The sequence below is a fragment of the Paenibacillus sp. sgz302164 genome (assembly GCF_056120505.1).
Genome location: NZ_JBVYOL010000011.1, coordinates 185,794 through 282,996 on the forward strand (window position 1 = coordinate 185,794; position 97,203 = coordinate 282,996).

At 47.2% G+C, this 97,203-nt stretch carries 78 protein-coding genes and 1 pseudogene (1 of these 79 only partly in view); 52 read left to right on the forward strand and 27 right to left on the reverse strand.

Features of this window, described 5'->3' with window-relative positions; all coding sequences use genetic code 11:
- Together AC0LWT_RS19655 and AC0LWT_RS19660 are read left to right on the forward strand one after the other, a co-directional pair.
- On the forward strand, nucleotides 1-624 hold the 3' portion of the coding sequence (locus AC0LWT_RS19655) for a helix-turn-helix domain-containing protein (protein ID WP_474683034.1). The gene continues 309 nt to the left of window position 1, outside the view; 624 of the gene's 933 nt are visible here — the last part of the coding sequence; its start codon lies off the left edge, out of view; it ends in the stop codon at nucleotides 622-624.
- Nucleotides 621-1,706, forward strand: a complete 1,086-nt coding sequence (locus AC0LWT_RS19660) for a Gfo/Idh/MocA family protein (protein WP_474682953.1) — start codon at nucleotides 621-623, stop codon at nucleotides 1,704-1,706. Before AC0LWT_RS19655 ends, AC0LWT_RS19660 begins: the two co-directional genes overlap by 4 nt.
- A 127-nt stretch (nucleotides 1,707-1,833) precedes the next feature.
- On the opposite strand, the gene AC0LWT_RS19665 is transcribed toward AC0LWT_RS19660, so the two are convergent.
- The 4 genes from AC0LWT_RS19665 to AC0LWT_RS19680 all read right to left on the reverse strand — a co-directional run bounded on the left by AC0LWT_RS19665 (nucleotide 1,834) and on the right by AC0LWT_RS19680 (nucleotide 9,351).
- Entirely contained in the window at nucleotides 1,834-2,805 is a 972-nt protein-coding gene (locus tag AC0LWT_RS19665; protein WP_474682954.1) for an HD-GYP domain-containing protein, read from the reverse strand.
- Entirely contained in the window at nucleotides 2,793-4,643 is a 1,851-nt protein-coding gene (locus AC0LWT_RS19670; RefSeq protein WP_474682955.1) for a putative bifunctional diguanylate cyclase/phosphodiesterase, read from the reverse strand. The genes AC0LWT_RS19665 and AC0LWT_RS19670 overlap by 13 nt, the downstream gene beginning before the upstream one ends.
- Nucleotides 4,644-4,777: 134 nt before the next feature.
- Nucleotides 4,778-5,467, reverse strand: a complete 690-nt coding sequence (locus AC0LWT_RS19675) for a response regulator transcription factor (protein ID WP_474682956.1) — start codon at nucleotides 5,465-5,467, stop codon at nucleotides 4,778-4,780.
- Nucleotides 5,468-5,580: 113 nt separating this feature from the next.
- The gene (locus tag AC0LWT_RS19680) at nucleotides 5,581-9,351 is read right to left on the reverse strand and encodes a response regulator (protein ID WP_474682957.1); all 3,771 of its coding nucleotides are present in this window, start codon (nucleotides 9,349-9,351) and stop codon (nucleotides 5,581-5,583) included.
- Between the two features lie 385 nt (nucleotides 9,352-9,736).
- On the opposite strand from AC0LWT_RS19680, the gene AC0LWT_RS19685 reads away from it, so the two are divergent.
- The 4 genes from AC0LWT_RS19685 (at nucleotide 9,737) to AC0LWT_RS19700 (ending at nucleotide 14,242) form a co-directional block, all read left to right on the forward strand.
- Nucleotides 9,737-11,329, forward strand: a complete 1,593-nt coding sequence (locus tag AC0LWT_RS19685) for an extracellular solute-binding protein (protein ID WP_474682958.1) — start codon at nucleotides 9,737-9,739, stop codon at nucleotides 11,327-11,329.
- Between the two features lie 157 nt (nucleotides 11,330-11,486).
- On the forward strand, nucleotides 11,487-12,389 hold the full coding sequence (locus AC0LWT_RS19690) for an ABC transporter permease (protein WP_474682959.1): 903 nt from the start codon (nucleotides 11,487-11,489) through the stop codon (nucleotides 12,387-12,389).
- A 28-nt stretch (nucleotides 12,390-12,417) separates the two neighbouring features.
- Nucleotides 12,418-13,290, forward strand: coding sequence for a carbohydrate ABC transporter permease (locus AC0LWT_RS19695; protein ID WP_474682960.1), 873 nt, complete (start codon nucleotides 12,418-12,420; stop codon nucleotides 13,288-13,290).
- A 283-nt stretch (nucleotides 13,291-13,573) separates the two neighbouring features.
- Nucleotides 13,574-14,242, forward strand: coding sequence for a hypothetical protein (locus AC0LWT_RS19700; RefSeq protein ID WP_474682961.1), 669 nt, complete (start codon nucleotides 13,574-13,576; stop codon nucleotides 14,240-14,242).
- 670 nt (nucleotides 14,243-14,912) lie between these two features.
- On the opposite strand, the gene AC0LWT_RS19705 is transcribed toward AC0LWT_RS19700, so the two are convergent.
- Entirely contained in the window at nucleotides 14,913-17,156 is a 2,244-nt protein-coding gene (locus AC0LWT_RS19705) for a helix-turn-helix domain-containing protein (protein WP_474682962.1), read from the reverse strand.
- Between the two features lie 394 nt (nucleotides 17,157-17,550).
- Here AC0LWT_RS19705 and AC0LWT_RS19710 point away from each other — a divergent pair, with 394 nt between their 5' ends.
- The 8 genes and pseudogenes from AC0LWT_RS19710 to AC0LWT_RS19745 all read left to right on the forward strand — a co-directional run bounded on the left by AC0LWT_RS19710 (nucleotide 17,551) and on the right by AC0LWT_RS19745 (nucleotide 23,221).
- The gene (locus AC0LWT_RS19710; RefSeq protein WP_474682963.1) at nucleotides 17,551-17,973 is read left to right on the forward strand and encodes a hypothetical protein; all 423 of its coding nucleotides are present in this window, start codon (nucleotides 17,551-17,553) and stop codon (nucleotides 17,971-17,973) included.
- A gap of 101 nt (nucleotides 17,974-18,074) precedes the next feature.
- On the forward strand, nucleotides 18,075-19,808 hold the full coding sequence (locus AC0LWT_RS19715; RefSeq protein WP_474682964.1) for a S8 family peptidase: 1,734 nt from the start codon (nucleotides 18,075-18,077) through the stop codon (nucleotides 19,806-19,808).
- Between the two features lie 139 nt (nucleotides 19,809-19,947).
- Nucleotides 19,948-20,946: a hypothetical protein gene (locus AC0LWT_RS19720; protein WP_474682965.1), complete on the forward strand. Its 999-nt coding sequence runs from the start codon at nucleotides 19,948-19,950 to the stop codon at nucleotides 20,944-20,946.
- Nucleotides 20,947-20,958: 12 nt separating this feature from the next.
- Nucleotides 20,959-21,279, forward strand: a pseudogene (locus tag AC0LWT_RS19725) (RNase A-like domain-containing protein); the annotation flags it as partial.
- Nucleotides 21,280-21,366: 87 nt separating this feature from the next.
- A complete protein-coding gene (locus AC0LWT_RS19730) occupies nucleotides 21,367-21,882 on the forward strand; it encodes a hypothetical protein (protein ID WP_474682966.1) in 516 nt (171 codons plus the stop codon).
- 319 nt (nucleotides 21,883-22,201) lie between these two features.
- Complete coding sequence (locus AC0LWT_RS19735; RefSeq protein WP_474682967.1) at nucleotides 22,202-22,567, forward strand: hypothetical protein; 366 nt, start codon at nucleotides 22,202-22,204, stop codon at nucleotides 22,565-22,567.
- Between the two features lie 43 nt (nucleotides 22,568-22,610).
- Nucleotides 22,611-22,820 carry an Imm70 family immunity protein gene (locus AC0LWT_RS19740; RefSeq protein ID WP_474682968.1) on the forward strand — a complete coding sequence of 70 codons (210 nt, stop codon included), beginning with the start codon at nucleotides 22,611-22,613 and terminating at the stop codon, nucleotides 22,818-22,820.
- Between the two features lie 152 nt (nucleotides 22,821-22,972).
- Entirely contained in the window at nucleotides 22,973-23,221 is a 249-nt protein-coding gene (locus AC0LWT_RS19745) for a hypothetical protein (RefSeq protein WP_474682969.1), read from the forward strand.
- An 862-nt stretch (nucleotides 23,222-24,083) separates the two neighbouring features.
- Here the strand turns inward: AC0LWT_RS19745 and AC0LWT_RS19750 are convergent.
- From AC0LWT_RS19750 to AC0LWT_RS19775, 6 genes are all read right to left on the reverse strand, one after another.
- Complete coding sequence (locus AC0LWT_RS19750; protein WP_474682970.1) at nucleotides 24,084-24,380, reverse strand: DUF6509 family protein; 297 nt, start codon at nucleotides 24,378-24,380, stop codon at nucleotides 24,084-24,086.
- 21 nt (nucleotides 24,381-24,401) lie between these two features.
- Nucleotides 24,402-26,354: an ATP-dependent DNA helicase gene (locus tag AC0LWT_RS19755; protein ID WP_474682971.1), complete on the reverse strand. Its 1,953-nt coding sequence runs from the start codon at nucleotides 26,352-26,354 to the stop codon at nucleotides 24,402-24,404.
- Between the two features lie 124 nt (nucleotides 26,355-26,478).
- Complete coding sequence (gene rpiA / locus AC0LWT_RS19760) at nucleotides 26,479-27,162, reverse strand: ribose-5-phosphate isomerase RpiA (protein WP_474682972.1); 684 nt, start codon at nucleotides 27,160-27,162, stop codon at nucleotides 26,479-26,481.
- Between the two features lie 389 nt (nucleotides 27,163-27,551).
- Nucleotides 27,552-28,679 (reverse strand): heme oxygenase, encoded by a 1,128-nt coding sequence (gene isdG, locus AC0LWT_RS19765; protein WP_474682973.1) that lies wholly within the window; start codon nucleotides 28,677-28,679, stop codon nucleotides 27,552-27,554.
- Nucleotides 28,676-29,674, reverse strand: coding sequence for a FecCD family ABC transporter permease (locus AC0LWT_RS19770; RefSeq protein WP_474682974.1), 999 nt, complete (start codon nucleotides 29,672-29,674; stop codon nucleotides 28,676-28,678). Before AC0LWT_RS19770 ends, isdG begins: the two co-directional genes overlap by 4 nt.
- A gap of 4 nt (nucleotides 29,675-29,678) precedes the next feature.
- Nucleotides 29,679-30,629 (reverse strand): ABC transporter substrate-binding protein, encoded by a 951-nt coding sequence (locus AC0LWT_RS19775; protein ID WP_474682975.1) that lies wholly within the window; start codon nucleotides 30,627-30,629, stop codon nucleotides 29,679-29,681.
- Between the two features lie 1,048 nt (nucleotides 30,630-31,677).
- Between AC0LWT_RS19775 and isdC the strand changes: the two genes are divergently transcribed.
- From isdC to AC0LWT_RS19820, 9 genes are all read left to right on the forward strand, one after another.
- The gene (gene isdC / locus AC0LWT_RS19780) at nucleotides 31,678-32,382 is read left to right on the forward strand and encodes a heme uptake protein IsdC (protein WP_474682976.1); all 705 of its coding nucleotides are present in this window, start codon (nucleotides 31,678-31,680) and stop codon (nucleotides 32,380-32,382) included.
- Nucleotides 32,379-33,494 carry an S-layer homology domain-containing protein gene (locus tag AC0LWT_RS19785; RefSeq protein WP_474682977.1) on the forward strand — a complete coding sequence of 372 codons (1,116 nt, stop codon included), beginning with the start codon at nucleotides 32,379-32,381 and terminating at the stop codon, nucleotides 33,492-33,494. The genes isdC and AC0LWT_RS19785 overlap by 4 nt, the downstream gene beginning before the upstream one ends.
- A gap of 29 nt (nucleotides 33,495-33,523) precedes the next feature.
- Nucleotides 33,524-34,444 (forward strand): heme ABC transporter substrate-binding protein IsdE, encoded by a 921-nt coding sequence (gene isdE, locus AC0LWT_RS19790; protein WP_474683035.1) that lies wholly within the window; start codon nucleotides 33,524-33,526, stop codon nucleotides 34,442-34,444.
- 45 nt (nucleotides 34,445-34,489) lie between these two features.
- Nucleotides 34,490-35,473, forward strand: a complete 984-nt coding sequence (locus tag AC0LWT_RS19795) for a FecCD family ABC transporter permease (RefSeq protein WP_474682978.1) — start codon at nucleotides 34,490-34,492, stop codon at nucleotides 35,471-35,473.
- Nucleotides 35,463-36,239, forward strand: coding sequence for an ABC transporter ATP-binding protein (locus AC0LWT_RS19800; RefSeq protein ID WP_474682979.1), 777 nt, complete (start codon nucleotides 35,463-35,465; stop codon nucleotides 36,237-36,239). The genes AC0LWT_RS19795 and AC0LWT_RS19800 overlap by 11 nt, the downstream gene beginning before the upstream one ends.
- Nucleotides 36,240-36,598: 359 nt before the next feature.
- Entirely contained in the window at nucleotides 36,599-37,000 is a 402-nt protein-coding gene (locus AC0LWT_RS19805) for a hypothetical protein (RefSeq protein ID WP_474682980.1), read from the forward strand.
- Nucleotides 37,001-37,122: 122 nt separating this feature from the next.
- Nucleotides 37,123-41,658, forward strand: coding sequence for an NEAT domain-containing protein (locus AC0LWT_RS19810; protein ID WP_474682981.1), 4,536 nt, complete (start codon nucleotides 37,123-37,125; stop codon nucleotides 41,656-41,658).
- A 95-nt stretch (nucleotides 41,659-41,753) separates the two neighbouring features.
- The gene (srtB, locus tag AC0LWT_RS19815; protein WP_474682982.1) at nucleotides 41,754-42,545 is read left to right on the forward strand and encodes a class B sortase; all 792 of its coding nucleotides are present in this window, start codon (nucleotides 41,754-41,756) and stop codon (nucleotides 42,543-42,545) included.
- Between the two features lie 97 nt (nucleotides 42,546-42,642).
- Nucleotides 42,643-43,095: a cupin domain-containing protein gene (locus AC0LWT_RS19820; RefSeq protein ID WP_474683036.1), complete on the forward strand. Its 453-nt coding sequence runs from the start codon at nucleotides 42,643-42,645 to the stop codon at nucleotides 43,093-43,095.
- Between the two features lie 46 nt (nucleotides 43,096-43,141).
- Here AC0LWT_RS19820 and AC0LWT_RS19825 read toward each other — a convergent pair whose 3' ends face one another.
- From AC0LWT_RS19825 to AC0LWT_RS19880, 12 genes are all read right to left on the reverse strand, one after another.
- Entirely contained in the window at nucleotides 43,142-44,251 is a 1,110-nt protein-coding gene (locus tag AC0LWT_RS19825; protein WP_474682983.1) for an AbrB family transcriptional regulator, read from the reverse strand.
- Between the two features lie 187 nt (nucleotides 44,252-44,438).
- Entirely contained in the window at nucleotides 44,439-45,698 is a 1,260-nt protein-coding gene (locus AC0LWT_RS19830; protein WP_474682984.1) for an ATP-binding protein, read from the reverse strand.
- Between the two features lie 34 nt (nucleotides 45,699-45,732).
- The gene (locus AC0LWT_RS19835) at nucleotides 45,733-45,912 is read right to left on the reverse strand and encodes a hypothetical protein (RefSeq protein ID WP_474682985.1); all 180 of its coding nucleotides are present in this window, start codon (nucleotides 45,910-45,912) and stop codon (nucleotides 45,733-45,735) included.
- Between the two features lie 369 nt (nucleotides 45,913-46,281).
- The gene (locus tag AC0LWT_RS19840; protein WP_474682986.1) at nucleotides 46,282-47,439 is read right to left on the reverse strand and encodes an ABC transporter ATP-binding protein; all 1,158 of its coding nucleotides are present in this window, start codon (nucleotides 47,437-47,439) and stop codon (nucleotides 46,282-46,284) included.
- 27 nt (nucleotides 47,440-47,466) lie between these two features.
- Nucleotides 47,467-48,285, reverse strand: coding sequence for a carbohydrate ABC transporter permease (locus AC0LWT_RS19845; RefSeq protein ID WP_474682987.1), 819 nt, complete (start codon nucleotides 48,283-48,285; stop codon nucleotides 47,467-47,469).
- On the reverse strand, nucleotides 48,275-49,162 hold the full coding sequence (locus AC0LWT_RS19850; protein WP_474682988.1) for a carbohydrate ABC transporter permease: 888 nt from the start codon (nucleotides 49,160-49,162) through the stop codon (nucleotides 48,275-48,277). The genes AC0LWT_RS19845 and AC0LWT_RS19850 overlap by 11 nt, the downstream gene beginning before the upstream one ends.
- Entirely contained in the window at nucleotides 49,159-49,953 is a 795-nt protein-coding gene (locus AC0LWT_RS19855) for a sugar phosphate isomerase/epimerase family protein (RefSeq protein WP_474682989.1), read from the reverse strand. The genes AC0LWT_RS19850 and AC0LWT_RS19855 overlap by 4 nt, the downstream gene beginning before the upstream one ends.
- Nucleotides 49,954-49,977: 24 nt before the next feature.
- Nucleotides 49,978-51,312, reverse strand: a complete 1,335-nt coding sequence (locus AC0LWT_RS19860; RefSeq protein WP_474682990.1) for an ABC transporter substrate-binding protein — start codon at nucleotides 51,310-51,312, stop codon at nucleotides 49,978-49,980.
- Between the two features lie 53 nt (nucleotides 51,313-51,365).
- Nucleotides 51,366-51,950 (reverse strand): glycerol-3-phosphate responsive antiterminator, encoded by a 585-nt coding sequence (locus AC0LWT_RS19865; RefSeq protein ID WP_474682991.1) that lies wholly within the window; start codon nucleotides 51,948-51,950, stop codon nucleotides 51,366-51,368.
- A 1,606-nt stretch (nucleotides 51,951-53,556) separates the two neighbouring features.
- Nucleotides 53,557-54,267: an ABC transporter ATP-binding protein gene (locus AC0LWT_RS19870; RefSeq protein ID WP_474682992.1), complete on the reverse strand. Its 711-nt coding sequence runs from the start codon at nucleotides 54,265-54,267 to the stop codon at nucleotides 53,557-53,559.
- A gap of 2 nt (nucleotides 54,268-54,269) precedes the next feature.
- Nucleotides 54,270-55,496: an ABC transporter permease gene (locus tag AC0LWT_RS19875; protein WP_474682993.1), complete on the reverse strand. Its 1,227-nt coding sequence runs from the start codon at nucleotides 55,494-55,496 to the stop codon at nucleotides 54,270-54,272.
- A gap of 12 nt (nucleotides 55,497-55,508) precedes the next feature.
- The gene (locus tag AC0LWT_RS19880; RefSeq protein ID WP_474682994.1) at nucleotides 55,509-56,693 is read right to left on the reverse strand and encodes an ABC transporter permease; all 1,185 of its coding nucleotides are present in this window, start codon (nucleotides 56,691-56,693) and stop codon (nucleotides 55,509-55,511) included.
- Nucleotides 56,694-56,848: 155 nt separating this feature from the next.
- On the opposite strand from AC0LWT_RS19880, the gene AC0LWT_RS19885 reads away from it, so the two are divergent.
- The 10 genes from AC0LWT_RS19885 to AC0LWT_RS19930 all read left to right on the forward strand — a co-directional run bounded on the left by AC0LWT_RS19885 (nucleotide 56,849) and on the right by AC0LWT_RS19930 (nucleotide 66,923).
- Nucleotides 56,849-57,451, forward strand: a complete 603-nt coding sequence (locus tag AC0LWT_RS19885; RefSeq protein WP_474682995.1) for a TetR/AcrR family transcriptional regulator — start codon at nucleotides 56,849-56,851, stop codon at nucleotides 57,449-57,451.
- 101 nt (nucleotides 57,452-57,552) lie between these two features.
- Entirely contained in the window at nucleotides 57,553-58,356 is an 804-nt protein-coding gene (locus AC0LWT_RS19890) for a hypothetical protein (RefSeq protein ID WP_474682996.1), read from the forward strand.
- A 72-nt stretch (nucleotides 58,357-58,428) separates the two neighbouring features.
- Nucleotides 58,429-59,529: a YncE family protein gene (locus AC0LWT_RS19895; RefSeq protein WP_474682997.1), complete on the forward strand. Its 1,101-nt coding sequence runs from the start codon at nucleotides 58,429-58,431 to the stop codon at nucleotides 59,527-59,529.
- 123 nt (nucleotides 59,530-59,652) lie between these two features.
- Nucleotides 59,653-59,988, forward strand: coding sequence for a DUF3139 domain-containing protein (locus AC0LWT_RS19900; RefSeq protein WP_474682998.1), 336 nt, complete (start codon nucleotides 59,653-59,655; stop codon nucleotides 59,986-59,988).
- 291 nt (nucleotides 59,989-60,279) lie between these two features.
- A complete protein-coding gene (locus tag AC0LWT_RS19905) occupies nucleotides 60,280-60,993 on the forward strand; it encodes a geobacillin-26 family protein (protein WP_474682999.1) in 714 nt (237 codons plus the stop codon).
- Nucleotides 60,994-62,071: 1,078 nt separating this feature from the next.
- Nucleotides 62,072-64,396 carry a sensor histidine kinase gene (locus AC0LWT_RS19910; RefSeq protein ID WP_474683000.1) on the forward strand — a complete coding sequence of 775 codons (2,325 nt, stop codon included), beginning with the start codon at nucleotides 62,072-62,074 and terminating at the stop codon, nucleotides 64,394-64,396.
- A complete protein-coding gene (locus AC0LWT_RS19915; protein WP_474683001.1) occupies nucleotides 64,393-65,034 on the forward strand; it encodes a response regulator transcription factor in 642 nt (213 codons plus the stop codon). The genes AC0LWT_RS19910 and AC0LWT_RS19915 overlap by 4 nt, the downstream gene beginning before the upstream one ends.
- Nucleotides 65,035-65,055: 21 nt before the next feature.
- A complete protein-coding gene (locus AC0LWT_RS19920; protein ID WP_474683002.1) occupies nucleotides 65,056-65,988 on the forward strand; it encodes a polyprenyl synthetase family protein in 933 nt (310 codons plus the stop codon).
- 20 nt (nucleotides 65,989-66,008) lie between these two features.
- Nucleotides 66,009-66,482 (forward strand): RidA family protein, encoded by a 474-nt coding sequence (locus AC0LWT_RS19925; RefSeq protein ID WP_474683003.1) that lies wholly within the window; start codon nucleotides 66,009-66,011, stop codon nucleotides 66,480-66,482.
- Between the two features lie 66 nt (nucleotides 66,483-66,548).
- Complete coding sequence (locus tag AC0LWT_RS19930) at nucleotides 66,549-66,923, forward strand: histidine kinase (protein ID WP_474683004.1); 375 nt, start codon at nucleotides 66,549-66,551, stop codon at nucleotides 66,921-66,923.
- Nucleotides 66,924-67,480: 557 nt separating this feature from the next.
- Here AC0LWT_RS19930 and AC0LWT_RS19935 read toward each other — a convergent pair.
- A complete protein-coding gene (locus tag AC0LWT_RS19935) occupies nucleotides 67,481-67,603 on the reverse strand; it encodes a hypothetical protein (RefSeq protein ID WP_474683005.1) in 123 nt (40 codons plus the stop codon).
- 136 nt (nucleotides 67,604-67,739) lie between these two features.
- Here AC0LWT_RS19935 and AC0LWT_RS19940 point away from each other — a divergent pair, with 136 nt between their 5' ends.
- The 6 genes from AC0LWT_RS19940 to AC0LWT_RS19965 all read left to right on the forward strand — a co-directional run bounded on the left by AC0LWT_RS19940 (nucleotide 67,740) and on the right by AC0LWT_RS19965 (nucleotide 74,393).
- Nucleotides 67,740-68,171, forward strand: a complete 432-nt coding sequence (locus tag AC0LWT_RS19940) for an Rrf2 family transcriptional regulator (protein WP_474683006.1) — start codon at nucleotides 67,740-67,742, stop codon at nucleotides 68,169-68,171.
- Nucleotides 68,172-68,252: 81 nt separating this feature from the next.
- Nucleotides 68,253-68,909 carry a DsbA family oxidoreductase gene (locus tag AC0LWT_RS19945; RefSeq protein WP_474683007.1) on the forward strand — a complete coding sequence of 219 codons (657 nt, stop codon included), beginning with the start codon at nucleotides 68,253-68,255 and terminating at the stop codon, nucleotides 68,907-68,909.
- A gap of 106 nt (nucleotides 68,910-69,015) precedes the next feature.
- Entirely contained in the window at nucleotides 69,016-69,645 is a 630-nt protein-coding gene (locus AC0LWT_RS19950; RefSeq protein WP_474683008.1) for an NAD(P)-dependent oxidoreductase, read from the forward strand.
- Nucleotides 69,646-69,794: 149 nt separating this feature from the next.
- The gene (locus AC0LWT_RS19955; protein WP_474683009.1) at nucleotides 69,795-72,470 is read left to right on the forward strand and encodes a YhgE/Pip family protein; all 2,676 of its coding nucleotides are present in this window, start codon (nucleotides 69,795-69,797) and stop codon (nucleotides 72,468-72,470) included.
- A gap of 81 nt (nucleotides 72,471-72,551) precedes the next feature.
- Nucleotides 72,552-73,478: an ArsR/SmtB family transcription factor gene (locus tag AC0LWT_RS19960; protein WP_474683010.1), complete on the forward strand. Its 927-nt coding sequence runs from the start codon at nucleotides 72,552-72,554 to the stop codon at nucleotides 73,476-73,478.
- Nucleotides 73,479-73,583: 105 nt separating this feature from the next.
- Nucleotides 73,584-74,393 (forward strand): sporulation protein, encoded by an 810-nt coding sequence (locus AC0LWT_RS19965; RefSeq protein WP_474683011.1) that lies wholly within the window; start codon nucleotides 73,584-73,586, stop codon nucleotides 74,391-74,393.
- Between the two features lie 50 nt (nucleotides 74,394-74,443).
- Here the strand turns inward: AC0LWT_RS19965 and AC0LWT_RS19970 are convergent, their stop codons facing one another.
- Both AC0LWT_RS19970 and AC0LWT_RS19975 read right to left on the reverse strand, forming a co-directional pair.
- The gene (locus AC0LWT_RS19970) at nucleotides 74,444-74,926 is read right to left on the reverse strand and encodes an SRPBCC family protein (RefSeq protein WP_474683012.1); all 483 of its coding nucleotides are present in this window, start codon (nucleotides 74,924-74,926) and stop codon (nucleotides 74,444-74,446) included.
- Nucleotides 74,927-75,146: 220 nt separating this feature from the next.
- Nucleotides 75,147-75,560: a VOC family protein gene (locus tag AC0LWT_RS19975; protein ID WP_474683013.1), complete on the reverse strand. Its 414-nt coding sequence runs from the start codon at nucleotides 75,558-75,560 to the stop codon at nucleotides 75,147-75,149.
- Nucleotides 75,561-75,767: 207 nt separating this feature from the next.
- On the opposite strand from AC0LWT_RS19975, the gene AC0LWT_RS19980 reads away from it, so the two are divergent.
- From AC0LWT_RS19980 to AC0LWT_RS20030, 11 genes are all read left to right on the forward strand, one after another.
- Nucleotides 75,768-76,304, forward strand: a complete 537-nt coding sequence (locus AC0LWT_RS19980) for a hypothetical protein (RefSeq protein WP_474683014.1) — start codon at nucleotides 75,768-75,770, stop codon at nucleotides 76,302-76,304.
- Between the two features lie 761 nt (nucleotides 76,305-77,065).
- Nucleotides 77,066-77,989: a dihydrodipicolinate synthase family protein gene (locus tag AC0LWT_RS19985; RefSeq protein ID WP_474683015.1), complete on the forward strand. Its 924-nt coding sequence runs from the start codon at nucleotides 77,066-77,068 to the stop codon at nucleotides 77,987-77,989.
- A gap of 17 nt (nucleotides 77,990-78,006) precedes the next feature.
- Nucleotides 78,007-78,486 carry a NanQ anomerase/TabA/YiaL family protein gene (locus AC0LWT_RS19990; protein WP_474683016.1) on the forward strand — a complete coding sequence of 160 codons (480 nt, stop codon included), beginning with the start codon at nucleotides 78,007-78,009 and terminating at the stop codon, nucleotides 78,484-78,486.
- Between the two features lie 242 nt (nucleotides 78,487-78,728).
- Entirely contained in the window at nucleotides 78,729-80,513 is a 1,785-nt protein-coding gene (locus tag AC0LWT_RS19995; RefSeq protein WP_474683017.1) for a sensor histidine kinase, read from the forward strand.
- A 7-nt stretch (nucleotides 80,514-80,520) separates the two neighbouring features.
- Entirely contained in the window at nucleotides 80,521-82,248 is a 1,728-nt protein-coding gene (locus AC0LWT_RS20000; RefSeq protein ID WP_474683018.1) for a response regulator, read from the forward strand.
- A 294-nt stretch (nucleotides 82,249-82,542) separates the two neighbouring features.
- A complete protein-coding gene (locus AC0LWT_RS20005) occupies nucleotides 82,543-83,136 on the forward strand; it encodes a hypothetical protein (RefSeq protein ID WP_474683019.1) in 594 nt (197 codons plus the stop codon).
- A complete protein-coding gene (locus AC0LWT_RS20010) occupies nucleotides 83,133-86,279 on the forward strand; it encodes a non-contractile tail sheath protein (protein WP_474683020.1) in 3,147 nt (1,048 codons plus the stop codon). Before AC0LWT_RS20005 ends, AC0LWT_RS20010 begins: the two co-directional genes overlap by 4 nt.
- Before the next feature lie 60 nt (nucleotides 86,280-86,339).
- The gene (locus tag AC0LWT_RS20015) at nucleotides 86,340-92,504 is read left to right on the forward strand and encodes a S8 family serine peptidase (RefSeq protein ID WP_474683021.1); all 6,165 of its coding nucleotides are present in this window, start codon (nucleotides 86,340-86,342) and stop codon (nucleotides 92,502-92,504) included.
- Between the two features lie 12 nt (nucleotides 92,505-92,516).
- Nucleotides 92,517-92,891 (forward strand): hypothetical protein, encoded by a 375-nt coding sequence (locus tag AC0LWT_RS20020; protein ID WP_474683022.1) that lies wholly within the window; start codon nucleotides 92,517-92,519, stop codon nucleotides 92,889-92,891.
- 352 nt (nucleotides 92,892-93,243) lie between these two features.
- Nucleotides 93,244-94,224, forward strand: coding sequence for a phage lytic cycle repressor MrpR family protein (locus AC0LWT_RS20025; protein WP_474683023.1), 981 nt, complete (start codon nucleotides 93,244-93,246; stop codon nucleotides 94,222-94,224).
- A 318-nt stretch (nucleotides 94,225-94,542) separates the two neighbouring features.
- The gene (locus tag AC0LWT_RS20030; RefSeq protein ID WP_474683024.1) at nucleotides 94,543-95,457 is read left to right on the forward strand and encodes a phage/plasmid replication domain-containing protein; all 915 of its coding nucleotides are present in this window, start codon (nucleotides 94,543-94,545) and stop codon (nucleotides 95,455-95,457) included.
- 303 nt (nucleotides 95,458-95,760) lie between these two features.
- Here AC0LWT_RS20030 and AC0LWT_RS20035 read toward each other — a convergent pair whose 3' ends face one another.
- Nucleotides 95,761-95,979, reverse strand: coding sequence for a helix-turn-helix domain-containing protein (locus AC0LWT_RS20035; protein WP_474683025.1), 219 nt, complete (start codon nucleotides 95,977-95,979; stop codon nucleotides 95,761-95,763).
- Nucleotides 95,980-96,127: 148 nt separating this feature from the next.
- Here AC0LWT_RS20035 and AC0LWT_RS20040 point away from each other — a divergent pair, with 148 nt between their 5' ends.
- Together AC0LWT_RS20040 and AC0LWT_RS20045 are read left to right on the forward strand one after the other, a co-directional pair.
- Complete coding sequence (locus tag AC0LWT_RS20040; protein WP_474683026.1) at nucleotides 96,128-96,904, forward strand: recombinase family protein; 777 nt, start codon at nucleotides 96,128-96,130, stop codon at nucleotides 96,902-96,904.
- A gap of 14 nt (nucleotides 96,905-96,918) precedes the next feature.
- A complete protein-coding gene (locus tag AC0LWT_RS20045) occupies nucleotides 96,919-97,173 on the forward strand; it encodes a hypothetical protein (RefSeq protein ID WP_474683027.1) in 255 nt (84 codons plus the stop codon).
- The last annotated feature ends 30 nt before the right edge of the window (nucleotides 97,174-97,203 follow it).

Here is a 97,203-nt window from a genome sequence, read left to right on the forward strand (position 1 = left end):
AGCTCGGTGTATGCGAACGCGAGCGAATACGGGGCGGACCCCTGGGAGATTGCCGAAGCGAAAAACTGCGTGGACCAGCTGCAGCGCGCGCCGCTTCTCCCGGCCGAGGACATATACGAAGCGATGCCGTTCTTCCTGGAGGCGTACACCGCATGCTGCGAAAATGTTCTCGGCTCGTACACGACGATCAAGCAGTGCATCGTGCAAATTTTGCTCCGCGCGGCCCGCGCCTATGGAGCCGACCGCGCCCGGCCCGAGCTTCCTTCCCGCGATTTGAGCGTCAACCGCTACCGGTTTGCACTGCAATACATCCGCGCGAACTATGCGGGGACGTTGACTCTGGAGGATGTCGCCGAGAAGCTGAACATCAGCTCGCGTCAACTGCAGCGCATTCTCAAGGCGCACCACGGCGAGCGCACTTTTGTAGGCATCGTGGAAGATGTCAGGCTTGAAGCCGTATGCCGGAAGCTGGAGGAAAGCGAGCTGTCGATCGACAAAATCGCCATGCTCGAAGGTTTTGCAAACGCGAATTATTTGCACACGGTATTTCGCAAACGTTTCGGCATTACGCCCCAGGAATACCGTATGCGCAACGGGCATTTTAAAAGGAGGAGTCAACGATGACACGAGTGTATCGGATAGGCATTATCGGCTGCGGAGGTATCGCGAACGGCAAGCATTTGCCGAGCCTGAGCAAGCTGCAAAACGTCGTGATCGCGGCATTTTGCGATATTGTAAGGGAAAGGGCTGAGGAAGCGGCCAAAACGTACGGCCCGGAAGCCGCGAAGGTTTATACGGATTACGCGGAATTGCTGCAGGACGAAACTATCGATATCGTACATGTATGCACACCGAACGATTCCCATGCGGATATTACGATTGCGGCGCTGGAAGCGGGCAAGCACGTCATGTGCGAAAAGCCGATGGCCAAAACCGCCGCAGATGCGAAGCGGATGGCGGAAGCCGCCCGCCGTACCGGCAAAAAGCTGACGATCGGCTACAACAATCGTTTTCGCCCGGACAGCCAGCACCTGAAGGAGCTTTGCGCCGCCGGGGAGCTGGGCGATATTTATTACGCCAAAGCTCACGCGATCCGCAGACGTGCGGTGCCGACCTGGGGCGTTTTTCTGGATGAAGAGAAGCAGGGAGGGGGCCCGCTTATCGATATCGGCACACATGCGCTCGATCTGACATTGTGGATGATGGACAATTACAAGCCTCGGGTCGTGCTGGGCACCGCATACCACAAGTTATCGCAGCGCGAGAATGCAGCTAACGCCTGGGGGCCGTGGGACCCTGCCAAGTTCACGGTGGAAGATTCCGCATTTGGCATGGTCGTGATGGAGAACGGCGCGACCATCGTGATCGAATCGAGCTGGGCGCTGAACTCGCTTGAAGTCGACGAAGCCAAGTGCACGCTGTGCGGCACGGAAGGCGGCGCCGATATGAAGGGCGGCCTGCGCATCAACGGCGAAAAGAACAGCCGTTTGTTTACGACGGAGGTGGAGCTGAACGCCGGCGGCGTCGCGTTTTACGACGGGGCCAAGGATAGCGCGCCCGATCTGGAGATGAGGCTGTGGCTGGACGCGATCGACAACGACCGGGAACCGGTGGTCACCCCGGAGCAGGCATATGTCGTATCGCAAATTCTTGAAGCGCTGTACGAATCGTCCCGCACAGGGCAGGCGGTTTATTTCAACCAATAAGACCGGGGCCGTTCGGGCCCGAAGGCGAAGTTCGTTTGTGATCGACCGACCGCCGCCATGCAGCGCAGCACCGCACGCTGTGAGCTGCGCGAAGTCCGTCAAGCGGGCTGCGTTTTTGGGCTCTTTTTTACGATTTGACAAATTCGTAAACCAGGCTGTTGCTTAAGCTTGGCGTATAGTACCGCCCGGTATGGACGAAGCGCAGCAGAGGCTGATGCCTGTCCGACAACGACAGGACGATCGCCGGCTCGCTGTTGTGAATGCGGATCGTGCAGCCGGGCAAATACCGGGGAATCGTGCGGACAGCGGCGGCTACGACGGTGGCGTGATAGCAGGTGCTTTGAAAAGCCTGGACGATATCGAGTGCTTCCGCGTACATGGAGCGGCACGTCTCGGCAAACTTTTCAAACAGGTTCGCGATGCCGCATATTTGCGGCTGCTCCCCAAACGCTTCTCCGCGCAGCTCCTGCGGGTAACCGGTTCCATTCAAAGCCTCGTGATGCTGAAGCGCTATCATTGCCGACATTGCGCTTATTTCCGGGTGCCCCTGCAGCATCTCGTAACCCGCCTGCGGGTGCTCTCTGCGGCTCGCGGCCCGCTCTTTGCCGATGTCGTGCAGCAGCCCTCCGACGCCGAGCTCGAACAGTTGCCGGCTCGTATACGGAAACAGCAAGCCAATTTGCAGCGACCACAGCGCGACGTTGACCGCGTGGGCGTATAGCCGTAAGCGCTCCGGCACGGAACCGGAGGGCAGAGGGACGATCACTTTTTTTTCCGCGCACATGTTTAGCATGGCTGTCACGATTTCTTCGATCTTTTGCATGTCCAGCCGCCCGCCGGCGGCCGTCTTGTAAATGTCGCGCGTTTGACGAACCCAATCTATCCAGACGGGCGAAGCGATCAATTCGGGAAAACGTACTTCCCGGGTCATTTCATCCTCGACTACAATTTTTTCAATCCGCAGCTCGGTTAGTTGCCGCAAAAGGCAGCAGTCGAGCTGCTCGCCGGATGCGTACAGGCACGTTCCGTTTTCATCGAATACGGGACGCGCAAGCCGGCAGATGCCGGGGGCGATTTCGTTCAGGTTCACGATGTGCATGGGGCCGTCTCCTCGTTGTTATTTTGCAGCAGCTCGGCGATAAAGCCGGGCAGTTGATCTTCGGGCAGCGGACGGCTCAATAAATAGCCTTGAGCGATATCGCAGTTTAATTTTTTCAACTCCGACAGCTGTTCGTCCGTTTCTAGCCCTTCTGCGACGACCACATAATCCAGTTGTTTGGCGAGCTGGACGATGGACTGCATAATGATCGATTCGCGCGGATTTACAACGTCCTGGGTGAAGGAACGGTCGATTTTCAAGGTGTGGAGGGGCAGCCGTTTCAAATAATTGAGCGAGGAATAGCCTGTGCCGAAGTCGTCGAGCGCAAGCAGGACGCCGATCGTTTCCAACAGGCGGAGCTGCCGCTCGGCGAATTCGAACGAGGAAATCAGCATGCTTTCCGTAATTTCCAGCTCGATCGATTGCGGCTGAAGACCGGCGTTTTGAAGAATATGGTTCACTTCGCCGGGAAAAGAGCTATCGGACAGCTGCGCGGCGGAAATGTTGACCGACATCGTCGCGTCCGGGAACGAGCGGATAATTTGCAGATGGGCCGCGCACGCCTGTTCCAGCACCCATAAGCCGATCGGCTTGATGAGTCCCGTTTCTTCGGCAATGGGAATGAATTCGGCGGGCGGAATGAAGCCCATGACCGGATGCTTCCACCGGAGCAGTGCCTCAAAACCGCGCAGTTCGCCGGTAAGAAGATCGAACTGCGGCTGATAATGCAGAGAAAGCTGATCTTTGCGAAGCGCATGGTACAGCGCGTCTTGAAGCTTGTACCGCTGAAGCAAAGCCGCCTCGGAAGGGACCGCGGCCGGCATTCCGCCTTTTTGCCGAAAGGCTTGCAGCGCCGATTCGATAAACGTTTCGGCTTCCTCGCCCTGATGCTTGAAGGTCGCCGTGTCGACAAAAAGGCAAAGAGGCATATGGTTGATCTTGTACGGTCTGGTGATGACGAGCCTGAGCTTGTCGGCATAAGCATCGATTCCGCGCTTAAGCTCCTGTTCCGTGAGGCACAGGATGAATTCCTGCTCTCCGACGAACACCGGACGCTCGTCCTGAAGGCGAAAGCTCATCTCCTGCAAAATGCGCCTGCGGAAGCCATGGCCGTAAACGGCGCCGATGGCGGACAAATTGTCCAGGCGAAGCGCGATGAAAGAAAACGGGATGCGCTTTCGAATCAGCCGCCGAACCTTGAGCTTAAGCCACTGCTTGTTCGGAAGCCCGCTTTCCGGGTCGATCAGCCTGGCCGTTTTGCGCTGCGACTCGGCTTGAATGAAGTGCATAATGGAGCATGCCGCCAGGGGATTGAGCAGCAGAATAGGGACTAGGGCGTCCGAAATGAGCAGCTTCGCCGAAGGCGGCGGCAGCAGGAAGACCCATCCCACATTGGCGCCCAGGACCGAGAGCCCGAACAACGTTGGAAACGCAAATTTGCCGGACGCGCCGTATTTCATATGGATCGTGCGGTACATAAGCCCGATGGCCGCAGCCGTAGCCGCCATCATGACGCCCGAGAACGCTCCGGCCCCTCCGAGCCACAGGCGGAATCCTCCGGTCAGCACGAAGCCGATGGCGGCAGCAAGGGCTCCGCCGTAAAAGCTTCCGAGCGCGACAAGGATGCTGCGCATATCCAGCATAACGCCATCCGCGAGATGAATCGGCATATTCATCGACAGGAGAGCCGCGAAGCCGAAGATGCATCCGCAGACAGCGTGTTTGGCCCATTTTTTCCAATGGATGGCGAGGGGGAGCAGATGATTGACGAGAATGATGAATAAGGCGATATCGCCTAAATTTTTGAGCAGATTGAAGGCGATTTGTGAAGAGGACAATACGCGGACCTCCGATCGTTCGTTGGATGCTGTCCTCATTATGGAAAAAAAGTTTTTAGGAACTTGAGAGATGGATATTAGCAAAATATTAAATTATCCCGAAAAAAAGAGAAGTCCGCATTGGACTTCTCTTTTCATTGAATAAATTTGTAGCCGACTCCCCAGACCGTTTTAATATAACGGGGGGATTTGGGGTCTTCCTCGATTTTTTTTCGCAGATTAGTGACGTGGACGTCGATCGACCGGTCGTTAATGAACGAATCGATGCCGCGGATCGCGTTAATCAGCTCATCGCGGCTAAACACTTTTTCGGGCGATTTCACGAACAGCTTCATGATCTCGTATTCCGAATAAGTCGTTTCGATAGCCGTTCCGGCCATCATGATGACTCTGCGTTCCTCGTCCAAATAAATGGCGGCTTCCTTTTTCGCGGCGGGCTCGGCGGCAGGAGGATTGGGCATCATTTGCACTCTTCGCAGAACCGCTTGAATTCTCGCTTTCAGCTCCTGCATGCTGAAGGGCTTGCTGAGATAATCGTCCGCGCCGACTTGCAGAGCCTGAATGCGGGTATTGGTTTCATTTTTCATGGAAATAACGATGATCGGGGTTGCCGTTTGCGCCCGGATCGCTGAACAAAGATCGATGTCCTGGGCATCCGGCAAAATCAAATCCAGCAAAATGATATCCGGCGTATATGTTTTTAATGAAGAAAAGCCCGCTTGCGCCGTATCGGCACGCTCTACGAGGTATCCCTCTTCTTCCAAATAAAGCCGCAGCATCTCGCCAATGATATTGTCATCCTCAATGATAAGGACCTTAACCAATGTGATTCCCCCCGTTTCATAAGACAGGTACGTTAAAAAACTGTTAGTTTTGCTCATATTTTGCTAACAATTTGCCTAGTATTCATTATATATTGACGAAATTTGTAAGTCTATTATTGTTTATGTCGTTTCATCCATAAGTTCGCAGTTTCGATTAATAATTCAATTTGATTTTTCAATTCCTGCATAAAAGGCTCGATCCGCTCTTCCTCTAGAAAAGCCTGCTCCAGTTCGCTGGCCGCCTGAAATACGCCGTGAGCGGACAAAGTGGCCGCAGCGCCCCGCAGCCTGTGCGTGATCCGCCCCGCCGAATCGCGGTCCTGCTCTTCCAGGGCCTGTTCGATCTCGGCCGAAATTCCCGAGCACTCGGCAACAAGCGCTTCCAGCAGCGTAATAAACAGCTCTTTTTTGCCGTCCAGCCGCCGTAAAGCTTCGTCCGCGTCCAGAGGCAGCCTGCTGGCGGGCTCCTGCCGTTCTTCCCGGGCTGCTGCGGCGAGGGGACGAGCGGAGCGGTCCCACTGGCGGACCATCGAGATGAACTGCTCCGGATCGAGCGGCTTCATGATGATGCCGTTCATGCCCGCATCCAGGCAGGACTGATGCTGCTGCTTCGTCGTATCTGCCGTCAGCGCAAGAATCGGCAGGTCTTTGAACCTGGCGTCGGCGCGAATGCGCAGCGTCGTTTCGATGCCGTCCAGCTCCGGCATGTGCACATCCATCAATACAAGCTGGAAGGATGCTTCGTTCAAAGCCAGCAAAGCTTCATAACCGTTGTTGGCCGTAGTTACCGTGTAGCCCTGGCCGATCAGGATTTCGCGGCCGACGGTCTGGTTGATCAAGTGGTCTTCGACGAGCAGTATCGGCGTCCCACGGCCCGCTTCGGGAACTTTCGGGCCGAGCAGGGCCGCATAGTCCTCAACCGGCGCGGAGAGCAGATGCTGGATCGAGTCGCGCAGATCGATGAGGCTGATCGGCTTGATCAAAATTCGATCCGGCCTGAGCTCTTCAGGCAAAGCCTGGATGGCGTCCCGGCCGGCCAAAGAAGTGTAGACGAGCGTCCGCAGGTCTTTGCGGTCCGCTTCGCGCTTCATGCTTTGCCAAGTCTCTTCGCCGTGCATATCGCCGGCCTCCATATCGAGCATGAGCATATCCAGCGGCAGCTCATCCAGCAGCTGCATCGAGCGCTCCCACGAATCCGTTCCCGTCGAAGCGCATCCCAAAGTTTGCAGCAGCGCGATCAGATGCTCCCGCATTTGATCGTGGTCTTCGACAACGAGGACACGCTGCTGCAGGTGGACGGCCGGGTCTTTGGCCTCGTCTTTTTGCAATGGAAGCGTGAAGGTGAACAAGCTTCCTTGCCCTACTTCGCTTTCTACGTTCAGCGTGCCGTTCAGCCGCTCCAGGATGCTTTGGACAATGACGAGTCCGAGCCCGGTGCCGCTGTATTTCCGGCTTTTTGAGCCGTCAACCTGAACGAACGGCTGGAAGAGCTGGCGCAGCTGCTCCTGCGTCATGCCGACGCCGCTGTCCCGCACGGAGCCCTGCAGCCATACGGTGTCTCCGTCCTCCTCCAGCTTGCGGATGCGCAGCTCGATGAGGCCTTTTTCCGTAAATTTAACCGCATTGCTGGTCAGATTGAGCAAAATTTGATTCAGCCGGAACGGATCTCCGATATAGCGTTCGGACAGACAGCCATCGATATCGATAATCATATCGACCGGCTTATGCCCGAGCAGCACGCTCAATGTGCTGGACAGTTTTTGCACGGTTTCCCCGAGTGAGAACGGTACGGACTCCATGTTCATCTTGTTGGCTTCGATTTTGGAAAAATCCAAAATGTCGTTAATAATTTGCAGCAAGGATTGCGAAGAGGTGATGATTTTTTCCATGTAATCGATTTGAATTTCGGATAAGCTGGATTTTCGCATCAGGTGGGAAAGGCCGATAATGCCGTTTAGAGGCGTGCGGATTTCGTGGCTCATCCGGGCCAGAAACATGCTTTTGGCCTGATTGGCCAGTTCGGCCTCTTCTTTGGCCTGGAGCACCTCGATCTGCATCTTTTTTTGTCCGGTCACATCGCGAACGATCGTGGAGTAATAAAAATCTTCCCCGGCCGTCGGATGAGCGACGATCGTCTGGTGTGTCGTCAGACGTTTCCCGGTAGATGTGATCACTTCGATTTCGTGCTCCCAATAGCCTTCTTGCTGCGCTTTCAGCAAGCCTTCGGTGAACTGCGCCATTTGATATGCGCTCATGTAGCTGTTGATGTTGGTGTCGAGCGGCTCCCGCTCGTTGATTTCGAACAGACGGATGCCCGCCTGGTTGATGAAAAACATATGGCCTTTCATATCGAAAGAGGCGATGCAATCGTGCGCTGAAGCCAGAATGCTGAGCAGGCGGTTGCGGGTTTCTACGCTTTCCTTGTCAACGGTGATGTCTTTTGCAATAAATACGAAGCCTTTGGGTGAATTGTCCTTATCGGTCATGATGGTGACATTGGCATTGACGGGCAGGCGTTCGCCGCTTTGCTTGATCCAGGTCCATTCTGTATCCGTTTCCAGATTGCGCAGCGCTTTGATCACAAGCACCGAGCAGTCGGCGGCGACTTTTTCCTTCAATTCCTCCGAATAGGCGCGGGCGCGCCGCTCCAATTGCTTCCGGTCCAGCCAGAGCAGCGGCGTTTTCTTGAACAGCACTTTCGCGGAATCGTACCCGAGCATTTCTTCCGCGCGACGGTCAAAATAAGTAATGCGGAAATCAAGGTCCGTGACGATCATCGCATATTGATTTTGCCGGAAAAACGTTTCGAAAGGCTCAAACAAGTCCCGCAGCTTCTCCATCATTTCGTTGACGGATTCGGACAGCACGCCAAGCTCGTCATGCGACGGGGATTCCAGCGGTTCGATATAAAAGTTGCCGCCGGCTATTGCCTCGGTCGCGCTGACGATAGGCTTGACCCTCCGGGTCACAAGCGAATTGACCGCCAGGTATATGCCCGTGAGCAGAACCGCTTCGGTCACAAGCACGATAACGATGGTATTCCATAATACGCTTTTGACGGGAGCATCAAAGGTGGAAGTCGCGATGGAAAGCGCCAGATGCCAGCTTGTATTGGGGACGTTTGCATAAAAAACGAGACTTTTCCGGTCGTTGATGTCCACTTCGAAATGGCCCTTTTCATGCTTCAAGGCTTCTTGAATGTCGGCTGTGGCCTTGGGGAAATCCTGCAAATAGTTGGTATTCGGATTCGGGATACTGCTCGAAGATGAGTTGTACAGGCCGCGTCCTTCCCGGTTGACGAGAATAAAGCGGCGGTCCCCGGTCTGATTGTCGACCCGCAGCTGTTGGGCAAACACTTTTTGGGCGTCCAGGGCGACTCCGATTATGCACGTTACCCGGTCGAGATCGTCAAATACGGGAACCATGATCGTCACGATGTACTGGTGATTGATCAGCCCGATATAGGGATCGGAAACGGCGGATCTGCCCTGCAAAGCTTTTTGAAAAACCGGAAGACCGGAAATGTCGGCCGTCTTTCCGTCTGTTGCCGTCAACGTCCCGTTCGTGTCCACAATGCCGAAATTGGAAAAGTTTTTCAGCTTGCCCTGCTGCAATTCCCGGGACAAGTAATCGAGTCTTTGCTGCAACGAACCGATGCGCATCACAGTGGTACGGCTAATGATTTCAATTTCGTCGGTTCGGACGGAAAAATAGTTATCCAGGTTCTGGGAGGCGACCTCTACGGTGTTAAGGGTTTGCTCGACCAGTTGGTCGTTGATTTTGGCGGTCGACAGCCGATAGTTCGTAAAACCGACCAGGCAAAGGGAGAGCGTAGTTCCCGCCATCAGCATGATCATCATTTTGATATGCAGCGATAATTTCATGAAAAAAGCCTCCTCCAATTCCTCATACTTCATATATCGTCATCTGGCGCTCACAATTGAGAACAATATAAGCAAGCCGGGCCGGAGAAGTTCAGCGCTCAAATGAACAAGCAGATATAATGAGTATAAACGATTATTGCAGGGCCGGCGTCATTCCCGGCATTCCGGCGCCGGCTGCGGCATGCGGGTTTATCCGCTTTTTGCGCGTCAAGTTGGCCGTCTGACATTTGGTTTAGCACGCTAAGCGCGATTGAAATGCAGCCTGGTTTAACGTCTGAAAACATGTTCATTGCCCCGAAACCCCCGCTTCTAGTATAAAAAAGGAGGGGCTCGCGGAACGATATCACAGCAGCGCGCACCGCAAATTGGAGAGGAGCTGAACAAAGTGAGAAAGAAGGCAAGTCTGTTGTTGGCAGCGGCCGTCATGACGGCATCGATCACCGGTTGTGCGAAAGATACGCCATCTGAAGGCGCGAAGCAAGCAGCGGAAACTGCAGGGAAGAAAGAGCCGGTCACGTTGAAAGTGGAAGTGTTCGACCGGGGGAATTCGCCGACCGGGGTTACCGTAACGGACAATCCATGGACGAAATGGGTTCAGGACAAGTTCGGCAGCCCGAACAACATCAAGATGGAATACATTCCTGTGCCCCGCAGCCAAGAGGTGGACAAGCTGAACATCATGATGGCCAGCGGCGACGCGCCGGATATTGTGTTTACGTACGATATTAAAACCGTTCAAAAATATGCGGACCAAGGAGGTCTGGCGGAGCTGGACGACACGTTGAAGGAGCATGGCGCGAACTTGACCGGCTTCCTCGGCAAAGATACGCTCTCCTACGGTCTATACAAAAATAAACAATACGCCATTCCGGCGAAACGGGTGTTTCAAGGCCGTTATTCCTCGTTTATCCGCCAGGACTGGCTGGACAAGCTGGGACTCCCGGCACCGAAGACGACCGAGGAACTGTACACCACGCTCAAAGCGTTTAAGGAAAAAGATCCCGGCAATACCGGCGGCAAAACGATTCCGATGGGAATGGCGCTTTCAGCCGCTTCCTATGACCTGCTCGTATGGTCAGGCGTAAAAGGCGCGACCGAGGAAGAAAAGGCGACGCTCACCCAGCAATTGTCGGGGCGCGAGTTCCCGCTGCTGCTGCCGGGCCATAAGGATGCCGTCCGCTTTATGAACAAGCTCTATAATGAAGGCCTGGTCAGCCCGGATTTTGCGCTGGACAAGGATAAGAAGAAGCTGCAGCAGGACATTATGACCGGGAAGGTCGGCTTCTATACGGAGGATGTCGGAAGCAGCTTCGGCGATACGCCGGGCATCTATAAAACGCTGCAAAAAAATACGCCTGGCGCGAAGCTGCTGCCGATCGACACGATTTCCAACGCGGAAGGGAAATACGCCAAGGCGCTTTATCGCCCGGCGGGGATGTTCATCATGATTCCGAAGTCGAGCAAGCATCAGGCGGAGGCGATCAAATATTTGAATTGGATGTCCCAGAAGGACAACCTGTTTACGCTAATGAACGGGTTCGAAGGCAAGAATTACACGCTGGAAAACGGGCTGCCTGTCGGAGTCGATTCCGAGGAAACGAAAAATTTGATGTATAACTCGTCGGACATGGCGATTATCTCCAACGGCAGAGACTTCCAGAATGCGGACAAAAATATGGAAGCCATGGCGATTGCCACTCCCAAGGAGTACCGCAGCGATTATACGCAATCGCTCAAAATTTCCATGACCGACGGCTTTAATGAAATCCGCTTCCATACTCCGATCGATTCGGAAGCGAAATACGGCAAGACGCTTCAGGAGAAGTATGAGACGCTGCTCGTAAAATGTATGCTCGTCAAACCGGATGAGTTTGACAAAACGTATGACGCGATGCTGAAAGATTACATGAGCAGCGGCGGCCAGGAAATCGTCGACGAGCGCAAAGCGGCTTATGCGGCGGAGAAGAAAGGAAAGTAAATGAACGGACAACAGGCGGCGCGGACAAGCGGCAATGTGCTGCCGAGCGCGCTGCCCGCGTCCTGATTTGCGCATGCAGGGAGGATGCGAATGCATGGACTGCAGCTTCCCGCATGCTTTCTTTTTGCCGTGAAGTTCATCATCTGGGAGGACTTTTATGAAAGCCATCGCGTATGCTCGCCGCAATTGGCAGTGGTATTTGCTGCTGCTGCCGCCAATTCTTTATTTTACCGTGTTTAAATACGGGCCCATGTATGGCGTCATCATCGCCTTTAAGGATTACAACCTTTTCAGAGGCGTGTTCGACAGCCCGTGGATTGGGCTCAAGGCGTTCCGGGAAATATTTCGCATGCATGATTTTTATGTCGCGCTGCGCAACACCTTTTTGCTGAACGGGCTTGATTTGCTCGTTTCTTTCCCGGCCCCGATACTGCTGGCTCTGATGCTCAACGAGCTGCGTACGGGCTGGTTCAAAAAAAGCTCGCAATCCATATTGTATTTGCCGCATTTTATTTCCTGGGTCATCATCGGCGGCATGGTTTACCAATTATTTTCCACCCAATCCGGGTTGGTGAACGAAGCGTTAAGCTGGTTCGGGCTTGGCCCGTATCCGTTCTTATCGGACAAATATTATTGGCTGCTCACCTATTTGGGCACCGGCGTCTGGCATAGCGCAGGCTGGGGGACCATTATTTTTCTTGCGGCTATCGCCGGGATCAACAAGGATTTGTACGAAGCCGCCGAAGCGGACGGGGCGGGGCGGTTAGCCCGGATTTGGCATGTAACCCTGCCGGGGATTCGGTCGACGATTGTAGTGCTGCTCATATTGAAGCTGGGGGACATGGTTTCCATCGGATTCGAACGCCCCTATGTGATCGGGAACGTTACGGTAAAGGAATTTTCCGACGTGCTGAGCACGTTTGTTTATAGAGTCGGTCTGGAGACGGGACGCTACACCATTGCGACGGCGGTCGGGCTGTTCCAGTCGGTTGTCGGGCTTGTATTTATTTTGTCGGCCAATTACGCGGCGAAGAAACTGACGCACCAAAGTATTATTTAGTGAGAACAATCGGAGGGAAGGAATGTGCATGAGCCCCAAAACGGCGAACCGCGTCTTTGATCTCGTAAATACGGCGGTGATTGCGCTGCTGCTGCTGTTCAGCATGGCCCCGTTTTTGCATATCGCAGCGATTTCATTAAGCTCCAACGCCCCGATTTTGTCCGGCCAGGTGACGCTGTTCCCGGTTGAATGGAACCTGGAAGCGTATCGCCGGGTAGTAACCGATTCGCTCATGCTGCGATCGCTTGCGTTTACGGCGGCGCTGACGGTGCTGTATACGTGCATCAGCATGCTGATGACCATTTGCGCAGCCTATCCGCTGACCCGCACCGGGCTGTGGGGACGGCGTCCGCTGATGCTGTTTATCGTGTTCACGATGTTTTTCAGCGGCGGGCTTATACCGGAGTATTTGCTGGTGAAAGAGCTGCATTTGCTCGATTCGATGTGGTCGCTTATTTTGCCGCTGCTCGTCAGCCCGTTTTACTTAATTATTATGATTTCGTTCTTCCAGTCGATCCCCAAAGGCCTGGAGGAATCCGCACAAATAGACGGGGCCAGCCCCATCGTCATGCTGGTCCGAATCGTGCTTCCGCTGTCCGGTCCGGTGCTGGCTACGCTCGGCCTGTTTTATGCGGTCGGCCGTTGGAACGGATTCACGGATTCGCTGTTTTATATTACGAACCCCAAGCTGTACCCGCTGCAGCTCAAACTGTACCAAATGATCAAGAACAGCATGATAAACGATCAGCTGCAGATGGAGGGGCTGAACTTCGTGCAAGTTTTGCCGGACAGCCTGAAAGGCGCCAGCGTCATATTCGCCACAGTTCCGATCCTGATCGTGTACCCGTGGCTGCAGCGATATTTTATTTCCGGCACGATGCTCGGCGCCGTGAAGGAGTAGTGGAGGCCGGCAGCCGGGCCGGCTGGCGGGCTGCGCGAGCGCGGGGCGTCGGAGCGGGTCCGAGGCGAGGCGGCGGGCGCTGGAGCGGTGCCGGGGCGGTTCGGCCCGTCCTGTCACCGATTGGCACGACAACAAAACCGGATCAAAACCCGGACTGCTGCCTCCCCACTGCAAAAGGCGGTACGGCATCAAGACCCAGACTACCGAACCTGCTGCGAAAGACATTGCGCGGAGCTGTAGGACGATCATACAAACATCCATAGATGAACGAGGAGGAGCAGGCATGAACAATTTGTCATGGATCCGCAAGTACGAGCCGGCTATTTATTTCGACCGGAACGAGCCGTTCTTGCCGGTACGCGTCGGCGTTACTTTGTTGAAGCCGGGTGAGCGTTCCCCTTCCTTTAACCGGATGGTAGATACGTACGACCGGCGCGTCGAGACTATTATTGAATATGCGATTTATTGGGACTATGACATTCAGCATCTGTATGAGCTGGAGCATGTGTGGGTTTTCGTGGGCCAGGACGGAGAGGTGCTTGACTGCGAAGCCAGCTTTCACGGCAAATTTCTGCGGGGATTGCTGGCAGACCGCAGCAATGTTGAGGACGGTACGCATGTCCGGCTGTTCAGCCAGCCGGGGAAGCATGCGATGCTGCCCGATGCGGACTGGTTCCAGCTCGTCCCGAAGCTGTACCAATGCACATACGAAGAGGCCGGAAAAGACGGCTTGACTGTACCCGGCTTTTTAGCGGGCATTGTGCACACTGACGAGGGGATCAACCGGATGGTTGAAGCTTACTTGAAGACGCTGGCCTTCCGGCCGGCGATGACGTTTAAGCGCTGCGAATGGTCGGACGCGCACTATGTTTCGTGGCCCGAGCTGCTTGCGGAAATTCCGCAGCGCATACAGGAGCAGCTGAGTGAAATCCGCAGCCTGCATATTATGTGAAAACCGCCGCTCTGGCAGACAGAGCGGCGGTTTTTTTGGTGGGCTGTCGAAAACCCACCCGCTTGATCCGGTAGCCCAATGCTGACTGTTTTTACGCGAAGAAAGCCAGCGAAGGTTAGGTTGTCAAGAACCTCCCCACCCGCCAGATCCGATAGCACAATACTGAAACTGGTTTTTGCGCGAAGAAAGCCAGCAGAAGTCAGGTTGTCGAGCAACCCCACCCGCCAGAGCCAATAAGCACAAACTGACTGGCTTTGGGCGAAGAAAGCCTGCAAAAGTGCAGTTTTTTGCACGTAGATACGCAGGCCGCGTAAAATTCCTGCAATTGTGCAGGCTTTTCACTGACGCAGGGGCTCAAAACTCATTTTCGTCGAAAATTCCTGCACTTTCGCAGGCTTTTTGCTAAAATGGGCCTTTTCCGTGGAAAATTCCTGCACTTTTGCAGGTTTTCCCCTCGGCCTGGCCTGCCAACCCGCCTCACGCAACTCCGCTAAGCTGCGTTCTATCCCAACGCTGCGTCTCGCCCGGCGGTGGGTCAGACCCCGGCAATACCCGGGTGGCTCCTTCCGGCACACTCAACCGAGTGCCTGGACTTTCTCGAACGATCCGACCGCCGCTCTGGCACTCAGAGCGGTGTATAGGCCGCGCGGGGCGGGCCACTTGCGCGGCCTTACGGCTGCGCCTGTGTTTGCATGATACGGCGGTAATCGCCGGGAGTGATGCCGACCACTTTTTTGAAAGTGCGTCCGAAAGAAATGGCATGCGTGTAGCCTACCTGCAGGGCAATATTTTGCACCATATCATCGGTTTCGGTCAGCATCCGCTTGGCATGATCCATCCGCAGGCCGACTAAATAATCGACAAATTTGACGCCGAATTCATCCTTGAACCGCTGGCTGAAGTAGCGGCTGTTCACCGTGAACTTGTCGCTTAAATAATGAAGGGACAAATCCGGATTGCCGTAATGGGCTTCGATAAAAGCTTTCATCTCGTGCATGATGGCGGCATAACGGCCGGACTCCCGAATCAAGGCGTACTCCTGGTACCATTCGGTTAAAACAAGACGGAAGCCGCTGCGGAATTCATCGACGGTTTCCGCTTCTTCCAGGACGGTCAGCATCCGCGGGTAAAATTGCTCGCACCAAGCCTCTCTTCCCTCGCCCGAGAAATCCTCGAATTCCCGCTTGAACATATGCGTCAGGCGGCGCATGATGCCGATGATCTGATTATCCTGGTACGGATAGCGGGTCAGGTGGTCGAACAAACGGTCAAATTCCTGTTCCCACACCAGCGCGGTCAGCCTGAATTGCTGTACGATCTCTCGAATGATTTCGTAATAGCGGTAGCCCGCCTCATCATCCTGCTGAAGCAGCCGCCTATCGTAGGCGATAATCCGGTTCGTGCCGAACGACATTTTATATTGCAGCGCCAATTGCGCTTCGTCCCAAGTGCTGCGGATGTCCGGCAAATCCTTCACCTGACTGCCCAGCCCGATAGTAACCGTCAGCCCCGGCTGCTCTGAAGCCCAGGAACGGAAAGCTTCCAGCAGATGCGAAAAATGGCCCACTTCCCCGGAGGTCAAGTGCAGTACGGCCAAACGGCGGCCCGTTACCCACTCGGTCCAGACGTTCAACCCGTTTCGTTCGGCCTGCTCGCCAAGCACTTGGCTCAGCTCGAAGCGCACGAGCTTTCTTTCCCGGGAGTTGTACTGTTTTTGTACATCGGGATAGTGATCGATTTCGATAATAGCGGCCGCAAACCCCTCAAAATCCGGGTTCATCCCGTACCCCGTCAAGCTTTCCTGCCATTCCTGCGCGGCAATCGCCCGTTCGCCCGTAATCAGGTCCTGGAACAGCTGCTTTTTCCGAATGACCCTGTCTTCCAGATGGCGCTTCTCGTAGAGGTTGGTCTGGTCAATCAGCTTGTCGAGCGCTTTGCCGATAAAATCGAATTCATCCTGCTTGCCGCCGGAAGCCGCAGCCGGTGCATGTATCGTTTGCATGCGCTCTACGATTTGCTCCAGCGGCTTGTAGTTTCGTTTTGTAGCGATGACCAAAAGGATACCGCTGACGATAAACACGATGATCCCGGCGGCAATCCAGATGATCGATAAGTACGAAGGCCCGCCCAGCATCGGCCATGCTTTCAATCCGCTGACGAACCGCCAGCCGGTATAAGCGGAGAGGTAGTTCGTTACGATTTTGCCGCTGAGTTTTTGCTCTCCCGGCAGTCCGTTTGGCTGTGGTGCGTCAATACGCACTCCATCGCTCCAAATTTCCAAATGCGTAATGTCATGATTGATCATGCGCTGGGCCAGGCCGATGAGCGAATCCGCCCGCACATTGACGACGAACAACCCGTCATTCCCGAACGGGAGGAGGGCGTTTTTGTAAAGAGAAATGACCTGTTTCCCCGAATCCAGTTCGCTTTCCCTGTAAAGTCGGACAGGCGACCACTTGCGTTCATCAAGAGACGGCTTGGCAGCCGCTTCTTCAATAAAAGCGCGATCGGGAAAACTGGACAGCTTGTCCGTCAAGCCCGGTGTCAGCACGAGTCCGTCGGACGCACGGTACAAATAAACCGAATCAATAAAAGAATTTTTACGCAGCCACGATTTAAGCTCCATGGATGTATCGTAGAGCACAAACCCGGAGTTACCCGTTCGCGTACGCTCAAAAAAATGCTGAATCTGCTGGTTCGTGTTCACTTCTTCCGCAACGTTATATTCAATTTCTTTTAGCGTCGTCTGTATGGTATCCGTCACGACCTGCATGGAAATCCGGCTTGCTTTTTCGGCTTCCTGCTTGAACACTTCGCTGACGCAAATAACCGTGATCAGGATCATGACGGACAGGGCGATGAATAAAATGGGGGAGTACGAGAGCAGCAACTGTTTGTACCATGACTTATTCACACACGCGTCCTCCTTCGCTTAAAACCAAAACCTTCCTCCTTCATTATGAGCCGCTATGTTTTCCCTGTGTTTTCGGGATGTTAAGATTTTATTGTCATGAAACGAGTCGACGCGGGCGAAATAGTTTTGGGGAAAGCGGGAGGACAAGGCGGGACAAAGCAGGGTCGGGGAGAGCAGGGGAGGGCGGGGATCTTTCACAGATTGTACAAACAATTCAGTAATTTTCGACAAAATTCGCTAAATACAATAATATACAAAATAGGTATAATGATGAATGCTGAATTCTTTGCATAATTATATAAAAATGGGGTGTTTTTTATTAAAAAAGCCAAATGAAGATTTTTAATTTATGTACAATTTTTTAAAAATCATTGTAAATAAAAGGAGTGTAAAGATGCAATCCTATAAGAGACTAACTAGGCAATTATTCATGCTTTCATTAATCGTAATCTTCGTGTTTGTAAATTCCGGAATTGTAGCGGCGCAAAATAATAAGACATTACCAATTCCACTAAGTGAAGAGATTAAAAATTATCGCAAACAAAAGCCGACCGAACCTAATGTCAAAGAAGAAGCAAGTGCTGAAAAAATGGATTCCAAACAAATTAACAGTTTGGAAAGAAAAATTCCTGAACTAATAGTCAAGTTTAAAGATGAAACAAAAGCTGAATCCAGTAAAACAAAAGTGATGAAGAAGTTTCAATTAAATGCGCTGGATACAATAGATAAAAAGAAGGTGAAAGGAAAATCGAATAAATTCAATAAGAAGACTGAGTTACTTTCACTTGACGAACAAGAAGATATTAATAAGTTATAGAAGAATTTAAGAAAGATCCTAACGTAGAGTATGCACAAAAGAACTATAAACTGCAAACTACCGTCGCGACGTCTGATCCGTTATTTAGTAGTCAGTGGGCATTGTTAAATAGTGGACAAAATATATCAGGGCAGAGTGGCTATTCCGGTATTGACTTAGGAGCGACAAGTGCGTGGGATATCACCACTGGGGATTCTAATGTTGTAGTTGGTGTACTTGATAGTGGTATTGATATTACTCATACCGACTTAAAAGATAATATATACATAAATTCGAAAGAAATCCCTGGGAATGGCATTGACGATGATGGTAATGGTTATGTTGATGATATAAATGGCTATGATTTTGTAAATAAAGACAACACGGTTTTTGATGGTGATTCATCTGATATTCACGGCACACATATTGCTGGAATAATCGCAGCCGGAACAAATAATGAAGGAATTATAGGTATTGCACCTAACGTTAAGATTATGCCTCTTAAATTTATTAACGGCAATTCCGGTTATACTTCAGATGCAATAGAAGCAATCGAATACGCAAAAACAATGGGTGTAAAGATAATAAACGCTAGTTGGGGGGGATTCGAATACAACCAAGCATTGTTAGATGCTATGCAGAATTCGGGTATTCTTTTTGTCAGTGCTGCTGGTAACAATGGCCAAGACATATCAAATAGACCCTTTTACCCTGCAAGTTTTAATATTCCTAACAATATCTCAGTTGCAGCAATAAACAATAAAGGTTCATTGGCCCAATTTTCTAATTATGGAACGGGAGTGGATATTGCAGCTCCTGGTGTTAGTGTCATGAGTACATTACCTAATAATAAGTACGGCTTTTTAAGTGGTACATCAATGGCAGCTCCTTTTGTAGCTGGGACTGCAGCATTACTATATTCCAAGGAGCCAGAATTAAACTACCAAACTGTAAAAAATAGGATTATGACAAATGGTTTAAGGCTCTCAACGTTGGTTGGTAAAGTTAATAGCGAAACAATGATTCAGGTTAATAATAGTTTAACTAATTCAGGAAATCTGCCTTATACGTTCAGGGATGACGAATCAGCAGATAGAGATGATTTATCGCTAGAGCAGCAATTGGTAGAAAACGGAATTTTGAAGTTAAAAACCATACCTGCTATGCCCGACTCCATGTACCCACAGCCGATCTCAGTTACGGGAGCAACTTATGGCGTAACAGAAACAACTTATCAGAGAACTAGCGCTATTAGTTCTCAAGCAACACCATCATTAACTATCAGCAATTTGAATGCGACATCTATGACTGTAAATGCAACATTCCCAATATCCGGACAATACGGAAATGGTTTATTCTACTATGATTATAAAAGGGAAAAATGGTACGATATTTCCGGAACTTGGTCTACAGCAAGCGGTACATATAACGTAAAAGACTTAGATCCTGGATCGATATACCTAGTGCAGTTAGTATGGTACACGGATAGCACAAATTCTTGGAATAGGCATGAATTATACCAGCAACCCAAAACACCTTATGATGGCCCAGAAGTATTATATCGAAAAGACGGTAGTTATGTTTTTACAAATCTTGAATCTTATGATTTAAATGTCATTAATTCAAGTAATCTCACGAGATGGTTAAATCATTTGGATGCTGCATACCTATCGTACAAAGATTTAACGGGAACCCCCCCTTACACCGGTCAGAAGATAGAGATCCGATCAACACGTAATGATCTCGGTGGAGCATGGGCTTGGGCAGGTAACCCGATTTTATGGAGCCAACCTTGGATCAAAAATCAGCTTTTGATGCGAACTATTATGATGACTGGTCCTTCGGAATTCTTATAAAACGGATTCGCAATGGAGTTATGATAAGACCTTTGCAGTAGGTAAGTATCATAACGATGCGCTTACCTATTGTTTTATACGACTTAAGGAAACTATAGGGTGGCAACCATTTAAAGACACTTTTAGAAACCTAAGCAAGATGCCATCTAGTCAGCTTCCCGCATCAAATATCGGTAAGTTTAATCTTTTCATGAGTACTTTGAAGTATTACTCTAATTATGACGTTCTTTCAACATTTACTTCCTCAGAAAAACAGTTAATTGGTAATGCACTTGGCGGTGTTGTTGCTTATGATGGATCTAATAATATAGCTAAACCAGATTGGTATAAATTTACTTATAACGATCCATTTGGAGAAAGTGTGGATGTATATCTTTCTGACATTGGTGGAAGTGCCGGAGAAAGTACGAAGTCCATTAAAGCAATAGCAAAACGCAGTAGTGAAACACAGTGGAATGAATACTTATTAACTAGTGGAAGTTGGTATAGTACTGGAGCCGTCTACGCTGGTGCACCTGGGCAAGCTGGAGGTATATCGGTAGCATCGGTCGAAACAATGGCGCTACCCAGTATCAAAGATATTCAGCAAGCCATTGAAGACAAAAAGAACGAACTAATTACTATGTTTTATGATAAAGTCGGAATTGATCCGTCTGAATTAACGGACGAAGATAAAAGGATGCTTACTCTAGGTATTGCTTATGGAGTAGACGATAATGTCTATTTTGGAGCAGCCCAATGGATATCACGAAAAACTGCGCCAGAAGATAACTACTATTACATGCGAGCGAAGGCATTTACGGATACTGTTTTTACTGCGGCATATACAATGGCTGCGGCGGGAAGTGCCGCGGCAGCAGCTCAGGCTTTAATTAACTCTGGTACGATGGGAGCAATGGCATTAGCGGCTAGTCCAACGGGTGCTGGCGGTGCTGCCTTAGGAACAGCTGCTGTAGAGGAATTAGCAAGAGCAGCAGCCATGTCTGGAGTTTCATTCATATCGGGTAAGATGGCTGCTCGATCACAAGGGATAGTTAAAGCTAGCGTAGCTAAACTTAAGGAAACGCTCGGATATAAGATTCGAAATGTTGCTGATGACATTCTTGATCGGATGGAAGCAGCAGGAGGACATACTTAAAAAAAACATGTTTCTATGACAAATAATGAATTAATAAATAGAGCTGTTACAGAAGTAGAAAATGTAACTTCTTTTACTGATAAAAGTACTGCGATAAAGGCTGTCCAACAGAATCTTCGAAAAAATGCAGGAAAAATTGAAACTTATTTAAATGATTCCTCAAATCAAAGCTACCTTATAGTCAACTGTTCTCATAGTTACGAAATTGGATACGGTGCGCAAGCAGGTTCTCAGCATATTACTTACGGTTTAACACAGTCTAGAATGTTTATAGTAAAAGACTCAACAATGGAGTTGGGGTTTAAAATTATTACCAGTTATCCTGTTTTTTAATTTCTAATTTTAGTATTTTGTAAACACATAAAATATAGCAGGTAAGGTCTAATATGACTTTACCTGCTATATTAAGGGGAAATATATATGACGATAAGAATAGAATTTAATAATCTCTGGACATACGATACTTCAATGCCCTCAAAAGAAAGAAAAGGAAAAGGAGGAGAGTTACCAATTGAATTTTTAAATGACACTGTTATGACCCATGTTCATGGGGAATTAAGCATTAAAATATCAGGAAGAGTAGTCCCACATATGGGAGTAGCTTCAGCAGATGATGTATGCATCGGATATTGGATTGAAATGCTTACAAAGATGCTTAAGTCATTTAATATAGGACATAAGATTTTTATCATAGAAGGGGGAGAACAAGGAAAACCGGCATATAAATTTGAAAAGCAAGATGACAATATTTATCTTTCAATTATAGAATCTATACTCGGTGGTAAGGGTGACCCTAATTGGATTCATGTAGAGTTCAGCTACCCAGACTTTATAAACGCATTTAATGAATTCAAAGAGTCTTTTTTAAAAGAAATCATGAAAGAAGCACCAAATATTTTTTCTCACTGGCATGCTAAATTTTCTGAATTTTTATGAAGAGGTACTGATATCAACAAGAGTAATTTTCAAACGATAATATACTTTTTTAAAGAATATCTAGATGGAATTAACGGCGGTGGAACATTCTCAATTGAACAGCTAATAGAATTTTTCGAAGAATTGGAAAAAAATGGTATTAAAACAAACATAACTCAAGAATTAAAACTTGCAGAGCTAGAGATGAAGCTAAATGATTGGGAGGTTAATTCGGAAATTCAAGGTTTATATAAGAAATATGGAAAAAATAGGACAAAAAATATTATCGGGAAGTTATTAAATAAGTTTCCCTGATGATCCAATAAGAAGTATAAAAAAAATGCCTAGTATGGGCTATTTCGGACCAGATGATGTAGATATTTTTGATTGGACAGACATATTTAAAATGCTGTTGAAAGAATTGCAAGTTTCAAATTTCAGCTCTTTCAATTATCAAGTACCAGAACAAGGAGGTCCAGTATATCATTTTACTCGTCAAGGAAATATGATTTATAGTTCAATTTTGAAGTCCGATGTTACCGGCGCTAAATCAAATCCTTACTGGCAAAATATACACTGTTTTTATGATGATCTGGTAGAAGAAATTAATAATTTTTATAGGGGTCTTTACTCAGAACTGAAAAAACAAATACCAGGAGAAGTAGAGAAACTATGGGAGAAACGAGGACCTGATAGACTACAATGATACTTCTTCGAGAGTCCATGACGAATGAGATGAGATACGAATTTTGTTAAAGAACTACGGTCCTGATAAAGTAATTTGGGATATAGATGATTTATCAAAAAAGCCCCCTTGGGGCGATAAGATAAGTACTGATATCACAAATTTATCTGATTATTTCGTTACTAGCGAAGGGAAAAACTTGTTTGAAGTTATGGTTAAAGCCATAGAACAAGCCAATCAACGAAAGTGTAACTTAGAAATCGAAGGTCTATAGTTTGTAATTCGTGGGTGTTGGATATTAATAAACACCCTTTTCTTTTGACCTAATCCAATGCTTGATTTGCACGAGTTGAAAGGACATAAAAAGAGATCCGAATATTGATGTGGGTTTTTATATTTTAACTTCTTTTCCAATATTCTAGGAAAGTGGGATTAGCGTGGCAAAGTTACTTAATTCCGGGTGTAAATTTTGAAGAAACACTCGAGGTGGTGAATAACTATAAGAATACTGAAGATGAAGAACATATTAAAGGACTTTTAAGGGAAGTAGAGTTGTTGCTTGAAAAAGAGGAATGGGATTTTGTGAAGGAATTTGTCAAAACTCACGGTATGCGGGTTTTAAATGCTGATAAACCTAAATTATTGATTGAAGTTATTATACGGGGGTTATCATAAAAAATTTTGCGATTCTTTCTTTAGATTTGATTCTCCATGTTCGCAGATATGTGAGCATGGAGAGTTTTTTCTACATGGATGAGAAATGGTTAAACAATGCATTAATTTGAGACTGTCAAGAAAAAATGTAACCTTTGAAATGCGAATCTAGCAAACGATAGTGCCGCGGCTTGATCCGGAGCCTCTTTAAAACCAAATACTATAAATATGTCCTTGAGATTGAAGAATGTAAGCGTCAAACCAATCACACCTGTTCGTAAGCAGAGCAATCCCTCATAATGAATCCATCATGTCAATGCTAGAACGCAAAAGTCACTGGCCAAGCGCAGAAAACCTGCAAAAATACATCTTTTTGCTCATGGATGCGCCGGCTTCGAAATATTCCTGCAATTGTGCAGTTTTTTTTGCAAATAATTGAACCTGGGGCCCTCCTGATCGGAAATTCCTGCACAATTGCAGGCTTTTTCTCCAAATGGGCCATTTACATAGAAAAAACCTGCACAATTGCAGGTTTTTCCCAATGCGCGCCTCTCACGACGCGCGTTGCGGCGCTGCCCGGCGGGTGGGCGTGTCGCCCAGCCGGCCTCTTCACAAAGCCGCGGCTGCGTAAAAGTTGCCGCGCGCCGGTTTTGCCGCGCCGCGCAGCTCCCCGCGCGCGGTATTGCGCTGCATGCCGCCGGCCTTGCCCCGCCCGCAGCTCCCCGCGCGCGGCTTCGCATCGTCGCCGCCCCGCACGCGGCTTTCACTCCTCCGCTTCGGAGAAGTGTTCCTTGCAAAAAGCCGCTACGACGGCTTCCTCGTCGTTTTCNGCCCGCAGCTCCCCGCGCGCGGCTTCGCATCGTCGCCGCCCCGCACGCGGCTTTCACTCCTCCGCTTCGGAGAAGTGTTCCTTGCAAAAAGCCGCTACGACGGCTTCCTCGTCGTTTTCCAGCTCGAAATCAAGCAGCTGCTCCGTGCTTTTTTCAAAAATCTCGTGCTTCACGATGCCCTCCCGGCTTTCCTCCACGCTGTAAATGACCCGCACGTACAGGCCTTTGTCCGTATACAGCTCGTCGTCTTCCGGAACCTCGATATCGATCAGGAACTCGTACCGCTTTCCGTTCAAAATGCCGAATGGGTCTTTAATAAATTCGACCGTATATCCGGTAATGGTCAGCATAAATGTTCATCTCTCTTCTATTCAAAATGATTCCTGCAAAAGCACGCCTTCCGGCAGCAGCGCTTCAACGTGAGCGCGCAGCGCTGCCGATTCGTGCAGCTCCCCGCCTAGTATCGCGATAATCCCGCTATCCTCGCGGGTACGGATCAGGCGGCCGATGCCCTGCTTCAGGCGCAGCAGCATATAGGGCAGATCCACCTCTGCAAAAGGGTCCGCCGCCGCCTGGCGCTTCGCCATAAAGACCGGATCGTGCGGCGGAAAAGGCAGCGACCACACGATTACATTGGACAGCGACGGCCCGGGCACGTCCAGCCCTTCCCACAAGCTGACCGCGCACAGGATGCTGGGCTCGTCTTGCTGAAACGCCGCGATCAAATGGCTGATTTCGCCGTCTCCCTCGAACCGGAAGCGCATATCCGCACACTCCGGGAAGCAGGCGATTTCTTTTTTAAAACGCTGCAATTCCTCCTGTGTCCGGAACAGGATTAAAGCTCTGCCTTCCGTACGCGCCAGCAATTGTGCGGCGGCTTGCATTTTTTCCGCGAATGTCCCGGCGCCCGAAGGCCATTTGGGAGCGACGACGCTCATTCGCTGCCGGTAATCGTAAGGCGAATCGACGGTGAAGGACAGGTAGCGCTTGACGCCCAGGCTGTTCACGACAAAGTCAAAGGAGCCGTCGACAGACAACGTAGCCGAAGAAAATACGATCGGCATCCGGGAAGCGAAGACCCGTTCTTTCAGCACTTCCTTTACCGTTCTCGGCATGATGACGAGGGTGAGGCCGGTTATGCTTTTCGACGCCCAGCAGATCGGATTTTCCTTCTGCCGGAACAGCTGCAGCGCCTTCTGCATCATCTCCATATGCTCTTCGACGATGCGAAGCTGGTAGTCGTCGAGCGTGAAAAGCTCGCTCTCAAACACAAGCTCCTCCTCGATGGTCGCGAGCAAAGCGCAAAACAAATCGATCTCGCGCAGCAGCGAATCGCTGACCTCGATCTGCAGCAGATTCGAGCCGGCTATCGGCTTGCACTGGCGTTCCAGCAGAGCGAAAAGCGACTCGCTTTGCTCGATCGCCTCGTCGATCCGCATAGCCAATGATTCGCGGATCTCCCCTTTTAACAGGCGGGTGATCAGCTCTTCGAATGCGGCATGCTTGAGCTTGTACGTCAGCGCTTTTTGCGCGGCGGATTCCAGCAGGTGGCCTTCATCGAAGACGACGGCGCAGTGGTCCGGCAGCAGCGGCAATTGGCCTTCCCGGCGCCGGCCCTCATACGTCCACACATGCTCCATGTAAAAATCGTGCGAACAGACGATCAAGTCCGCAGCGCGCCTGTAATGGTCGCGCGACAACGTTTGCCCGCAGCGGTGCCGTTTGTCGCAGACGAAGCAATCCTGGAAGGAATCCCAGCCGATTCGGTTCCAAGCGGTATCGTCCATATGCGGATAGTCCTTCCGGTCGCCGTAGGCGTAGAACGACTGCAGAGCCTCATAAGAATGAACGAAATCCGGCAAACGGTCGTAAAGGTCTTTGTACAGCTCCACATCCTCGTACCCGAACCTTGCGCTGTCAAGCTTTTGCAGGCATACGTACTGATCGGGGGATTTGGCCAGCCGCGCATCAACCGTCAAATTCAGATGCTGCGCCAACTTGGCAAGATCGCCCTGCGGCTTGACCAACTGCTCGATCAGCGATTCGTCCGCACAGGCGATAACCGCCGGTTTTTTCATATAGCGCGCGTAGCAGATCGCATACAGCAAGTATACGAGCGTTTTTCCCGTCCCGACTCCCGCTTCTGCGAAAATCGTTTGCTTCTCGGCAAACGCCCGTTCCAGCTGGAACGCCATATAAATCTGCTCGTCGCGCACCTCAAAGCCGGATTCCGGCAATATATCGTAAAACACATCCGCAACCCATTCGCCCACCTGCTGAATGAAAGGCTTGGAATGCTCATAATTAAAAGGATACCGCTCCACTGTGGCCGTGCCTCCATGATCGTAGTAATGAACAGTATATTATCACATGCTGCTGCAATAAAAGCAAAGAAAATAATCAATCACCGTTCATACTCCTGCGAATGAAGGCGCCGAGCCTTCCCGCTTACAGCTTTCCGCCGCTTTGTTTGACCTGGGCCGTGCCGTCCGGATGGCCGGTAATGACCAAATCGGCCATTTGGACGAACAGACCGTTTTCAACGACTCCCGGGAGCATATTGAGCCGGCTGTTCAATTCGGAAGGGGAATGGATCGCCGAAAAACGGCAGTCCAAAATATAGTTTCCGTTATCTGTAACGAACGGAGCTTGATCCGACTTCCGCAATACAGGCGTGCAGCCCATATCGGCGATTCGCTTGGCGGTAAGCTCCCAGCCGAAGGGAACGACTTCAACCGGCAAAGGGAACGCCCCCAAAGCCTGGACCATTTTCGTCTCATCGACGACGACAATGAAGCGGGCGGAGTACGAGGCGATCATTTTTTCCCGCAGCAGCGCGCCGCCGCCGCCTTTGATCAGATCGAAACGAGGGTTCACCTCGTCCGCGCCATCGATCGTAATATCAAGCGGAGCGGTAATTTCGGAAAGCTCCAGCAGGGGAATTCCCCATTCGCGGGCCAGCCGCTCGGTTTGCTTCGAGGTCGGCGCAGCCTGGATGCGCAGCCCTTCTTTCACCCTTTCGCCGATTCGGCGAATAGTCCAATAAGCGGTTGAACCTGTACCGAGTCCGATCCGCATTCCGTCTTGCACGTATTCCGCGGCTTTCTCGCCTGCAGCTTGTTTCCCGTCCATAGTTTTGTCCTCTCCTTTGATGAATTCCTTCCTTAATTATTGTAGCCGTTCCGGAGAAAATATTTCACCCAGCGCGAAGGTGTCCCGTTTCGCTTTGGCATGCCGGATCAATTGAAATCATGTTCATGATTGTATTTTACCTCTTCGGCACAAGTTTTGCTCAATTATCTTAAAATTAAAATATTTAATATTGAGATAAATAGGCGCCGAGCAGACGGTGGAATTTGTTCCACCGAAGCGAAAAAGGCGAACTTGTTCAAAAGAGAAGGATGCAAAGCCACGGGGCAAATTTTTACGGGGTTGGTCAATTCTATGGCGGGTCCGAAGCGGGACAAAAGCGCGGAATGGCCGTGCAGCGTTCAGATCTGCACGGCCAAAGGATCGGTTGATTAGCTGGCGGATGAAGAAACATCGCCTGTTGTGATCGGGTTGCGGACGATTTTCACTTCATAAAATGTAATTTTGTTCGAAATGATGTATTCAGGTATGGTCCGATGGGAGTGGGATTCCCGGAAAGCATCGCTTTTCGTCCAGGCGTTAAAATCTTCCTTGGAGTTCCAGCGCGTCACGACGCTGACTTCATCGTATTCCTTCATGCTTTCCGTCAAATGCACTTCCAGGCCAAGAAAGCCTTCCATATATTCGACCTTGCCTACCTTGTCGAAGCGCTCGATCAGTTTGTGAGCCTCGCCTTTCCTGATTTGCGAAGTGTTGGTTACGATAATCATGGATAATTCCTCCTTGGGTTTGGGTTTCATTGGAATAATAACAGGGTAGTCGTCTTCGAACTTGACCCTGGCATCAATGTGATAGACTTCCTGCAAAAACCGGCTGGTCAACATTTCCTTCGGTTCACCCGTTTGAACGACCTTGCCGCGTTTCATGGCAATCATGTAATGGCAGTAAGCTGCCGCCTGCTGAAGATCGTGGAGCACCATTACAATGGTAAGCTTGTAGTCCCGGTTAACCGCCTGCAGCATCTCCATCACATCCAACTGATGGGCAATGTCCAGATAAGTCGTCGGTTCATCCAGCAGGAGAATATTTGTTTGTTGAGCCAAAGCCATGGCGATCCGTACTTTTTGCTGCTCACCTCCCGATAAAGTATGAAACATGCGGTTTTCATTTCTTGCGGTGCCGGTCGCTTGAAGCGCCCAGTCCACGATTTCATGATCGGCCCGGCTCATGCGGTCAAACAGCCGCTTGTAGGGCGAGCGTCCGTATGCAACCAGCTCCCTGACCGTTAGTTCGGGCAGCTGCTCTTTGGATTGGGTAAGCATGGCTACCGTTTGAGCGAACTGCAAGGAGCTGTAGGCTTTAATGGATCGGCCGTATACGTCGACATCTCCGCTGTCCGGCTGCTGCAGCCGGCTGATGATTTTGAGCAGTGTGGATTTTCCGGAACCGTTCGGGCCGACGATGGCCGTCATTTTTCCGACCGGGAACGACACAGACAGATCGTGCAGCTCAAAACCTCCGAGAGCTAATTCGATTTGCTTCGTTTCGACAGCGCTCATCCCGACATTCCCCGTTTCTTCAGCAAGTATAAAAAGAATGGCGCACCCAGCACGGCCAGCAGAATACCGACCGGAAGCTCGATAGGGTCAAAGGCCGAACGGGCCAACGTATCGGCAAATACGACCAAAACAGCCCCGCCCGCAACGGACAATGGGAGCAAAAAACGGTAATCGCCCCCGACCAAAAGCCGGACGGCGTGAGGGACCACCAAACCGACGAAGCCGACCAGGCCGGCGACACTGACGGCGGCTCCTGCCAGCAGGGAGGAGAGCAGAATCAGCAAAAACCGCTGAAATTCGACCTTCTGTCCGAGCAGTTTGGAAGCATCGTCTCCAAGCAGCAGCAGGTTGGCCGGTTTAATGGCGAACAGGGACAGCACAAGGCCTGCAATCGCATAAGGGGCCATGAACGATAAATGATGCCAGCTTTTGCCGTTAAGACCGCCGGACAGCCAGGGGAGGACAGCTTGCACCCTGTCGCTGTAAATCACCATGAACCCGTTGGTGATGGCGCCCAGCAGCGCGTTGATGGCAACGCCGGCCAGCACGATTTTCAGCGGTGAAGAGCCTTTGCTCCAAGCCAATAAGTAAATGAACACCGATGTGGCGAAAGCTCCGGCAAAAGCAAGCGCAGGCAGCAGGAAGCTGAGCTGCGGAAATACGATCATGGACATGATCGCAGCCAGTCCTCCGCCGGCGGACACTCCGATGATGCCCGGATCTGCGAGCGGGTTTTTCATGACGCCTTGCAAGAGCGCGCCCGATGCCGCAAGACAGGCTCCGACGAGCAGCCCGATCAGCACGCGGGGAAGCCGGAGGTTCATCACGATTTTATGCTGAAGCGCCCCGCCGGCGGAGGTAAACACCTCCCAAATTTCATGAAGCGAAATCGGGACGGAGCCGTAAGTGAGGCCATAGAAAGTAACGGCAAGCACGAGGACGGGAGCGATAACGAACCCCCATTTTCGGCGAAAACTGCGCTGCTCCAGATTCATAGGTTTATTTCACCGACTGCAGCAGCTTATGCAAAATTTCAAGCGATTCTGTCACTCGCGTTCCCGGGTTCGTTCCGAACAGATCGGCGGGAAGTACCTCGACCCGGTTGTTTTTGACCGCATCCAGGCTGCTCCAGGCTGCATGTTGCGACATTTCCTTCATGAAGCCTTCTTTTACCTGATCCGGGTTCGTATGGCTCATCAGCAGCACGAGCTGCGGATTCGATTTTACGATTTTTTCCGAATTGAGCTGCGCGTACTGGGGGTAGCTTTCCAACTTCGGATAATCAGCCGCAATGTTGTCCCCGCCGGCCTTGGCCAAAATATCCCCGCTTAACGAATTGTTCAGCGCAGCCATATACGTGCCGGGAGCCCCGTAGACGAGCAGAACCCGGGGCTTGGGAGCGCCGTCCTTGGCCGCATAAGCTTGCAGCTTTTCATCCATTCCCTTGATGAGTTCGGCCGCTTTGGTTTCTTTTTGCAGCAGCTGCCCGATAAGCTGAATCTGCTTCTTAATATCGTCAATGGAATTGGCCGACGAGAGCACGACTTTGGCGCCGAGAGACTCGACGGACGGTATATCCTTGTTGTTCATCGGATTGTTGCCGAGCACGACATCGGGGCTGAGCAGGGCGATTTTTTCCAGATCGATACCGTGGGCGGAGCCGATCGGCAAAGCTTTTTCCGCTTCTTTTACCCACACGGGCGAGGTGGAGGCAGGTCTGCCGACTACTTCGGCCCCCAGCGCGTATACAATATCCAATTCGCCGTTGCTCAGCGCAGCTACTTTTTTCGGCACCTCGCTAAATGAAACGCTTCTCCCGGCAAAATCCTTGACGGTCACCGCTTGCGAGGCGGAGGATGCCGCAGCTGCGGATCCTTCTCCGGAAGGCTGCCCGCAGCCCGAGAGGAGCAAGAGCGCTAATATGGGACTTAAAAACGCTGTATTTCTCAAGAACCTAATCCTCCTGTCATTGCTGCAAAAGCTCCCCATCCGCCGGAGCCGATCGGCACCTATGAGGATGAAAATGGGGGCATCGCCAGTTATTTTCGGGGCAGTTCGCCGATCAGCAGCATCGGCCGTTCGACTCGCCCCGCTAGAGTTAGCGCTTCTGCTCGGCAATTCCGCAGAAAACCTGCAAATGTGCAGCTTTTTGGCCCACTGATTGCCTTGCAGCATAATATTCCTGCAGATGCGCAGGCTTTGCCGCCTAAACCCGGGCTCGGATCCATCTCGGGCGAAAATTCCTGCACTTTTGCAGGCTTTCTCATCAACTCTGCCGCTTACGCTGTAAAAGCCTGTTGAAAAACCCCGCGTCAGTGGCGATAACTACAATCTGCCCGGCTGCTCGAAGAAAACCTGCAAAAATACAGGAATCTGCGTCCTTGATCGCTGGCCACGAACAATTCCTGCAAATGTGCAGGCTTTTCAGCGGGGACAGGGGCTCAGGCTCACTTTCAGCAAAAATTCCTGCACTTTTGCAGGCTTTTCGCTAAAATAAGCCAAGTTCGGAGGAAAAACCTGCACTTTCGCAGGTTTTTTCCCTAGCACGATGCCTCCTGGCCATTTGTTCAGTTCCGCGACCTCACAAGGAGGTGTGCGCCCAGAAAAAGCGGCTGTCCCTCCAATTAGGGCCCTCGCTGCTTCCCATAGCCCTAACTGAGTGTCGCGACTTTTCGGGCAGCCTGCACTTTTACAGGCTTTCGCCCCGCTGGGCCGCTTCATGAACGGCTGCTTGTTCCGCCCCTCAATCCTGGCCTCCTCGGCTTAGTCGCTCCAAAAGCCCCCACGCCGCCGGTGGCATAAGCAGTGAATCGATAATCATTCTCAACATTAAATTTAAATGAGAATGAATATCATTGTCAACATATTTTTGGAATGATTACCCAGATGTGATGATAAAAAGGAGTTGACATTTTCCAAAAGAGTAGGATATTATCAACCCGTCGAGAATGATAATCATTATCTTTCGAATAATAGAGTTGGAGGTAGAAGCAAGGCGATGAAGAAGAGGTTGACTTTACCGTTGTATGTCATAGCGCTGTTGTGGATGCTGCACATGCCGACTGCACCCTTTGCCCAGGCGGCTTCCGGCCTGTCGGACGGCACATACAAGATCGACTATGTCATTACAAAAGCCGAGAACGAGTCCGTCTCCATGGCTAATGATTATTTTGAAAAGCCGGCTGTGCTGCAGGTGAACAACGGGGAAATTACCGGCAAAATTCAAATCAATCACAGCAAATGGATCACCGCATTCAAAACGGCGAAGGGCGGCGATTTTCCTGATGCAGAGGTAATCCAAAGCGATAAGGGCGGGGATACGCGTGTGGTTCAGTTCAAGATCGAAGACCTCGGCAAACCGCTGCTTTCGAAAATTCACGTAACGGTGCCGGAGATCGATTATGACCACGATTATACGATCCGCTTTATGTTTGATCAAAAATCGCTTAAGGGGTCCGGAGCTGCGCAGGGCGAAACGAAAAATAAAGATACATCCGGTAGCAAAACGCCCCCCGTCAAAACAGAATCCGTCCAAACGAACTCCAACAAAACGAATTCCATCCAAGCAAATACAGCAGTCACGAATCCGCAAACCGGAGACGAAGCCCCTATCGCGCTTTTGGCAGGCATGTTAGCCGTTTCGGGCTTGTTTGTTGTCTACCAGCTAAAAGTTAAAAAAACCAAGGAGGAGAGATCAAGTTGAACTCACGCTTTTTAAAAACCGTATCCGCTTCGGCAGTGATATTTACTTTACTCGCATCCGCTCAAAATCCGCTTGCCCATGCGCTGGAACCTGCTGGCGGGCTAGGAAGTTCAACGGTCAGCGCCACTACCGTCGCTTCTAATCCGCACGGCATTGCCGACGGCACCTACAGCATGGCTTACGAATTCCATAAGTTCAATACCGATCAAGTATCGGTCATGCAGCAATATGTCGTAAATCCCGGCCGGCTGTTGGTCAAGGGCGGGAAAATGTTTGTTCAGATTACGCTGAAACAAAGCAAGGAAATAACGGGTTTCAAACTTGAAACCGCAGGAAGTTTGGCATCGCCGGAGGTGGTCGCTTCCGACGAACAGAGCAATACGCGCACCGTGCAGTTCGAGGTCAAAGACTTGACGGCTACGGTTAAGGGCTGGGTAAAAATTTATTGGCAGGTCAGCTCCGAGTTTCTCTACGATCACGAATACGATATCGATCTGACTTTCGATAAATCGACGCTCAAGGCAGTTCCGGGGAGCACCGCCCAGCCGCCAAGCAAGGAAGTGAAACCGGCCGTCGCGAGCATCCCGGATCTGGACAATCATTGGGCGCGGGCTTCCGTGGAGCAGGCTGTAGGGCTCAATGTCGTAAACGGGTATGAAGACGGTACTTTCCGCCCCGATGGCGAAATTAACCGGGCGGAATTCACAGCGATACTGAGCCGGGCGTTGAAGCTTGAAGCAGGGAGGCAGCCGCTCAGCTTTACAGATGCGGCGAGCATTCCCGAATGGGTTAAGCCTGATCTGGCCTCCGTCGTCGAAGCGGGCATTATCGGAGGATACGATGACGGTTCGTTCCGTGCCGACCGCAGAATAAGCCGGGCCGAGCTGGCGGTCATCGTCGTTCGCGCGTTGAAGCTGAAGGTGGATGCCAATGCGCTTCCGCCCTTGTCGGATGCGAATCTGATACCGAAATGGGCGCAAGCGGAAGTAGCAGCAGCCTATCAAGCGGGGGTCATTAGCGGAAGGAACAACAATTTGTTCGCTCCTGATGAAAGCGCGACGAGGGCCGAGGCCGTCAGTCTGATCATGGCGCTGATCAAAGGCGCGAAATGATCGAAAGGAGCGGTCCAGTTAGCATGCATATGAAAACATGGATGAGCGGTTCATTCCTTGCGATGGCTCTACTCTTGTCGGGCTGCGCCGGCAATTCGGCAGCTGGCGAGCCGCCAAGCGGAGAAGTGCCGGCTGCGTCAAACGCGCAGACTGCGGAACCGGCCGCGGCCGACGCCGGGAAACACCGGATCGTATCGACGACTGTGGCGGCAGCCCAATTCACCGATGCGCTGGATCTGGATTTGGTCGGAATTCCTACGAGCTCGAAGGTTTTGCCCAAACGTTACGATGGAGTGACCAAGGTCGGAAACCCGATGGCCCCCAATATGGAGATCGTCAAATCGCTTGAGCCGACGGAAATATTGTCCGTAACAACGCTTGAATACGACCTTGCTCCGATGTTTAAAAATGCCAACCTGGAAGCCAACTTTCTGGATTTCACCAGCCTGGACAAAATGAACAAAGCGATTCTCGATATGGGAGAGCGGTACGGGCGGCAAAATCAAGCGGGTGCTCTGGTAGACGGGTACAAGGCCAAGGTTGAACAGATCAAACAGCAAATCGAAGGCAAACCGCAGCCGAAGGTGCTTATTTTGCTTGGCGTGCCGGGCAGTTATCTCGTTGCGACGGAAAACTCTTATATCGGTGACCTGGTAAGGCTGGCGGGCGGAAAAAATGTCGTGGAAGGCGAAAAGGTGGAATATTTGGCTTCCAACACGGAATATTTGCAGAAGTCGAACCCGGATGTGATTCTGCGTGCCGCCCACGGTATGCCGGAGGAAGTCGTCAAAATGTTCGATAAGGAGTTTAAGAAGAACGATATTTGGAAGCATTTTTCCGCTGTGCAAAATAACAGGGTGTATGACTTGCCGGAAGAACTGTTCCAAACTACGGGAAATTTTGCTGTAGGGGAAGCACTTGATGCAACGGTAAAAATGTTGTTTCCCTGAACGAATCTCTGAACATGCGTCAACTACTAACGAAGGAAGCCTGAGATGAATAAAAAAGTATGGAGTATATCGGGAGTCATTGTGCTCCTCCTCGCGGTCTTGATCTATTCCGCCTGCACGGGCAGCATTCAGGTGAGCGGGTCACGGCTGCTCCATGGATTGTTGACGGGAACTGACAAGCAGGTGGAGGTCATACGCGATCTGCGGCTGCCTCGCATAATTGTGGCATCGCTTGTAGGGGCGGCGCTGGCCGTCTCCGGCGTACTGCTTCAGGCGGTCATGCGCAGCTCACTGGCGGATGCCGGCGTGATCGGAATTTCCTCGGGAGCGGGTTTTGTTTCCATTCTCACCGTATCCATTTTTCCGAATCTGTTTTTTTGGATGCCTTTATTCGCTTGTTTGGGCGGAGCTCTGGCTTGCTTTCTCGTCTATTCATTCGCGTGGAAGTCCGGCTTGAACCCGATTCGCATCATTCTCGTCGGCATTGCCATTAATGCTACTTTCAGCGGGTTGGGGCAGTCATTCAACTATCGTGGCAGCTATGCGGTTACCAGCATTAATCAGGCGGTGACCTCCATCTTCACGATGAAAAATTGGGGAGATGTCCGGATTATGCTGTTTGATGGCGTAATCGGGCTCTTGTTAGCGTGGATCGTGAGCCCTTGGTGCAATTTGCTCGCTTTGCAGGACAAATCCGCCAAAAATGCGGGACTCAACGTGTCCAAAGCCCGTCTGTGGATTTCAGCCGTCGCTGTGCTGCTCGCTGCTGTTGCAACTGCGATCGGCGGTTTAATCGTGTTTGTCGGTTTGCTTGTCCCTCACATCGCCCGTCTGCTCGTCGGCTCGGATCATAAGCTGCTGATCCCGTTTTCGGCAATGGCGGGAGCGCTTCTGATATTGACGGCGGACACGCTGGGCCGCACCGTACTTGCCCCTGCGGAAATTCCGGCCTCGATTATTATGGCCGTTATCGGAGGGCCGTTTTTAATATTTTTACTCAGGAAGAGTGATCGCGTCTATGGACATTAAGCAGCTAAGCTTCTCGTATGAGCCGAAGCTTGGGCGGCTTCAACTCCGAGAGATCAATTGCAGTTTTCGGCACGGCAAAATTACGACGATCATCGGACCTAACGGCTGCGGCAAATCGACACTGCTTGGCGTGATGTCCCAAAACTATAAGCCGTGCAGCGGAGAAGTTATTTTGGACGGCAAGGCGATTGCCGGCTATAAGCCACGGGAACTTGCCCGGAAGCTTGCTGTGGTCCATCAGCAAAATGAAGCGCCTCTCGACTTGACTGTGGAGAAGCTGGTTCATTTGGGCCGTAGTGCGCATAAAGGGCTGTTCTCGATGCATGGGGAAGAGGATGAAAAGGCCGTGGACTGGGCGCTGCACTGCACCAATTTGCTTGAGAAGCGGGAAGCTGCCCTGGATCAGCTGTCAGGCGGCGAGAAGCAGCGGGTGTGGATTGCGATGGCGCTCGCCCAGCAAACACCCGTTTTATTTCTGGACGAACCCACTACATTTCTGGACATTTACTACCAGCTCGAGGTGTTGGAGCTTATTCGGAGTTTAAACGCGTCGCACGGATTGACGATCGTGATGGTGCTGCATGATATTAATCAGGCTATCCGGTATAGCGACGATATCGTAGTGATGAAGGAAGGTCGTGTCCATTTGCAAGGCGCTCCTCGCGATATTATTACGGCAGAAACGATCCGGTCTGTCTATGGGGTGAGGTCTGTCGTCAGGGCGGATGAGGAAGCCGGGATCAACGTCATCCCTATAGGTATTTAAGGTAAAATTTAACATAGGATTATTTTGAAGAAATGATAAAAAGAGGTTGACAAGTTTTGGGTCGTATATAGTAATATAGGGGTGTCGGCAGATGGTGCACACATCTTCGATGCTCTGACAGTGAAGAGACAGCGATTATTGGCCTGATCGGATCGTCTCAGCCACAGAAGCTTTTTTTTTACAACATCACTGATAATGATTATCATTATCTTTGAATAGCGAGTGTTTTCGTGGCATTCACGAGTACCCGGTGGAAGGGGGCTTGGTTAACCACATTGCTTGAAAGAGATTTGCAACGACAGAATTGCACGGGGTCATTCCGCAGTAAACATAAACAATGATGAAGGAGTGTTTGTTAAATGAATTTGTCCATTAAAAAATCTTTCTCGATGATGATGTTGGTATTTGTTCTTGTGCTGGCTTTTGCAGTTCCTGCTTTCGCTGCAAGTAAATCGTATCAATTCTACTACAACGGAAGCGCCACATCTCCTTATAATTCCCATGTAGACGGATATATCGTCGGTTCTGCAGACGTAACAGGAACGACAGTTACCATCACGCTGTCGGGCGACAACTATGGGGATTTGAAAGCTGACAATGGCTCCGGCACGTTTGTCACTGCTTCTAAAACGATTAATGCCAGCGGCAACTCGGTGTTCACTTTCACTAACTCCGATCCGTCGGAAGACATTGACACACAGCTTTATGTGAATGCCGGACCTCATTCACAGACTTACAATCTTACCATTCACTGGAAATAATATCGTGTCTGCGACACGCTGAAAAGTCAATCTGCCGAGGTGAAAAGCCGGTCCCCACGACCGCTTTTCGCTTTGGCGTTTGCGTTTGCTCCAGGATCGAAAAAGAAGGAGTGTACATAAAGTTGAAGAGCCGATTGAAACAATCCATGGCCATATGGCTTTCTCTGGCCGTATTTCTATCCTCGCTTTTGTCCGCATTGCATATCCATACCGGTACGGCCGAGGCCGCCGGCGCGATTCCCGATAATGAGTACGCGGTGAACTACAGGTACTTGAAAGACGGGACCGCCGATTCGTCCGCTGCGAATATTTATTTGTCCGTACAGGGCTCCGGCAAGCTCATCGTGAAAGATGGGAAAATGAAGCTCGAGCATCAAATTACGCCAAAGTACTACAGCTATTTTCAATACATCGGCTTTCGCAAAGCAGGAGCCGACAAAGCGGTAATCGATTCCGGCACTCAGCAGGTTCAAGGCTTGGACGGTTATCAAAACTATCCGGTCCGCGCCTCTAACGACGGGTCGGGCAACTGGATTACGACAATCGATATCGAAGATATTGCCAAGAAACCGGACGTGCTTATGCATGTGGTCATCAAAAACGACCCTGAATATCCTCCGGGATTTGTATACGATAACTGGTATAACGTTCAGTTGGAAATCGACACAAGCGGATTGCCGGGCAATAACGGCGGCAGCAACTGCACGAATGCCGAGCAGCCGATTACTATACAACAACTGCAAGATTTGATTACTGTTTCTAAATCCGTATATGCAAGTACGTATGAAGGAACCGATTATGGAAATTATCCGGCAGGCTCCAAGCAGCCGTTGTATACAAACATTGTGCTTGCGGACAATTTTATCGCTATGGGCAACACCGCTCCCGAGCTGATTAAGTCCGTCCACCATTCGCTGACAGCCGCATTGAACACGTACCAGTACGGGGTCATTTCGCAAGTCGATAAAACCGCTCTGCGCTCGCTTGTCGATACGGCTATGAATGATCAGGAAACGATGCATGAGCTAGGGTACGCGGAGTGTAAAGAAGGTTATAATTATCCTCCCGTTACGCCCGGAGAATATACCAAGGGCTCCAAAGAAAGCTTGCAGCTGTATTTGGGCAGAGCGCAAACCGTGCTGCAGAATGTCTATGCGACATCCAGCAATGTGACCAAAGCGATCAATCAGCTTAAAGGATACACAGACAATCAGTTCGTTGCCTCAGCTCCGGTTAAGATCATCGTCCTCGATTCGCTGAATCCGACAACGACGCCTTCGCAGAACGCTCCGGAGATTGCCGGAACGGCTGTGCTCGTTGAACCGAGGAACAACAACAACGAGTACGTAAGAGCTAATCTTACGTTCAATGGGGCGGCTCCTGCCGAGGCGGTGCAGTCCACTCCCCAGAAGTCGAGCCAGAACAATGGCGCCGGGTTCCTGACCGAAGGCTTGGATTATGCGAATGAAGCCAGCCAGGCGCTTCTGCTGAGCAAAAGTTCCGATGCGCAAAAGAAAGTGTATCAGGTGCTCATCCGCGGAGCCGCCGTTGACAATACCAAATGGGAGGGCCGCTCCTATCTTCGCTACAAGCTGAACGGTGTAACGAAAGAGGTTTACATCAGCTACAACGGAGATCAGCTTGATGCGCTGAACACGGCGGTTGAAACGGCGCAGAGGCTGTACGATCAAGCAACGGCTCTGACCGGCAGCGAGCAAGCTTTTGCGGCTGCCAAGACCGCGCTGCAAGCGAAGATCGCCGCAGCCAAGGAAACGGCAGCCAATCTGGCAGCGACCCGGCCGCAGATTGCCGCAGCCGGCAGCGCATTGGCGCAGGCGGTGGCTGCATTCAAGGCAACCGCTATCGTTGAGAATCCGGGTTCAGGAGACGGGCAGATTAAGGACGGTGAATACCCTATCCCATTTTATATTTACAAAAAAGGAACTTCCGACCCGTCCGTCATGTATGACTACGTAGATAAGAGCAGCGGCAAGCTGATTGTGGAAGGCGGCCATAAATACGTTTCGTTTACCCTCAAACAAAATGCGGAAATTTTGTCCTTCAAGACGGAGCGGGGCGGAGTACTGGTGGAAACGGATAAAGTTAGCGAAGATACGGCTGCCAATACGCGCGTTGTCCGTTTTCCGGTCGGCGATCTGAACGCCCGTTTGAATGGATGGGTAAAAATTTATTGGCTGCTCCCGCCACCGATCAATTTGTATGATCATGAGTATGAAGTGGAGCTGGGATTTGGCCAACCGGTCATTCCGGAGGAAAAGCAAGATCTGAACTTCAGCGTTCTTCATGCAACCAAAGAGGAATTGTCGGCGATGGACAAATATTTCGTGAAGCCGGGCAAGTACAGCGTGGCGGATGGAAAAATAAAAGTAACCGTTACGCTGAAGGACAGCACGACCATACCGAGCTTTAAAGTCGAGCAAAACGGCGTACTGAAGGAAACGACGGTTGTCAGCACGGATACCGCAGCGAACACGCGGGTCGTACAATTTGAGACGGCGGACCTGACAACGCTGCTGAACGGTCAAGTGCATGTGTCGACGAGTTATAACGGAACGCCGTATGAAATGGACTACGCGATCCGATTGAAGCTGACCGCGACGGATAAAACGAGCTTGAATGCGTTAATAGCTTCGGCTCAAAGCAATTTGGATGCGGCGGCGGAAGGAACGGAGGCCGGACAATACCCTGCGGCGGCCAAAACGGCTCTGCAGGCGGCGATCGATGCGGCCAAAGTTTCGGCAGCCAGTGCGGCAGCTTCCCAGCAATCCGTTGATGCGGCTGTCCTCGTTTTGCAAAAAGCGCTGAGCGTATTTCACGCTTCCGTCATTTTGGAAGACGCCGGCTATATCTTTACCCTGCCGGCCACGATTACAGATGGTACGGGAGCGCCGATTACCGACTACGTTTCCAGCGAAGTCAAGCTGAATGTGAATGGCGGCCAGCAGATAGCGACATTCGAACCGTATGCGGGCGTCACGCTCAAAAAGCTTCAAAAGAAAAAAGCCGACGGCAGCCTGGAAGACGTACAACTGCAAGTAGCGGCTGCCGCTAAGCGGGAGGACTTGGTTGCAATCCTGAGCGCCGACAATTCGTTCAGCTTCGAGTTGGATCGCACGGCCAGTTACCTGCTTACATTGGTCGGAAGCGATGAAGCGGAGCGGGCATTCGAAATCGCGTTTGCGCAATTGCAGCCCGTAAAAGCGGACCCGGGAACCGGATTGCCGGGTACGGTACCGGTGAATGTCCATGGCATCGCCGACGGGTCCTACAGTATCACGTATAAGTTTTTGAAATATAATGCCAGTACGACCTCCGTCATGCAAGAGTATGTCATTACGCCAGGCAAACTTACGGTGAGCGGCGGCAAGATGTATTTTGAATTCACGCTGAAACATAGCAAACAAATTCCTGATTTCCAGGCAGACACCGGCAGCGGTTTGTCGACTCCTTCAGTATCGGAGACTGACGACACAAACAATACCCGGACTTATAAATTCATGGTTAACAACCTGGATGCGAAGCTGCACGGGTGGGTCGATGTCAACTGGCCAGAAATGAGCTATGTTCATAATTATGATGTTCATTTGGTATTTGACAGGTCCTCGCTGGTATCTATAGCAAGCGGAACGAAGGCGGGGCTTACCGCGCCGGTGAAGCCGCTCGCTCTAGTCTACGAACCGGGCGAGTACGTAATTGATTATGAGCTCAACGTTCGCGGGACTTCGAACAAGTCGGTGACCGACGAGTTTGTGTTGCACCCGGCAAAAGTGGTGATCAAAGACGGCAAAAGTTACTTGCAAATAACAGTATTGAATAAAGAAGTGACGGCTCTGAAAATTGAAGACGCCAAAGGCAACTTAACCGATGCGGAGATCGTATCGACGAACGAAAAAGGCAATGAGAGAACGCTGCAGTTTTTGATCAACGACGCGAAGACGAAAGTGCTGGCTCAATTCGTAATGGCGGTGCCGGGCAAATACAACGGCGAATATAACGTCGAATTTGTGCTCGATGACTCGACCTTCAAGCCTTACAAGGAGCAGCAGCCTAAGACGGAGTCGGATAGCAAGCAGCCTGACGAGAAGCCGACTACGGCCGCAAACCGGTTCAGTGATATGGATAAGCACTGGGCAAAAGCGCTGATCGAGCGTGCAGCTAAACTAGGCTTGGCGAATGGGCATGAAGACGGGACATTCCGCCCGGATAACCTGATCACGCGCGCGGAATTTGCGGCGCTGCTGAGTCGGGCGCTGAAGCTGGACGCGGGCCAAGGAGAGCTAAGCTTCAGCGATGCGGGAGATATGCCGGATTGGGCGAAGCCGCAGCTGGGAGCTGTCAGCAAAGCCGGTATCATGAACGGCTATGAAGACGGGACGTTTCGCGCCGACCGCAACATCAGCCGGTCGGAAGTGGCGGTGATCGTGGCGCGGGCGCTCAAGCTGGATGTCGACGCGCATGCGAAGCCAAGCTTCGAAGACGCGGAAAGCATTCCGTCGTGGGCGCAGGCGGAAGTGGCGGCAGCCAACAAACGAGGCATCATAAACGGACGGGATAACAATCAGTTCGCGCCAAATGAGCGCACTACGCGGGCGGAAGCGGTCGCTTTGATTCTTGCTTTGTACGAGGAAGCTAAATAAACTTGCAGTTGGAACAAGCGAGGATGCTGGATAGCATCCTCGTTTTGCAATGTATTTTAAGCGTGATAGATATGTTGAAAAGGAAGTCGTTGCCTATGGGACTTATGCGTCGGGTTTGGACCGTTTTGGCGGCAGCCGTGTTTCTGTATGCGGCATTTCGTTTGGCGGCGATCGGATGGGGATACTATGAAAACCGCAGAGATCTGGCTGAGGCAAGCAAACTATTCAAGGAGGCTCAGCTCAAGGACATGGGTCAAACCCTGTCAGTGACTGCTGTTACTTACGATAGGGAACACATGTTTGGCTGCCGGCCTCGCGATTTGTTTCGCCCCTTGCTGGAGCTGGGTCCGGATATAGTCGGTTGGATCCGTCTGGAGGGCAGCCGCATCGACTATCCCGTAGTGCAGGGAATCGACAATGAGCAGTATTTGAGCCGCAATTATAAAGGAGAAGATTCCCGCGCCGGCAGCATTTTTATGGATTACCGCAATGCGAAAAGCCTGGTGCAGCGGCATACGATTATTTACGGCCATCGGATGAAGGACGGCACCATGTTTGGCGACTTGAAACAGTATGTGAATCAGACGTACTACGACAAGCACCGGCAATTTCGGCTGGACACCTTGAACGCTCCTTACATCGCTGAAGTTTTTTCAGCGTATTATACGACTACGGATTTTAACTATATCGAGACGGAATTTTCCGACGATGAGGATTATGCCGCATTTTTACAAAAAATTCAACAAAAATCGCTTTATGCAACTGATATGGAGGTTGCTCCCGGAGACCGGATTATTACCCTATCGACCTGCAATTATGCACTCGACCCGGTAGCCGGAAGATTCGTTGTCCATGCCCGTTTGAAGCGTTTGGGTGAGAGAGCTTGATTTTTCGACAAATATGCGACATATTTATCACTAGATTACTGTTTCATAGAGATAAAAATAGAGAAAAAGAACTACCGAGAGAGAGGGAAACCATATGATTACCAAGCAGTTATCTCCGCTCGTCCAGGCATTGGACCTGAAGCCCCATCCGGAAGGAGGATGGTATAAGGAGCTTTGGAAAGCTGCTTTTGAAATTCCGCAGCCTGTTCTGGGCGAGTCTTATTCCGGGCCGCGCTTTGCCGCGAGTTCGATTTATTTTGTGCTTCATCCGGAGGAGTTTTCGGAATGGCATACGGTTTTGTCGGATGAGCTGTGGCTGTGGCATTCGGGCAGTCCGCTGCTGCTTTCTTTGGGCGGAGACGCCGATCAGCCGCACACGCAGCGGGAAATCATTCTCGGCCCCGACGTGTTGAACGGGCAGCAGCCGCAAGCGCTCGTGCCGGCCAAAGTATGGCAAACGGCAAAGCCTCTGGGCAGCGAGCCTGTATTCGTATCCTGTGTGGTCGCTCCGGGGTTTCACTATGACGATTTTAAGCTGATTCAAAAATAGGATTGAAAAAAAACGGAGCCCGCTCACAGCAGCAGGCTCCGTTTCGTTATTTTTGCAGTTCCGCGCGGTTCGTTTTCCTTTGGGCGGCGAAGCGGAACGCCGCTTTAAGCACGGACGAAACGACGAAGTAAATGAACAAAATCCGGAAGGTTTGATAGCCGGATACGACCGGCAGCTCGGCGCCGATCTCATGGGCCATGATGCCCATCTGGTCCATGCCGCCGGGCGCCATGCTGAGAAAGCCGGTTGCTCTGGATACCGAGTGCAGCCGGGTCAGAAGCATGCTCAGGCCAAGCGAGCCGAGCACCAGAATGGCTCCGCTGGCGATCGCCAGCGAGATCGTCCGGACTTTTCGCTCCAGTTGGTTCGGCTTCAGCAGCAATCCCACATAGCTCCCGATCATAAACTGGGAGATGTTAAGCAGGGCGGAAGGCAGCTCGGGACCGTAAACTCCCGCAAGGTGAACGACTGCGGTGCCGACCATCGGCCCCAGCATATACGCGGTGGGCAGTTTGATTTTACTGCCTACCCATGCGCAGATCAGACATACCGCCACATATATCCAGATGTTGGGGAATAGTGCGGCCCAAGCAGCTTCCGAAGTAGCAGCAGCGCCCGAGGCGCCTGTATGGTTGCCTCCCAGCACCGGACTGAAAAGCAGCAGCGGAACGAAAAAAACGATCATCATCAACCGCGTCACTTGAAAAAAAGTGACGATGGTCAAATCGATCTGCTTGAACTCCTCTGCGAGCGTAATCATCTGCGTGAGCCCGCCGGGGATGCTCGCGGTCATCATCGTCGGGAAGTCGATCCCCGACAGTTTGGATATAAAAAAGGCGATGATCGCGCACAGCGCAATCAATGCAACGGTCATCATCAGCATGGAAGGCAGTTGATGCACGATTTCGATGAGCGCCGCTTTCGTCAGCGACAATCCGATGGAATAGCCGACGATCACAATCCCTGCGTCGCGCACGTAAGAAGGCCAGTAGAGCGGCAGCTTGGCCCATTTGGAAGCCAGCAGCACGGCTATCATCGGCCCCAGCAGCCACGGAATCGGCATGCGAATAAACGTGAACAAGCATCCCCCTGCTGCAGAGACGAGGCAGGTCAAGAGAAAGCGGGCCGCCTTAGAATCCGGAAGTTTAACGGCCATGATGCATTCGACTGAAATCTAGGTGAAACGGGTCCATCATAGAAATTCGCTCCCTGTCATTCGTTATAGATACCCGGTCAAAACAAAATTATAATTATCATAGCAACTATCTGCTCAAAAGTAAAATACGAACAGACGCCTCCCGAACAACCGTGTATACGGGATGGAGGCGTCTTTTTGCTGCCCTTCAAATAGCCAGGTCCAGCGAAATCGTACAGGTGGTGCCTTTTCCTTTTTCGCTTTTGACTTCTATCGTACCTTGCATTTTCCGAATAATGCTAAAAGAAACCATGGTCCCTAGCCCGGTTCCTTTTTCTTTCGTCGAATAATAAGGGGTTCCCAGGCGGTCGACCTGCTCTTTTGTCATCCCCGTTCCGGTATCGATAATGGAGATGACGGCATGCCGCTTCATTTTTTGCAAATGAATCGTTAATTGCCCGCCGCTCGGCATCGCTTCAATGCTGTTTTTTCCGATATTCAAGAAAGCTTGGCGCAGTTTGGTTTTATCCCCGTGAACGAGCAGCTGTCCATCCGGCGATTGCGTCAGTATGCGTACGTTTTGAAAATTGGCAAAAGAGGCAAGAACGTTCGTGATGTAGTCGATCTCGCTTTTCAAATCGATAAGTTCGACGTTGTCCGACTCCGGTTTGGCAAAAGTCAAATAATCCGAAATAATTTGCTGGGCCCGATCCAGCTCATCCAGACAAATTTTTTGATAATACTGCCTGCTTTCGTTGCTGATTTTTTCGCTCCCCATCAATTGAATGAAGCCCCTGACCGAAGTAAGCGGATTCCTGACTTCATGGGCGACGGAAGCGGCCATTTCGCTGGCGACTTTGAATTTCTCATTATTCGTAATTTCATCGCGCTGGCGCACATTTTTTTTGAAAATTTCCAGCATGTAGACGTAAAGCCCTGCAACGAAACATTGCAGCAAAATGGTTCTATAACCGCCCGGAGCCACGTAATCCGCCCACGCCTGATTATTTTGTATCAAATATAAATAAACGGTTTGTGCCAGTATTCTAATGATGAAGTAAACAACGACAGAGGAAACGATTTTCTTCAATAACGAGAACGTTTGGAAATTTTTGATATACAATAGCGTCACGCAAAAAGCGGGGATGAGTGCAAGAATGTACTCGATTTGATGAGGGCTCCCCATAAAGAACCGGCAAACAATCAAGGTGACAAATAGCAGCAGGGAGACGTAAGCGCCTCCATATAAAGAGCCTATGATAAGCGGAATACCGCGGAAATCGAAGGTGAATTTTTGGATCATAACAGGAAAAAACATTGTTGCAACCAGTGCGGCGCCAAAAATAATATAAACGGCAACCCGGTTATACAAATGCGTACGTTCGGCTTTGAAGACATGGACATATAACGCTATCGGGAGGAAAACGAGGAATACATTCAATAATAGGTCTTTGTAGTAGTTAAGCATACATCCTCCTGGTCTCGATCCCCATTATAATAAGTCAGTTGCCATACTGAGGGAGTTTGGATACATCAATCGAGACCTGCTTGGATTCTTCCATAAGCACTAGCTTCATCTTCTCCCAAGATGCATGAATGGCAGGAGCAGGAGGCGTAGGCGCATCTTCAAAATGCGCTCTAATAGTGTCAATCAGCAGTCGCTCAAATTGCTTTTCATCCATCCCACACACACCCTGAAATTCCGTTTTATTCTACTATTATATGGAAAAATTGTGCTTGTTTTCATCGTAAATATTTTGCGCAATTGTGCAAATGGCGTTGCGTGATTGTGCAAATTTATGGAAGCGTAATTGATCAAAAAAGCAGGTCATGAGGCCACATTTTCCTCTTTGGTGCGAAGGGGGGAACTCCTATTAGTTCAATGGTTATTTGTGTTGTTAGCGATGCCGCGGCAGAAAAAGAAGAACCGCCAAGCGATGGTTGCAAGGCGGTTGATATGAATTGAATGATCATGTAATACCTTATATTGGCGACATCATAACCGTTAGTCTTTCCTGACCAACAGTGAGCAGCACTGCCAGCCCCATTCCTTATTGGGCAATCTCTTGCGGAAGATATTCGGTGTTCTGCGATTGAACCCGTTCAAAAAGAGCAATCCGCTGTTCCCCTTCTCCGGCATCAAAAAAATGCAGATGCTCGAATGACGCCGTGATCTTGACATTGGAATGAGGAGGAATACCCGCCGGGGTAGGCGTTGCAATTAGCAGACGCTGCTGCTGCACGGCAACGTGATGAACATACTGCGCACCCAAATATTCCGTACGCAAATACTCGCCTTTGATGGAAAAACCGGATGACCTTGGCTCGGTACCCGGCTGCAGTTTTAACGCTTCCGGCCGGATTCCGAGCAAAACCTGGCGGCCCGATTGCCGCACGAGTTCCGCCCGAATCGCGTTCGGCAAGATAATCTCCTGGTCCGCAAATAACAATCCGTTGTCGCTCGTTTGAACCGAAACGACGTTCATCGGCGGATTGCCGATAAAGGTTGCCACAAACTTGTTCGCAGGGCGGTTGTAGATATCATCCGGAGAGCTGATCTGCTGAACCTGCCCCTTACGCAGCACCGCGATCCGCTGGCCGATAGTCATCGCCTCCACCTGATCATGAGTGACATAGATCATCGTTGTCGGATACGTTTCGTGCAGCTCCACCAATTCGTTGCGGGCATTCGTCCGCAATTGCGCGTCCAAATTCGATAGCGGCTCATCCAGCAAAAAATAAGGAGACTGCTGCGCGATAGCCCTGCCCAGAGCGACACGCTGACGCTGTCCTCCTGAAAGCTCACGCGGCTTTCTTTTCAAAAGGTGGCCCAGTTCCAGTTTATCGGCAATTTCCTGGATGTTTCTGGTCATTTCCGTTTTGGGTACTTTACGCAGCTTGAGTGAGAATGCCATATTGTCAAATACCGTCATATGCGGATACAACGCGTAATTCTGAAACACCATGGATACGTTGCGTTCGCTGGCGTCCACACCGTTCACTTTTTTGCCGCCCATATAGATGTCCCCGGACGAAACTTGCTCAAGTCCCGCGATTAACCGCATGATCGTCGTTTTGCCGCAGCCGGATGGCCCGAGCAGCACCAGCCTTTCGCCGCTTATAATGTCCAGATCAAGCGAAGGGATGATCGTTTCCGCCCCGAATGTTTTACGAACCGCTTCGAACCGGATATCGAATTGATTTTGCAAGAATATCACCTTCATTCGTTTATGGTACTAACCTTTGACTCCCGTACTAATAAAGCTGTTAATGATTTGCCTGTTCACGATAAGGAAAGCGATCAAAGGCGGTACGGAAGCGAGCGTTGCGACCGCCATCATCGGCCCCCAGGAAGTTCCGCCTTCGGCATTGATGAACAACTGAATGGCGAGCGGGATCGTCAGCATATCTTTATTGTTAATGACCAGAAGCGGCCAGAAATACTCATTCCACACATTGATAAAAATCAAAACGCCCAGCGCGAAAAAAGTCGGCCGCACAACTGGAAACGCAATACGCCATAAAATATGCCATTCCCCGGCCCCTCCCACTTTCGCCGATTCGTACAGGCTGGACGGTATCGTGCGAAACGTTTGCCGCAGCAAAAACACGCCCATACCGCTCGCCAGTTGCGGAGCAACCAAACCGGCATACGAATCCAGCCATCCCAGCTTGCTGATGAAGAGGTAATTGGGAAGCATAGTCACCTGGATCGGAATCAGCATGCTTGCAACGACGACATAAAATAAAAACTGCCGTCCTTTAAAATCAAACCGGGTGAAGGCATAGGCCGCCAAAATGCTTGTAAATAACTGGAAGGCGGTAACCAAACAGGCGACAAAAAGCGAATTCATAAAATATCGGAACATCGGAACCGAATTTAGTACATAAATGATATTTTCCAATGTGAATGGATGCGGAATGGGGTTCAAAAAATCCCCGAATATTTGGTCCGCCTGTTTAAACGTAGTCGTAATCATCCAAACGAGCGGAAAAAAGCTGCAGAAGAGGCAGATCCATAGAAGCACATTCCAGCCGTTTAGTTTAATTCTCATAATACGCCCTCCGATCCATGACCAGAGCCTGCACGATGATGAGCAGAAGGAAAGCGATAAAGGTCACAATGGCCGTTGCCGATGCAAGTCCGCTTTTGAAAAATTGAAAGCCGTACTGGTAGATGAGAAACACCAGATTGCTCGTGGATTGATTCGGCCCGCCATTGGTCAGCATTTCTACCGGCACGAATACATCCTGGATACCGACGACGATTGCCGTCACAAAAACATAAATCAAAGTTCCCGATGCCATAGGAATGATAATTTTACGCAGCAGCCCGAAAGTCGACCTAAGCCCCTGCACCCGGGCGGATTCGCTCATTTCTTGCGGTATGGCAAGCAGGCCGGCCAGAAGCACGATAAAATTGTAGCCGAACTCTTTCCATGTAACGGAAAGGCTTACGGCCCATTTGGCCCAAAACGGGTCGCTGAGCCAGCTCACCCCGGAGATCCCAACAACTGCGAGCGCGTGATTGATGACACCGATCACCGGATTCAGCAGCCATAAAAATACGATCGAGGAGACGGAAAGAGATAGTACAGTCGGTGTGAAAATGGCTCCTTTATAAAAGGAAGCCCGCTTCGAATTCACTCGGGTCACGGCGAAAGCGACAAGAAACGGAGCCGCGAATAAACCGAACAGCAAAATCAGGGCATAAAAACCTGTATTTTTGACCGCGATCCAGAATTCATCGCTTGTCAGCAAGTTAGTGTAGTTGGTCAGTCCGACCCATTTCGGGTTCGGACTGACCATATTCCATTGCAGGAAACTAATTTGTAGCGATTGGTATAACGGGTAATAGACGAAAACAAGCAGAGGAAGCAGAGCCGGTAAAATATAGACATAAGGCCGAACTTTTCTCCAGACAGTCTTCATTGCGCGGTTTGAGCCTCCAACTCGTGTTCGATTATTCCGGCATGTTCCAGAAGAATTTCGGTTGGAGTCTCTTCTTTGTATTCAAGAATCGCGCGGTACGAGTGCTTGATCCCCCGCAATGCTTCCCAGATCGGCTTCCAATCTATGGTTCCATGCCCGACAGGCTGATGCAGGTCGTGGTGGGCGTCATTGTCGTGCAGATGAACCGCACATAATCTCGTTCCAAGTTCCCGAATGACAGATGGAGTATCCCATCCGTTAATATGCGCATGACCGACATCCACCAGAGCCTTGATGCTCGGAATCTCTTCGAACAAGCGTACAAATTCCTCCTGATCAAACAAGGCGAAACTTCCGAGTCCGACGTTCTCCACGGCCAAGTCAATACCGAGCTTTTGGGCTTCTTCGCCCAATCTCATCAAATTCTCTTTGGCCACCTGCTGGGATTCGCGGCGCAGGAACACTGGTGTCGAATACAGGCTCGGATGAATAACGACCTGCTCGGCCCCGATACGCTTGGACCATTTCAGGCATTCCTTATAGACCTCAAAGGAATATTCACGAATGACGCCGAAGCGTGGGGTAGCCAAATTCAATTCCCAAATCGGCGCATGTACGCTTAGAGGTCCCGCGTGGCTATCGAATCTGTGACATTCTTGCTCCCAATTGAGCGGTTCTCTCCAGTTCGGCCCATCCATTGAAATTTCAATGCCGCCCTTCCAGCGATCCAACAATTCCACGGCATCGTCCACACGATGCATATAAGGCAGCAGATTAATAAATGGTTTCATCTCAAAAGACCTTCCTTCATTAGACTATTGAAGCAATTTATTTACTTTATCCGCCGCGTTTTTCAGCGCTGTAGCAGCGTCCGATTTGCCCGTCAAAATTTCGTCGCGCGCGTCGATCAACGCTTGTTCGGCCTGCAGCCCGTTAGAACCAGGGAAGTTGACCCACGGAACTACGCCGTTCATCTGCTCAAGGGCCGGTTTCATCAACGGATTCGTTTCGAGGAAAGACTTTAGTCCATTCGGGTCTTCAGCCACTCCTTTGCGCGGCGGCAAATAGCCGGTTGCTTTCGTCCATGTGGCCAAAGATTCAGGAGATTCCATAAACTTGATAAATTCCCATGCAGCCGCTTGTTTGTTCGAATCTTTGGAGAAGATGAACAAGGCATTACCGCCCGCCGGAATGCTGCGTTTCTTGTCTCCGAATGTTGGGAACAACGTCGTGCGCAGGTCAAATTTACTTTGCTTTTGCAAGCTTTCGCGCTTGGCAATCGTTGTGACAACCATCGCCACTTTACCGCTGCTGAAAGCCTGAAGCCCTTCTTCCCATTTGGCGTGCAGCGCCAGCTTGTCCTTCACCATGTCGCCCATCATTTGGTACGCCTGAATAACTTCAGGATTATCGAATGCTGCTTTTGGCTTCCCGTTTTCCGTTTTCAACCATTCCCCACCGTTCGATTTCGCCAAGGCATATTGAGCCCAGTTATCCGGCGGTTCTTGGATGTAAAGTCCGTAATTCCCCGTTTTTTCCTTCACCAGAGCGCTTAATTTCTGAACCTCGTCCCATGTTTTAGGCGGGTTGTTTGCATCCCAGCCCACCTCTTTTAATAGATCGGCATTATAATACATAACCGGATTACTTACGGAATAAGGAAGGCCAACGACTTTGCCGTCTTTCGACTGCCCAAGCTGAATGATATTGGACAGATAATTGTCTTTAATGAAATTCGGTTCTTTTTTATCGTTGTTGGCAGCATCCTCAACCGGGGTAAACGGAACATTCTCCGTCACATAAGAAATGAAGTTGTAACCGATCTGCGCTACATCCGGCGGAGTGCCGCCGCTAATGGCAGCTTGCGCTTTTTGCAGCAGCCCCGGGTAGTTGCCCGGTTGATATTTATCGACAACCTGAATGTCTTTATGCGTATCATTGAACTTTTTGACCAGCTCTTTTACGCCATCTCCGCCAAAATCCTGTGAATTCACATGCCAGTATTCAATCGTAACAGGCCCTGACGAAGCAGTTCCGGCATTCGCTGAAGCACCGCTTGATGGGGCAGTCCCTTTCCCACACCCTGCAACCGTTAATGTCAAACCCAGGGCGATACATGATGTTAATGTCGTCGTTTTCCAGTTACCCATGTCGATTCTCACTCTCCTGTTAGATGTAAAGGTCCAGTTCCAATACCAAGCTTTTACCCGATAGTCAGATCCGCCCCCCATAACTCCGGAATTCCCGTAGATACTGCTATGGCCCCCTTTTGGATAGGAGCGATCATTTGCTCCCGTGTACTGATCAGCCCGCCGGTAATGATAGGAATATCTGTTTGTTTTTTTATCGTAGCCACCATATCCGGAAGCAAGCCCGGCAATAGCTCAATGGCATCCGGCTTCGTCTCCTGAAACGATTCCATGCCGGTTTGCAATGCATCGAAATCGATAAGAAAGAGTCGCTGGATCGTTAGCAGGTTCAGTTTTTTGGCATGCTGGATCACTGTGTTTTTGGTGCTGATAATTCCGGTCGGTTTGATATAATTGGCAATAAATTCAAGACTTTCTCTGTTCGATTGAAGCTCGCGAAACTTTTCCATGTGCAAAAACACAAAGAGGTTGTGAGATTTGTAAAAATCAACATAGCGCTTAATCATGCCGATATTTCCGGCAAAAAGAAATACCCCGCTCACTTGATGTTCAAGCACTTTCTCAATATGCTTGACTTGCGTTACGGAAGCGACTTTCTTATATGTTGCAAGTGACAAGTAAAACTCTTCTTTCCTCACCCTGATCACCTCCTTATCGCACTAAGTAAAAAAAACCTATAGTAAGAGAAGAACACAAGAATGGTTCATCTCACTATAGGTTTCTTATATCTCCAACCCAAACTTTTTTATATTCACTTGTTATTATTAGCATACAACCGTATTGTTAAGAAGGTATCATCGACACTTTGATTTTTTGTAAACCTGCTTTAGTTTAACCTTTCATCGATCGCATGAAACGATTGCGACTGATACTGGTCAAAGCCCAATAGTTCCTTGAAATAACGATATCCGGTCTCAATGCTCCACCTCACGTCATAATAGCGCAGGATGGTGACGAGATTCAGGCTCTTATCCGTGCAGAGGATAAGAGTCAGCCAGATCGGTTTTATAAACTCTGAATCGACCTTATAGGTCGATGCTTAGCACAAGAAGGAATTCGCCGGGGATTTTCCGAATACATACTTCTCGTATTCTTTAAGTGGCAATTTACTAATTTTGTTTGTCTTTTATAGAAAGGTATTTCAATTTTGGGGTTGGTTTAAATCTGTAAAAAATAAAAAGCTGCCACGTACCATAACTACTCTTCTTTTTTTAGTGGCTGTTGCATTGATTTTTTTTCCCATTTATGTTACAGAAGTACGTATATAATAGTTCGTCGGAATTCCTGACCAGTTTGAGTTTTACCTTTGGGATAGCCGGAGTATTGGCTTTAATGAAATCTGAATCCTCTTTTACAGATTTTAAAATTCTCATTAATGCACACTCCCGTTACCTATATTGTAATTCGCGGTCAATATTCAGCGGGGATACATGCTTTTGAATTGTGCGAAGTATTCTTCAGTAAAGCTTAATGCTGGATATTTTAATGGTTGTATATTGAATTGATATGTAAGCGTCAAACAGCCAACCTTGCGGCGATAATTTTGACATAAAACGCAACGAACCCATTTAATTAAGTGGGTTTGTTACGTTTTATCTTCTATAATAGCAGAGAAAAATGAAAATACTGCCAGCAAAATCGCAAAATCAGAGTGAATTTTTAATACCGAGACAGCTATTTTATTTGGGGGGAGGCTTATAATACTTTGCTTAAAATTACATAATACGAAAAACTATAAAGGACGTGTTAGTATTTGGATTATGCAGCTCAAAATACCAATGACACCCGCTATTATTGCTGTGACGGACACTGTTTTGTTCAATGGCTTTGACATTAATTTTGCAACCCCTATGATTAGTAAAAAAATTGCAGCCACTAAACTAGCGTATATGGAAACTACATTCCATGAAAACATGTTTATTCCTCCAGGCGTTTTTTTACTTTAATTATGAACGAGGCCAAATGTAATAGACAGGGGGAGAATAGAAGCCTCTAAAATATACTCCTTTGAATCCTCCTTACTATCTGCTAGTCCAATTGCAGCACTACCTAGCCATAAAATACCAGAAACGATAGCTGTAATAACTGACGAATCAGCTGTAATAATCCCGGCTGCTTGTAGTGCCGCTGTATTTTAGTAGCTTTTCTAGGAAGCTGTTTGGACTTGATTAGGAACAGCCTTCCATGCTGACCCACTGCCAACAATTACCATATTATTACTTTTCTAAAGTGAGCTTGATTTGCTTACCAAACACCATTCATTTCAAAGGTTTCACTTTTTTCTTGGCAGTCCTGTTCCAACATTCCATCATGTATTGTTAAAATTCTATTACAACCAGATGCAACTTTCTGATCGTGTGTAATAATTATTACTGTCTTGCCCTCTTTGTTAATTTGCTGCAATAACTTCATTATTTCATAGCCAGTTTTTTCGTCTAAGGAACCAGTTGGCTCGTCTGCCAATATTATTGATGGATCTCCTACAATTGCTCTGGCTATTGCAACCCTTTGCTGTTGTCCGCCAGAAAGCTGATTCGGGTATTTATTCATGTGCTCCAAAAGCCCCAATTCTTCTAGGCACTTGGCAGCTAATTCCCTGGTTTTCTTGGAATACTTGCGAAATGTTAAAGGTAATTCCACATTCTCTATCGCGGTTAATTTGTCTATAAGGCAAAAGTTTTGGAAGACAAACCCAAAAAGTTTGTTTCTCAAATATGCTACTTCTCTTTTTCTTAATTTAAATGGATCGGTATCATTAACTAAATATGTACCTTCAGTTGGCTTATCAAGACAACCTAATATATTTAATAATGTCGATTTCCCAGATCCTGAGGAACCCATTATTGCGATCATTTCTCCATGATCAATCGTTAGCGAAATTGATTTCAGCGCATAGTTTTCTATAGTACCGTTAGTATACTTTTTAGAAATATCCCTGGTGACCATTTGAACCATTTTTACTTCCCCCGAATCAATGTTATTGGCTGACATCTTAATAGTTTATAAAGCGGCACTATAGATGCTAAAATTGAAATAAGGACTAAAATCAGAAATGAAATTACGACACTATACATTCCTAATTCAATAGTTGCCTGAGTTTTTAAGCCGATAATTATGAGTCTGGATAAAAATAATCCTAGAACTAAAGAACTCATAACAAGAAATAATATCTCTCCAACAACTTGCAATGTGATGGAAGTAATTGTAGCCCCATAAGCAAACCTTATACCAAATTCTCTATATCTTCTGGAGATCAAAATTAAAATAACCCCTATTAAACCAAACATCGATAAAGTCAAAAGCAGTGCCGCGAATACGATTGAAAATAAAACTAAAGTTTTATTCATTGACTTCAAGTCTTCTATTTGGCTTGCAACGGTGTCAATTCTCGAATTGAAATTATATTTTTTTGATATTTCTTCGATATTCTGTTTCAATTTTTCTAAATCTTCTTGTTTTTTTAAATCTATCATTACATTTGTTGAGATTCTGGAAAATAATTGTTCACCAAATTGTTGCTCAATTTGAAGTGGCGCAAATATCATGTAGTCTCCATTCAATATAAAGTCATGTAATGAATTACTTCCTCCTTTCCAAAACTTCGTATTACTTTTAAGTATACCGACAACTTGGAATTTTTTTGGTGTTATGCTTAGTTTTTTATCGTCAGGTATACCCGTTTGTATAATTGATCCTATTGGATAATTTTTTGAAATCTCAAAACCAATCATAACTGGTATTGTATCGTTGGCACTAACTGAGATATCATTTTCATTTAACTTTCTTCCTACGGCAATTTTAAACATGTTTGAAGATAAATAATCCGAATCAAGAAAAGCCATGTTGACACGATTATTTTCAATTTTATCGTTGTTTTTATTATGAATCGGCAAATTACTGACGAGATAAGAATACATGCTTCGTACTTCATCTAGTTTTTTAATTTCTTCTAAGAAGTTAATTAAATTATTATTTGTCATGGAATTACTTCGATCAACGAATAATCGTATCGTATTCAGACTTGTCATTTGCGAAATAGTGTTCGTATATTTGTTTGTTCCTTCAATGATGCCTAGTCCAAGGGAAAGCGATAAAAAACCTATGCTAAGTTGAATCACTACCAATACTGGCCTAATTCCTTGTTTGAAGATAGTTCTATATAACGACTTAATATAAAAGTACATGTCTGCTCCTCTTTAATCATTTCGAATAATTTCTATCGGTTCTAACCGCAAAGCCCACTTTATAGGTGCAATTGAAGTGCTCAATCCAACCACTATTGATGTCAACACTGCAAAAATAAAATTGATGTAGGATACTTCCAAATCATTAAGTACCCCCATTTTTATAAGGAAAATAAATACTATTTTTTGCATTATTATTGCAGTTATTGCAGCCAAAACACTAAGAACCAAAACCTCAATAAATATCATTTTAATAATGGAACCGTTCGTTTCACCTAATGCCTTACGTATTCCAATCTCCTTTTTTCTTTCTAAAATCCAAAATAATGAGAGATTTACAACGTTCATAATAGCAACAAATAGAATCAATAGTCCTAAAAGAGACGTTATGATAATACTATTCCATACTTGCCCTCCATCTACAAAGTTATTTGCCGGACGTGTTTCTGTTACATGTATATGGGGATCGATTTGATGGATGGCGGATTGTATGGCTTCTTTTTCCTTAATGGGGTCTTTGCCATTACCTCTTATTAAAATGTTAATATTACTTTGGATAGCGTCTTTAGTTATCAAAGGAATTGATGTTAATGGAATGTAAATTGCATTATCCCATTGAGTATTTTTTCTTAGATGTCCAATAATTCCAATAACTTTATAATTTTCATTTTCAATATTTAACGCTTCGCTGGTACCAAACCATTCTTCCAAATTTCTTCCAACAACTGCTACATGATCCGAATTGCTTATCTCTTTGTTACTAATATACCTCCCTTTAATCAATGGGGGTACCCACTCAGGAAGATGACGATATTGAACTCCTATGATTGAACTATGATCTCCGTTAGGCAGAATTCTCTCTATGCCAACTTGAATTTCTGCTTCATCCGAGTTTGTTGCAATTAAGTTAATCAAGGTTGAAAATGTAATATTAGAATTATTGGATAATGAAATCAGTTCAAGATGCTGAGGGTCACCAGAAGTTGTTTCTAGAGAAGTTTGTCGTGCGTTCTGAACAATACTTATACCGGTACTAACTACAACGATACTTAATAGGTAACCTATCATAACAAGGCTAACTGCTACAGTATGAATTCGCCATTCTCTAATTAAATTAATTAGCATGAAAATCACTCCACATGCAAAGTAAAACGCTCGAACATGTACAATCTCGATAGATGCCTGTGCCGTTTTCATGGATTTACCGTCTCTTAAAAGTTGTACATCCTTTATTTCGACGGAGTGGAAATAAATCCCTTTATTTCAACTTATTTAGTTGTTTGTACAGTTTTATAGTAGGTGTTAAAATACAATGTGATTAGCATACGACAAATTTCCGGAGGAAACTTAATATGGAAAAACGAAATAAGCACGAAGTAAAAAGAGAAATTTCTTATCAGCGTTTTTTAGATGCGGCTTTAATTGTTTTTGCAGAAAAAGGATATGAAAAAGGGTCACTTTCAGAAATATCTAAGAAAGCAGGATACACGAAGGGGGCCTTCTATCATATTTTTAAAACAAAAGAAGAATTGTTTGTTGTGATATTGGAATCACGATTAAATAAATTTAAAGAAAAGTTTCTATCAGAATTTTATTCATCAAGACCTTCTTCAGAGAATGCTGTAGTAGAGGGTATTAGAATGTGCTTGAAATTGATGAAAGAGGATCAGTGGATTCCAATATTTTTTGAGTTTTATGCCCAGGCAATGAGGGATGATAAAATTAAAAAAATTGTAACTGAACATTATAAAGATTGGGTTTCCTTTATTGCTGAATTTATTGAAAAAGAAGCCATACCCCAAAAAAAATTAGATACTTTACAAGCTGAGGTGATTACTCGCGTTTTAATTGCCTTGGTGGACGGATTCAATCTTCAAAATACTCTTCAACCTGATTCAATTTCTTTTGATTTATATGAACCAGCAATTAAAAGGATACTTGGAATAGATGAATAGACCGAAGCATAAAAAAATGTTTACAAAATTTGCGTCATGGTATATATTGTAAATTAAATACATACCATACGGTAGGTATTAAGCTGAAGGAGGTATTATTAATGAAAAAGCATGTTTTAGTTCCTCTGCTTTCAGCATGTATATTTTTGATGTCTGTGTCATCCGCGTTTGCGGCCTCCGACACACCTAGCAGCAAAGATCAACTGGCCATTTCGAAAGCAAGTAAATTTTCTGAAGATAAGGTTGTGCTATCTCCTGGAAAGAAACTTGATGAGGTTAAAGCTCAGATTCTGGCTGACGATGAGAAAGCAAGATCTGAGGCCGCTATTCCTCATGATGATAAACAACGTAAAAAAATTCAGGAGGACTTTGATAAACTACAAAATGAAAAAAAATTAAAAAACGCACCTACTACAGCCATTGCCGCTACTGCAGCTACTACTTATACAAATAGTTTTTATGGAGCTACGACCAATGGAAGCGTTTTGGTCGCAAGTGGAGGAAGTAGTGGAAATCATGCTTGTTCTTATTCATTAACTGGATACTGTCATGCTGGTATTTGGGAGTCTTCTCTTCTTCAGATTCGTACTGCTAATACAGATAAAGGCGTAAAATATGAAGACCCAACATATTGGCAACAGTTCAATTATGTAACAGAATTAAGTGTCCCGGCTGCGACCTCTCAACAGAGAGATGATGCAGCTTCCCAAGCCACTACTTATTCGGGTACATACAGTGTAGCAACTACGCTTTATTCAAATGATACGTGGTATTGTTCAAAAGTAGCTTGGCGGGCTTACAAGGACGCAGCAACTATGGATATTGCTCCTCTGGCTATTAACTGGGTTACTCCAGGAGACTTGTACGCAAGTTCTCGGACAAGTGTTGTTAAATACTACACCTAAAAAAGAACCAAGCCAATTTTCTTGGCTTGGTTCTTTTTTAAGACAAAGGTCAATGAAAGGAAGTTAGAGGTTATGCGCAAAATTTGGATAACTATCTGCTCTATTTTAATATTCATTTGTGGTTGTAGTTCAAATAACTACAATAAAATTAATAAAGTACAGCCCATATCAGAAGACCATATCATATCCTACTTACCATTTGAGAAAAGTATAGCTGTCATAGATTCAAAAAATCAAAAAGTTGATAAAAAAGTATCAATAGGTAAATTCAGCACTACAATGGATTATGCTCCTAACGGAAAAGTATATATAGGACTTACGGATGATGCTGGCGACTCGACGGCTTATATCGCTGTACTGGATCCGCATCAAGGGACGTTAAAATATGTACCCACTGAATACACGACCACGCGGGTTAAAATAACTAGTGATGGAACAGCCTACTTTATTACGTTAATTTCCCCCCATGGAAATGATTCAGCGATTTTAGTTATGGATACAAATAAAGACGAAATAACAGGGGTCGTCACTCTTCCAATGATGGCGTTATATTCGGGGGGAACGGGAATAAGTGATTATGATGGCCACCATGTTTTAATTGTAGGGCATGATCGTCAAGGGAATCAACGTGTCTATGTGGTTGGAACACCACAGGAACAAGTAAAGGAATTGATTAATCTAGATGAAGAACCAACAATAGCAAAATCTATTTTATACGATCAATCGAAACAACTGCTTTATGCTCTTCACTACGTTAAAAAGGATTACTCGGATCACGATTTGGAACTAATGTTTCCGAATAAACCAATTGATAGAAATCTAGTTCAGTCGCATCTTTCAATTTGGGATGTAAAGACAAAATCGTTAAAAAGGAAGATTCCTCTTCCTCATAATAATGGGATGCAATTGATTCAAGATTCAAATGGAATGCTTTATTTTTCGTATGATAAACAGCCTTATATCGATATCATAAATCCCGATACAGGAGAGTTAAAAACTCTAAACGTTGGTTCAAGCTCTGGGTACATGTTTATAAAAGAAAACAACTTGTATGTATCATCAAATCCTCCAAGCAATGAAGTTTTTATCTACGAACTTTCAAGTTTAAAACAAATTGCAAAGATTGATAACGTTGGAACTATGCCTGTTTTTGCTGATAGATATCTTCCCTAGCAAACCATACGCATAACGACTACCAAATTAAATTTATGGGATTAAATCCAGTTTGTGCTCAGGCAATATATTTGTGTCGTTGGACTACTTGATTACGAATATATTGAGGAAGGGGAGACATTTATGGTTACAAAATTAAAAACGAAAATGTCGATAGCTTCAGTGGTGTTTATTGCAATTGCTTTTATTGTAATCCTAGGTTATGTTGTGTTATTTGGTTTACCGTGGAAAAAGGACGAAGCCGTAAGAGAATTTATAACACAGCAAAGCAAATATGATGTGTCACAAAATAATTTTCTGTCAATCGATGGTTTCTATGATTCTAAGAGCAGTAGTTACGGAGTTATAGTAGTTTATAAGGATGAGCCCGATGTCAAGTACACTTACGAAATAGGTGCTCATGGTTTGTTTTATCAGACTGGAGCAACAGCTATAGGAAGGCATTTGGAAAGAAAATGATGACATACCGGAGATCATAGTTGTATTTGTAATTGCAAATGTGTCCGCAGTAAAATGTCGAAGAGCCTTTAACAATCTTTCACGGATTTAGGTAAAATATTTATAATCGTACATGATAGAGTAACATTCAATCAATATTAGGTGTCTATTATATTTCGAGGAAATAACAGGAAAAGGTGGGTGATATTTAGGGGGGCGAAAAATACAGATCGATCCTAAGTGTGACTGTTGGTTGTCTGTTGGCTATCATTCTATTTTGATTTAGGAACAATACGAGGAGGAAGTAAAATCATGAAAAGAGTTCTAAGTTTAATACTATCTATTTTTTTTGTATTTTGCATTGGCACTACCTCAGTCCTTGCACAAACTATTCCCAATAATGGCGAAGCTAATATAGGGAATAACAAAGTTTCTATCCTTGTCGATAACCAAAATAAAAAAGTTGTTAGAGTCTCCGATGGCGTTAATATCTCTCTAGTAACCTATGATAAAAAAAGTGGCGACATTGAAATTCGAGAAAATAGCAACTCTGTACAAAAGATAAATATTAATTCTGCTATTCAAAATCAACAAGAAAGGATGCGAGCGAATACATCTAACAATATCAAAGCCTCCATGCTAACAAGTGCATCAGCCTCCGGAGTTGAAAGCTGGTGGGGGTATTCATACTATATTACATTTTACGATAGTGGCACTACATATTGGAAACTTTACCATGGAATGGACAGTAAATCTCGATATCAAACTACCGATAATTATAGCAATTTGGATAATTACCGAAAAGCTGTGAATGCTACAGCTAATGCTGAAATAGCAGCTTACGCTTCTTTAGGTGTAGCGGCAACTTCAGCAATCGCAGGTGTTCTTGCTGCCCCTGCTTCAGCAGGTCTGTCAACAATTATTGGAATTGTTGTTGCAGTCGGAGGAAGCTTAACAGTTGCATATCAGGTTGCAAATGCATATTTCAATTCTAAAGATTGTGTTTTTTATTATAATCAGATATAATCGCCGATGATAAATTTCGTATTATTAAAATATGGCTCAGTAATTATCCCTTTTCTTTGTATAATTTTACTCACATACCAGTGCAGAAAAGTTATATTATTTAACAAATACAGTTTATATCCATATGTAATGATTGCGGTTATTATTGAAACATTGTGTTTAATTATTTCACTTGTATTTATTGCTCTCTAAACTAAACTTAATACCTTGGTACAACAAACTCCCTCTGCGTTTAAGCAGCAAGGGAGTTTGTTGTTATGAAGATTTGATTTTTTCCCTTTTTGGGGTATGTTTTTGATTGGCATGTGGCGGGGCACCTATATGAGCCAACCACCACCTTTGGTTTTCTTTCTTTTTTTGGAAACTAGGTTTATTTAGGTCCTGATTTAATTACTGGTAAATATACCTAGAATATGATCTATTTTTACACGTATCTCGGCTGTACCCGTGATCGGGTTATTTTTTATCAAATTATTTTTCGACAAGAACTTTTGACTGTTCAGATGTTAGCATGGAAAAATGAAAATACTTCCAGGAAAATCAGAGCGGATTGTTTCTGTAATACGCAGTGAACTTCGTGGCGTCAATCTCTTTCGGCGGAGTTATATGGTCTGGCAGACCTATGCGAGAAGTTGCGGGTATCGGCTTTGTCACGTAGCAATTTTGGAGCGCTTCCAAAACAATTTGTAGCTAACTATTTCAATTTCTCGTATTATGTCAAATTTCCGTGAAAAAAAGATTGTATGATTAGCAAGAGCCAATATACAATCCTTCTTTAATTTGGTAAAATAATACTAATGGTTATGCCCAAAAATCGTAGAGTACATCTGTTTTCTTTTTCTCTGCTCTCATTGAGGAATGAAATGTACTATTAATAGCGCTAATTTCAATGCTGGAAAGGCATTTGGAGATTATCAAGGTATTACCTTCAAATGCGGTCTTCTTCATATTTTTTACTATTTCATGCAAATTTGGAGATAAAGTAATGACGGGCATTTGTAGATGCACCTCCTTTTTTGTCGAAATTATGATACTTCATAAACTATAACAAATAAAAAATATAAAAGGGAGACTATTTATGAAATTAAAACTGTTGCGATGGGGCATTTTTTTTCTAGTTGTATCTTTAATCTGGTGTCAGTTCGTCGCCCTGCGTTATCCCTTTATCGGAATTATTTTGAAGCAGAATGCACAACAAGAATGGGTAATCAAGGAACTTGATCCTGAAGGGGTTAATACGCAATTTGATTTACAAGTAGGTGATCGAATCTTACAAGTCGATGGACAATTGCCTAGCGAAACCCCCATGATTCGCAAGTCAAGTATAATTGAGCAGGCTCAACATATTGCGATCTCAAGGAACGGTAACGAACGCGAGATTTTCATCAACAAAAAAAATATCATAACAACGTTAATTATCGTTCCTCTACTTGGTGGAGTATTGAGCTTATTTATGGCTGGATTGCTTTTTATGAAAATGCGACATTCCTCTTCTGCACGTATGCTCACACTCGTTTTTCTAACGTGCGGGGTGATATGGCTCAGCTTAGGAGCATCCATTAGAGGAGACATACTTGGTAATCTGTTGATAACTAGCTTTATGATGGCTTTGCAGGTTATTTTTTTACACTTTTTATTTGTATTTTTTAAGGAAAAAGGGAATTTAATTTTACCTTTCAAGATACTGAGATATTTGTATGCTATCGTGATTGCTGAAGTAGGATATAACATCGTTTGCTTAGTTCCTTCCATCGCGGATGTGATTCGTCTTAAGGGATCTCCTCATGTATTAATATTTTTTTCGTTAATGCTCCTCGTGAATATTTCCATAATCTGTTATGTCTACTATAAGCATCGAAAAGAAATGTCTCCTTTGTCAACAATCATTAAGAGCGTGTTGATTAGTATGATTGTTTCTTTCATGCCATTTATTGGTTTATCTGTTCTTCCAAAACTAATAGTTGGTTATGCTATTATGGTGAACAGTTATACAAGCCTTTTCATCTTATTTCTCCCTATTTCTTTCGCTTATCTTATTGTTTCGGATCAATTATACGATATTGGTCTGGTGCTCAGACGTTTGCTTTTCGCTGTCACACTTGCCGTCATCCCATGCGGCCTTTTTACAGGCTTGTTCGCCCTTGTTTTTTTTCAAGTGGCGGATGTTAAGCAGTTCCTTTTCATCTTTTTCTCATCAGTGGCTCTAGTAGCAAGCCTACTCTATTCGGCGGAGCATTTGACGACCCGGTTCGAGGCGACTGTATTCCCTAGGAAATATATGCTGCGAACCGCTTTAAAGAAAATGTCTCGCAGCTTGGAGATAATTTCAAGCTTTCGCGAGCTGAAAGATTTGATCCTTGTTGATATCGTTGAAACGCTGGAAGTCAAGGGCGGGGCCATCGTCTTTCAATATCAGGATACGATCGAAACGATACATGAAGGAGACATTCATCCGGCGGAGATTGAACAGCTTATTCGTTCGTCCTCTCTTGCGAACCATCCCTTGTACAAAACTATCGAGATCAATCGCCATGAAGAATATACAAGTTATTTGATCCTGACCCGGAAGAAGACGAATACGCTTCTCAGCGAGGAAGAGCTCCAATGGCTGCATATGATTACCACTTATCTGGCGGTCAGCCTGGAAAATATTCATTTGATGCGGAAGTTGACCAGCCGTTTGAAGCATTTGGCTGCACAACTGCCGAGCGAACAGGATGCTCAGGATATTCAATGGTTCCGCAAGCTGGTGTTCGAATTGCAGGAGGATGAGCGGAGCCGCATCGCTACCGACCTTCACGATACGACGATGCAGGATTTGTTTTTTCTCAAGCGGAGATTTGTATCATTGTTCAACAAATACTCGATGAATCCGGAGGATCGGGAGCAGCTGAACGATATAATTAATTTTATCGAATTGATCAACTCGAATTTGCGGCAAAATTGTTTTGAGCTGAATCCGTATATGCTCAGCGAGCTCGGACTTATCCAAACGGTTCAAAAATGGCTGGATAAAGAAGCTTCCTACAGCCCTTTCAAGATTGAGTTTATTACTGAAAACGCGGAGGCAATCGAATCGAAAGAGCTGACCACGAAGAGACACATTTTCAGAATTGTCCAGGAACTTCTTAATAACGCCAAAAAACACTCGCAATCCACTCAAGTCACATTTAATATGAGTATGAGGGAACCATCCTACTTTTATTTGATTTACGAAGATGACGGCGTCGGTTTTGAGCATGAAGCCAGCGGTCCGGGGAACATTGGCGAGTCCGGAATCGGGATGAAGCAAATGAAGGGGCGCGTTCATTACCTGAACGGGCAATGGGAAATGAGTTCTTCCAAAGACAGCGGCGTGAGAATACAAATCATAATTCCAATGAAAGAGGTCTTATCCGCATGAGTGAGGGTGTCGAAACTGTAAAAGCGCTTGTGGTCGATGATCATCCTCTATTCGCGCAGGCTACGAAAAATTTGCTGGAAGAAATCGAAGGTATTGAAGTTATTGGCATAGCGGGCAGCGCAAAGCATTGCATGGAACTGCTTGCGGAGCTTCAACCCACTTTCATATTTCTCGATTACCGGCTTCCCGATCAAACCGGCACAGAAGTTGCCCAGCAAATCCAGAAGCTGTATCCGAACATTCATATTGTTATTTTTACCGGAATCGATACGAGCGATTTGTTGAATAATTTCATCGGTTTGAAAGTGAGCGGCATTTTGTCGAAGGAGTCCGGTGCGAGAACGATCAAAAATATGGTGAACTGCATTCTGGACAACCATACGATGCTGCCTATCTCTTTATTCCGGAACATGAGGCTGAGCGCGGAGAGAACCGGCGAAAGCGATCCGCTTACGAAAGAAGAAATTTTGATGATGAATATGCTTGTTAAGGGCCTGACCCACGAGCAAATTGCCGAGCAGATTCATATGAGCAGAAGAACGATCGATAATTATTTGAAAAAGGTTTACGGCAAACTGGGTGCGAAGTCCAAGATTGAAGCCGTCGAGAAGTTCGTTCAGAGAAAAGAATTCACGTAGTCATCAAGGGGGGCGCAAGAGTTGAACCGCGAAGTGATGCTGCATATGTTGAGTATTGTAGATGAGTACGTCACGACTGAAGATTTGAATGAGCTGCTGAAAGCGTTTATTCGGGATAAAGAGCAGGAACAGAGCCGATGGTCGGACATTACGCGCGTTACGCATTTTATGTTGGGAGGGAATTCGCCGAATATCGACCGGATTGCCGCGGCAACCGAGATGATGATGCTTTCTTTGGATATTATCGATGATCTGCAGGATCAGGATAACGATAAAAAGCCGTGGATGAAATGTCCGCAGGCGTATACGTTAAATGCGATTTTGGCGCTTTTTGCCGGGTTTATAGGGGAACTGGGATCGCTCATCGGCAAAGAGCAGCAGGAAAGGGTCTGCACGGAGGCAAGCAAGCTTTTGTTCAGAGCGATCAACGGCCAGCAAAAAGATTTGAATCAATCCGTCCGAACCGTGGACGACTACCTGATGATGGTGCAGGAGAAATCGGGTTCTCTCTTTAGGCTTGCCTGCTGCATGGGATACTCCTCCGTACCCTGCCCGCCGGATACCGCCGCGCAACTAAACGATTTGGCGGATTGCATCGGTCTTCTTCATCAAATTCAAAATGACGTGAAAGATTTTACCCGCTATGATTTGAAAAACGACCTGTTTGCCAAAAAACGCACGCTGCCCATCCTGTATTTGCTCTCCATAGAAGACGATACTTTTGACGGGTTGAAGCATTATTACGAAGATAAAATGACGATGGACGAGCTTTTGCAGCATAAGCAGCAGCTTTTAACCTACATAGACAATTCCGGGTGCAAGGAGTATGCGGAAGTCGTGCAAACGGTTTGCGTACAAAAGGCCAACGAAATTTTCGGAAACATTTCGGCGTTGTCGCCCTGGAAAGAAAAGTTTAAGGAAATCACCTACGGCGATTTTGAATATGAGGCGTAAAAAGGGAGGATGATTGCATCATGTCAACGGCGGGAGAAGTGATTGAAAACAGGTTAAAAGAGTTGGGAATCGTGCTTCCCGAGGCGAGTGCGCCTGCGGCGAAATACGCCAATTTCGTTATTGTGAACGGACTGCTGTTTGTTTCGGGAAAAGGGCCGGCCGGAAGCCCCAAAGGGAAGCTCGGCCAGGATTACACGACGGAAGAAGGGTATCAGTTTGCGCGGCAGGCCGGACTTGAGGTGCTCGCTGTTTTGAAGGCCGGACTTGGCACGCTGGATAAAGTAAAAAGAGCGGTGAAAGTGCAGGGCTTTGTGAACGCCGTCCCGCAGTTCGAAGAACATCACAAAGTGCTGAACGGATTTTCCGATCTCTTGTTCGAGGTTTTTCAGGAGAAGGGTGCTCATGCCCGTTCCGTTTTGGGCGCAAATTCGTTAAGAGACAACCTTCCGATTGTCGTCGATTCGATTTTTGAAGTCGAAGATGCCTCTCGGTAAATGGACCTTGTCTCAAATGCCCGTTCGATGAGATAATGAACATACAATTGTAAAGGAGCGGATCTCATGAGTGAACAATTGCTGCAACAAATTCTCGATAAGTTAGACCAAACGAATCAACGAATCGAACAAATCGACCGGCGGCTTGATAAAGTCGACCAACGGCTCGATAAAGTTGACCAACGGCTCGACAAAGTTGATCAACGGCTCGATCACCTTGAATCTAGCGTCACCTCGATCAAAGAAACGATGGCAACGAAACAGGATGTAGAGCTGTTGCCTGCCATTCAGCAAGCAGTATCGGAGGTAAATAAAGAAGTCGTAGCAACAAGCGAGAGTGTTCAACGAATAGAAGTAACTTTAACTGGACATGAGGCTACATTGGATTTGCTTGCAAGACGTTCCATCGATCAGGAAGCTGCGTTGAGACGGATTAAATAACGATTGCGGGGCGGTCCCGCACAAGTAGGCGAACTTGTGGGGAATGCCGCTTTTCTGGACGCGCGCCTCTACCGGCTGTAGGTCGTGGAACTGCACAGCTGGGCAGGAGACAGCTCAGTAGGGAGAAAACCTGCGAAAGTACAGGTTTTTTCTGCGGAATTAGCTTGTTTTGGCGAAAAACCTGCAAAAGTGCAGGAATTTTCGCTGAAAGTGAATCTAAGTCCATGTATTCGATGAAAAGCCTGCACAATTGCAGGAATTTTTCGTGGACAGGGATCAAGGGCGCAAATTCATGTATTTTTGCAGGTTTTTTCCGTGGAAATAGGCCGGTCGACCGACCGCCGTCATGCAGCGCAACACCGCGCGCTGGGAGCTGCGCAGATTGTGGCTATCGACTCTGACAAGTAGGTTTTTCGATAGCCTGGCTTTTGGGCTTTTGCAGGTCTTTCTGCACGCGGCGCGGTCAGAAAGAGCAAGAACCTTGTCAGGCAAGCCCCATCGGCAAGGCAGCTGTCTCCTCCTCTCGGTGAGGAGAAAGCCGAAACAAGCCGGCTTTTTCAAATGTAGCCGGTCCACTCGATGTGGACATGTTCCTCGTCGTCGTCATCTTCGGCAGCGGCATTCACGGCTTCAGTGACTTCTTCAACCTCCGCTGCTTGCACGGGTTCATCGTGTGCCAAAGGAATCCCTCCTGTCTGTATGGAAACTATATATGTTTTACCCAATTTGCAAAAGCTTATACGGTTGGTTGACTTTCAATTGTTATGTAACTATAATTGTTACATGCAAGCCGTGAAATGAATGGGGTGAACAGTGATGGCGATTAACAGCAAGTTGGCGGTGGCCGTACACATACTCGTGCTACTTCAGATTGACAAAGGCGCGCGCATAACATCGGAGTATATCGCCGGCAGTGTGAACACGAACCCTGTCGTCATCAGACGCATCATCGGCATGTTGAGCAAGGCGAAGCTTGTGCATACGACTCCGGGAGTCGCCGGAGCGAAGCTGATGCGTCCGATCGGAGAGATCACGCTGCTTGACATTTATCATGCCGTGCAAGCGGAAGATCAGGACGCCTTGTTTACGATTCACGAGCAGCCGAATCCGGATTGCCTCGTCGGGCGCAACATTCAAGGTGCGCTTGAGCTCAGCTTTAATCAGGCCCAGCAAGCGCTGGAAAACGAGCTGGCAAGCGTAACGCTGGAGCAGGTCGTCTCTAATGTGCTACAGCAAGGACCAACATAAAATGATAAACTCAAGGGTTTTTCATTTTTTTTGCCAATACATGTAACTGAAAAAGTTACAAAACAAAACGGAGGGATCAGTATGACTTTAAAAATTCAAGTTTACTCTGACTATGTATGTCCTTTTTGCTTTTTGGGAAAAGTTCCTTTAGAGCAAGCGGTTGAAGGTAAGGATGTAGAGCTGGAATGGATGCCTTTCGAGCTGAGGCCGGAGCCTGCGCCTCCGATTGATCCGATTAACGATGCCCCGAAACGGGCTTCATGGGATTCTTATATCAAGCCCGCTGCCGCGAAGCTGGGTCTCGAGATGAGGCTGCCGAACTTGTCGCCGCATCCGTACACGGGCCTCGCTTTCGAAGGTTTCCAATTCGCCAAGGAGCAGGGCAAAGGAACGGCCTATAACGACCGCGTATTCCGGGCGTTTTTTCAGGAAGAGCAAAACATCGGCGACATCGGCGTATTGACGCGTCTTGCCGCAGAAATCGGCCTTGATTCGGCGGCGTTCAAGCAAGCGCTTGAAGAGCGCCGATATCGGGAGGCGCAGCAGCAATCTTTGCAGCACGCGTACCACGAAGCGGGCATCCAGGCGGTGCCGACGATCAAGATCGGCAGCCAGGTGATTCAAGGCATGGCGTCCAAGGAAACGATAGAGCGCATCATTCAGCAAGAGCTGCAACAAGCGCAGGTTCAGCCTGGGGATTCGGGTTTGGCCTGCGGTATCGATGACAACAACTGCTGATTAGACGTCGCCCGAGCGGGGGGTGACCGCTGCCATGCTCTGGCGACGCAAGGCGCGCCCGGGATTCGCGAGCGCTGTTAATAGAAACAACGGGGAGGAAACGAACATGAAAATAGCATTGATCGGAGCGACCGGAACGATTGGACAGCGGATTTTAAAAGAGGCGCTTGACCGCGGCCATCAAGTGACGGCCATCGTAAGAACTTCCGCGAAAGTCACGGTCAGTCATCCGAGCCTGACTGTTGTGACGGGAGATATTTTCAAAGCGGACAGCCTGGCTTCCCTTGTAAAAGGCCACGACATTCTCGTCAGCGCCTACGGGCCGGCCGGAGACCCGGGCGCTTTGGCCGATCTGACCCGCACGTTGATCGAAGCCGTGAAAATTTCCGGCCTCGACAGGCTGCTGGCGGTCGGGGGAGCAGGCAGCCTGGAGGTGGCTCCAGGCGTGCAGATCGTCGATACGCCCGGATTCCCGGAGGCGTGGAAGCCTATCGCGTTGGCGCATCGCAACGCGCTTGGCATTTTGCGCGAGTCCGATATCAATTGGACATCGTTCTCACCGGCCGGGATGATCGAGCCGGGCGAGCGGACAGGCAAGTTCCGCCTGGGCACCGAGCAGCTGGTCACCGATGAAAACGGCAACAGCAAAATTTCAGCGGAGGATTACGCGATCGCCCTGCTGGACGAAGCCGAGAATCCGCAGCATATCCGCGCCCGTTTCACAGCCGCTTATTGATTCTTTACAAGGAACCTGACGGGTCGCTTGCGCCTGTCAGGTTCTTTGGCATGCCCGGGAATCGAAGCATCCCACGGGCCTTTTTTTGTAGTATCATAAGAGGGAGATCATGGTACAATAAACCAAATAAGTTACATAGGCGGTAAGAGATGAAAAGTATTTGGAACATTTATGTTACGGACTGGAAAAATATTTTCAAAGTACCTACAGGGATTTTTCTTATGGTTGCCCTCATATTGATTCCTTCCATTTACGATTGGGTCAACGTTACTTCCGTGTGGGATCCTTACGCGCATACCGGCGGAATCAAAATTGCCGTCACAAGCAAGGATGAAGGGGCTTCCGTCAACGGCAAAACGGTCAACATCGGCAGCGATGTGATAGAAAGCCTGAAAGCCAACACGAAGCTAGGCTGGACTTTCGTCGATGCGGACGAGGCCAGGCGCGGCGTTGAGCGGGGCGATTACTATGCGAGCTTGCTGATCCCCGCCGATTTCTCGCGGAAAATTACAGGCATTGCGGAAGGAAACGTGCAAAAGCCGGAAGTGGAATATACGGTCAACGAAAAAATGAACGCGGTCGCACCCAAAATTACGAATTCGGGAGTTTCCGCCGTGACGGCTCAGATCAACGAAAATTTTGTGAAAACGGTAAGCGAGACGGCGCTCAAAAAGTTGAACGAAGCCGGCGTCCAGCTGGAGGAACAGCTTCCGACCATCCGCAAGGTGGAACAAGGCGTGCTGACCCTCGAGCAGAGCTTGCCCGAGATCGACAGCTTGGGCCAAAAGGTGCTTGAGGTCGAACAAAAGCTGCCGGACATTCACGACAAAGCTCAAAAAATCGTCAGCCTCGAGCAAAAGATTCCGCAGATCCGCGAAGCGGGGGATGCGATCCTCAGGATCGACGAGCGCTGGCCACAAATCAATGAAGCGGCCCAGCAGGTGATCGTCCTCCAGCAGAAGCTGCCGGAAATTCAGAAGGTGGCGGACCGCATTGCCGAGCTGGCGCGAAATTTCGATCAAGTGGAGAACGCGCTGAATACGGCGATGGAGAAGACGCAGAAAGCCGAAGAGATCGTCGCCGCCGCGCAGGAGGCTCTGCCCCAAATTGAGCGGATCGCCACGGAAGGCGGAGCTTTTGCGGACAGCCTGCAGGACTTTTTGGCGAAAAACGATGCCGCCCTCCAGACGCTCCCCGCTGTCGTGAAGCAAAATTTGCTGCTGCTGCAGCAAATCGCGCAGAACGCGGCTGAAGTAACGGGGCTTTTGATGGACGCCAATATCGATCCGCAAAAAGCGCTGAATGCGCTGGCCTTTGTGAAAGACCGTCTGACGGCAGGCGTCGAGGTGCTGAATAGAACTACGGATTTGCTGAGCAGGTTGAATACGTACGTTCAGAGTCCTGTTTTGACCGATATGATCGATCGCCTGGGCACTCTGAAATCCAAAATGAACCGGCAAATTCAGACGATCACCGCCATTACGGCGGCTATTGAACGCGGGGAGAAGCCGGCGAAAGAGCTGGTGGAGAGCTTGAATACGTTGTCCAAAGAGGCGGACGGCATTTTGGGCGATATATTGTCCCGATACGATACGGAGATCGTCCCGAAGATGAAACAAGCTTTCGGGCAGGTGCAGGCTGTGGCGAAGGCGTCCGCGGACGTACTTCAGACGGCCAAAGCGCAGCTTCCGAATATAAAGGAAATTTTGAACGATGCGCAGGCGGGAATCCAATTCGGCATCGCCCAGCTCAGCGCGCTGCAAAAAGATATGCCGCAAATTCGCGTCAGGGTGCAGGACGCGTCGGCAAGCATGCAGGACAAGATGGACGAGTTCACCAAAGCTGTGAATGCGGCGGTTCCTTTTGTGCAGAACGATTTGCCGAAAGTCGGGGAGAAGCTTCATCAAGCGGCCGATTTTGTCCGTAATGATTTGCCCGCAGCGGAGGAGCAGCTGCACCGGCTTTCGGATTTCGTGCAAAACAAGCTTCCGGAAGTGGAGGACGGGGTTCATCGGGCGGCGGATTTTGTCCGGAGCGATCTCCCCGCTTTGGAAGATGCCGTGCACAAGGCTGCGGATAAGATCAGGCAGGTGCAGGGCGAGAACAATTTCGCGGATTTGGCGAAGCTGCTGCGCGGCGATATTGCCGAGGAGAGCGATTTTTTGGCGAAGCCGGTGCAAATCAGCGAGAATCGGTTATATCCCATTCCGAACTACGGCTCCGCCATGTCGCCCTTTTACGCGGTCTTATCGCTATGGGTCGGCTCTACGCTGCTGATTTCGCTGCTGCGGGTCGATCTGGACAACCCCGGGGGCAGATACAAAGGGTATCAGATGTATTTTGGCAGGCTGCTGACGTTTCTTACCCTGGGCTTTTTTCAGGCGCTTATTTTGACGCTGGGGGATATTTGGATTCTTGGCACTTATGTCGCCGATAAAATCTGGTTCGTTCTTTTCGCCGTACTGGTCAGCAAAGTATTCGTTACGATTACTTACACGCTGCTGTCGGTTTTCGGAAATACGGGGAAGGGGATTGCGATCATTTTCATGGTGTTCCAGTTCTCCAGTTCAGGGGGCACGTTCCCGATCAGTACGGCAACGCCATTTTTTCAAGCGCTGAATCCTTTCATGCCGTTCACTTATGCGATCAGTTTACTGCGGGAAGCGGTCGGGGGCATTTGGCCGGAGACAGCTATCAAGGACGCGCTGGGCCTCTGCGTTTTTATTGCGCTCAGCTACTTGGCGGCGCTTGCTCTCAAGAAGCCGTTAAGCGGCTTTACGAAACGGTCGGCCGAAAACGCGCGGCGCACAAAAATCATCTCCTAGGACCACCGTCCGCCGGCAAATACTATGAAAACAATGAAAAAACCGATATGATAGAACAAATATACGTTTTCGGAGGCTTTCATGAAAGCAGATCTTTCCCCCGGCTCCTTGCCTTTATTCGAGGCGCTGGCCAGTTCCGTCCGGCTTAATATTATGCATCTTCTCGCCCAAAAGGATATGAATATCAAAGAGCTCGCCGAGGCTTTGGGCCTCAGCAGCGCGATCATGACCATGCACGTCAAAAAGCTGGAAAAAGCGAAGCTGATCAAGACGGCGATCGTTCCGGGACGCGGCGGCCAGCAAAAGCTGTGTTCGATGAATCCGGACATGAGCAGCATCGAAATTTTGCTCCCGCAAAGAGACAAGCCGCTTATTCGCGAGCATACTCATATTGAAATTCCGATCGGGCACTACACGGATATTGAAGTCAATCCTACTTGCGGTCTTGCGACAACGGAGAAAGTGATCGGCAGCTTTGACGATTCGCGCAGCTTTTTATCCCCGGAGCGGGTGAATGCCAAAATTTTATGGATCGGCTGCGGTTATGTCGAATACAAAATTCCGAATTACCTGCTCGCCAGCGAAAACCCGATAGAGCTGGAAATTTCGCTCGAGATGGCTTCGGAAGCACCCAGCGTCAACAACGACTGGCCTTCCGACATCACCTTTTTTTTGAACGGCCGTTTTCTTGGGCAGTGGACTTCTCCGGGAGATTTCGGCGGTTCGCAGCGGGGCAGGTACACGCCGGACTGGTGGAGTTCGGGGCTTAACCAATTCGGTTTGCTGAAAATGTTCACGATCAACAAGGACGGTACCTTCCTTGACGGGCAGCGCATGTCCGACGTGACGCTTGACGATATCGACATTCGCCAAAAGCAGTGGACGCTGCGGATCGCTGTCCTGCCTGACGCCAAAAATCCGGGCGGGCTCACCCTGTTCGGCACCGGCTTCGGCAACTACAACCAGGATATTGTCGTCAAGCTGTACAAGGAAACGAAGCCGTACTGAATCAAGTTTGCCGATTCATCGTTTTTCATATTGTCGAACCCGCAACTATCATGTAAGATTCAGATAGGTAATTTTTCCTAAATGATAGAGTGGGGGAGACGAATCGTGTCATTTTTCAAAAAGATGCTGGCCAAGGTCGGAATCGGCAACATTGATATAGACGCCCAGTTTCATACGGAGCAGTTTATTCCCGGAGGGTATGTCGACGGAGTCGTCGTTGCCACGGGAGGGAACGTGGAGCAGACCGTCAGAAAGCTCTATTTTCGGCTTATGACTGAGTATTACAAACCTGTCGAAAGAGACGCAAACCGCGACGGGCGCACCGAAATTCATTATGAAAAGCAAACCGTCGAGATTGCGAATTTCGTTTTGGGCGAAAGCCTTGTTTTCCGGCCGGGCGAAACGAAAGAAATTCCTTTCAGCCTTGTACTGCCGCATCATACTCCTATTTCCATCGGTGAGTTCCCGATTTGGATTCGAACCGGGCTTGATATCGACAATGCGGTCGATCCGACGGACCGGGATGACGTTGAAATATTGGCGCATCCGTACACGTCGATTTTGTTCAAAGCGCTCGAACTGCTTGGATTCCAGATGAGCAAAGCGGAAAACGAGTATTACCCGCAGCACAATTACGCCCTGCCGTTTATCCAAAAGTTCGAATTCGAACCGACCCTGCGCAGCCGGTACAAAAACACAATAGACGAACTGGAAATCGTGGCATATCCGAATGAAGGCGGGATTGAAATCATTTTGGAGCTGGACCGCAAAGCCCGCGGATTCAACGGATTTTTGGCCGAAATGCTCGATATGGACGAAACCGTCGGCAGATTCTCGTTCAGCAGCGAAGAATTGGATGAGGGACCGTCATTTATCGCCGAGCAGCTTAGCAGTATTTTCAACGATTTGGTGTAAAAATAGCAAAACCGCCTCATGCCATGAATTTGGTCTGAGGCGGTTGCTGTTTATAAGCTCATTTTGGCAAGATGCGCTTGGAGGCGGTCCAAGTTCTGCTCATTTCCCGGTTCGGCATACGATTTGACCTGTTCAAATACAGCGGCATTCTCAAAGAGCTGGCGAAAAGTAACCCGGGTTTTGCCGCCCAAATCTTCAAAAGTGGCCGTCACTTGGAACTGGGGATTCGAGATATGCCGGAGTACGATTCGCTCAGGTTCGGTGATCTCGCCGAAGACGATCTTGTTCGGATAATTAGCCCCGTTAGGGCCATGCATCGTAAACTGCCAGCTGCCCCCCGGCTTCAAATCAAATTCGTGAAACGTATTCGTAAAGCCGGCTGGCCCCCACCACTGCGCCAGATCGTCGGCGTTTGTCCACGCCTTAAATACGAGTTCGCGCGGCGCATCCATTATGCGCGCAGCCACCAGTTCATTTTCGCCGGCGCCGCTCGGGTCCGGGCTTGGGCTGCCTGTCGGTTTGTTGTCTGTCATATCGGTTCCTCCCATTCTTTCGCTCATACTAACGTTCCTCGATTAATCGGTTTCATCCGCCGAATCGGCTAGGAAGTCCCCGAGATTGTCGAGGTTGCGCTCCCAGCTCATCCTGTGCTCGATTGTACCGGTAACTTCAGTATAAAACATGACGTAACGTAAGGTTCAAGACTTTATTATGAAAATATTGCCGGGGAAATTAAAAAACCTTGGTTCATTACTATTCCTTCGGCATCTTGCTTTGATCCATATACAACACATTCCACCGATGGCCGTCCAAATCGGCAAAACCGGCGCCGTACATCCAGCCTTGGCCGTGGGGCGCGCTATATACGGTGCCGCCTGCTTCGGCCGCTTTCCTCAGCAGCTCGTCTACTTCCTCTTTGCTGTCGGCATCGATGGAAAGCAGCACTTCCGTACCTTGCTTGGTGTCTGCAAGCTCGTTTCTCGTAAAGTTTTTGAAAGCCGCTTCCGGAAAAAGCATCACGATGACATTCTTGTCTCCGATGAGCAAGCCGGCGGCTTCGTCGCTATTGTTGTGCCGCGGATGAAATGCAAAGCCAAGTTTGGTGAAAAACTCTCTTGACTTCTTGATGTCCTTCACAGGAAGATTTAACCAAAACTCTTTCACCATAGCAATCTCTCCCTTGCAGTAGTAGTATAGACGTCTTTAATTGTACTATAGCACGAAAAATGACCCGGAGTTTCTTTTGGATTGCTTTTTTGCCAATCCATTGCATATTGCGGGGGGATTGCGAGCAGGATAATTTAATTGTTTCAACGAATATCAACGAAACAACTTTTGAAGGAATTTTATATTGGGAAACAGGAGCGAACCTGAGTGATTGTACAGAGCATTACATTATTGTGGGGGAAAAAGACTAGAGGCGCACCTTATTCTACTCTAAGAAATCATTATAATAAATCATTCTCTATTCCAGAATCAATGATAAATTATAAATCTGATTCAAAAATACCATTTCATCGAATTGGTTTAATTCAAAACGAACAAGGTATTTTGATCAAAAATAATAAAGTAGAATTTGTTGAATCTAACTTATGTGATTGGAAGATAGGGTGTGTTGAAATACAAAGAAATGAAGATCGTCTTCTTATTTATTTTAAATATACCGATTATTGCGGAAAACCGATAAGATACGACTCAAGATATAATTACTTGTCGGAAATGGCTTTTGAACTTAATAAAAACGAATATGGGAGAATTATTTATAATGGAAGATTGGTTCACCATGATGCAGGGGAATGGATATATCAGCTAAACATATTGAACGTATATAATTCAAATTGTAATAATAAAGAGATATTAGTTGATAAGAAACCATTGAAAGAATATAAGCAGTTGGAGATTCTATTCTGAACATGGCGTGATATGGCGACAATCCTTGGGTAAAGACTGGAAAGCCTGAAAGAGCATCGCTAGCAGCGATAAGGCAGGGGTTCAGTCCAAGCGCAAGGAGAGGTTCAATCCTCATTGACAACCGGCAATATAAAATAATAAAATTCGGCATTCGCCCCTTGTTTGCTCCGTACCCCAATACGACCGCCATGCAGAGATCCAATGCCGTTGTCTTTAATCGCAAGCTGAATCCATTCCGCCCGAGCTGGTCGCACAATCTGCCTGGTTGCACGAAGAAAACCTGCAAAAATGCAGTTTTTGCTCGATGGATACGTCGGCTACGGAAAATTCCTGCAATTGTGCAGGCTTTTCGCCGCTAACAGGGGTTCAGGTTCGTTTTCTCCGAAAATTCCTGCACAATCGCAGGCTTTTCGCCAAAATGGACCTTTTTTACTGGAAAAGCCTGCACTTTTGCAGTTTTTTTCTAGTAGACCTTTTCATTCTGTGGAGTGGCGATCGTGATGTGATATGAGTTTATTGGTCTTTCCTGCATTTCTAATCCCCTGGCGGGCGAGTTTTTTAACAGTCATTTCCCTGAAAGAGGGTGTGCGGTGGGATTATGCCTAATTACCGATACCAGCATATCCCGGGAATTGATATACTTATGGAGCAGGTGGACGAGATGATCACCGTCAAACAGTGCACCAGCGTTGCCAGCCAGTACGGGCGAAAGCGGGTAATCACCAGATCAGGATCTATAAAGGATAACGGGAGGACTTTTGATGAATACCCAAATTGCCGGGGGCGTATGGCCTACGATGCTGACTCCGTTCACGGAGTCGGATGAAGTCGATTATAAGGCGCTGGGCCGCTTGGTAGAGTGGTATTTGGACAACCAGGCAGATGGCTTGTTCGCCGTATGCCAGTCAAGCGAAATGTTTTATCTGAGCCTGGAAGAAAGAGTGAAGATCGCTGCTTTTGTCAAGCAAAAAGCGGCGGGGCGCGTGCCGGTTGTCGCCTCCGGTCATATCTCCGCCGCGTTCGAGGACCAGGTGGCGGAGCTGAACGCCATGGCGGAGACGGGAATCGACGCCCTGGTGCTGGTGACGAACCGGCTTGCCGCGCAGCATGAATCGGACGAAGTGCTGAAGAGCAATTTGACCAGGCTGCTGGAGCACATTCCCGGGGAGGTTAAGCTCGGGTTGTACGAGTGTCCGTCACCGTACAAGCGGAACTTGCCTCCCGCTCTGCTTGAATGGTGCGCCGGGACAGGCCGGTTTTACTTCCTGAAAGACACCTGCTGCGACGCGGAACTGATCCGGGCGAAGCGGGAATCGACGGCCGGATCGGCCCTCCGTATTTTCAACGCCAACTCGGCCACTTTGCTGGAAACGTTAAATTCGGGCATCGCAGGGTACGTCGGCGTCATGGGCAATTTCCATCCCGATTTGTACGTATGGCTGATGCGCAGCTACGCTTCCCGTCCGGAGGAGGCCGAGGATCTGATCAGCTTCCTGACCATGGCTTCCTGGATCGAAAAACAGCTGTACCCGGTCAATGCCAAGTACTATCTTATGCTTGAGGGAATCTTGAGCAATTACCGCTGCAGATCGAAAGACGATACGCAATTCTCGGCCACGGATCGCCTTGAGGTCGTGCAGATGCACCGGATTACCGGGGCCTATTCGCAAAAATACGCTATTTAGCAAAGGGGATTAAAACAATGATTGTAAACGACATTCATTCATTGGAGCAGGAGCGGCACTTGCTGCCGGCTGCCGTACAGAGAGGGCTCGACTACGTTCTTAAGCAGGAACTGGCCAACTCGGCCCCCGGCAAATACGAGCTTGAAGGAGATTTGATGTTCGCTTTGGTCCAAGAGGTCGTCACGCGGCCGTTCGCGGAGCAAAAGCCGGAATCTCATGCGGTCTACACGGACATTCAACTGCTGGTCAGCGGCGAGGAGCGACTGGGTGTCAGCAGAAAAGATTCCGGCTCCAAGCCGATCGACGACCAGTTTGAAGCACGCGACATCGCATTTTACGATAAGGCGCAGAGTCCGCGGGAGTCGGAGATCGTCCTGCAGCCGGGCATGTTCGCGGTCTTTTTCCCAAGCGATATTCACCGCCCCTGCTGCTCGTTAAGCGTCGACGGACCGATCAAAAAAGTCGTCGTCAAAATCCATCGGCAGCTGCTGGAGTAGTTCCGACTTGCCGCAGGATGGATGGCGATAGTCCGGCCTCGCGTGTATGACGCAGGTTGCAGACAATATAGCGGCACTCTTGCCATAAGCGTTCTCCTGCTGCCTGATGGGCGGCCGGGGGGACGCTTTTTGGCTTTGTGTGCGGAGTCGATTGGCGGCCGTCTCTCATTTTTGACATGAAAAAAGAATCAATATCTGGATATTCCTGTATGCTATAATGGAAGTATATGGCGGTGATATCCATGCTCCTTTTCATCATCAACAAAATCAACAACATTCGGCTCAAAAATAAACTGATCCTCGCCTTTATCGGGGTCGTCGTCATTCCGGTTATCATTGTAGGCGGTTTCTTAACGAGCCAATTCAGACAGACGGTTCTCAATGACGCTATCGGCCAAACTTCCAATAATGTGGAAAAAATTAACAACCATGCGCTGGACGTGCTGAGGGTACCGATCGAAATTTCCAACAAGCTGATGATTGATCCGCGGCTGGAGCGGGTCGTCAATACGGAGTATACGTCGATTTATGAAGTTGTAAGCGCTTATAAAGAATTTCAGGATTTCACCGATTTTATCAAGCTTTATAAGGAAATATTCAATGTCCGGTTTTATACGACCAATCCGACCATACTGAACAATTGGAATTTCATCCAGCCTTCGGAAGCAATCCTCCAATCTTTCTGGTATCAGGAAGCGAAGTACAAAAAAAACGATAAAATCAGATGGTATGCCGTGGAGGACGAAACGAAGAACAACAAGAGGTATTTAAGTCTCGTAAAAAGAATTTATTTTTCCAACTATCGTTCGAGCGGTGTGCTGGTGATCAGCGTCAATCCCGACGAACTGAATTCCATCGTGAGTCAGGAGCAGTTCGATACGATGATTTTTGACGATAGAGGCAGCATTGTAGCGGCCAAAAACACCGAATGGGTCGGACATAACGTGAGCGATCTCGATTTTGCCAAAGATTTTTTGAACAAACCGGCCGGCACGTATGAAACGCTGTTTCAGGGACAGGATTCGAGAATTGTCATTCGCGATTTAATCCCGCAGCTGAGCGCCAGCGGACTACGCATCGTCTCCGTGTTCACCGTCAAGAGCATCGTCGGCAGAGCGAATCAAATCAGCAATATGGGTTTGACGATTATTTTGGTCAGCCTGGCGATCGCTTTCGTGCTGATTTATTTTTCCGCCCGGATCTTGACGTCCAGATTGCTCCAGCTGAACAAGCAGATCAACAAAGTCGCGCTTGGGCATCTGCATGTGTCTTCGGAAATTGACGGGAACGATGAAATCGGCATGCTGTCCCGGCAGTTCAATAACATGGTCAGGAGCATTCGGGAACTGATGGACGAAGTCCACGAGTCGAACCGGATCAACAACCAGTTGGAGCTGCGGCAAAAAGAAATCAAGCTGAAAATGATGGCGAGCCAGATCAACCCGCACTTTTTGTTCAACGCCCTGGAATCGATCCGCATGAAGGCGCATATGAAAGGAGAAACGGAAATATCCGGCATCGTCCGAACGCTGGGCAAGCTGATGCGCAAAAAAATCGAAATCAGGGGCAGCACGATCCCGCTCAAGGATGAAGTCGAAATGGTGCGGTGCTACCTGGACATTCAGGCGTTCCGTTTTGAGGATCGTATGAATTACGAGATTCATGTGGATCCGGCAGCGAGCGGGATCGGAATCACGCCCCTGATCGTGCAGCCCCTTGTCGAAAATGCCGTTATCCATGGCCTTGAGCGTGTCGAGAGAGAAGGCGTCGTCAAAGTGAACGCGTCGCTGGAAGGCGACCGCCTGCATATCGAAGTCTCCGATAACGGAGCCGGAATCAGCCGACACAAGCTGCTGGAGATCGAGCGTTCTTTGGGCGACATGGAGGATAGCGAGGAGCATCGGATCGGGATGCGCAACGTGCACCAGAGGCTTGTCCTCTTATATGGGGATAGCTGCGGGCTGAACATTCAAACGGAGGAAGGTGCGGGAACGCGTATCTTTTTTTCAATACCTGTCCAGAGGTGAACAAGCCATGTATAAAGTATTGATTGTGGACGATGAACCCGCCATTCGCGGGGGATTGCAAACGCTGATCGACTGGGAACGCTGCGGTTTTCAAGTTGTCGGCGACGCGATGAACGGCAGGGAGGCTTTGGTTCAATACGCGAAGCTGGCGCCGGATTTGATGATCATAGACATTCGCATGCCGGTCATGGACGGGCTGCAGGTGATCGAGGAAATTCGCAAAACCGATTCCGAATGCCGTTTTCTGATCTTGAGCGGCTACGCCGATTTTGAATACGCCAAACGGGCGATTGTCGGCCAAGTCGACGGCTACGTGCTGAAGCCGGTCGACGAAGAAGAGGTTATGGCGGCGCTGGTGCGAATCCGCCTACAGTTGAACAAGCAGAGAGAGCTGAGCGAGCTCCTGCAGGCCGACCGCCCGGAGAATCGGCGCGAGGAGTGGATTCGCGCGATGCTGCTGGGCGATGAGAGCGCCGGCGATGACGCCGGGCCGAGCGAGAGCTGGGGCGCCGGCGGAGGAGCGAGGCCGGGCGCGGGCCGGGGCGCCGGCGAGGGCGCGAGGTCCGGCGAGGGCTGGGGCGCCGGCGGAGGAGCGAGGCCGGGCGAGGGCCGGAGCGCCAGCGAAGGCGTGGGGCCGGGCACCGGCGGGAGCCATGCGGCCCGGAGGAGCCGCCCGCCTTCGGAGGTCGAGCGGCTCATCGCTTCGCCGACCGGCGCTTATCAGGTGCTGCTGCTGCAGCTTCCGCAGAAGCTTGGGGCGGATTCACGCGCTCATGCTTCCGTGAGACGGGCGCTGTCCGCCCTTTTTGAAGAGCAGGGGCGAGGCTTTGTTTTTCATGCCAACGCTTATCACGGCGTCCTGCTCTTTGATCCGGCTGCGGACGAACGAAAAAGGCTCAGCTTATACGAAGAGCTCCGAAGCGGCTTGAAAGAAATTCCGTTCTATGCGGCGATAGGAGACCCGGTTAAGCAGGTCGTGCACATCCGCGCGTCCTTTCAGGCGGCGGCGCAGCTGCTGAAGCAGCATTTCCTGTTCGGAAATGAGCTGATCGACCAGAGCCGTGCCGGCGAGACTGCCCGGACTGCGGAAAGCCTCGACCTCCAAGCGCTCGGAGAAAAGCTGTACTACGCCATCGACATGGGCAAAAAAGACTGCCTGGACCAGTGGATCCAAAGGGCGGGCGCCGAAATCGCCGCATTTGACTGCAGCGAGCACAGCATCAAGACCAACTATGTGCAGCTGATTTCCATCGTCTTGAACAAGCTGGCAGGACTGCATGACAAGACGTACACAAACGTCTGGGAATTCATGCCCCTGATCGCCGACATCTACGAGCAGCCGAATCTTGAAGCTTTGATGAAGCGGGTCAAGCAGCAGCTGCTGGAATTGACGGTCCGGATCAACTCATCGGGCAACGAGCCCGTCCTGAAGCAAATCATCGACTTCGTCGAACGGCATTACTACGAAAACTTGAAGCTCGACACCTTGGCCGAGCTATTTAATTACACCAGCGGCTACCTCGGTAAAATTTTCAAAAACTACACCGGCGCCCACTTCCACACCTACCTCGATCAAGTCCGCATCCAAAAAGCGATCGAACTGCTCGGCGAAGGACTCAAAGTCCACCAAGTCGCCCTGCGCGTCGGCTACGCCAACGCCGATTATTTCCACAGCAAATTTAAAAAATACGTCGGCGAATCGCCGTCATCATACAAAGGGAAAGGGGGGAAGTGACGGATAAATTACTCAAAAGGCGCCAATTTTCGGGCGTCTTTTTTGTTTTTTTTTAAATATTCGACAAATGTTCTTATAATTAGACAAAATTAGCTAAAGTAGCATATGAGAAAATAGAGTAATCTAGAATTTGTGCGAAACTGCTTCTAATGTTGGGTGGCGAATATTGAGAGGCTATTTAGTAGCGAAGGGAGAGATACTATGTGTACGAACCACAACGTTTCACGAATTTATTAATAAAGTAAATTATTATTTTGAATTAGCAGATTTTTCAAAAGAATGGAGCAGATTTCAATGAAGAGAAGAATCAGATTGATTGTATCAGCAATGCTAGTTATGATGCTTTCTTGGTTAGTCTATGACACGATCGTTTATGCAGGAAATGACAAAGAACTAAAACCTCAACAAAGTTTGTCAGGTGATGCAATTACAGAAGAAAACTCTACTCATGCAGTTTCTAAAGGAATGCAGCCTTTACAGTCAATGAACAGTTCTAAACATAAAGAAAACGAAGCAAGCCTTCAAGAAACCAACAAAACATATGCTGAAATCATGTCGAAGTGGGAGAGTGTCAAAGACAAAAACAACTCCTTTAAATCAACGAAGTCCAACTGGGCTAAGAGCAAATCATCCGACAACGGGGATTCGAACTATGAAAATAATCCAAAGAGTACTGACAAGAAGTCGGATATCGACAACTTAAAACAAGAAATTAATGCTGCCATAGAGAAACAGCAATATGAGGCGGCATTTGAACTTGCAACCAAATTTTTCGGGGAAAATCCTGGTCTTAAAGAGGCCAAACAAGAGTATGCGAGAGTTTATCAAATTTATTCAAAAGAAGTACTGCAAAAACAATCTGAAATCATCTCAGGAGGGACAAAATGAGAGTGAAGTTGATTGCTGCAATTGGTATTGTAGTAATGTTTTTCATTTTTTGCAATAATCAATCTTTCGCCTCCGGGGAAGAACAAGCTTATAAGCTTAAGCCAAAGTATCTTATAAATAACTCTAATTTCGATATGATGTCGGCAACTGTAACTAATGATGAGCATAACTTTATGACTACCGGAAATTTCCGGACAAGCAAGGATTTTGACGTCATGTATTGGGAAACAGAGGATGTCCACAGCCACCCTGATTTAAAGTACCCGACGAATCATGATTTTTCCAATGTTGTACTTGAGTACAACTACAAAATCAGCGGTGATGCGGTTCCCATGGACGGCACTCCATCACCAACGCTGACCATTGTAACTACCGATGATAAAGCATATTATGTTCGTCTGTGGAATTATGTGGTAGATCGCCCGCAAGAAAACTGGGAAGCCGCTGTAAGCAAGGATATAGGTATAGATTATGCGTTCCCAATTGGAAGACAGAAGGGAAATGCGGATGGTACAACCGGGAAAATTAGAATTGATTTTAACAATCTCTATTCAGGATGGGTTCCTTTCGTTCAAAATGAGATAAGTAGTTCCGAGAGTGCATGGGTACCGAATCCAGAATGGGTCAAAGTTCCGGTTACCGATATTAAGCGATTGGAATGGGCATTTGTCCCGAAAGAATATAACTATAATGAAACAAATGTGAATTATTTTGCAGATTCCAAACCATTTAAGATTGAGTTTTCTAACTGGAACGTATATGGCAATACTTTTCTGATGAATGAGAAAGTAGTAGCGCCTGTCGGCAAAGTAAGAATTAGCGAGGGGTACGATGATTCATACAATTTAACCCCTGAACGACTTGTGAGTGACTACAGTAGACTAGGCTTTGGCGATATAGTCGATTTTTATGTAGGCGCATCTCACTACTACGATAAGCGTTACAACGGCCAAAATGGAATGGAAATTATTAAGGAGCATCCGTTCAATCAAGCATTTGAGAGTTGGTACACGAGCTATGTGAAGCAATTATCGGCGCGTAATACTAAAGTAATCGCTTCAATCTCAATGGAAAATGTTGATGCGCCTCCCTCTTGGTGGCAAAGAACTTGGGATGGAATTGGGGCAGAGACGTTATGGTCCCCGACTCCTAAACTTCTCAGTTTCACCAATCAGGAAGTTCAGTCTTATTATAAGCAATACATATTGGGGTTAGCTAAAATACATAAGGACAACAACCAGGCTCCTATTATTCAATTTGGAGAGCCTTGGTGGTGGTATATGGATAGTCTGCCGGGCAGTCCCCCCACATTTTATGATCAATCAACAAGAGCGTTATATCAGCAAAAATTTGGAAAACCGATGTATGAATTTAAATCGGCATATGACTCAACGAGCGGTCATGAAGAATTGCTGAATTGGTTAAGCGAGCAGAATGGGAAATTTTCGCTTATGCTTCGTGACACTTTGAAAAGCGTCTATCCAACAGGCCAATTTGCGGTTCTGTTATTTATCCCTACGGTAGTTGACCAAGAGTTGGCGCCTAGTATGATGAGCAAAGTCAACTTTCCTGTGGAGCAATGGAAATCGCCAAACTTAGACTTTTTTATGATCGAAGATTACGATTATTTAATTGCCAACAATATGGAGAAACATAGACAAGCCCTGACAGTAGCTCAACGTAAACTGAACTACCCTGCCAGCCAAATTCATTATTTATCGGGAGCGGATTCTACAAATAATGATTCCATATGGAAAAATATCGATCAAGCTATAAATGACGGTATTAATATGAGGTTTGCGCAGGTGTATGTGTGGGCCTATCCGCAAGTGAAACAGCGTGGTTGGAGGCAACCTGTAATTATCGAAAGCAGCGTACCTCCCGGTCTGCGTAAAAATAATGAACAAGTACAATTAAGCTCGGTTGGAGCGGACTCTATCATTTACACATTGGATGGCCGAGAGCCTGCTCTATCTTCTGGGCAAATATACGACGGTTCTCCTATAAGTATAACCAAGGATACAAGAATTAAAGCCATTGCAGTCAAAGCCGGAAAAGCCAGTAACTCTGTCGAATTTGATTATTTGTTGGATAGAGCCCAGTATAAGTATGATATATCCAACAAGTTGCAATGGTATACCTTCTTTCAGGACGATCAAAAATATCGGATTTCGTACTCTTATGATGAAAACGGAAATCTGGCGAAAAGGGTCAATAACAAGGTGTTTAATTTGTGGGGAGACCAGAACATTATTCCTATCATGTTTCAAGATGTTTCTCCTGACGGTACTGCCAGTGCAAGCAGCAGCTTCGGTTCAAATTATGCTCCTTACAAGGCATTCGATCATCTTGACCTTGAGCAGGCATGGATCACGAACGGTGTAGTTGAGGGCTGGCTTTCATTTAAATTTCCGACTCCAAGACATGTCATTTCGTATAAAATACTTCCTCGAAATGAAATCAGCGCTATAGCCGCTTCACCCAAATCTTGGACCTTTGAAGGATTCGATGGAAGCAAGTGGAACATTTTGTCTAGCGAAACGAATGTAACGGATTGGAAAATCAGAGAGTTTAAAATGTTTAATGTTAACTCAAGCGGAAGCTATAAAGAATACCGAATTAATATAACCGGAAACAATGGACATTGGTACACGAGCGTTGGCGAGATTGAGATGATGGAGGGAGATGGCGGCACGAGAGAGTACAACATTATTCCTGCTATGACCAGTAATGTGAGTACAAATGGTACGGCTAGTGCCGACAGCGAATTTGGTGAAGGTTATGCAGCTTACAAGGCGTTTGATCACTTGAATTCTGAACAAAGCTGGATCACAAACGGCACAGTTCAAGGTTGGTTGGCTTATCAGTTCCCTCTGCCCACACTGGTGCGATCTTACAAAATCACTCCAAGATATGATGAATCAACATTGGCATCCGCTCCAAAAACCTGGACCTTCGAAGGATTCAACGGAACGGAATGGCGTGTGTTGTCAACTGAAACAGATATAACCGGATGGCATCTTAGCGAAGCAAAAACTTTTACCGTGAAAAATCCGGGAATGTTTAGTAAGTACAGAATAAACATCAGCGATAATAACGGTCACTGGTGGACAAGCATTGGAGAATTGGAAATGATGCAATAATCGTATTTCAACAGAGGTACCGGTGTTTTTCTTGGAATTCAATAGAATCTGGAGGTCATCATGAAAAAAAGATTTCTACCGCTTTTGTTAAGTATCACCCTATTATTAACACTGGTCTTACCTACATTTGCAATGGCACAAGATGCCGCGGCACAGGATTCAAGCAATAGTTTCCCCGAGGGAGCTTATATCATCAAGTTCAAAGATGCGGAAAAAGGGAAGCAGGCTCTTGGCAAAAGAACCAAGCGAAGCTTGCTGTCTGAAAAAAAAGATAAGAGATTTAAGCATCTTCCTTCTCATATTTCTACAACGCTATCAACTAGCGAAGTTGCAGAGTTAAAAAAGGACCCGAATGTAGCCTATATTGAAAAAGATAGCATTGTTAGTAAAACAGGCGATACAGTAACGCAAAACATATACCAAATCCATGTTCCTGAAGTCCATAATCAGGCGATCTATGGTGACGGTGTAAAGGTGGCTGTTTTTGACACAGGCATTAATGCACAATCACCTGAGCTAAATGTGGCAGGTGGCGTTTCTTTTGTTATGAATGACGCTTCATTAAACGATAACAATGGTCACGGTACTTTTGTAGCTGGAATCTTAGCGGCTTTAAAAGATGATCGCGGACTTGTGGGAGTCGCTCCTCATGTAAACTTATATAATGTGAAAGTCCTGGATTCGAATGGTAACGGTACATATAGCCAAGTAATCCAAGGGATTGAATGGGCCATTGATAATCACATGGATATTGTTGCAATGAGCTTCGCCGGAACCGACTATTCCGTCGCACTTGAGGAGGCTATGCAACTGGCCTATAACAACGGTATTCTTCTCATTGCCGCAACTGGAAATGACGGGGTAAATAAAGTCTCTTATCCAGCGAAATTCAGTTCTGTGATCGGTGTGGGAGCTGTAGACAACAATAACCAAATCGCATCATTTTCCAATACCGGGGCAGAAGTAGAACTGGTTGCTCCTGGAGTAGACATTCAAGGTTTGCCACTATCAGGAAGCAATTATATCACAATGAGCGGTACATCGATGGCGGTTCCGCAAGTTGCAGGTATCGCGGCGCTTATGAAAGGACGCAATGCAACGTACAAGAATCAAGAGATTCGTCAAGCTTTGGATAACAGTGCGCAACCTCTTGGCGATTCAACGAAATACGGCCGCGGACTTGTCAACGCTGCTGGGGTGTTTGGCATACCTGCTGCAAGCGGCACATCTTCGGTAACAGATCATGTGTATGGTGGAACTGGCACTCAGTCTGTTTATGATTCGGTTTATATCGAACAGAGAATATTTGAGTTAAGTAAGAAATATAACGTTTCTAATTCGGTCATTCAAGAAAAAATAATGCAGGGATACTCAATAAATGAGATTGAATCCGCACTTGGCTTTTGGCAACAATCTCATGGTGATATAGACGAAATATTAAAAACAGTCCATCCTCAAAGTTTGATGGCCGTTGAAGGTAATGCGAAAATCGCAAGTGCTCCTAATTTTCTTTCATCAATTGATTATGGGTCGTTTAATAATGTCAATCTTAAACCTGATCAAGCACCATTCAGTAAAACTGCGGGCGAAGTTTCACCTTTATCCGGCGCCCTTACAGTAAGAGAGAACGATCTTACTTTGCCTGGGAGAAACGGGTTATCTTTTACTTTATCAAGAACTTATAATAGCCAAAATTCCGGTTTTTTCAAAATGGACATCCAAATCGTGCAGCCAGGTGCCTTCAGGTTTAAATATAATGCGTATACCTATACACAAACCATGGTAAATGGCAATATCATAAGTAATTCCCCCAAGATATACCAATCTACTGTGAGTGCTACGCAGTATACACTAGATGATTACAATAAGTCCAGCGAATGGGTAGCGGCGAATAAAGGAAAAGATATTTCGTACTCAAATTGGGTTGCTACAAGTACATCTGGCACTTATACTAGAACGGTTACCGGCGTAGCGGAAGATCCGCAAATAAACTACGATCAATTTTTTGTATATCCTTGGAGTAGTTTTAGGAATATTGCTAATAAGAAGTCGATTGAAAACGAATTGTTTCCGATTGGTGGGGGGTGGAAGTGGGATATTCCTTATATTGATTCTAAATCCATTAATCTTCCCGATGGCAGTACAGCAGCCCTATTTTACTATACTTCCTGCCCTGAGTTTAAAGATCACTTTGTAGATGATTATTATTTTACATGTAACGTAAACGATATTAACGTAAATGGGATAAGCTCTTACTTTAAGCTTGTCAGTAAAACATCGGGTATCAGCTATTATTTTGATAAGTATGATGTTTTGAAAGGACGCTTAATAGCTATCGTTGACAAGTATGGTAATCGTGTAGAGTTCCATTACACAGTAGACCCTACTTATGGAACCGTGTTAAGTAAAATCAAGGACGCTGTTGGAAATACCATTGACATTGCCTATTATTCGAATCAAATCATTCTCACACAAGGTAATAAAAAAGTTGTGTATAATAAAGTACAACGAGACGTTACATTTGTGGATAAACCATGGCTTAATACGAAAATTGATTACCTGTCGTCTGTTGAAAATGCTCAAGGAGTAACTCAATATGGCTACGTATCTGGGGAGAATCTAACATCCTTTAACTTTACAAGTACAAGATCAGGTGACGCAGAATCTGTTGGACATGTTTTGTTAAGTTCCGTTCAGTATCCAACAGGAGCAAAATCTATTTTTTCATACGAAAGCGCCCCAGTTTCCAGATATGGTGGAACATATGCGTACACCCAAGAGTATCGAAATGCATCTCGTCAAGATCAGATCGGAGACGGACAAGCTTATAATCAAATCAACTATGCGTATACGGGAAGTATGGCAAGCTTCTCGAACAGTGAGAACAATAATGATCAAATCATTAAAACTGACGTGACCATAGGTTCCAAAATCATTACTTATGCATACAAGAATCATTTTATTAATTATGAAAAAAAACAAGGGACTGAGGGCTGCGCTGATATTATGTATACAACTTGCTACCCCAGTTCCGATGAAAACGATTATTTTAATACTAATGTAACCGAAGTAGCGGGTAATTTGAAGAAAAGTACAGATTATGAGTATGCAACCAGTGCAACTAGTAACTTTCCATATCCGTCAAAAATTAAAGGCCAGTATACGAATATTAGCTTAGGACAAACTTCGGTGCCTATAACGGTCACAAAAACATATAACAATCATGGGCAAGTAACTTCTGAAACAGACGCGAATAACGTAACAAACACGTATGTGTATGTAAAACCAAATAATCTAGAATCTTATTTAAGCAAAGAAATTAAAAAACAAAGTGCTACTCTCACTCAATACGTTACGTATCAAAGAAACGACAAGGGCAGCGTTACAACGCTTACAGTCAAAGACAACGATGATCCGAATGGTTCATTTGCCCTGAAAATCAATTATGACTACGATCAATTTGGTAATCAAACCAAAGTGACGGCTACAGACAATCAAAGCACGACGTCTGTAACAAAATCATATGATGTAAACCCACCGAATAACGGTGCATTCTTGACTAAACAATCGGTGCAAGTGACAGATGTAGATGGGAATAAATCAAATATTGAGCAAGGCATGATCTACGATACGACAACGGGTAGATTGACTCAGTATACGAATGGCAAACAATATGTCACGAAGTATGAGTATGACCTTCTGGATCGAGTGACGAAAGCGACATTCCCGGATAATAGCACTGTGACACTCGCGTATGACGATGTGAATAACAAAATTACGTCAACAGATCAGACGGGGCTCACTACTATCACACAATGGAACCCACTTGGCTGGAAAATCTCCGAAGGAATCAGCGGGAGCGGTTTTACGACTTCTGGTTACGATACTTACGGGCGGATGATGTGGAGCAAGGATGCCCTCGGTCATACCACCAATTACCAGTATGATTCATGGGATCGACCGAAACAAACGGACTATCCTGACGGTTTTTCCGCGACGGTGTCCTACGACGATATCAACTTTACCAAGACGGCTACAGATGCAGAGGGCAATCAGACCAAGGAAACGTATGATCTGTTGAATCGCCTGACAAAGAAAGAATGGTTGAAAACAAAGGGTGATGTCTCGCTTGTAAACAATACGTATGACTATGTTGGTAATGTACTTACAAGCACGGACGGTAAAAATTATCCCACGACCTATGTGTACGATGTGTTAGGCAGATTAACATCCGTAACGGATGCGTTGTCTCAGACTACTTCCTATGCGTATAACCTTGCGAATAAATTGACTCAAGTCCAATATGCGGATGGAAACAAACTACAAAAACAGTATGACGAAACAGGTAGACTTATTAAGAAGACAGATCCCGCGGGACTAATTGAAAAATACTACTACGATGCAAATAGCAACTTGAGTAAGTACGTGGATCGCAAGGGACAAACTCAGACATACGGCTATAATAATCGGAACTTCCTGACAAGCAGCGTTTCCGGTAATGAAACGATTTCATACAGCTATGATGCTGCTGGCAGACGTTTGACGATGCAAGATGGAACAGGAATCACAAAGTATGATTTTAATCCTGTAACCAAGCGCCTGAGCACACTCACCTATCCAGATGGAAAAAAAACATCGTACCAATATGATGATCAGGGCAATCGAACCCAAATGATCGATCCGTTTGGCAACAATACGGCATATGGCTATGATGTTCGTAACAGGCTGCAAGGTGTTGGGCCAGTCAAAAATAACTGGGATGCGACCTATACGTACAAGAAAAATGACTTGCTCGCGACAGTGGAGCAAAGAAATGGTACCAGTTGGACGTATAATTACGACGGCAGTAATTTGATGAGTTTAACACAAAAAAAATCGGGTAGTGCGATTGTGGGTTCATATAGTTATGGTTATGATGATAATTTTAACCAAACAAGTAAGACCGACAACGGCATTTCGAATACGTTCACGTATGATAAATTGAACCGAATCTCCACTTCCACCCAGTTTAACGAGCAGTATACGTATGATACCCGCGGCAACCGTCAAACCCTTCAAACGAACGGTATGATGAATCTAAATGGAGCGAGCTACACGTATGATGACCGAAACCGCCTGACTCAAGTTACTACTGACGATGGTAAAAACGTATCCTACCGCTATAATGGAGATGGGTTGCTTTACGAGCGTACAGAAAACGGACAGACAACGCGTTATTATTACGATGGCGTGAATGTAATTTCTGAGGGTATACTAAACAATGGAACTACTGCGTTAAAGGCCAGATACATTCGAGGCAATGGACTAGTTGCCCGTGCAGATGCAAATGGAAATAAACAATATTACCTGTCAAATGGCCACGGAGACGTTGTAGGACTCACAGATAGCTCGGGAAATACATTAAATTCATATAGCTATGATATGTGGGGCAATCCGCTAACGACGCAAGAAACGGTGCCACAACCTTTCCGCTACAGTGGTGAAATGTGGGATAGCTCGACGGGGTTGCAGTATCTGCGTGCGAGATGGTATGACCCGAGCATGGGACGGTTCCTGAGTGAAGATACGTATGAGGGTCAGATTAATAATCCGTTATCTTTAAACCTCTACACCTATGTGCATAATAACCCGTTGACCCATGTTGATCCTACTGGACATATGAATGAGGGATCAGCTGGTGAAGGTGGAAGTGCAAACCTCACCAATTGGCAATATTTTGTCATTGGTCTGAAAATGTTTGTTAGAGAAGGCGTTGTAGGGACTGAAAACTATGATGCGTTAACAGATGGTGAATTGAATTCTGAGGATCTTCGAGCAATCGCTGAAGGGGCTGTTTACCTTTCGATGAGCACAGAAGGGAAGTTCTTTAGTAAAGAGGCATCTATCGTTAACAAGAGTGCGGGGAAGCTTGAGAAAAGTGGATTAATTGATGCTAAAGAAGTAAGGTTTACTCAGGATAGTATCAAAAACGAATTCAAAGATGGGACAAGTTTTGATACCACTATACAAGGCTTGAAAGATGGGAGTATTAAACCAAGCGATATACCTGAAATTAGAATCTTTGTGAAAGATGGTAAACTGTATTCTCTTGATAATCGCCGTCTTTATAATGCACAAGAAGCAGGTGTTCAAGTGAATTATAGAATGGCTACCCCAGAAGAGATTGCGAATGAAGCATGGAAATTTACCACAAAAAACGATGGAACCTCAATAAGGGTCAGATAAGGAGGAGAAAAGTTGATTAAACTTCTAAATAATATGTTAGAAATACATGTCACACCGCTAGAAGAAATTAAAATTACTTCAAATAAGATTTCCATCGAGTTCGATGATTCTAGCGAAAAAAGATGGAGGGCAAATTTGAGTCCATACCAAGCTTTTAAAGTTACAACCATAGACTGCATTGATTCTAAACCTTTAATGATTGAAGGAACGCGACCTTTTTATATCCTTGAAGATACCGAATCCGATTGGATTGACGAATTAAAAGGCACTCTAAAGAAAAAGGATGAAACTGCCAACTTCATGGATAAAGCACACCACTATATATTTCCTTTTCAAGATAATATAGTCGAGGTTGTAGCTTGGGAGATAATAATAGAAGAAGTGTAACAGCAATTTTTAAACCTTGATCGGCTCACGTCTTTCAAGGTTTCTTTCTATCAATCCATCTTGCGACTAACCGTCGTAGGGTGGTTTCTTTTTGTCTGCCGCGGCATCGCTAACAACGAAAGTACGGCAAAGCAAAATTAAACTATCCATGTGCATTCTCCACTGAACTCACAACCTCCCTTCTGTGGAATCCTACGTTGTGTTGCTCAATCTCCATCGAATTAACTCCACAATGACAGAGATTCATTTTTACTCGTCAGGATTTCAGGGACTGACCTATGCAGATGAATATTTTGCAAATAGGATGATACATGGTATTATAAAATAAAATATGTTAAAAGAGTTGATGTTCATGGCAAATGTCATCTATGAAGATCGAATGTTCAATGAAGAAATAAAGCGAAAATTCATGATCCAGTATAATGAGGGAAGTCAAAAAGTCATACATCGTTTGTTTAAGGTAGCAGCTTCAATCGAATATACACTCAACCAGGACTTATACTCGTTCAATGAGAAGCAGCTTATCCATTATTTCTCTCTGCTTATGCCAACTACCGAGCATTCGTCTAAGAACAATGTACGGTGGATTGATTTGTATATACGGTGGTCAATTGCCATGGGATACTGGAAAGAAAGCAATCCACTTGATGGAGTTTCCACACAATGGAAAGAACAATTTATCCTTCGACGTAACAAAACGCTTTGGACTGAGGATGAAATTGTTTCAATTACGAATCGATGTGTTAATGCACAGGATGCGGTTATTGTCTCTCTGATTTTCAACGGTGTATACGGGAAACAATACAGCGAAATATTAAATCTTACCAAGGACGATATCGATACGGAGAATAGTCAGTTACATGTAGTCGACGATGCTGGAAACGAGCCTAGAATCGTGACCGTTTCAGAAAGTTGTATCCGCTTATGTGACAAGGCACTCCATGAAACTTATTATGAAAAGAAAAACGGTAAAGCCGTCAATAGTAAGGCTCCTACAGCGCAATTAACTGAAAGCGATTATGTTGTAAGACCCGCGATTACGCAAACTAAAAATATGGATCGAGCGGATAAGCACACGGTTCATCGGAGAATTGCCATGCTTGCGGAAGACATTGGTGAGATGGACTTCATCCCACGAAACATTGCTTATTCGGGCATGCTGGCTATGCTGCACAAGTTTTATTTACAGGAAGGCGAGATTACGAAAAAAGCCTATCCTCGTATTTTGAAGCAATTCGGTATTGCTGGAAGATCTGGAGAAAATCAAACTCTATTCCGACTCCGGCATGAATTTCTGAATGAAGAGAAGATGAAGGAGATGTACTCTATTTGATTCTTCTCCAAAAACAATAAAATAAAAAAAGTTAAAAAATTTCTTGACTTGTACATGCACAATTTGTTAGGATAAACTTACCAGCAAGAGGAAAGTAAGAGAAGATGTTAGGGAAATTTGCCGAAGGTTACTTTTATGATTAAACGTAAAATATGTTAAATTTAAAAATAAAATAAGTTAATTTTATTGAGTTGATATAACGTATCCCGCGTCAAGTACAGTAAAAACATTGAAAGGGGTGATGCGTATTGAGAGTTCTTATAACATGCCGAATCTTCTCTCATTTTTTAGAATCTATCAAATTCTTGGAGGATGCCTTTGTTCGATACCATAACTTTGAAAACGAATATCCCTATTGACCGTCAGTTACTCTTTACATACGAAAATAAACCGATAACTTACTACGATCATGATACAGGTCTACATAAATCTACATACATTATTCATGACGAACATCTGCCGTACATCGAATACAAAGAACATATTCAACTGCTCAAAATTCAAATTTCCATCCCCAAATTTCTTTATGGTAACAATGTGAGCCTTCTGAAAGAAAACGATATTCCTCTCTTCTTCCATAGGTTGCATCAAAGGTTACACGAAATGTTTAACATTCACGTTAGAACGGAGGATTGGTATTTAAGTAGAATTGATATTTGTTGGAATTTTCAAGTTCATGAACAAGTATCCGAATATGTGAAGCAGATCGCCATGCTTCATTTACCCTTTATGAAGCCGCATACTGACGGATATTTGGAAACTGTAAAACATAAAAACGATAGCAGAAGCGTTACCTTCTACAATAAGCAAAAGGAATGCATCGATCATAAAGAGCCGCGAGAAACAATCGATCAAGCTCAGGGACTATTACGAATGGAAGTTAGACCAAGCAAAAAAGAGATGAAAAAGTATTCATCCAAGAGACTAGCCATTGATTTATTAACCAGAGACTTCTTCAAATATGTAACCGATGGAGCTTTAAAGCACATCGAACTACCTGAGTCCCTAGAAGGGTTAACTATCGGTTGGTTACAGTCAAATTCACATAATATCCTTCAAGTTGAACGCATACTTGGCTTCAAGCTTCTTCACGCTCAATTTACCGAAACGGAGCTAAAGCAAATCTATACGCCATCTACATACGCAAACAAAAAGAGTCAGGCAAAGAAGCTACATTTCCCAAACCGAACTCAGTTGAATCCATTGTACATAGACTATTCAAAATTGAGTTAGAAGTCATCTACATACACCGATTTGTTAGCGATACGATTGCGATATCATTTTCGTTTGAAATGACCATAAAGTCAATGTTTATAAGGCTTTTTCGACTTAGCTTGAACATACATATGAATTGCAAGTAAACACAAGTAAACGTTTGTAATCAATAGTAAACAGGAGTAAACAAATGATTTCCACGATTGTATGACCATTAAAATAATAATTTTATTTTCTAATTGATAGTCGGGGGTAATTTACATCGATTGAAGGCTTGAAAATGGCTGTATACTCCGTATCTGATGCTTACATTTATCGACGTTAGGAATTGGACGATTCGGTTTCTTCTTCGATTAATTCATGAATGCTAATATTCAACGCTTCGCAAATGTGTTCGAGTGTACGAATATAAACTCTATCAACGTTGTCAGAGCATAGGTGATTGATTGTATTTGGTCTTATATTCATTAAGAGAGCTAATTGGCGTTGAGACATGCCCCGCTCCGCTAAAATCTCTCTAAGTCGAATTTTAACTTTCATTTATTGTTTCCTCCAGTATAAATCTTAGCATAAATATATCACGTTACAGAGAAAAAAACATTGTGTATATCTCTTAAAGGATATATAATTGATTTATATCTTTTAAGGGTTACATAAATCCTAATTTCTGTAACGGAGGGCAATTTCAATGAATGTCATCGGCTATATTCGAGTCTCAACATCAGGACAAGCCAAGGATGGTTACAGTTTATCTTATCAGCAAGAAGAAATTGAATCCTATTGCCAGCAACAAGGCTGGAACCTGCTACATGTATTTAGTGATGAAGGTATCAGCGGCGCAAAAGTTGATGAGGATACTTTGGAGGTTGATCGTCAGGGGTTCCAAGACATGCTTTCCCTCATTTCTACTCAATCCGTTCATGCTGTAGTCGTTTTGAACACGAATCGTCTATGGCGCAGCGATATTGTTAAAGTGTTGGTTCATCGGGAGTTTAAGAAACATAACGTCGATGTAAAATCCATTGAGCAGCCAACCTACAGCATTTATAAGAAAGACCCTTCCGACTTCCTGATTAACGGCTTGATGGAATTGTTGGACGCCTACCAACGCTTAGAAATTGCAATGAAACTGGGCAAAGGCCGCAACAAGAAAGCCAAGGAAGGCGGTTATGCCGGAGGAAGGGCAACATTTGGCTACACGGCAAAGAAAGGCTCTAAAGTCATTGAGATTGACGAGAGACAAGCCGCTGTTGTACAACGTGTATTTGAATTAAAAGAGCTAAACCCGACATGGAGCTTGTCTGAAATTGCAAGTCAACTGAACCTTGAAAACTTAACTACCCGGCAAGGAAACTCCTTTACCAAAGTCCAAGTCAAACGTATTCTTGACCGCAAAGATTTCTATAGCGGCATGTACCGTTATGCCAATGTTCAAGCGGTTGGCAAGCATCAAGCCATTATATGAAAGGTGGTCAAAGAATGGAGGCTTTGGTTGAAAAGTACCGTCAATTAGTGCAGCAAGAAGATGCCTATTCCAAGCAACTGAGAACCGCTGAAATGTGTACGTTGGCGATGTATGACCACATTTTTCAGTACGGTGAATATATTGAAAAACTGTTGATGGAAGAAGTATTGCTTGCTATCCATCAGATTGAAGCAAATGTGCGTTTGGAACTGCTTCATTTGCGAATGGAAAAAGCCTTTTTGGCTAGTGACATGAAAGCCAGTAGGTAGCTGAAAGATTCATGTGAGGGTTGGCATATT

Excerpts from the sequence above, each read along its gene's own strand:
- AC0LWT_RS19660 (WP_474682953.1), top strand. The coding sequence starts at position 621 with ATGACACGAGTGTATCGGATAGGCATTATCGGCTGCGGAGGTATCGCG.
- AC0LWT_RS19665 (WP_474682954.1), bottom strand. The coding sequence starts at position 2,805 with ATGCACATCGTGAACCTGAACGAAATCGCCCCCGGCATCTGCCGGCTT.
- AC0LWT_RS19680 (WP_474682957.1), bottom strand. The coding sequence starts at position 9,351 with ATGAAATTATCGCTGCATATCAAAATGATGATCATGCTGATGGCGGGA.
- AC0LWT_RS19690 (WP_474682959.1), top strand. The coding sequence starts at position 11,487 with ATGAAAGCCATCGCGTATGCTCGCCGCAATTGGCAGTGGTATTTGCTG.
- AC0LWT_RS19695 (WP_474682960.1), top strand. The coding sequence starts at position 12,418 with ATGAGCCCCAAAACGGCGAACCGCGTCTTTGATCTCGTAAATACGGCG.
- AC0LWT_RS19700 (WP_474682961.1), top strand. The coding sequence starts at position 13,574 with ATGAACAATTTGTCATGGATCCGCAAGTACGAGCCGGCTATTTATTTC.
- AC0LWT_RS19710 (WP_474682963.1), top strand. The coding sequence starts at position 17,551 with ATGCAATCCTATAAGAGACTAACTAGGCAATTATTCATGCTTTCATTA.
- AC0LWT_RS19720 (WP_474682965.1), top strand. The coding sequence starts at position 19,948 with ATGCCATCTAGTCAGCTTCCCGCATCAAATATCGGTAAGTTTAATCTT.
- AC0LWT_RS19730 (WP_474682966.1), top strand. The coding sequence starts at position 21,367 with ATGACGATAAGAATAGAATTTAATAATCTCTGGACATACGATACTTCA.
- AC0LWT_RS19735 (WP_474682967.1), top strand. The coding sequence starts at position 22,202 with ATGCCTAGTATGGGCTATTTCGGACCAGATGATGTAGATATTTTTGAT.
- AC0LWT_RS19750 (WP_474682970.1), bottom strand. The coding sequence starts at position 24,380 with ATGCTGACCATTACCGGATATACGGTCGAATTTATTAAAGACCCATTC.
- rpiA (WP_474682972.1), bottom strand. The coding sequence starts at position 27,162 with ATGGACGGGAAACAAGCTGCAGGCGAGAAAGCCGCGGAATACGTGCAA.
- isdG (WP_474682973.1), bottom strand. The coding sequence starts at position 28,679 with ATGAGCGCTGTCGAAACGAAGCAAATCGAATTAGCTCTCGGAGGTTTT.
- AC0LWT_RS19770 (WP_474682974.1), bottom strand. The coding sequence starts at position 29,674 with ATGAATCTGGAGCAGCGCAGTTTTCGCCGAAAATGGGGGTTCGTTATC.
- isdC (WP_474682976.1), top strand. The coding sequence starts at position 31,678 with ATGAAGAAGAGGTTGACTTTACCGTTGTATGTCATAGCGCTGTTGTGG.
- isdE (WP_474683035.1), top strand. The coding sequence starts at position 33,524 with ATGAAAACATGGATGAGCGGTTCATTCCTTGCGATGGCTCTACTCTTG.
- AC0LWT_RS19795 (WP_474682978.1), top strand. The coding sequence starts at position 34,490 with ATGAATAAAAAAGTATGGAGTATATCGGGAGTCATTGTGCTCCTCCTC.
- AC0LWT_RS19800 (WP_474682979.1), top strand. The coding sequence starts at position 35,463 with ATGGACATTAAGCAGCTAAGCTTCTCGTATGAGCCGAAGCTTGGGCGG.
- AC0LWT_RS19805 (WP_474682980.1), top strand. The coding sequence starts at position 36,599 with ATGAATTTGTCCATTAAAAAATCTTTCTCGATGATGATGTTGGTATTT.
- srtB (WP_474682982.1), top strand. The coding sequence starts at position 41,754 with ATGGGACTTATGCGTCGGGTTTGGACCGTTTTGGCGGCAGCCGTGTTT.
- AC0LWT_RS19825 (WP_474682983.1), bottom strand. The coding sequence starts at position 44,251 with ATGGCCGTTAAACTTCCGGATTCTAAGGCGGCCCGCTTTCTCTTGACC.
- AC0LWT_RS19830 (WP_474682984.1), bottom strand. The coding sequence starts at position 45,698 with ATGCTTAACTACTACAAAGACCTATTATTGAATGTATTCCTCGTTTTC.
- AC0LWT_RS19835 (WP_474682985.1), bottom strand. The coding sequence starts at position 45,912 with ATGGATGAAAAGCAATTTGAGCGACTGCTGATTGACACTATTAGAGCG.
- AC0LWT_RS19845 (WP_474682987.1), bottom strand. The coding sequence starts at position 48,285 with ATGAGAATTAAACTAAACGGCTGGAATGTGCTTCTATGGATCTGCCTC.
- AC0LWT_RS19850 (WP_474682988.1), bottom strand. The coding sequence starts at position 49,162 with ATGAAGACTGTCTGGAGAAAAGTTCGGCCTTATGTCTATATTTTACCG.
- AC0LWT_RS19855 (WP_474682989.1), bottom strand. The coding sequence starts at position 49,953 with ATGAAACCATTTATTAATCTGCTGCCTTATATGCATCGTGTGGACGAT.
- AC0LWT_RS19860 (WP_474682990.1), bottom strand. The coding sequence starts at position 51,312 with ATGGGTAACTGGAAAACGACGACATTAACATCATGTATCGCCCTGGGT.
- AC0LWT_RS19870 (WP_474682992.1), bottom strand. The coding sequence starts at position 54,267 with ATGGTTCAAATGGTCACCAGGGATATTTCTAAAAAGTATACTAACGGT.
- AC0LWT_RS19875 (WP_474682993.1), bottom strand. The coding sequence starts at position 55,496 with ATGTACTTTTATATTAAGTCGTTATATAGAACTATCTTCAAACAAGGA.
- AC0LWT_RS19880 (WP_474682994.1), bottom strand. The coding sequence starts at position 56,693 with ATGAAAACGGCACAGGCATCTATCGAGATTGTACATGTTCGAGCGTTT.
- AC0LWT_RS19885 (WP_474682995.1), top strand. The coding sequence starts at position 56,849 with ATGGAAAAACGAAATAAGCACGAAGTAAAAAGAGAAATTTCTTATCAG.
- AC0LWT_RS19890 (WP_474682996.1), top strand. The coding sequence starts at position 57,553 with ATGAAAAAGCATGTTTTAGTTCCTCTGCTTTCAGCATGTATATTTTTG.
- AC0LWT_RS19895 (WP_474682997.1), top strand. The coding sequence starts at position 58,429 with ATGCGCAAAATTTGGATAACTATCTGCTCTATTTTAATATTCATTTGT.
- AC0LWT_RS19900 (WP_474682998.1), top strand. The coding sequence starts at position 59,653 with ATGGTTACAAAATTAAAAACGAAAATGTCGATAGCTTCAGTGGTGTTT.
- AC0LWT_RS19905 (WP_474682999.1), top strand. The coding sequence starts at position 60,280 with ATGAAAAGAGTTCTAAGTTTAATACTATCTATTTTTTTTGTATTTTGC.
- AC0LWT_RS19910 (WP_474683000.1), top strand. The coding sequence starts at position 62,072 with ATGAAATTAAAACTGTTGCGATGGGGCATTTTTTTTCTAGTTGTATCT.
- AC0LWT_RS19915 (WP_474683001.1), top strand. The coding sequence starts at position 64,393 with ATGAGTGAGGGTGTCGAAACTGTAAAAGCGCTTGTGGTCGATGATCAT.
- AC0LWT_RS19925 (WP_474683003.1), top strand. The coding sequence starts at position 66,009 with ATGTCAACGGCGGGAGAAGTGATTGAAAACAGGTTAAAAGAGTTGGGA.
- AC0LWT_RS19930 (WP_474683004.1), top strand. The coding sequence starts at position 66,549 with ATGAGTGAACAATTGCTGCAACAAATTCTCGATAAGTTAGACCAAACG.
- AC0LWT_RS19940 (WP_474683006.1), top strand. The coding sequence starts at position 67,740 with ATGGCGATTAACAGCAAGTTGGCGGTGGCCGTACACATACTCGTGCTA.
- AC0LWT_RS19945 (WP_474683007.1), top strand. The coding sequence starts at position 68,253 with ATGACTTTAAAAATTCAAGTTTACTCTGACTATGTATGTCCTTTTTGC.
- AC0LWT_RS19950 (WP_474683008.1), top strand. The coding sequence starts at position 69,016 with ATGAAAATAGCATTGATCGGAGCGACCGGAACGATTGGACAGCGGATT.
- AC0LWT_RS19955 (WP_474683009.1), top strand. The coding sequence starts at position 69,795 with ATGAAAAGTATTTGGAACATTTATGTTACGGACTGGAAAAATATTTTC.
- AC0LWT_RS19960 (WP_474683010.1), top strand. The coding sequence starts at position 72,552 with ATGAAAGCAGATCTTTCCCCCGGCTCCTTGCCTTTATTCGAGGCGCTG.
- AC0LWT_RS19970 (WP_474683012.1), bottom strand. The coding sequence starts at position 74,926 with ATGACAGACAACAAACCGACAGGCAGCCCAAGCCCGGACCCGAGCGGC.
- AC0LWT_RS19975 (WP_474683013.1), bottom strand. The coding sequence starts at position 75,560 with ATGGTGAAAGAGTTTTGGTTAAATCTTCCTGTGAAGGACATCAAGAAG.
- AC0LWT_RS19985 (WP_474683015.1), top strand. The coding sequence starts at position 77,066 with ATGAATACCCAAATTGCCGGGGGCGTATGGCCTACGATGCTGACTCCG.
- AC0LWT_RS19990 (WP_474683016.1), top strand. The coding sequence starts at position 78,007 with ATGATTGTAAACGACATTCATTCATTGGAGCAGGAGCGGCACTTGCTG.
- AC0LWT_RS19995 (WP_474683017.1), top strand. The coding sequence starts at position 78,729 with ATGCTCCTTTTCATCATCAACAAAATCAACAACATTCGGCTCAAAAAT.
- AC0LWT_RS20000 (WP_474683018.1), top strand. The coding sequence starts at position 80,521 with ATGTATAAAGTATTGATTGTGGACGATGAACCCGCCATTCGCGGGGGA.
- AC0LWT_RS20005 (WP_474683019.1), top strand. The coding sequence starts at position 82,543 with ATGAAGAGAAGAATCAGATTGATTGTATCAGCAATGCTAGTTATGATG.
- AC0LWT_RS20010 (WP_474683020.1), top strand. The coding sequence starts at position 83,133 with ATGAGAGTGAAGTTGATTGCTGCAATTGGTATTGTAGTAATGTTTTTC.
- AC0LWT_RS20015 (WP_474683021.1), top strand. The coding sequence starts at position 86,340 with ATGAAAAAAAGATTTCTACCGCTTTTGTTAAGTATCACCCTATTATTA.
- AC0LWT_RS20025 (WP_474683023.1), top strand. The coding sequence starts at position 93,244 with ATGGCAAATGTCATCTATGAAGATCGAATGTTCAATGAAGAAATAAAG.
- AC0LWT_RS20035 (WP_474683025.1), bottom strand. The coding sequence starts at position 95,979 with ATGAAAGTTAAAATTCGACTTAGAGAGATTTTAGCGGAGCGGGGCATG.
- AC0LWT_RS20040 (WP_474683026.1), top strand. The coding sequence starts at position 96,128 with ATGAATGTCATCGGCTATATTCGAGTCTCAACATCAGGACAAGCCAAG.
- AC0LWT_RS20045 (WP_474683027.1), top strand. The coding sequence starts at position 96,919 with ATGGAGGCTTTGGTTGAAAAGTACCGTCAATTAGTGCAGCAAGAAGAT.